A 113,602-nucleotide genomic window follows, 5' to 3' on the forward strand; every position below is an offset into this window, starting at 1 on the left:
CCTGCGACTACACGCCGTGGCTGGCCGCGCCGACCGGCCTCGCGCTGCTGCGCGGGCTCGGCCCGGCGGTGGCCGCGCACAACGGCGCGCTCGCCCGGTACGGCCGGCGGGTGCTGGTCGAGCGGGGCGGCCTGCGGCCGCTGCCCGCCTCGCCCGGGGTGTGGATGAGCGCGGTGCGGCTGCCCGCCGGGTGCGCCGAGACCGAGCCGCAGGCGCGGGCGCTGATGGCCGAGGTGTGGCAGCGGCTCGGCGCCCGGATCGCCGTCCGCCCGTGGGACGGCGGCGGGGTGCTGCGGGTCAGCGCCCAGCTGTACAACCGGGCGGCGGAGTACGAGCGGCTGGCGGACGGGCTGGCGGAGCTGCTGAAGGGTTAAAGGGTTAGCGGCAGCCCCTACGGGCCGTGCGTGGCGGGAGGAAGCGCTACGGCCCGTCCGGGGCGGCCGTCGCGCGCAGCTCGGCGAGCAGCACCGTCCGGTCGGCGAGCAGCCCGGTGAGGATGCGCCGGGCCGAGCGCAGCAGGTCGGCGACCTCCCCGCCGGCCAGCTCGTACACCACGGTGCCGCCCTCCCGGGTGGCGGTGACGATGCCCGAGCGGCGCAGCACCGCGAGCTGCTGGGACAGGCTGGACGGCTCCACCTCCAGCGCGGCGAGCAGGCCGCGCACGGGCGTGGGCCCGGCCTGCAGCAGTTCCAGCACCCGGATCCGGACGGGATGGCCGAGCATCCGGAAGAACTCGGCCTTGGCCTGGTACAGCGCCACCGTCACGGTCGCCCCCCTTCCCTGGTGTGCGAGGCCGGACGGCTCAGATCTCCAGCGAGGTCTCGATGAGCTTGAGCTGGTGGCGGGCCATCGCGAGGTTGGAGCGGCTGCGGTTGAGCGCCAGGAACAGGAACAGGCCGCGCCCGCCGGGCGTCGTGATCGGCCGGACCATGTGGTACTGGCTGGTGAGGCTGATCAGGATGTCCTCGATCTCGTTGTCGTGCAGGTTGAGCATCTCCATCGCCCGCATCTTGGCGCGGACCACGTCGGTGTTCCCGGCCGCGGCGACGTTGAGGTCCAGCTCGTTGCCGTCGCCGAGGCTGCCGAGGGCCATGCCGCTGCCGTAGTCGACCAGGGCGACGCCGATCGCGCCGTCGATCGTCATGGCCTGCTTGAGGGACGTCTCCAGGTCCGCCATCGTGGCTGTCCTCCCGTGAGTCGGTGGCTGTGGGGTAGCTGTGGCACCCGAAGGTAGGGAGCGATCGGGGGGTTTCCCAGGGAATGACCGGAGACGTCCGAAGCTGATCCGATCCCGATCACTTGAAGACATTTGCAACTATGGATTTGGGAGAGGAGTGATCCGGTGGCGTCTCCTCGTGCTCGTCCGGCCGTTCGTCCGGCTGCTCGTCCGGCCGCGGGTCCCGCTGCTCGTCCGGCCGTTCGTCCCGCGTCTCCCCGCACGGAAAAACGGTGCTATCGATGTCACTCCTCCCGGGTAACCTCTCGCTGAGATGCGAGATCACACCAACCACACCCGGACGGCGATGAACACCCCCGATCCCGAGCCCCAGGAAGACCGGGAGCTCAGCCCCGCCGAGGCGTACGCGGCCAGCCGTCGCCGGGCCAAGGAGCAGGCCGGCGCCCTGTACGGCTTCCAGCAGCTGTACGACTTCCCGCTGGACGACTTCCAGCTGGAGGCGTGCCAGGCGCTGGAGGCCGGCTCGGGCGTCCTGGTCGCCGCCCCCACCGGCTCCGGGAAGACCATCGTCGGCGAGTTCGCCGTGCACCTGGCCCTGCAGGCCGGCCGCAAGTGCTTCTACACGACGCCCATCAAGGCGCTCTCCAACCAGAAGTACGGCGACCTGGTCAAGCGCTACGGCGCCGCCAAGGTCGGCCTGCTCACCGGCGACAACACCGTCAACGGCGACGCCCCCGTGGTGGTCATGACCACCGAGGTGCTGCGCAACATGCTCTACGCGGGCTCCAGCACCCTCGACGGCCTCGGCTACGTCGTCATGGACGAGGTGCACTACCTCGCCGACCGCTTCCGCGGCGCCGTCTGGGAGGAGGTCATCATCCACCTCCCCGAGTCGGTCACCCTCGTCTCGCTCTCCGCGACCGTCTCCAACGCCGAGGAGTTCGGCGACTGGCTGGACACCGTCCGCGGCGGCACCAAGGTGATCGTCTCCGAGACCCGCCCGGTGCCGCTGTGGCAGCACGTGATGGCCGGCAACCGGATGTACGACCTGTTCGCCGACCCCGACCGCGACGGCCGGCCCAAGGCCGGCCCGCGCAACCCCGGCAAGCTGGTCAACCCGGAACTCGTCCGGCTCGCCCGGTCCGAGCTCGACCGCAACCCGCGCGACCGCTTCGGCCGCGGCCGGGGCCGCTCCATGCCCAACGGCCGTCCCGGCAAGGTCTGGACCCCGGGCCGGGTCGACGTCATCGACCGGCTCGACGCCGAGGGCCTGCTGCCCGCGATCACCTTCATCTTCAGCCGGGCCGGCTGCGAGGCGGCCGTCCAGCAGTGCCTCAGCTCCGGCCTGCGGCTCAACAAGGACGCCGACCGCGCCGTCGTCCGCGCCATCGTCGAGGAGCGCTGCGCCGACATCCCGGACGAGGACCTGCACGTCCTCGGCTACTTCGAGTGGCTCGACGGGCTGGAGCGCGGCATCGCCGCCCACCACGCCGGGATGCTGCCCCGGTTCAAGGAGGTCGTCGAGGAACTGTTCGTGAAGGGCCTGGTCAAGGCCGTCTTCGCGACCGAGACCCTGGCGCTGGGCATCAACATGCCCGCCCGCTCGGTGGTCATGGAGAAGCTCGTCAAGTGGAACGGCGAGACCCACGCCGACATCACCCCCGGCGAGTACACCCAGCTCACCGGCCGCGCCGGGCGCCGCGGCATCGACGTCGAGGGCCACGCCGTGGTGCTCTGGCAGCGCGGCCTCGATCCCGAGGCGCTGGCCGGGCTCGCGGGCACCCGTACGTACCCGCTGAAGTCCTCGTTCCGGCCGTCCTACAACATGGCAGTCAACCTGGTCTCCCAGTTCGGCCGGCACCGCTCGCGCGAACTCCTGGAGACCTCCTTCGCGCAGTTCCAGGCCGACCGCTCGGTCGTCGGCATCGCCCGCCAGGTGCAGCGCAACGAGGAAGGCCTGGACGGCTACCGCGAGTCCATGACCTGCCACCTCGGCGACTTCGACGAGTACATGGAGCTGCGCCGGCGGCTCAGGGACCGCGAGAACGAACTCGCCCGCGAAGGCACCAGCCAGCGCCGGGCCGCCGCCATCGAGTCCATCGAGCAGCTCAAGCCCGGCGACGTCATCCACGTCCCCACCGGCAAGTTCGCCGGCCTCGCCCTCGTCCTCGACCCGGGCCTGCCGCCGGTCAACCGCTCCGGCCGCGGCGGACCGCGCCACCCCGACTACCAGGACGGGCCGCGCCCGGTCGTGCTCACCGCCGAGCGGCAGGTCAAGCGGCTCGCGATGATCGACTTCCCGCACCCCGTCGCCGCGATCGAGCGCGTCCGCATCCCCAAGTCCTTCAACCCGCGCAGCCCGCAGTCGCGCCGCGACCTCGCCTCCGCGCTGCGCACCAAGGCCGGCCACCTCGAACCCGAGCGGTTCCGGCGCGGCCGCGCGGCCGCCGCCGACGACCCCGAGATCACCCGGCTGCGCACCGAACTGCGTCAGCACCCCTGCCACGGCTGCTCCGACCGCGAGGACCACGCCCGCTGGGCCGAGCGCTACCACCGGCTGCACCGCGACACCGAGCTGCTGGAACGCCGGATGCGCTCGCGCACCCACACCATCGCCCGCACCTTCGACCGGGTCTGCGGGCTGTTGACCGACCTCGGCTACCTGAGCGGCGACACCGTCACCGACGACGGCAAGCGGCTCGGCCGGCTCTACGGCGAACTCGACCTGCTCGCCTCCGAATGCATCCGCGAGGGTGTGTGGAGCGGCCTCGCCGCCGCCGAACTCGCCGCCTGCGCCTCGGCGTTGGTGTACGAGTCCCGGCAGTCCGACGACGCCGGCGCCCCGCGCGTGCCGGAAGGCGCGGCCAAGGAGGCGCTCGGCAAGATGGTCCGCATCTGGGGCCACCTCGACGCCCTCGAGGAACAGCACCGGATCAACACCGCCGAAGGCGTCGGCCAGCGCGAACCCGACCTCGGCTTCGCCTGGGCCGCCTACCGCTGGGCCCTCGGCCACAACCTCGACCAGGTCCTGCGCGACGCCGACATGCCGGCCGGCGACTTCGTCCGCTGGACCAAGCAGCTCATCGACGTCCTCGGCCAGATCCAGGACGCCGCCGGCGAGGACGCCGACCTCCGCAAGACCGCCCGCAAGGCCGTCGACGGCCTCCGCCGCGGCATCATCGCCTACTCCTCCGTGGGCTAGCACGACCAGAGGGGGCCCCGCACGAGACCACTCGCGCGGGGCCCTTCCGCATCGCGGCATCATCGCCTACCCCTCGGGGAGCTGACCGTCAGGGGGAAGCGGCCCGCGCGAGACGACTCGTGCGGGCCCCTTCCGCATTGCGCAGCGGGTGGCCCTGATGAGGCCCAGGGGGGTGGGGCAAGCCAGGCCTTGGGCTCTGGCTTGCCCCACCCCCCACCCGCGTGCGCGGCGTCGGCTTCGCCTCGCCGCTTCGGCCCTGACCGAAGCGGCGACGGCATTGCGCAGGAAGTCGGCCGAGCCGACTTCCTGCGCAGGAAACGACAGATGCCGCTGCCCCTGCCTGGTGGCAGGGGCAGCGGCACAAAAGGAGGGGACGACCACGCTTGAGCTTCGGCGGCCTCGCTCGGTCCTACCAGAGCTAGGGGATCAGGCCAGGAGGCGTGCCATCGGCTGGGCGCGCTCGATGAGTTCACGAATATCGGAGTATTGCTCGCCGCCGCTTCGGCTCAGCCGAAGAGGCGGCGTTGCTTCCATCCTCAGAGGCTCGGCGCCGATGCGTAGGCGGGGAACTGGAAGGCCCGCGCGCCCCAGGGGCTGGGGCGCGCGGGCCGAAGGATTGGATTTCCGACGATTCTTAGGGCCTTCTCGCGGCTCTGCTTCGGTTGCCACCGAAGCGGAGCCCAACGCCGCGCAGGAAGTCGACACGGCTGACTTCCTGCGCGGAACGAAAGAGATGAAGCACTCTGTCCCTGTCCACGGCAGGGACTGAAGCAAGGGCTGAACCCAGACGAAATGGATCGGAGAGCGGTCGCCAGCCTCCAGAGATCTCATCAGCGAGCTCCATTCCGTTGCCGCTTCGGCGAGGCCGAAGCGGCGACGGAACTGCCCGCAGATGCGAAGAGCGAACGAGCCGACTTCCAGGAGGCAGACGCGGAGGGGGCTTTCGATCGAGTCGTGCTACAAGGAAGGTGGACGCGGTGGATGCCGTCCTTCGGTCAGTGAGCCCGGGTCTTCGGGGCGAAGTAGTCGCGGAGCATTTCCGTGGTCCACGAGGGCTGGCGAACCTCTCCGCGCGGGCCGAACTCCTCGAACCAGGGCTTCACTTCGAGGACCGGGGTGCCGTCGATCGCGTCCAGATCCTCCACGTGCAGGTCCAGACCGTCGACCTTGATAAGCCGACACCGGGAAGCCCCGAGCCAGTTGATGCGCCGCATGTTCCGGTGGCCGAACACGCCGACCTCGGGCCAGTCCGGGTTGTCCCTGGGGCGGCGCGCGCCGAAGTTCAGGTCGGCCGGGTCGGTCTTGTGGAACCGGAAGATCACGTCGAGGTGGGAGAACTCCTCCAACCCCTTCGTCGCATCGAGCGGAAACCTGTCTCCGTCGAGCCGGATGATGGCGCGGGTCCCACCCCAGTAGTCGTCTGTCGGTTCCGTGCGGCCACCCACCACGTGCCCGAGCGCTTCCACGCTGAAGACCTCACCCATGTGCTTCCCCTCCTGTGAACGAACCGCGCCACGGCGGCGGGTCAGATGGTTGCCGCCAGATAGTCGGCGGCGAGCCTGTCGACGGCGTCGATGGTCGGCACCTTCCGTCCCCGGTAAGGAGACAGCGCGCCGCGGATTCGCAGGGCGACGTCGCGGGTGCGCGCTGAGCGGACGGTCTGCATGGCGTCGAGCGACCGGGACCAGATCTCGCAGGCCTCCTCGATGGAGTGCTGCTGGGCCTTCACGAGACCCAGGTGGCCGAGAGTGACCGCGTGAGTCCTGGTGAAGGAGGAAGCCTTACGGGTTGCGACGCTGCGCTCGAACTCCCTTGCCGCACCGCCCAGGTCGCCCAGGTCACGTAGCGCCGACGCCGTCTCGTGCGCCAAGGAGGCCTCGCCGAAGAAGAACACCCGGGCTGGCTCGTCGTCACTGGGCGAGGCTGCGGACAGATCGCGCTCGGCCTGGAGAAGCGCGGTGTTCGCCTCCGCGCTGCGCCCTGCGGCGGCGAGAGCACGCGCGTGGACGACGCCGAGCAGGGAGCGCTCGCGCGGGCTGGCGAGTCGGTACCGGTCACCGGAGATGGACGCCTCGGCGACCCTCACGGCGTGGTGCGGCTTGTGGAGGTCAACTGCCTGGTGGGCCATGGCACGCAGGACGTGGCCGGCCATCGTCGGGTCGTCCGCCTCGGCCGCCAACTTCACAGCGACGGTGTAGTAGTGCTGGGCGGTGGGGTGCTCACCGTTGTCGAACGCCGTCCACCCTGCCAGGTAGGCCAGTTCGGATGCCGCAGAGAACATGTCCCGCCGAACCTGGTCGGAGGCGAAGGTGCCTTGGAGGAAGTCTCCGACGTCAGTGAGGAGGTACTGCGCGACGGCCGTGCGGCCGTGCCCGCCGCCACGGCGCTGATCGAGCTGGGAGAACAGCGCCGTCATCTCTTGGACGGCGGCTACGTCGGCCTGACCGGCGCGACGTTGCGTGATGCCGCGGCTGTCGGTGCGGGCCATGTTCTCCCACCAACTGGAGGGGGGAACGCTCAGCGCTCCGAGCGAGTACGTGAGGGTGCGGAGGAGCTGTCTGCGTTCCACGTCAACGTCGATCCGTCCAAGAGCCGCCAGGGCCTTCAGCGTATCCAAGCCCCAGTCGCGGAGATCCGGTTGCTCATCTCCGAGCCCCATCGCCGCCAGGGTGACGTCCCGGTTCAGCCAGCTGGTGAGCACCTCCGCGAGGTAGTGCGGGATGTTCCCGGAGGGTGTCACGCCTTGGCGGACCCATTGCGTGACGGATGCCCGGCTAGGTCGTGCCGGATCATTGTGGCGGGCCGCGACGGCGCACAAGGCCCGGGCGAGGGCTTCGTTCGGCCGGCCTGTCTCCCGGATGAGCCGGCCCAGACACTCATTGGGTTGGCGGGTACGCCCCATAGAGGTCTCCTGGCGATGCCGTTTAACCGGTTTAACAGCGGAGGGTGTTCAACACCTTACTCCCTGTCAGCTCCGACGGTTTGCTGTTCGTGCAGCGCAGTTGCAGACCGAACTGCGAATGGCCCGTCATGTTCGGGCCGCAGCAAGGACTGTCGCCCGAAATCCCCGACCCCGAGTGAGTGAGGCGCCCTCATGGAGCCTGGATCACGCATCATCACGACGTGGTTCCCCGCCGAACGGAAACGGATCGGTGAGCTCCGCCGCTGGGCCCGGACGGTCGTGCCGTTGTTCGGCCTCGGCCTGGACGACCGGCAGCGTGGCGACGTGCTGGACGACGTGGAGCTCGTACCGTCCGAACTCGGCACCAATGCCGTCCTTCACGGCTGCGGTGGCGATCAGCCGGACGTGAAGCTGACCGCTTCTTTGGCGTATGCGCCGGGCGTACTGCGCGTGTCCGTGACCGATCCGGGCGGCGGCAGGCCGGAGTGCCGGGCGGCGAGCAGCGAGGCGACCTGTGGCCGCGGCCTGAGGCTGGTGATGGGGGTCGTGTCCCGGTTCGGTGTCGAGAGCCTTCCCGGGGGCGGCAAGGAGATCTGGTCCGCGATCGAACTGCCCGACCGGGTGAGGCCGGCGGCCGTTCTGGCAGCGCGGATCGGGGTTGCGCCGTGAGTGTCGGACCGCGCACCAGAGCGTTGCTCAACATCACCACCCCGGCCCGCAGGCTGGACGTTGCAGCGTCCTTCGAGGCCCTGACAAGGGCCTGCGCTGTCATCGCGGCCGACTTCCGGAGGGCCGAACTGGTCAGCGACAGCCCGAACCACCTCTGGCTGCTGCCGGCTTCGCACTTGCTCGCCCTCGTGCACCCCGACGTGGACGAGGCCCGAGTGCTCATCAAGGGTGCGCAGTTCCTCCGGCAGCACCAGGTCGCGGTCACCTCCCCCTGGAACACCGGCGTCCACGTGTCCGCAGACGGACGGGCCGTGACCCTCTGGCAGGACCCCGGAAAGCCGAGCACCGACACGTCCCTGTCGGCCTGGGTGACCGCCCTCACGCACCGGATCGACCCCAGGGCGGCCCCGTGGCTCAGGGATCACGACCCATTCGCCGGGCTGCTCGACGGGCTGGACGAGGCGCCGCTGAACGACTCCGCCCGCTGTTTCCTCCGCGAGCGCGCGGCCCAGCTGCGCGAGGAATGGGACTACCTCGACTGGCCGACACCGGATGCCGTCATCCTCGGCGCCCTCGGCATGGTCCCCTGCCACGACGACGGAGTCCGCGTCGGGCTCCTGCTGCGCAGTCCGCCGCAGCGTGGCCACCGCGAGTGGGACCTGGTCGCCGCCCGCTGGCGCTCCGAGCTGCTCACCGGTCAGCGTGAGGATCACCGGACCTACGCCGACACCTACCTCTCGTACGAGCGAGAGGGCAAGCCCCTGACCCACCCGTACGTCGGTGCCTGGTCGGGCTACCAGGTGGTCCGCGACATCGTCGTACTCACCGCGGTGATGGACGTGGTCCGCCGCGCCCATCTCGACGCCCACACCCGTCGGCAGGCTGCCCACCGGGTCGCGTGCCTGCGCGGAGCCCATCCGGTCCCGTGGAACTGGGGGCGGCGATGACGGTCTCGCGTGAACCGAGGCAGAAAAAGGAGCCCACATCAACGTGACCCGAGGGGCCTTCATCACTCTCGATGGCCTCAGTGCGAGTGGGAAGACCACGGTCGCCCCGCTGGTTGCCGCCTTGGTCAACGGTGTTCACCTCACGGATGACACCTTGCCGACGTTCCCCCGCATGCGCGCGGAAGTCGACGCCGGCGGGGTCCTGCCGGCCCGGTTCCACTGGTGGATGATGGCGAACCACATCAAGTCGGAGACGGCCCGGGCCCTCACGGAGAGCGGCCGGACGGTGGTGGTCGAGTCCTACTTCCCGCGCACTGTTGCCACTCACCGGGCCATGGGGCACGACTGTGCTCCGGAGTACCCGAGCGAATCCCTGGTCCCGGACGTGGCGATCCTGCTGGAGGTGGACGAGCAGGTTCGCAGGGACCGCATTCGCCGCCGGGCCGAGCGCGGGGCGCTGAGCTACTGGCATCAGCGTGAGGAGCCGAACGTCGCCGAGAGCACCCGCGTGTACCGGGCGTTCGGCCTCGTCCGCGTGGACGGCACCGGTCGCACGCCGGAACAGGTGGCCGACGTGATCGCCGATATCGTGCGCTCGCGCATCCCGGAACCCCGATCGGAAAGGGCAACGTCCCATGACCGCAACTGAGTTCGAAGCGAAGATCCTCAACGTCGAGCCGGAGAAGACCCGTGCGCTGCTGGCCGAGGTCGGGGCCGAGCACGTGGTCGACCGGTTCCAGCGCCGCTACGTCTACGACATCCCGGGCCGGCCCGGGGCATGGGTCCGACTGCGCGACACCGGCACCGACGTCACGCTGTGCGTCAAGGAGATCCACTCCGACGCGATCGACGGCGTGACCGAGACGGAGACGACGGTCGGCGACTTCGATGCCACGAACGCGCTGCTCGGCAAGCTCGGTTATCAGCCGAAGGCGTACCAGGAGAACCGCCGGTCCTCCTGGACGCTGGGCGGCGCAGCCGTCGAGATCGACGAGTGGCCGCTGATCCCTCCGTATCTGGAGATCGAGGGGGACAGTGCCGAGCACGTCCACGCGACCGCGCTCGCGCTCGGGTTTCCGCTGGGCGAGCTGACGAGTGAGAACACGACCAAGGTCTACCGCCGGTACGGAATCGACATCGAGGCGATCCCCCGGCTCACGTTCGAGTGAATGGAGACGAGCCTTGTCAGCAACCCAACTTCCGGCGATCCGAGTCGTTCGGGACAGGACCATCCGCATCAAGGTGATCGACGACTGCGGGTTGGCCTGCACGTTCTGCCACAACGAGGGAACCCCGGTCACCGCCGACAACCGGGGCCGCGCGCCGTTGCCCTTCGTCGCGGGGCCGGGCGGGACCGGGCGCGTGTCGATCTACACCGAGACGAACGGCGTCGACTTCCTCGCCGTGAAGATGGCCCCGGACGTGCACTTCCGGCGCGCGGTGCGGACCGTGGCGAGGGCGTTCGGCGCCAACGAGGTTCACCTCACCGGCGGGGAGCCCACCCTCCACACGGAGGTCGCCGCGCTGGTCTCGGCGCTCACCGGTATGGGCCTGAGCGTCGGAATGACCAGCAATGGGGAGCGCGGCCGGCAGGTGATGGCCGAGTGTTCGGCGGCCGGTCTCAACCGGGTCAACGTCTCGGTCTTCGGGACCACCGCCGAAGAGCTCCGGGTCGTTCAGTCCGAGCGCTTCAGGTCGGCGGGTCTGGCCGAGACGAAGATCCGGGCTGCGGAGCAGACGATTCGGGCCGCCGTGTCCAACGGGGTCAAGGTCTCGGTGAACATCGTCGTTCCCGGCATGGCCCACGTGGACCGGGTCGTCAACCTGGTCGAGTCGTACGGGCAGTTCGCGGACGTGCGGATGCTCACCAGCATCCAGGACGGGCCGGAGTCGGCCGTGGCGATCTCCGAAGTGCTGGCCCGCGTCGGCGCGGAACCGGTGCTTCGAACGTTCACCGCCGGCACCTCCGACGAGCGCACCACTCGGCAGCCGGGCGGTCTACGTCAAGCGGCTGCTGCCGGTGCGGCTCCCGGACACCTGTGCGTCGTGCCGCTTCAACAACGACACGGACTGCCAGGAGGGCTACTACGGCGTCCGCCTGTACCTCACCGATGAGGGTGAGTACATGGTCGGCATCTGCATCCAGCGCATGGACCTGTGCGTGCCCGTAGCCCAACTGCCGAAGAGCGGGATCGTGGAGGAGGTGCTGGCGTTCAAGGACGCCGAAGTCCGGAGGCTGGCGAGCGAGTACGGCGCCGCCGCGTAGGAAGTCGGCCCCGCGGACTTCGTGTGCTCCACGCGAGGGGCCAAAGTGACGGACTTGGCTGCCACGTTTGGCCTTTGCGGCCTCGCTCGGCCCGAGCGAGGCCGCGAGTCGTGGCGTCCGTTGGGCCGTATCGAGGATCATCCGGGCGGCGTTGTTCACGATGCTGGTCGGTGTCGAGGGATCGCGAAGGGGCCGGGTGCGATGGGTGTTTCGCTGGGTGTGGTGGTGCTGACGATGGGAGACCGCCAGCGGGAGTTGCAGGCGTTGCTGGAGTCGGTGGCGGCACAGGACGGCGGGAGCGGCACGACCGTCGTCCTCGGGCAGGGGGTGCCGCTGCCGGAGCTTCCGGAGTGGGTCGACGGGGTGGAACTGCCGGAGAACCTGGGCATCCCGGGTGGGCGGAACGCCGGTGTCGGGCGATTGCGTGAACTCGGCGGTGTGGACGTCGTGGTGGTGCTGGACGACGACGGGCTGTTGCCCGGGGCCGACACCTTCCGGTTGCTTCGGGAGGCGTTCGAGCGGAACCCGCGCCTTGGGGTGGTGGGTTTCCGGATCGCGGACGAGACGGGGTTCACCCAGCGGAGGCACGTTCCCCGTCTCGGGGCCTCGGAGCCGATGAGGTCCGGCTTGGTCACCACGTTCCTCGGCGGTGGGCATGCGGTCCGGCTGAGCGTGATCGACCAGGTCGGCGAGTTTCCGGCAGCGTTCTTCTACGCGCACGAGGAGACCGACTTCGCCTGGCGCGCACTCGACGCCGGGTGGGACATCCACTACCGGGCCGACCTGGTGCTGCAACACCCGCGGACCGACCCGGCTAGGCACGCCGCCTACTACCGGATGACGGCCCGCAACCGCGTCTGGCTAACGAAGCGCCACCTGCCCGCCGTGCTCGTGCCGGTCTACCTCACCTCCTGGGCGCTGTACACACTGGTTCGCCGACCGCCGGCGGCCGGGCTCACGGCGTGGTGGTCCGGGTTCTTCGAGGGAGTCCGCACACCGTGCCCGCCGCGCCGTCCGATGCGGTGGCGCACGGTGTGGCGGATGACGCGGCTGGGCCGGCCACCGGTGATCTGACAGCCGGCCGTCGTCTGCTGTGCCGCCGCCACACCGAGCTGCCGATACCGTGTGCTCGCGCATCCCGGGACCCGGTCGGAGAGGGCAATGCCCCATGACCGCAACTGAGTTCGAAGCGAAGATCCAGCGGGGATGCCACCCTCCGCACGGAGGTCGCCGCGTTGGTTTCGGCGCTCACTGGTACGCCAAAGTCCGGAGGCTGGCGAGCGAGTACGGCGTCGCGGCCCAGGAAGTCGGCCCCGCCGACCCCGGGTGCCGAGCGAGAGTGTGGTGCCCTCGCTCGATTTGAGCGAGGGCACCAACTCTGGTGTCGGTGACAGACGTTACGGTTCGGACTTGCCGTTGACCGGGGGAGTGGTGGAACGAGAGCGCCGTACAGCGGACCTTCCGGATGCGTAGGAAGTCGACCGGGTCGACTTCCTACGCGGCCGCCCGGTCAGCGGGTGGCGAGGGCCTCCAGGACGCGTTCCAGGGAGGTGCCGAGGTTCCAGCGGGTGGTGAGGTATTCGAGGGTCATGGGGTCGAGGGGTTCGCGGGGGAGGGTGGGGTCGAAGTCGGGGAGGGGGGCGTCGGTGGCGACGCGGACGACGGTGGGGGCGGCGTCGAGGTAGGGGGAGCCTTCGACGAGGTTGCGGCGGCGGGCCGGGGTGAGCTTGGAGGCGGGGTCCAGGGCTGCGGCGCGGATGGCGGCGAGGTCGCCGTACTCGTGGATGAGCTGGGCGGCGGTCTTCTCGCCGATGCCCTTGACGCCGGGCAGGCCGTCGGACGGGTCGCCGCGCAGGGCGGCCATGTCGGCGTACTGGGAGCCGTGGACGCCGTACTTCTCCAGCAGCAGCGCGTCGTCGGTGAGCTGCAGGTTGCCCATGCCCTTGACCGGGTAGAGGACGGTGATCTGCCGTGCATCGTCGACGAGTTGGAAGAGGTCGCGGTCGCCGGTGACGATCTGGACCGGGCCCTTGGCGCGGGCGGTGAGGGTGCCGATGACGTCGTCGGCCTCGTAGCCGGGGGAGCCGATCCGGGCGATGCCGAGCGCGTCCAGGACGTGTTCGATGACGGGGACCTGCGGGGCGAGGGTGTCGGGCACCTCCTCCTCGCCGTCGACGGCGGCCTCGGCGACCCGGTGGGTCTTGTAGGAGGGGATGAGGTCGACCCGCCACTGGGGGCGCCAGTCGGCGTCCATGCAGGCCACGAGGTGGTCGGGCCGGTGGTCGTGGACGAGCCGGGCGATGAAGTCCAGCAGGCCGCGGACGGCGTTGACGGGCTCGCCCTGCGGGGAGCGCAGGGAGTCCGGTACGCCGTAGTAGGCCCGGAAGTACAGGCTGGCGGAGTCGAGGAGCATCAGTCGCGGTGCGGTCACGCGTCAGATCATGCCGCACCGCGCTGACGGACACCCGGTGGCTCAGTGCTCGTGCGGGCCGGCGCGGTGGACCGGGCCGTGGGCGTCGGCGCAGTGGTCGGCGGCGGAGTCGGCGGAGTCGGCCGAGTCGCCCCGGCCGGCGATCTGGAGCAGCGCGCCGGCCTCGTCCTCGCCGACGTGGTCGACCTGGAGGGTGGAGTGGGTGATGCCGTACTCAGCGGAGAGCCGGCGCTGCAGGGAGCGCCGGACGGCGTGGCAGTCGCCGCCGGGGGTGACCAGGATGTGCGCGGACAGGGCCGGCTGGTTGGAGGTGATCTCCCAGATGTGCAGGTCGTGGATCTCCTCGACCAGCGGCTCGGCGACCAGCCGGTCGGCGACGGCGTCCGGGTCGATGCCGGCCGGGGCGGCTTCCAGGAAGATCCGGCCGGAGTCGCGGACGAGCCCGATGCCGGCCTTGAGCATCAGCGCGACGACGATCAGCGAGGCGATGGCGTCGGCCCGGGCGAAGCCGGTGGTGACCATGACGAGGCCGGCGACGGCGGTGGCGATGAAGGCGTACAGGTCGGTGAGGACGTGCTGGAAGGCGCCCTCGACGTTCAGCGAGCTGCGGTTGGCCTTCGACATGCACCAGGCGGCGGCGATGTTGACGACGACGCCGACCAGCGCGGTGACCAGCACCAGCGAGCCGGTGACGGCGGGCGGCTCGAACAGCCGGGTGATCGCCTCGTAGCCCAGCCAGGCGGACAGGACCAGCAGGGTGACGCCGTTGGCCTGCGCGGAGAGGATCTCGGCGCGCTTGAGGCCGTACGTGTAGCCGCCGCGGGCCGGGCGGGCGGCGAGCCGCATGGCGACCAGCGCGAGGACGATCGAGGCGGCGTCGGTGAGCATGTGCGCCGCGTCGGAGATCAGGGCGAGCGATTCGGCGGCGAAGCCGACCGCGACCTCGCCGGCCATGAAGACGACGATCAGGGCGAGGGCGCTGAGCAGCCAGCGGCGGTCGGCGTCGGCGGCGACGGCGTGCGAGTGGCCGCCGGGGCCGTGGGAGTGCCCGCCGTGCCCGTGCCCGTGCCCAGGCTGGTGGTCATGCGCATGATCATCGTGGGAATGCTCGCGGCCGGCCATCGAAGCCCTTTCTGGACGCACGGGTGGAATGCACACCTGAACGGGCGGGGGCGATCGCCTCCGCACTCGAAGTGAACCGCAGAATCGACAAAGATCCAAAGGTTGTACTGGTGACCGTTGTCGTTGCCGTTCGGATGCCCACCGTCGACCCGGTTGCCGCTGGCACAGGTCCTGGTCGGGGCGCGGATTTCCGGCTCACCTGAACGGGTGAGGCGAGTTTGCGCGGCCGCGCGCCGGTCCACGACGATCATGGCCCGTGAAGATCGCTACCGCGGATTCCGCCCGCCGGCTCGTCGAACTGGAGCGGATCGCCGAGGAGCTGATGAACCGTCATCTCACGGCGGCGCGCGAATGGTTCCCGCACCAGTACGTCCCCTGGGGGCCCGCCCTTCGGCGGGCACCACGCCGCGTCGTCCTCACCGCGTGACCCCGGAGCCTCCGACCACCATGCGCCGCCTCGCGGCGCCACCACCGCCGCCGTGGGCCGCCAGGTCCTGCGCGCCGCCCGGCTGCGGCCGGGCATCGCGGTGCTGATCGTCGGCGGCAGCGACGTCCTGCTGCCCGCCCCGCTCGGCCGCGCCGCCCGCCGGCACGCCCACCTCGCCCGCACCCTGCGCGAAGCCGGCTGGCAGCTCGTCGTCGTCCCCTGCCCCGACCCCGGCTACGGGCCCGGCTTCCGCGCCCCCGCCCGCTGGATCGGCCACCACCGCTCGGGCCGCCTCGCCCGGCTGCACACCCGCACCGCCGAACGCCTCGGCGCGCACCTCGCCCCCACCGCGGGGCCCGAGTTCCGCGACCTCGCCGCCCACCTCCTCGGCCCGGACGGCATCCACCCGTCCCCGCACGGCTACGCCGCGCACGCCACCCGCATGCTCCCCGCCCTCCTCGCGGCCGCCGCCCACCTCCCCACCCCGGTCCCGGTCACCGGCTGACACCCCGGCGCCCCGCTCGTCTCCCCGCGCCCACCCGGACGCGCGGGGAGACGAGCGCCGCGGACTCCCGGCCGGTCCAACTAGCCCAGCGGCACGGCCTCCAACACCGCCGCGGTGGCGGCCCGCACCAGCGCCCGCATCACCCGCAGGTCGTCGCCCTGCTCGGGATGCCACTGCACCCCCAGCGTGAACCCCGGCCCCTCGATCGCCTCCACCGTCCCGTCCGGCGCGTGCGCGCTGACCCGCAGCCCCTCGCCGAGCCGGTCCACCGCCTGGTGGTGGTACGTCGGCACTTCCAACTCGCTCTCCGGCAGCAGCCCGCCGAGCAGCGTTCCGGGCACCGGCCGCACCGCGTGCGTCCCGTACCTCCCCGGCGAGCCGTTGTGCACGTCCACGTCCAGCACGTCCGGCAGGTGCTGCACCAGCGTCCCCCCGCACACCACGTTGAGGACCTGCATCCCCCGGCAGATGCCGAGCAGCGGCATCCCGGCGGCGAGCGCGGCGCGCAGCAGCGCGACCTCCCACCGGTCGCGTTCCGGTGAGTCGATCTCCGCCAACGGGTGCGCGGGCTCCCCGTAGTAGGCGGGGTCGAGGTCGGGCCCGCCCGCGATCACCAGCGCGTCGAGCCGGGCCAGGACTTCGGGCGCCCGCTCCGGGGCGTCGGGCGGCAGCAGCACCGCGACCCCGCCGGAGTCCTGCACGTACGCGGTGTACCGCTCGGGGACGAGGGCGACCCGGCGGTTGCGCCAGCTGCTCCAACTCGCGTCCACCAGGTAGGTGCTGACGCCGATGTAAGGCCTGCGATCCATGGCGCGCATTCTGCACCCGGGGCGCCTGATCCCCCGTCAGCCACGCGGTCCGGCGCGCCGCGGCCGTCCGCCCTCTTCCGCCCCGCGAGCCGCAGGCCGTACGGTTCGCTGTGACCGGTTGATCTCGAAGAGTGATCGATGAGGATGGTTCCGTCATGTCCGAGCTCGCCGCCGAGGGCGCCCGGCCGCGCGCGCCGCTGTCCCTGGACGGGTTGCGCGCGCTGGTGGACGCCGGTGAGGTGCACACGGTCGCGCTCGCCTTCACCGACATGCAGGGCCGCCTGCAGGGCAAGCGCTTCGCCGCCCGGTTCTTCCTCGACGAGGTCGTCGAGCACGGCGCCGAGGCCTGCGACTACCTGCTCGCGGTGGACGTCGACCTGAACACGGTGGACGGCTACGCGTTCTCCTCCTGGGCCACCGGCTACGGCGACTTCGCGATGCGCCCCGACCTCAACACCCTGCGGCTCACCCCCTGGCAGCCGGGCACCGCGCAGGTGACGGCCGACCTGGCCCGGCACGGCGGCCACCCGGTGGACGCCGCCCCGCGCCAGATGCTGCGCCGACAGATCGCCCGGCTCGCCGAGTACGGCCTGGCGGCCGACATCGGCACCGAGTTGGAGTTCCTGGTGTTCCGCGACACCTACGAGTCGGCCTGGCTGGGCGGCTACCGCGGCCTGACCCCGGCGAACCTCTACAACGTCGACTACTCGATGCTCGGCACCGCCCGGGTGGAGCCGCTGCTGTCCCGGATCCGGCTGGAGATGGCCGGCGCCGGGCTGACCGTCGAGTCCGCCAAGGGCGAGTGCAACCTGGGCCAGCACGAGATCGCCTTCCGCTACGCGGACGCGCTGACCACCTGCGACCAGCACAGCGTGTACAAGACCGGAGCCAAGGAGATCGCCGCCCAACTCGGCTGCGCGCTCACCTTCATGGCCAAGTACGACGAGCGCGAGGGCAACAGCTGCCACATCCACCTGTCGCTGCGCGACGCGGTCGGCGCGCCCGCCTTCGCCGACCGGGACGGCCGGATGACCGACACCATGCGGCACTTCCTGGCCGGGCAGCTGGTCGCGCTGCGCGAGTTCAGCCTGCTGTACGCGCCCAACATCAACTCCTACAAGCGCTACCGCCCCGGCTCGTTCGCCCCGACCGCCGTCGCCTGGGGCCGGGACAACCGGACCTGCGCCTACCGGGTGGTCGGCCACGGCCCGTCCCTGCGGATGGAGAACCGGGTGCCCGGCGGCGACGTCAACCCGTACCTGGCGGTGGCCGGGATGCTCGCGGCCGGCCTGTACGGGCTGCAGCGCAAGCTGGACCTGCCCGCGCCCTGCCTGGGCAACGCCTACGCGGTGGACGAGTACGGCCGGGTGCCCGGCTCGCTGCGCGAGGCGGCCGAGCTGTGGGCGGAGAGCGAGCTCGCCCGGGACGCCTTCGGCGGCGACGTGGTCGACCACTACCTGAACATGGCCCGGGTGGAACAGGCCGCGTACGACGGCGCGGTGACCGACTGGGAGCGCTACCGATCCTTCGAACGGATGTGAGGGAACCCGATGGGCGATACCGGGATCGTCTGCCGCCGACTGGTCGGCCGCACCGCCGTGGTCACCGGCGCGGGCAGCGGGATCGGCCTGGCGGCCGCCCGCCGACTCGCCTCGGAGGGGGCGAGGGTGGTCTGCGCGGACCTCGACGAGGGGACCGGCCGGGCCGCAGCCAAGGAGGTCGGCGGGCTGTTCGTGCACACCGACGTCACCGACCCGTACATGGTCGAGGCGCTGTTCGACGAGGCCTACGAGACCTACGGCAGCGTGGACGTCGCGTTCAACAACGCCGGCATCTCCCCGCCGGAGGACGACTCGATCCTCACCACCGGCCTGGACGCCTGGCGCAGGGTGCAGGAGGTCAACCTGACCTCGGTCTACCTGTGCTGCAAGGCCGCGCTGCCGTACATGCGCCGGCACGGCCGCGGCTCGATCATCAACACCGCCAGCTTCGTGGCCCGGATGGGCGCGGCGACCTCGCAGATCTCCTACACCGCCTCCAAGGGCGGGGTGCTGGCGATGTCCCGCGAGCTGGGCGTGCAGTTCGCCCGGGAGGGCATCCGGGTCAACGCGCTCTCGCCCGGACCGGTGGACACCCCGTTGCTGCGCGAGCTGTTCGCGAAGGACCCGGAGCGGGCGGCCCGCCGGCTGGTGCACGTTCCGCTCGGCCGGTTCGCCAGGGCCGAGGAGATCGCCGCCGCGGTGGCCTTCCTGGCCAGCGACGACTCCTCGTTCATCACGGCGAGCGAGTTCCTGGTGGACGGCGGGATCTCCGGGGCGTACGTGACGCCCCTGCCGTGACGCCCCTGCCGTGGCGCCCCTGCCATGACACTCCCGCGGGCGTGGCGACCCGGGGCTTCTCACCGGAATCTCATCGAAAACCGGCGGAATTCGCCGCTGCCCTGATTTCGCGTTTATCCGGCGCCCTTTAGATTCTCTGGTGTGAGTGAGCAGATTCCCGCCGGGTGGTACCCGGATCCGAAGGACACCGCGAGCGACCCGAGACCGCAGCGCTGGTGGGACGGCCGGGGCTGGACGGCCAGCACCCGGCCCGCGCCCTCGGACGCGCCGACCCCGGAGCCGCCGGCGGCGGCCCCGTCCGGGGCGTTCGGCGCCCCCGAGCCGGGCACGGCCGAGCAGCCCCGGGTGCTGGAGGGGGAGGTCCTGGAGAGCGGCCCGACCGTCCGCTACCCGGAGCCGCCGCCGTTCGGCGCCGCCTGGGGCGACCCGGGCGCCGCGCCGCGCAAGCCCCGGCGCAAGCCGTCGAAGCTGGTGATCGCGACCGTCGCCGCCGCCCTGCTGGGCCTGGGCGCCGGCTCGGGGATCACCTACCTGGCCATGGACGGGCACGGCAAGGACCACGCGCAGCGCGCCGCCCGGTCGGTGCCGGGCGGCGAGAACGGGCCGTGGGGCGACCTCCCGGGCTTCGGCGACGGCCCGGGCACGGACGGCAAGGGCGGCGGCAACGGCAACGGCGGCGGGAACGGCAACAACAACGGCAACGGGAACGGCGGCGGCAAGTCCAAGCCCGGCCCCGGCACCGCCGTCGACGTGGTGAACCGGCTGTCGTTGCCCGTCCCGTCCGGCTGGAAGGGCAGCCACACGGCCGAGGGCTACGCGGCGATGTACGTCGGCTCGTACACCTGCGCGGACGGCCAGAGCGAGTGCACCCTCGGCGGGGTGAACACCGGCCGGATCGACGGCGGCGGCTCCGACGTCGCGGCGGCGGCCAAGGCCGACATCGACAAGGCGGCCAAGGACTCCTACGCCGACGTCACGGGCCACCAGGAGCTGAAGAACGAGGCCGTCAAGGTCAACGGCCAGGACGGCTGGCTGATCCGCTGGAAGGTCGACGCGGCGAAGGGCAACAACGGGTACGTGCAGACGGTGGTCTTCCCGTCGAGCGACGGCAAGACGCTGGTCTCGGTGCACTTCGGCTTCGACATCGCCGACAAGGCGCCGGACGTCTCCCTGATGGACACCATCGTCAAGGGCATCACCGACTACAAGGGCAAGCTCCCCTCGCTGCCCGGCGGCGGCTCCGCCACCCCGGGCGGCGGTGTCGGCGGTACCAGCACCTGACCGACCGCGCTCCTCACCGCACCACGGCGGCCCGCCCGGAGGAAGTCCTCCGGGCGGGCCGCCGCGTGTTCTCCGACGCGAGCCGGACCGGACGGGGGTTGGCCGGTCCGGCTCACGTTCCCGGCGTCAGGCGCCGCGTCGAACAGCCTCGACGCGGCGGCGCCGGAGCACCATGGCGGCCCAGCCGGCGCCGATCGCGGCGGCGCCGGCCAGCAGCAGCGGGCCGGTGGCCGAGGTGCCGACCGCGGCGGAGGCGGTCGGGACGGTCTGGCCGGCCGGGGAGTTCGGGTCCCCGCCGTGCCCGTGGTGGGCGACGGTGGACCGGGGGGCGTCGGCGGCGATCTGCGCGTCGCTGGGCGCGGCGGGGGCGGCGAGCGCGGACACCGCCGGGGCGCTGCCGGTGCCGGCGCCGAAGTCGACGTCCGAGCAGGCGTAGAACGCCTCCGGGCTGTCGCTGCGCTGCCAGATGGTGTAGAGGATCTGACGGCCGGTGCGCTGCGGCAGGGTGCCCGAGTAGCTGTAGGAGCCGTTGACGGTGTTGCGGTCGACCTGGACCTGGGCGACCGGGGTCGGGTCGAGGTCCGACCACTTGAGCGGCTGGGTCGGGTTGTAGCCCGGCTTGGTGATGTAGACGGTCTGGGTGCCGACGTGCGGCGCGGTGGCGCGGAACTGGAAGGTGTAGGCGCCCGCCTTGACGGGGGTGGCCGGCCAGTCGGTGCGCGGCCAGTCGAGGGCCGCGTACTTGTCGCGGTTGGCCGAGCAGAGCCGGCCGTCCGGGATCAGCGCCTGCGGGTTGCCGTTGGCGTTGGCGATGTTGACCTCGTTCCAGTCGTACAGCGGCTGGGTGCCGCTGGTGGCGACGAGGTCCTTGCAGACCTGGGAGACGGGGTGCTCCGGGCCCTCGGCGTAGCAGGCGGCGATCCGGCTGACGGGGTTGGTCATCGTGCCGTGGGCGCTGGCGGTCCCGGCGGTGGTCAGGGCCACCGAGAGGGCCGCGGCGCCGACCACGCCGACGGACAGGGCGGTTCGCTTGATGGACATGGGGTGGGACTCCTCGACCGTCGTTCCGGGCGGGTGTGGGGGAGCGGACACGCCTGCCCGCCCGGAGGGCCGCTGCCCGGATCGCGGACCCCCGGGCCGAAGCGTAGGATTGGTCCAGACCATAAGGCAATAGCCTTGACGGACACGGCGGTTGACGCGCAGTCGGCTCCCGAGCAGCGCAAAGGCCCGATGGGGCTCCCGGGTTAGGAGTTCCATCGGGCCCGCTTAAGGCTCCGGAAAGGTGCTGAGGGGAATCCGTGGGCTCAGAGGAACGTCCGGCCCTCGCCCCGGTAGGTCGGTACGGTCCGGACGATCCGCTCGCCCTCGATCAGGTGCAACTCGGCGAAGCGCTCGCACAGTTCACCCGCCTTGGCGTGCCGGAACCAGACCCGGTCGCCGATCAGCAGGTCGTCCGCCGCCGCGCCGAGCAGCGGGGTCTGCACCTCGCCCGCGCCCTCCATCGGGTCGTAGCGCAGCCCCGCCGGCAGGTACGGCACCGGCGAGCGGTCCGGCCCGGGCGCGCCGGAGGCCGGGTAGCCGCCGCCGAGCACCGTCACCACGCCCACGCCGGGGCGGCGCACCACCGGCTGCCCGAACAGCGCGGCCGGGCGGCCCCGGAACGCCCGGTAGTGGTCGAAGAGTTGCGGCACGTACAGCCCGGAGCCGGCGGCCACCTCGGTGACGGCGTGCTCGGCCGCGGTGGACTCCACGCTGCCGGTGCCGCCGCCGTTGACGAACTCCAGCTCCGCCACCCGGCGCAGCCGCCGCACCACGGCCGCCCGCCGCTCGGCGAGTTCGGCCCGCGCCGTGGCCTGCATCAGCCGGATCAGCCGCGAGCGCACCGGCCGTCCGGGCACCCGGTCGCCGACCCCGGCCACGTGGCCCTCGTACGCCATCAGGCCGACCACCCGGAACCCCCTTCTGCGCTGGACGAGTTCGGCGAAGGCGCCGAGCTCCTCGGGGGTGCGCAGCGGCGAGCGCCGGGCGCCCACCCGGACCCGGCCGCCGAGCAGGTGCAGCGCGGTGTCCAGCTCCAGGCAGACCCGCACCTCGGCGTCGCCGGCCCGGGCCGCGTCGATCAGGTCGAGCTGGGCCGGGTCGTCCAGGACGACGGTGATCTCGCGGGCGAGGTCCGGATCGGCGGTCAGTTCGGCGTAGCCGGCGCGGTCGGCGGACGGGTAGGCGAGCAGCACGTCGCGCAGGCCCGTCCGGGCGAGCCAGATCGACTCGTCCAGGGTGAAGCTCATCACCCCGGCGAAGCCGTCCGCGGCCAACGCCCGTTCCAGCAGGGCCCGGCAGCGCAGCGACTTGCTGGCGACCCGGATCGGCTTGCCGCCGGCGCGGCGCACCAGGTCGGCGGCGTTGGCGTCGAAGGCGGCGAGGTCGACGACGGCCACCGGCCCGTCCAGGTGGGCGGTGGCCCGGTCGTACCGGTGGCGGTCGGAGGCGGGGGCGGGCGCGTCGAGCAGGACCATGCGCGCAGGGTGCCACAGCCGCTTACCGGTGGGTAGGGCCTGGCCCTTGGATTTTGTCGGATCAGGCCGCGGCGTTGGGGTGCGTGCATCGCAAGGCGGAGGAGGGAGCCACTGCGGTGGGGGCACCTCCCGGCCGAAGGCTGGGGGCCATTGGCGACCGACGACAACGCGGCGAGGTGCGCTTGTGCCCTGGGGGTACCTCCCGGCCGAAGGCTGGGGGAGCGTCGCGGACCCGGCAAGGGTCCAAGGGCCAGGCCCTGCAAGGGTGCGTGCGGGGAAATGCGGGTGGTGCAGCCCGGTGGCATAGGGTCGGCCGGGTGGACCGCAAAGACTTCTCCAACCCGGCATTCGTCGGCAAGAGCATCCCGAACCCCGGTTTCTCCGACGACGACGGCACGGCGGACCCGGCGCTGACCGCCGCCCTCGCCCGCTGGGCGCAGGACCGTGCGGCCGAGCCCGAGGTGCTGGCGGCGCTGGCCCCGACCCGGCTGATGGTGCCGATCGTCGCCATCCTCGGCGAGGTGGAGGTGGACGAGCACGGACACCGGCACGACAAGAGCAGCGACATGGCCGTGCCGGTGCTGGAGGCCCCGGACGGGCGCCGCGCGCTGCCGGCCTTCACCTCGCTGGAGACGATGACCCGCTGGCGCGCGGACGCCCGCCCGGCGCCGGTGGTCGCCCCGCAGGCGGCGATGGTGGCCTACTCCGAGCGCGCCGACACCCTGGTGGTCGACCCGGCCGGGCCGGTGCCCTTCCTGCTGGGCGGCGCGCGGCTGCGGGCGCTCGCGGAGAACCGGCCGTACCTGCCGCCGGTGACGGACCCGGAGGTGCGCGCGGCGGTGCGGGCGCTGCTGGCGGCCGAGCCGCAGGTGGTCAGCGGGCTGCTGGCGCCGTCCGAGGACGCGGACGGGGTGCTCGCCGTGGTGTTCGACCCGGAGCTGGACCAGTCCGGTCTGCAGGCCGCCGCGCAGCGGGTCGGGCAGGCGGTGGCGGCGGACCCGCTGCTGCGGGTGCGGCTGGACCGCGGGCTGGACCTCGCGGTGCTCCCGGCGAGCGCGCAGCTGCCGGCGGAGCCGCTGTACCGGCGGTAGGAAAGCGACGGGCCGCCGCCTCACCCGAGGCGGCGGCCCGGCGGGGGCGTCAGGAGTAGACCGGCCCGGTGAACTTCTCGCCCGGCCCGGCGCCCGGCGCGTCCGGGACGAGCGAGGCCTCGCGGAAGGCGAGCTGCAGCGAGCGCAGCCCGTCGCGCAGCGGCGCGGCGTGGAAGTTGCTGATCTCGGGGGCGCCGGCGGTGATCAGCCCGGCGAGCGCGGTGATCAGCTTGCGGGCCTCGTCCAGGTCCTTGTCCTTCTCGCCGCCCTCGGCGAGGCCGCACTTGACGGCGGCGGCGCTCATCAGGTGCACGGCGACGGTGGTGATCACCTCGACGGCCGGGACCTCGGCGATGTCCCGGGTGAGGTCGTCGAAGCCGATCGCCTCGTCGTCCGCGCCGGGGTTCTGGGTGGGCTCGCTGCTCAAGGGGGGCTCGTTCCGTCGTGCCGGTGTCGTACCCCAGGAGCGTACAAGGGCCCCGGCGCGGGGGCGGAATAGCGTTCGGACGCCCGACGCTGTAGGCTTCGAGACTGACCGGCCGGGATCCCTCGTGGGAATCCGGCCAGCAAGTGGAGGCTCCACTGCGAGGAGGCCCGAGAGGGCAACCGCGAAAGTCTCCCACCTGATCGGCCTCGCGGTCGACGGGTCCGGTCCGCGACGGGCGCCACGGCGCCGAGTCGCCCGCAGCGTCCCTCACCGGGCGCCGCCCCCGGTTGTGTGGAGCCCCGCTTGTACCGAGCGGGGCTTTTTTCGTGTCGCGGTGCACACGGTGTCGAGGGGCACCGGGCAGCGCAGCACGAATGAAGCCCCGCCCAGTGGTCGAGTCCACTACGTGCGACCGCCGTCCGACGGCCGCATCGCAGAAGGTGCAACCGAGGAGGCCCCATCAGCACCGAGCCCCGCATCAACGACCGGATTCGCGTCCCGGAGGTGCGACTCGTCGGTCCCAGCGGCGAGCAGGTCGGCATCGTGCCGCTTGCCAAGGCGCTGGAGCTCGCGCAGGAGTACGACCTCGACCTGGTCGAGGTCGCGGCGACCGCCCGGCCGCCGGTGTGCAAGCTCATGGACTACGGCAAGTTCAAGTACGAGTCGGCCATGAAGGCCCGTGAGGCGCGCAAGAACCAGGCGCACACGGTCATCAAGGAGATGAAGCTCCGGCCGAAGATCGACCCGCACGACTACGACACCAAGAAGGGTCACGTCGTCCGGTTCCTCAAGCAGGGTGACAAGGTCAAGATCACGATCATGTTCCGTGGTCGTGAGCAGTCCCGCCCCGAGCTGGGCTTCCGTCTGCTGCAGCGGCTCGCCGACGACGTCCAGGACCTGGGCTTCGTCGAGTCCTCGCCGAAGCAGGACGGCCGGAACATGATCATGGTTCTTGGCCCGCACAAGAAGAAGACCGAGGCGATGGCCGAGGCCCGTGCCCTCGCGGACGCCCGCAAGGCCGAGCGACAGGGCCGCACCGTCGGCTCCGACGCCGCCGCGGACGACGCCGCCGAGATCGAGGCCGACGAGATCGAGGCCGACGCCGAGGTGCAGGACGCCCCGGCCGAGGTCGAGGCCCCCGCGGCCGAGGCTCCGGTCGAGCAGCCGGCCGCCCCCCAGGGCGCCTGAGCCGCAAGGCTCGGACGACCGGGGTCGGCCCCCTGGTGACGGGCGTCCCGCCCGCCACCGCAGATCCATCCAGTTCACGCCCGCGCGGCGCAAACCGCGCGGGCGCGGACGGGACCGACGAGGAGATACGGCGAAATGCCGAAGCAGAAGACGCACAGTGGCGCCAGCAAGCGCTTCAAGATCAGTGGCTCTGGCAAGGTGCTGCGCGAGCGCGCCGGCCGCCGCCACCTCCTGGAGCACAAGCCCTCGACGCTGACCCGCAAGCTGGCCGGGACGATCGAGCTGGCCCCCGCTGACGCCAAGAAGATCAAGAAGCTTCTCGGCAAGTGATCGCCCTCCCGCCCGGCGCGAGCCGAGTGCGGGGCAGCTGATCCTTCCCGACCCATTCGAATGACGGACCACGTGAAGTAGTCCGTGGTCCAACCCAAGGAGTAATCAAGTGGCACGCGTCAAGCGGGCAGTCAACGCCCACAAGAAGCGCCGGGTCATCCTGGAGCGCGCCAGCGGCTACCGCGGCCAGCGCTCGCGCCTGTACCGCAAGGCCAAGGAGCAGGTCACCCACTCGCTGGTCTACAACTTCAACGACCGCAAGAAGCGCAAGGGCGACTTCCGTCAGCTGTGGATCCAGCGCATCAACGCTGCGGCCCGTGCCAACGGCATCACCTACAACCGCTTCGTGCAGGGCCTGAAGGCCGCCAGCGTCGAGATCGACCGCAAGATGCTGGCCGACCTGGCCGTCAACGACCCGGGTGCGTTCGCCTCCCTGGTCGAGGTCGCCCAGAAGGCGCTGCCGGCCGACGTGAACGCCCCGAAGGCCGCCGCCGACGCCGCCTGATCTTCCGAGATCGGTTGAGCTTCCGACCGGACCCGCAGGCTCGCCTGCGGGTCCGGTTCTGCGTTCCGCCCCCATCCCGCCCAGAGTCAGCGCCTCCAGAGAACGAGACCATGCCGAGCACCGACACCCCCCTGCTCACCTCCCTGCGCTCGCCGCGCGTCGTCGCCGCCCGCCGGCTCGCCAAGCGGAACCAGCGCACCAAGGAGCGCCGCTTCCTGGCCGAGGGCCCGCAGGCCGTCCGGGAGGCCGTCGCCTTCGGCCGGCTGCCGGGGACGGGAGAGCACGCCGTGGTCGAGGTGTACGTGGGCCAGGAGGCCGCCGAGCGGCACGCCGACATCGTCGAGGCCGCGCTCGCCGAGGGCCTGCCGGTGCTGACCGCCACCGACGAGGTGATCGCCGACATCTGCGACACGGTGACCCCGCAGGGCATCGTGGCGCTCTGCCGCTTCATCGACACCCCGTTCGCCGAGGTCCTGAAGGCCCGGCCCAAGCTGGTGGCGGTCCTCGCCCACGTGCGCGACCCCGGGAACGCGGGCACCGTGCTGCGCACCGCCGACGCGGCCGGCGCGGACGCCGTGGTGCTCACCGACGCCTCCGTGGACCTCTACAACCCGAAGGCCGTCCGGGCCTCCGTGGGCAGCCTGTTCCACCTGCCGGTGGCGGTCGGCGTGCCGGTCGAGGAGGCGGTCGGGAAGCTGCGCGAGGCGGGCGTGCGGGTGCTGGCCGCGGACGGCGCGGGGGAGCGCGACCTCGACCAGGAGCTCGACGAGGGCACCCTGGGCGCGCCCGGCGCATGGGTGTTCGGCAACGAGGCGTGGGGGCTCCCGGAGGAGACCCGCGCGCTCACCGACGAGGTCGTGCGGGTGCCCATCCACGGCCACGCCGAGAGCCTCAACCTGGCCACCGCCGCGGCCGTCTGCCTGTACGCCTCGGCGCGGGCCCAGCGCTCGCCCGGCGGCTGCCGGGCCGCGGGCTGAGGCCCGGCGCCCACGCCCGGGGAGGCGCGCGCGCCTCGTACGCCCCACGACGCGCCGGGATCACCCCGCCGCAGGCCCTACTGCCGGGGCCTGCGAGGCGCTAGGGTCTGCCTGAGTGGGGGGAACTGCACGGTGGGTAATCGGGGAGGACACCCATGGTCGGCAGCGGGCCTGAGCTGGACCCGGACGACCTGCCGGACGGCCTGGTGGTCGCCGACGCGCTGGGCCGGGTGGTCGGCTTCAACCGGGCCGCGGCCCGGCTGACCGGCGTGCGGCCGGCGGCCGCGCTCGGGCAGCTGCTGGAGGACGTCCTCCCGCTGGAGGACCTGGACGGCCACCGCTGGTGGCAGCTGACCGACCCGTACGGCGGGCTGGCGATCCGCACCGGGCAGCCGGAGCGCAACCTGCTGCTGCCCGGCGGCCGCGAGGTCCTGGTCTCCGCCCGGTACGTCCGGGCGGTGCCCCGCGGGCCGCTGGAGCGGCTGGTGATCGCGCTGCGCGGCACCGAGGCCCGGCGCCGCACCGAGCGCAGCCACGCCGAGCTGATCGCCACCGTCGCGCACGAGCTGCGCTCCCCGCTGACCAGCGTCAAGGGCTTCACCAAGACGCTGCTGGCCAAGTGGGAGCGGTTCACCGACGGGCAGAAGCGGCTGATGCTGGAGACCGTCGACGCGGACGCCGACCGGGTCACCCGGCTGATCGCCGAGCTGCTGGACATCTCCCGGATCGACGCCGGCCGGCTGGAGCTGCGCAAGCAGGTGGTCGACCCGGCGGCGGCGGTGCGCCGGCACGTCGAGCGGACGGTCGCCACCGGCATCCCCGAGGAGCGCTTCGACGTCCGGATCACCGAGCCGCTGACGGTGCTCTGGGCCGACCCGGACAAGCTCGACCAGGTGCTGGCCAACCTGCTGGAAAACGCGGTGCGCCACGGCGAGGGAACTGTCACCATCGAGGTGGCACCGGCCAAGGAGGTCGTCGAGGCGCCCGTCTGGGAGCGCTCCGGCACCCCGCCCCGCATCGTGGAAGGCACAGCGGTCACCGTGAGCGACGAAGGCAGCGGCATCCCCGAGGACTCGATGCCGCGCGTCTTCACCCGCTTCTGGCGCGGCTCCAAGCGCGGCGGCACCGGCCTCGGCCTCTACATCGTCAAGGGCATCGTGGAGGCCCACGGCGGCTCCATCCGGGTCGACCGCGCGCCCGGCGGCGGCGCCCGGTTCCGATTTATCCTGCCCGCCGGCGTGCCCGACTTCATGCTCTGAAGCGGGGCCCGGACGGGCTTCACGGCAGCCGCGCTACGCGCTGCGACTACACTCGACCTTTGGCGTTGCGCAACGCCCTGCGCGGCTGAGCCGCGGACACCCACTCCCGTGAGCCTCCGGTGAACGGAGCCCGGGCTGCCCGTGCCCCGGCCCCGCCGGGCGTGGCGCGAAGGCGAGCCCCACACACCTGAGCACGGACGAGCAGGAGCACGGGAAGATAGAGATGTCGGCACCCAACAAGTCGTACGACCCGGTCGAGGTCGAGGCCCTCAAGCCCGAAGTGGTGGAGCAGGCGCGGGACGAGGCGATCGCCGCCTTCGCCGCCGCCGGCACCCTGGACGAGCTGAAGCAGGCCAAGGTCGCCCACACCGGCGACCGCTCGGCCCTCTCCCTCGCCAACCGCGAGATCGGCGCCCTGCCCCCGCACGCCAAGGCCGCCGCCGGCAAGCTGATCGGCCAGGCCCGCGGCGCCGTCAACCAGGCCCTGGCCAAGCGCCAGGCCGAGCTGGAGGCGGAGCGGGACGCCCGCGTGCTGGTCGAGGAGGCGGTGGACGTCACCCTGCCGTACGACCGCGCCCCGCGCGGCGCCCGGCACCCGCTGACCACGCTGGCCGAGCGCATCGAGGACACCTTCGTCGCGATGGGCTACCAGGTCGCCGAGGGCCCCGAGGTCGAGGCCGAGTGGCTGAACTTCGACGCCCTCAACCTGGGCCCGGACCACCCGGCCCGCTCGATGCAGGACACCTTCTTCGTCCAGGCCCCGGACGGCTCCGCCGACTCCGGCGTGGTGCTGCGCACCCAGACCTCCCCGGTCCAGGCCCGCACCCTGCTCGACCGCGAGCCCCCGGTGTACGTGGTCTGCCCCGGCCGGGTCTACCGGACGGACGAGCTGGACGCCACCCACACCCCGGTGTTCCGCCAGGTCGAGGGCCTCGCCGTCGACGAGGGCATCACCTTCGCCGACCTCAAGGGCACCATCGAGGTGCTGGTCGAGAAGCTGATCGGCGGCGGCCTGGAGCTGCGCTGGCGCCCCTCGTACTTCCCGTTCACCGAGCCGAGCGCCGAGATCGACCTGCAGTGCTTCGTGTGCCGCGGCGAGAGCGTCGGCAACCCGGACCGGCCGTGCCGGACCTGCTCCTCGGAGGGCTGGATCGAGCTGGGCGGCTGCGGCGTCGTCAACCCGCGGGTGCTGGTCGCCTGCGGCGTCGACCCGAACCGCTACAGCGGGTTCGCCTTCGGCCTGGGCCTGGAGCGGATCCTGATGAATCGTCACAACGTCGCCGACATGCGCGACATGGTCGAGGGTGACGTGCGCTTCACCCTCCCGTTCGGGATGGAGATCTGATGCGCGTCCCGCTTTCCTGGCTGCGCGAGTACGTCGACCTGCCGGCCGGCGAGACCGGCCGTGACGTGGCGGAGCGCCTGGTCCGGGCCGGACTGGAGGTCGAGACCGTCGAGCAGCTCGGCGCCGACCTCAAGGGCCCGCTGGTGGTCGGCGAGGTGCTCTCCATCGAGGAGCTGTCCGGCTTCAAGAAGCCGATCCGGCACTGCTTCGTCAACGTCGGCGACGCCAACGGCACCGGCGAGCCGCAGGAGATCGTCTGCGGCGCGACCAACTTCGCGGTCGGCGACAAGGTCGTGGTCGTGCTCCCGGGAGCCGTGCTGCCCGGCCCGTTCCCGATCGCGGCCCGCCAGACCTACGGCCACACCTCGGCCGGCATGATCTGCTCCACCCGCGAGCTCGGCATGGGCGACGACCACGGCGGCATCCTCGTGCTGCCGCCGGAGTTCGAGCCCGGCACCGACGCCATCGAGCTGCTGCAGCTGGTCGACGAGGTGCTGGACATCGCCGTCACCCCGGACCGCGGCTACTGCCTGTCCATGCGCGGCGTGGCCCGCGAGGCCGCCGCCGCGTACGGGCTGCCGCTGGCCGACCCGGCGCTGCTCGACGTGCCGCCGGCGAACTCCTTCGGCTACCTGGTGAAGGTCAACGACCCGGCCGGCTGCGACCGCTTCGTCGCCCGCACCGTCGTCGGCGTCGACCCGAACGCCAAGTCCCCGATCTGGCTGCAGCGCCGCCTGCAGAAGTCGGGCATCCGCCCGATCTCGCTGACCGTCGACATCACCAACTACGTGATGCTGGAGGTCGGCCAGCCGCTGCACGCCTACGACAAGCAGCGCGTGGACGGCCCGATCTCGGTCCGCCGGGCGGAGCCGGGCGAGACCCTGACCACGTTGGACGGGGTCGACCGCAAGCTGTCCGTCGAGGACCTGCTGATCTGCGACAACAGCGGCCCGATCGGGCTCGCGGGCGTCATGGGCGGCGCCTCCACCGAGATCCTCGACCCGGCTGCCGGTCCGGGCACCACCGAGGTGATCATCGAGGCCGCGCACTTCGACCCGGTCGTCATCGCCCGTGCCGCCAAGCGGCACAAGCTGCCCTCCGAGGCCTCCAAGCGCTTCGAGCGCGGCGTGGACCCGGAGGCGGCCCGCGCCGCCGCGCAGCGCGCCGTCGACCTGCTGGTGCTGATCGCCGGCGGCACCGCGGAGGCCGGGGTCACCGACATCGCCGCCCCGCACCCGGTGCGCACCATCCTGATCTCCGCCGACCTGCCCGACCGGGTCGCCGGCACCGAGTACGGCCGCGAGACGGTCACCCGGCGCCTGCAGGAGATCGGCTGCTCGGTCGCGGGCGCCGACACCCTGGAGGTCACCCCGCCGACCTGGCGGCCCGACCTCACCGACCCGTACGACCTCGCCGAGGAGGTCATCCGGCTGGAGGGCTACGACAACGTCCCCGCCCGGATGCCGAACGTCCCGCCGGGCAAGGGCCTGACCGAGGCCCAGCGCATCCACCGCCGGATCGGCGTGGCGCTGGCCGGGGCCGGCTACGTCGAGGTCAACAACTACCCGTTCCTCGGCGAGCCCGCCTTCGAGGCGCTCGGCCTGGAGCCGGAGGACCGGCGCCGCCGCACCGTCAAGCTGGTCAACCCGCTGAACGACGAGGAGCCGGCGCTGCGCACCACGCTGCTGCCGGGCCTGCTCGGCGCGCTGCGCCGCAACGTCGGCCGGGGCAACACCGACCTGGCGATCTTCGAGGCCGGCACCGTCTTCCTGCCCAAGGACGAGCTGTCGGTGGCGCCGCGCCCGTCCGTCGACCACCGGCCCAGCGACGCCGAGCTGGCCGAGCTGGACGCCGCGCTGCCGGACCAGCCGCGCCGGATCGCCGTCGCCCTCGCGGGCGAGCGGCTGCCGTCCGGCTGGTGGGGCAAGGGCGACCAGGCCTCCTGGGCGGACGCCGTCGAGGCGGCCCGCACGGTCGCCCGCGCGGCCGGCGTGGAGCTGACCGTCCGCCAGGGGCAGCTCGCGCCCTGGCACCCGGGCCGCTGCGCCGAGCTGGTCGTCACCGGCACCGACCGGGTGGTCGGCCACGCCGGCGAGCTGCACCCGCGCGTGGTCAAGGCGCTCGGCCTGCCGGCCCGTTCGGCGGCCATGGAGATCGACGTCGACCTGCTGACGGCGGACGGCCCTCAGAAGGTCAACGGCCCGGCCGTGTCCGGCTTCCCGGTCGCCACCCAGGACGTCGCGCTGATCGTCGACACCGCCGTCCCGGCCGCCGAGGTCGAGGCCGCGCTGCGCTCCGGCGCGGGCGAACTGCTGGAGGCCATCCGGCTGTTCGACGTGTTCACCGGCGAGCAGGTCGGCGAGGGCAAGAAGTCGCTGGCGTACGCGCTGCGCTTCCGCGCCGCGGACCGCACGCTGACCGCCGACGAGGCCACCGCCGCCCGCGAGGCGGCCGTCGCCGAGGCCGTCGCCCGCACCGGCGCGGTGCTGCGCGGCGCCTGATCCGGTAGGCCCCGAAGGGCCCCGTTCGGACCGTTCCCCGGTCCGGGCGGGGCCCTTTGCGTTCTCTTGGCTTGACGGCCCCTCACCTCCTCGTTTATCTCTTTACCTATGGAACTAGATAAAGGCGCCGACCAGCCCTCTCCGATCGAGTTCCGCCTGGACCCGGCCTCCGGTGTCCCGACCTACCTGCAGCTCGTGCAGCAGGTCGAACAGGCGTTGCGGATGGGCTGGTTGAGCGAGGGGGACCAGCTGCCCCGGGTGCGCGAGGTGGTCGCCGGCCTGGCGATCAACCCCAACACCGTGCTCAAGGCCTACCGGGAGCTGGAGCACCGCGGCCTGGCGGCCGGCCGTCGCGGCCAGGGCACCTTCGTGCGCGGGCTGCCCGCCGGGGTGGTGCCGCTGCGCGAACGGGCCGCGCTGCGGCGGGGGCTGCTGGACTGGATGCGCTCGGCGCGGGCCGCCGGGCTGGACGAGGGGGGGATGGTCGCGGTGTTCGAGGACGCGCTGCGCGACCTGCGCGAGGGTCGCAACGGGGTGGTGGCGTGATGTCGGCGGACACGGTGATCGACTGCGGCGGGATCGGCAAGCGCTACCGCCGCTCCTGGGCGCTGCGGGACTGCCACCTCGCCGTCCCGGCCGGGCACGTGGTGGCCCTGGTCGGCCCGAACGGCGCCGGCAAGACCACGCTGCTCAGCCTGGCGGCCGGCCTGACCCTGCCCAGCGAGGGTGCGATGACCGTCCTCGGCGACCAACTCCCCGGCTCGCCCCGGGCGTTGGACCGGATCGGCTTCGTCGCCCAGAACGCCGCGCTCTACCCGGGCCTGCGCGTGCGCGACCTGCTCGCGATGGGCCGCCACCTCAACCGGCGCTGGGACGCCGACCGGGCGCGCACCCACCTGGACGGCCTCGGCATCCCGCTGGACCGCAAGTACGGCCGGCTCTCCGGCGGCCAGCAGGCCCAGGTCTCGCTCGCCCTGGCCCTCGCCAAGCGGCCCGAACTCCTGTTGCTGGACGAGCCGTTGGCCGCGCTCGACCCGCTCGCCCGGCACGACTTCATGGCCGTGCTGCTCACCGCGGTGGCCGAGGACGGCCTGTCGGTGGTGTTCTCCTCGCACGCCGTCAACGAGCTGGAGCAGACCTGCGACTACCTGGTGGTGCTCACCGGCGGCCGGGTCCAGGTCGCCGGGGAGGTGGACGACCTGCTGGGCGGCCACCGGATGCTCACCGGCCCGACCGCGCAGGCCCAGGCCGTCGCCGAGCGCCTGCCGGTGGTCCGCGACCGCCGGGCCGGCGCGCAGTCCCACCTGCTGGTCCGCACCGGCGGCGTGGACGCGCCGGTCACCGGCGACTGGCGCCAACAGCGCATCGGCCTGGAGGAGTTGGTGCTCGCGTACCTGCGCGAGCCGACCGCCTCCGCCCTCCCCGGCCCGCGCGGGGCCGTCCGTACGAACGAGAAGGTCCTGCTGCCGTGAGCTCCACCACCCTCGCCCCGCCGCGTTCCGCCGTGCTGCGGGCCGCCGGGCTGCGCCACCGGCCGGCGCTGCTGACCCTGCTCGCGGTGATGGGCGCGATCTCGCTCGTCCTGCTGGTGCACGGCTGGTACCTGCACAACGGCCTGGACCGCACGGGCGCGGGCTCCTGCGATCCGGCCAGCGCCGCCTGCGTGGAGAAGTTCAAGCGGTACCTGCACCAGTACGCCGACAGCATGCCGATGCTCGGCAGCGTGTCCTACGTCCTCGGCGGCGTGTTCGGCGCGTTCCTCGGCGGCCCGCTGTTGGCGCGGGAGTTCGAGCACGGCACGGTGCGCTTCGCCTGGACCCAGGGGGCCGGGCGGACCCGCTGGACGGCGGGCGGCCTGGTTCTGGGCGGTGCGGTGCTGGCCGTGGTGGCAGCGCTGTTCGGGCTGGTGCTGCGCTGGTGGAGCGCGCCGCTGGAGCTCATGGGCGGACAGTTCCACCCGGACCTCTTCGTGCAGGCGTCGCCGGTGCTGGTCGGCCGGGTGCTGGTGGCCTTCGGGGTCGCGGCGCTGGCCGGCGCGGTGCTGCGCCGCACCGTGCTCGCGGTGGGCCTCGGCCTGGCAGCCTCGGTCGCGCTGCCGTTCCTCTCCGAGGCCGTGCGCTCGCACTACATGACTCCGCTGGACGAGCCGGTGCGTGCGATGACGTCCCTGGCCGTGGACGACCGCTGGGTGCTGAGCGTCTGGTACACGGACCCGGCCGGGAACCGGATGTCCGAGTCCGCCTTCTACGACCTCGGCGGCGACTACGCCCACCTCCAGTCCCTGGTGCACGACGGCGGCTACACGATGCACGAGGTGTACCAACCGGCCGACCGTTTCTGGCCGTTCCAGTGGATCGAGTTCGGCTGGACCACCCTGCTCGCGGTGGCACTGTGCGTGGCGGCGGTCTGGTGGGTGCGGCGCCGGGCGGCCTGACCTGCGCGGTTCGGACCGACTTGAAGCAGTTCCGTCAAAACCCTTGCGGGGGCGGGCCGGAGGGCGTTTTCCTTCTCGTTAGGAAGGTTTCCTAACCCATCGAGGAACCGGAGCACCCATGCGCCCTCAGCCCCGTCGCGCCCTCCGCATCGCCCTCGCCGCCGCCCTGGTGGCCGCGCCCCTGACGGCCGCGGCCACCGCGGCCGCCGCCCAGCCCGCGCCCGCGGCAACGTCCGTGCAGATCAAGGGAGTCGGCCTCGACGACCCGCACAAGAAGGACATCGCGATGCAGCTGGTGTCCAGCGCGGAGAACTCCTCCCTGGACTGGAAGGCCCAGTACAAGTACATCGAGGACATCGGCGACGGCCGCGGCTACACCGCCGGCATCATCGGCTTCTGCTCCGGCACCGGGGACATGCTGGACCTGGTCCGGCACTACACCGACCTCAAGCCCGGCAACGTCCTCGCCAAGTACCTGCCGGCGCTGAAGAAGGTCAACGGCAGCGCCTCGCACGCCGGCCTCGGCACCCCGTTCGTCAAGGACTGGGCCACCGCCGCCAAGGACCCGGTCTTCCAGCAGGCCCAGAACGACGAGCGCGACCGGGTCTACTTCAACCCCGCCGTCAGCCAGGCCAAGGCCGACGGCCTGCGCGCGCTCGGCCAGTTCGCCTACTACGACGCCATCGTCATGCACGGCCCGGGCGACAGCTCCGACAGCTTCGGCGGCATCCGCGCCGCCGCCATGAAGAAGGCCAGGACGCCCGCCCAGGGCGGCGACGAGGCCACCTACCTCAAGGCCTTCCTGGAGGCCCGCAAGGTGGTCATGAAGAAGGAGGAGGCGCACTCCGACACCAGCAGGGTCGACACCGAGCAGCTGGTCTTCCTGAACGCCGGGAACTTCGACCTCAACCCGCCGCTCAAGTGGAAGGTCTACGGCGACAGTTACAGCATCAACAGCTGAACCGGAACCGCCGGGGCCCGGGAGCTGGACGGCTCCCGGGCCCCGGCGCGCGCTCCGGACCGGTCAGACGGTCGCGGTGTAGTCGTAGAAGCCGCGGCCGGACTTGCGGCCCAGCAGACCGGCGTCGACCATCCGGGACAGCAGCGGGGGAGCGGCGTACAGCGGCTCCTTGTACTCGTCGTACATGGACTCGGCGATCGAGACGATGGTGTCCAGGCCGATCAGGTCGCACAGCCGCAGCGGGCCCATCGGGTGGGCGCAGCCGGCCTCCATGCCCTTGTCGATGTCGGAGGCGGTGGCCACGCCCGACTCGAACATCCGCACCGCGGACAGCAGGTAGGGCACGAGCAGCGCGTTGACCACGAAGCCGGCCCGGTCGCGGGCGCGGATCGGCTCCTTGGCGAGCACCTGCGAGGCGAAGGCCTCGACCCGCTCGGTGGTGGCGGCCGAGGTGGTCAGGGTCGGGATGACCTCGACCAGCTTCTGCACCGGCGCCGGGTTGAAGAAGTGCAGGCCGATCACCTGCTCCGGGCGGGAGGTGGCGGCGGCCAGCTTCACGATCGGGATCGAGGAGGTGTTGGAGGCCAGGATCGCGTCGCGGCGCTCGATCACCTGGTCCAGGGTCTGGAAGATCTGGACCTTGATGTCCTCGCGCTCGGCGACGGCCTCGACCACCAGGTCGCGGTCCGCGAAGTCGGACAGGTCGACCGTGAAGGACAGCCGGGACATCGCCTCGTCCCGCGCCTCGGGGGTCAGCTTGCCGCGCTTGACGGCCGTGTCCAGCGAGTTGGTCAGCCGGGTGCGGCCGAACTCCAGGGCCTCGCCGCTGGCCTCCGACACCAGGACGTCCAGCCCCGCCCGGGCGAACACCTCGGCGATGCCCGACCCCATCAGGCCGCAGCCCACTACTCCCACGCGCGCGATGTCACTCACTCAGTTGCCCTTCGATGGTGCTGGGGGTCGCCCAGCGACTCGTGGCCCAGCAGGCTCGCTGGTCTCCGGGCCGGTGTACCGGTATGGGTGCACCGGTCACCGCCCCGACGACGTTACTACTCCGTACCGGCCAGTAGGTCACCCCCTCCCCGGAGGAGTGCCAGGTCGCCGGGATCCCCCGAAGGAGTGAGGCGGCCACCCCTGCGGGTGTGCCCGGGGCCACGGCCGCCCGGCGGCCGCCAGAATGCCGCAGACGGGGGCCGGGGACGGGAAGGGAGCACACGGTGCCGACGGGATCGCTGACAGGACAGGTCGCCGTGGTCACCGGCGCGGGCCGGGGCATCGGCCGGGAGATCGCCATCGGCCTGGCCGCCGAGGGCATGGCGGTCGGCCTGGTCGGCCGCACCCACGGCACGCTGACCGAGACGCTCAAGGAGTGCGTCAGGCGCGGCGCCCGCGGCGTCGCCGTCACCGCCGACGTCACCCGCCCCGGCGCGGTGCGCGAGGCCGTCCGGGTCGTCGAGCGCGACCTCGGCCCGATCGACCTGCTGGTCAACAACGCCGGCCAGGTCGACCGCGCCGAGGTGCCGATCTGGGAGACCGACGCCAACCAGTGGTGGCAGGTCGTCGAGACCAACCTGCGCGGCCCCTACAACCTGCTGCGCTGCGTCCTGCCCGGCATGGTGGAGCGGCGGCGCGGCCGGGTGGTCAACCTCAACTCCGGCTTCGCGCTGCGCCCGGACGGCCACTACACCGCGTACGCCACCTCCAAGGGCGCGCTGCTGCAGCTGTCGGACAACATGGCGGACTCGCTCGCCGGGCACGGCGTCGTCGTCCTCGACATCAGCCCGGGCGCGGTGGCCACCGACATGACCGCCGGGATGCCGATGTTCGACGGCATGAAGGCCTGGGGCTCCATCCCGTACATGGTCGCCGTCACCGTGGACGCCGCCCGCGGCCGCTTCGACGGCCTGCACGGGCGGTTCATCCACGCCGGGCGGGACGACCTGGCGGAGCTGGTCGCCCGGGCCGACGAGATCCGCGAGGCCGACGCCCGGACGCTGCGGCTGCGGCCGTACAAGGCCGACGACCCGATGGCCTGACCGGCGAGCGGCGAGCGGCGGCCCTAGGCGCAGAGCTGGCTCGCGGTCACCGGCTTGAGCCCCGCCTTGCCGAGCCCGTCCAGGATGCCCGGCAGCGCGTCGATCGTGCACTGGTGCCCCATGTGCAGCGCCACCACCGAGCCGCCGCGCACCGAGCCCAGCACCCGGCGCTGCAGTTCGGCGGCGGTCGGGTCGCTGTAGTCGCGCGGGTCGACGTCGAAGGACAGCACGTGCTCGTAGCCGACCGCCTTGGCCTGGTCGCGCACCGTCGCGGTGGCGTACTGGGCGGCGGACGGCCGGAACCAGCGGCCGATCGAGCCGGTGAGCCGCTTCAGCCGGTCCGCGCACTGGGCGATCTCGGCCCGCGCCTGGTCCGGGGTCATCGCGGAGATGTTGAGGTGGTTCTGGGTGTGGTTGCCCAGCTCGTGGCCGCCGTCCAGGATCCGCCGGGCCATCTGCGGCTGCTGGTCCAGCCAGCTGCCGACGACCATCACGGTCACCTTGGCGCCGCGCTGCTCGGCGGCCTCCAGCAGGGCGGTGGCCAGCTTCGGGTCGCCGCTGCCGTGGAAGGTGAGCGCCACGTTCTTGCCGGTGCGCGGGCCGGACACCACCTCGAACGGCGTGCCGGCGGCCAGCGGCGGCAGCGCCGGCGGGGTCGGCGGCGCGGACGGCTGGGCGGCCGCGGCCGCCTCGGTGGACTGCGCCTCGGGCGAGGCGCTCGGCGCGGCGGAGGCCGGGCCCTCGCCGCCGCCCCAGGCCGGGTCGGTGGTGTGCGTCGGGTCGACGCTGCCGGGGTGCGCGGCGAGCGCCCCGGTGTCGGAGCGGCGGTGGCCGCCGCTGCCGCAGGAGGTGAGGAGGCCGCCGGCGGCGGAGAGGGCGGCCAGCTTGGCGGCGGTGCGCAGTACGGTGCGGCGGTCGGCAGTCATCGGCAGCCAGCATAGAGACGGCGGGCGGGTGGGGCGATCCGGGGCGGGGTGGGCGTGGCGGAGTTCGCGCACCACCCTTGACGTGCACACATTCGGTGCTGTGCGGGTTGCAGGAACCTGAACTCCCGCTGTTTCCAAGGGAAGTCCTTGGATACGATCGCGGCGCACCGCGCGTAGAGCGGCGGTGCCGACACTTCCGGCGTTGAGCACAGGGGGCGGAACGAGATGTACGAGGACACCGCGGCCGTCGACCAGGACACCGGCACCGACTGGGAGTGGGCGAGAGCCGACGACTGGCAGCCGCCCAGCGAACTCGACACCGGCACCCCGCACACCGCCCGGATGTACGACTACTACCTCGGGGGCAAGGACAACTTCGAGGCCGACCGCCGCGCCGCCCAGGCCGCCATCGCCGCCTACCCGGCGCTGCCGCTGCTCGCCCGCACCAACCGCCAGTTCCTCGGCCGCGCCGTCGAGTTCGTGGCCGGGCAGGGCGTGCGCCAGTTCATCGACATCGGCACCGGCATCCCGGCGGTCGGCTCCACCAGCGAGGTCGCCCGGCGGGTCGCCCCGGACGCGGACGTCGTGTACGTGGACAACGACCCGATCGTCGCCACCCACGCCCGGGCCCGGGTGGCCGGCCAGCAGATCGGGCGCACCTCGGTGGTCGAGGCCGACCTGCGGGACCCGGCGGCGATCCTGCGCGACCCGGCCCTGGGGGCCACCATCGACCTCTCCCAGCCGGTCGGCCTGATGCTGGTCGCCGTCCTGCACTTCATCCGCGACGAGGAGGGCGCGCAGCACGTCGTACGGACCCTGCGCGACGCGCTCGCCCCCGGCAGCGCCCTGATCCTCTCCCACGGCAGCCCCGACTTCGCCACCCGCGAGAGCGCCGCCGCGGGCGTGCGGATCTACCGGGGGGCCAGCTCCCCGCTCGTCCTGCGCCCGCGCGGCGACGTCGAGCCGTTCTTCGGCGACTTCGAGTTCGCCGGCCCCGGCCTCGTCCAACTCCCGCTCTGGCGCCCCACCGCCGGGCACGTCCGCACCGCCGACCTGCCCGAGGGCTGGCAGGAGGTCTCGGCGTACGCGGGCGTCGCCTTCAAACGCTGACGCCTCCTCACATGTGCGGTCCCGGCGCCCCCTCCACGCCGGGACCGCACTGCGCACACTACGGTCGGCCACTGACAGATCCGGGCACGCCCGGCTACCCTGCCGCGTGACCACCACCCTGCCCCCGCTGCCGCCCGCGGCCGCCGGACTGCTGGCCCGGGTCGGCGCCCCGCCCCGGCTCCTCGCCCACCTCGCCCTGGTCCACGAAGTCGCCCAGCGGATCGCCGAGTTCTGCGAGCGCCAGGGCCTGCCGTTCGACCGCGAGGCCGTCCTGTTCGGCGCCGCCACCCACGACATCGGCAAGACCGTCCACCCCGAGGAGCTCTCCGTCCCCGGCAGTGCGCACGAGCGCGCCGGCCACGCCCTGCTGCGCGCCGCCGGCGTCCCCGAGCGGCTGGCCCGCTTCGCCGGCCGCCACGGCAGCTGGAGCCGCCCCGACACCACCGTCGAGGACCTGCTGGTGAGCCTCGCCGACAAGGCGTGGAAGAACCGGCGCGTCCGCGACCTGGAGGACCGGGTGGTCGAGCGCCTGGCGGCCGCCACCGGGCAGCAGCCCTGGGAGGCCTTCCTGGCGCTGGACGACCTGCTCACCGGGATCGGCGAGGACGCCCCGCGGCGGCTCGCCGTCCAGGCGGCGCATCCGGTCCGAACCGTGTCGTAGCGCCCGAAAATGCCGCGACAGGCCGGGGCCGGCGGTGCTAGCTTCCGCGGCATGGAAGCCGTCACCGAGACCGAGATCCGCGCGTCCTTCGTCAACTGCTCCAAGGGCGAGGCGCGTCGGCTCAGCCTGCCCCGAGGGCTGGCCGAACTGCCCTGGGAGCACCTGGACTTCCTCGGCTGGCGGGACCAGGGCGCGCCGGACCGCGGCTACCTGGTGGCGCCCTACGGCGGCGAGCTGGTCGGGGTGACGCTCCGGGTGCCGACCATCCGGCGCAGCCTGACCAGGACGAACGTCTGCTCGCTGTGCATCACCGCGCACGCCGGCGCCGGCGTCGCGCTGCTGGCCGCCCGCCGGGCCGGGGCCGCCGGGCGGGAGGGCAACACCGTGGGCACCTACGTCTGCGCCGACCTCGCCTGCTCGCTGTACGTCCGCGGCCTGAAGAAGTCCGCCCTGGTCAGCCGGCCCACCGAGTCGCTGTCGCTGGAGGAGCAGGTCGCCCGCACGGTCGACAACCTGGACGGCTTCCTGGCTCGGGTGCTCGGCGCCGCCGACGCCGCCGCGTAACCGCTCCGGCGCTCACCGCTCGCACTCACCGCCCGCGCTCACCGCCCGCGCAGCCCGTCCAGCTCGCGCCGCTCCCGCTTGGTCGGGCGGCCCGCGCCGCGGTCGCGCTCGGCGACCTTGGGGGCGAACTCGCGCGGCGGCCGCGGCGGGCTGTTGTCGACCAGGCACTCCGCCGCCACGGCCGCACCGACCCGCTTGCGGATGAGCTTCTGCACCACGACGACCCGCTCGTACCCCTCCTCGCGCACCCGGACCTCGTCCCCGGGCCGCAGCGTCTGCGCGGGCTTGGCGCGTTCGCCGTTCACCCGCACGTGCCCCGCCTTGCAGGCGGCGGACGCCAGCGCGCGCGTCTTGGCCAGCCGGACCGACCAGATCCAGGCGTCGACCCGTACGGGCCCCTCGTGTTCAGCCATCCCCGGAGCCTATGCGAAGGACGGCGCCTCCTGGACGGCCCAGCCGTTGCCGTCCGGATCGTTGAAGAACACGAAGCTGTTCCACGCCTCCCCGTGTCCGTCGACCCGGGAGCCCGCCTCGAAGTGCTGCACCGGGCTGACCGCCACGCCCCGCGCGGCGAGTTCGGCGTGCGCCTTCTCGATGTCGGCCACCACCAGCTGGAGGCCCTTCACCGAGCCGGGCGGCGAGTCGATGACCCCCTTGCCGACGACGATCGAGCAGCGCGAGCCCGGGGGAGTCAGCTGGACGACCCGGACGCCGTCGCGCAGCCGGGTGTCGTGGTCGACCGTGAAGCCGGCCTGCTCCTCGTAGAACCGCTTCGCCCGGTCCACGTCGGACACCGGGACCACCACGACTTCGAGCTTCCAGTCCATCGCCCTCACCCCTCTCGGTCGGGCTCTTCCAGTATCCGCCGAAAGGGTTCCCCGCCGACCCGTCCGATAGCCTGAGAACACGATGAATCCCGAGAGCACCGCCGCCGCGACCCCGTTCACCACCCCCTGGGGCGCCTTCCACCTCACCCGGCACCCCGAGGACCCCCGCGAGCGGCTGCGCGCCTGGGACGCTGCCGACGACTACCTGCTGCGCCACCTCGCCGGGGAGGCCGACAGCGCCGCCGGCGCCGCGACCGAGCTGGCCGGCCGCCGGATCGCCGTGCTCGGCGACCGCTGGGGCGCGCTCACCACCGCGCTGGCGCCGTACGAACCGGTCCAGATCACCGACTCGCACCTCGGCCGGCTGGCCACCCGCGCCAACCTGGCCCGGGCCGGCGCCGCCGTCGACGAGGCCCGGCTGCTGACCACCCGGGACACCCCGCCGGAGCGGATCGACGTGCTGCTGGTGCGCGTGCCCAAGAGCCTGGCGCTGCTGGAGGACCAGCTGCACCGGCTCGCCTCCGCCGTCCACCCGGGCACCGTGGTGATCGGCGCCGGCATGGTCACCGAGATCCACACCTCCACCCTGGAGCTGTTCGAGAAGATCCTCGGCCCGACCCGCACCTCGCTGGCCGTCCGCAAGGCCCGGCTGATCCTCTGCACGCCCGACCCGGCGCTCGCCCCCGGCCCCAGCCCGTGGCCGCACCGCTACGCGCTGCCGACCGACATCGGCCCCGCCGCCGGCCGGACGGTCGTCAACCACGCCGGCACCTTCTGCGCCGAGCGCCTCGACATCGGCACCCGCTTCTTCCTGTCCCACCTGCCGACCCCCGCCCCCGGCGACCGGGTGGTGGACCTCGGCTGCGGCAACGGCGTGGTCGGTACGGCCGCCGCGCTGGCCGGCCCGGGCGCGGAGCTGGTCTTCGTGGACGAGTCGTACCAGGCGGTGGCCTCCGCCGAGGAGACCTTCCGCGCCGGCCTGGGCCCGGACGCCCCGGCCGAGTTCCTGACCGCCGACGCGCTCGACCCGGCGGTGTTCGCCCCCGGCTCGGTGGACCTGGTGCTCAACAACCCGCCGTTCCACTCCCACCAGGCCACCACCGACGCGACCGCCTGGCGGATGTTCACCGGCGCCCGCCGGGCGCTGCGCCCCGGCGGCGAACTGTGGGTGGTCGGCAACCGGCACCTCGGCTACCACGTCAAGCTGCGCCGGCTCTTCGGCAACTGCCGACTCGTCGCGGGGAACCCGAAGTTCGTGGTGCTGCGCGCGGTCAAGCGCTGACGGCCGGGCGGCGGCCGGCGGAGGTGGCCGGCGCGGGGTGGCCAGCGCGGCCCCGCCGCATACTCCTTGCATGAATTTTCTGCCCCACGTATATTCATGCCGAGACCAAGGAGGAACGCCATGGCATTGCGAGTCGCCGTCGCCGGCGCGAGCGGGTACGCGGGCGGTGAGGTGCTGCGCCTGCTGCTCGGCCACCCGGAGGTGGAGATCGGGGCGCTGACCGGCGGCTCGAACGCGGGCACCCGGCTGGGCGCGCTCCAGCCGCACCTGCTGCCGCTCGCCGACCGCGTCCTCGAGCCCACCACCCCCGAGGTGCTGGCCGACCACGACGTGGTGTTCCTGGCGCTGCCGCACGGCCAGTCCGCCGCCGTCGCCGAGGCGCTCGGCCCGAACGTCCTGGTCGTCGACTGCGGCGCCGACTTCCGGCTCCGGGCCGCCGCCGACTGGGAGCAGTTCTACGGCTCCGCGCACGCCGGCACCTGGCCCTACGGGCTGCCCGAACTCCCCGGCCACCGCGCCGCGTTGAAGGGCAGCAACCGGATCGCCGTGCCCGGCTGCTACCCGACCGCCGTCTCCCTCGCGCTGTTCCCGGCGTACGCCGCCGGCCTCGCCGAGCCGGAGGCCGTCGTGGTCGCCGCCTCCGGCACCTCCGGCGCCGGCAAGGCCGCCAAGACCCACCTGCTGGGCAGCGAGGTGATGGGCAGCGTCAGCCCGTACGGCGTCGGCGGCGTGCACCGGCACACCCCGGAGATGGCCCAGAACCTCACCCCGGTCGCGGGCGAGCCGGTCACCGTCTCCTTCACCCCCACCCTCGTCCCGATGCCGCGCGGCATCCTCGCCACCTGCTCCGCCAAGGCGAAGCCGGGCGTGACCGCCGAGCGCCTGCGCGCCGCCTACGCCGAGGCGTTCGACGGCGAGCCCTTCGTGCACCTGCTGCCCGAGGGCCAGTGGCCGCAGACCAGCAGCGTGTACGGCGCCAACACCGCGCTGGTGCAGGTCGCGCTGGACGCCACCGCCGGGCGGATCGTCGCGATCAGCGCGATCGACAACCTGGTCAAGGGCACCGCGGGCGGCGCGGTGCAGAGCATGAACATCGCCCTCGGCCTGCCCGAGGAGCTCGGCCTCCCCGTGAACGGAGTCGCACCGTGACCACCCAGAACACCGGCGTGACCGCCGCCAAGGGCTTCCGGGCCGCCGGCATCACCGCCGGCATCAAGGCCTCCGGCACCCCGGACCTCGCCCTGGTGGTGAACGACGGCCCCTCGCTCGCCGCGGCCGGCGTCTTCACCGCGAACCGGGTCAAGGCCGCGCCCGTCCTCTGGTCCGAGCAGGTCCTCAAGGGCGGCCGGGTCTCCGCCGTCGTCCTCAACTCCGGTGGCGCCAACGCCTGCACCGGCCCGCTCGGCTTCCAGGACACCCACGCCACCGCGGAGAAGGTGGCCGAGGACCTGGGTCTCAACGCGGGCGAGGTCGCCGTCGCCTCCACCGGCCTGATCGGCGTCCGGCTGCCGATGGACATCCTGCTGCCCGGCGTCACCACGGCCGCGCAGGCGCTCAGCGCGACGGGCGGCGAGGCCGCCGCGATCGCCATCAAGACCACCGACACCGTGCACAAGACCGCCCAGGTCACCAGCCCGGCCGGCTGGACGGTCGGCGGCATGGCCAAGGGCGCGGGCATGCTCGCCCCGAGCCTGGCCACCATGCTGGTGGTCCTCACCACCGACGCCGACGTCGACGCCGCCGGCCTGGACGCCGCGCTGCGCGGCGCCACCCGCACCACCTTCGACCGGATCGACTCCGACGGCTGCATGTCGACCAACGACACCGTGCTGCTGCTCGCCTCCGGCGCCTCCGGAACCGCCCCGGACGCGGCCGAGTTCGCCGAGGCCGTCCGCGCGGTCAGCGCCGACCTGGCCCGGCAGCTGATCGGCGACGCCGAGGGCGCCGGCAAGGAGATCCGGATCGACGTCACCGGCGCCGCCACCGAGGACGAGGCCGTCGAGGTCGCCCGGACGATCAGCCGCAACAACCTGCTCAAGTGCGCCATCCACGGCGAGGACCCCAACTGGGGCCGGGTGCTGGCCGCGATCGGCACCACCGCCGCCGCCTTCGACCCGAACGAGCTCGACGTCGCCATCAACGGCGTCTGGGTCTGCAAGTCCGGCGGCGTGGGCGAGGACCGCGACCTGGTGGACATGAAGGGCCGCGAGGTCGTCATCACCGCGAACCTCAACGCCGGTACGGCGAACGCCTCGCTGTGGACCAACGACCTCACCGCCGACTACGTCCACGAGAACAGCGCCTACTCCACCTGATCCCGCGACATCCTCCCCCAGCCTTCGGCCGGGGGGACCCCCACTACGAGGGAATCCCGTGCAGATCGCACCCAAGGGCGAACAGGCCCGCAACAACACCGCGTTGCCCAAGGCCATGACGCTGATCGAGGCCCTGCCGTGGCTGGAGCGCTTCCACGGCAAGACCGTCGTGATCAAGTTCGGCGGCAACGCCATGGTCGACGACAGCCTCAAGGCGGCCTTCGCCCAGGACGTGGTGTTCCTCCGCTACGCCGGCCTGCACCCCGTCGTGGTGCACGGCGGCGGCCCGCAGATCAGCGCCCAGCTCGACAAGCTGGGCCTGGAGTCCAGCTTCACCAACGGCCTGCGCGTCACCACCCCCGAGACCATGGACGTGGTCCGGATGGTGCTGGCCGGCCAGGTGCAGCGCGAGCTGGTCGGCCTGCTCAACGAGCACGGCCCGTTCGCGGTCGGCATGACCGGCGAGGACGCCCACACCATGACGGCCGTCAAGCGCTACGCGGTGGTCGACGGCGAGCAGGTCGACATCGGCCTGGTCGGCGACATCGTCAACATCGAGGCCGGCGCGGTGAAGGCGCTGATCGCGGACGGCCGCATCCCGGTGATCTCCTCGATCGCCCGAGGCGCGGACGGCCACGTCTACAACATCAACGCCGACACCGCCGCCGCCGCGCTGGCGGTCGCGCTCGGCGCCGAGATGCTGGTCGTCCTCACCGACGTCGAGGGCCTCTACAAGGACTGGCCGAACTCCGACGACGTGATCAGCCAGCTCACCGCGAGCGAGCTCGACGAGCTGCTGCCGGGCCTGGCCTCCGGCATGCTCCCCAAGATGGAGGGCTGCCTGCGCGCCGTCCGCTCCGGCGTCGGCACCGCCCGCGTCCTGGACGGCCGGGTGCAGCACAGCCTGCTGCTGGAGATCTTCACCGACGAGGGCATCGGCACGATGGTCGTGCCGGACGACGAACCGATCGTGACCGGGGGACTGGCGTGACGCACAACCAGCAGCTCACCGAGCGGTGGCAGCACACCTTCACCGACAACTACGGCACCCCGCGCATCCCGCTGGTGCGCGGCGCGGGCACCAAGCTCTGGGACGCGGACGGCAAGGAGTACACCGACCTGCTCGGCGGCATCGCCGTCAACGCCCTCGGCACCGCCCACCCGGCCGTGGTCGAGGCGGTCAGCCGGCAGATCGCCACCCTCGGCCACGTGTCCAACCTGTTCATGGCCGAGCCGACCATCGCCCTCGGCGAGCGGCTGCTGGAGCTGGACGGCCGCCCGGGCGGCCGGGTGTTCTTCTGCAACTCCGGCGCCGAGGCCAACGAGGCCGCCTTCAAGATCAGCCGGCGCACCGGCCGCACCCACCTGGTCGCCCTCCAAGGCGGCTTCCACGGCCGGACGATGGGCGCCCTCGCGCTCACCGGCCAGCCCGCCAAGCAGGACCCGTTCCGCCCGCTGCCCGGCGACGTGACCCACGTCCCGTTCGGTGACGTCGAGGCGCTGCGCGCGGCCGTCACCACCGGGACCGCCGCCGTCTTCCTGGAGCCGATCCAGGGCGAGAACGGCGCCGTCCCGCTGCCGGACGGCTACCTGCGGGCCGCCCGCGAGATCACCCGGGCCACCGGCACCCTGCTGGTGCTGGACGAGATCCAGACCGGCATCGGCCGCACCGGCCACTGGTTCGCCCACCAGGCCGTCGAGGGCGTCGAGCCGGACGTGGTCACCCTCGCCAAGGCGCTCGGCGGCGGCCTGCCGATGGGCGCCGTGCTGGCCTTCGGCGAAGCCGCCGACCTGCTCACCCCCGGCCAGCACGGCACCACCTTCGGTGGCAACCCGGTGGCCGCCGCGGCCGGGCTCGCGGTGCTCGACACCATCGAGTCCGAGGGCCTGCTGGAGCACGTGCGCAAGACCGGCGAGCGGCTGCGGCACGGCGTCGAGGCGCTCGGCGACCCGCTGGTCTCGCACGTGCGCGGGGCCGGCCTGCTGCTCGGCATCGTGCTCACCGAGCCGGTCTCGGCCCGGATCCAGGCCGCCGCGCAGGCGGCGGGCTACCTGGTCAACGCCGCCGTCCCGGACGCCGTCCGGCTGGCGCCGCCGCTGGTGCTGACCGAGCAGGAGGCCGACGCGTTCCTCGCCGCCCTGCCGGGCATCCTCCGGACGGTGCGCGAGAGCGCCCCGGCCGATGCGAGCTGACCGTCGTCCGGGAGAATAATCACATGACCGCTTCCAGCTCCGGCTCCTCCGCCGCCGGCCCGACGCCGCAGGTCCCGCAGACCCGCACCGCGCGCCACCGGCGGATCGTGGACCTGCTCACCCGCCAGCCCGTGCGCTCGCAGAGCCAGCTCGCCAAGCTGCTCGCCGACGACGGACTCGTGGTCACCCAGGCCACCCTCTCCCGGGACCTGGACGAGCTGGGCGCGGTCAAGATCCGCAACCGGGACGGCGCGCTCATCTACGCCGTCCCGGCCGAGGGCGGCGACCGCACCCCGCGCGCGCCGATGGGGGAGTCCGCCACCGAGGGCCGGATGGCCCGCCTGGCCGGCGAGCTGATGGTCTCCGCGACGGCCTCCGGCAACCTGGTCGTGCTGCGCACCCCGCCCGGAGCCGCGCAGTTCCTCGCCTCGGCGATCGACCAGGCCGAGGTGTTCGAGATCATCGGCACCATCGCGGGCGACGACACCGTGCTGCTGATCAGCCGCGACCCGTCCGGCGGCCAGGCGCTCGCCGACCACCTCATGCAGCTCGCGCAGGCCAAGGCGCAGTAGCGCCCGCCCTCCAGAACCCCGGCCGAACGGATCCTGTCCGGCCGGGGTTTTGTGTTTCATACGCTCTCGTGCATACTTATGCCATCTGCTGCAAACGTGTGAAGGAGCCGCGCGATGACCGCCGACCAGTCCGCCGACGTCCGCCTCTGGGGCGCGCGCTTCGCCGACGGCCCGTCCGAGGCGCTGGCCAGGCTCTCCGCCTCGGTCCACTTCGACTGGCGCCTCGCGCCGTACGACATCGCCGGTTCCAAGGCGCACGCCCGCGTCCTGCACAAGGCCGGCCTGCTCTCCGACGAGGAGCTGGCGGGCATGCTGGGCGGGCTCGACCAGCTGCTCGCCGACGTCGAGGCGGGCACCTTCACCGGCACCGTCGCCGACGAGGACGTGCACACCGCCCTGGAGCGCGGCCTGCTGGAGCGGCTCGGCGCCGACCTCGGCGGCAAGCTGCGGGCCGGGCGCTCGCGCAACGACCAGATCGCCACCCTGTTCCGGATGTACCTGCGGGACCACGCCAGGACCATCGGCGCCCTGCTGCTCGACCTCCAGCACGCCCTGGTCGGCCTCGCCGAGGCGCACCCGGACACCGTCATGCCGGGCCGCACCCACCTCCAGCACGCCCAGCCCGTGCTCTTCGCCCACCACGTCCTCGCGCACGTGCAGGCCCTCGGCCGGGACGCCGAGCGGCTGCGCCAGTGGGACGCCCGCACCGCCGTCTCCCCGTACGGCTCCGGCGCGCTGGCCGGCTCCTCGCTCGGCCTCGACCCGCAGGCCGTGGCCGCCGACCTCGGCTTCGAGGGCGGCTCGGTCGGCAACTCGATCGACGGCACCGCGGCGCGCGACTTCGTCGCCGAGTTCGCCTTCGTCACCGCGATGATCGGCGTCAACCTCTCCCGGATCGCGGAGGAGGTGATCATCTGGAACACCAAGGAGTTCGGCTTCATCACGCTGCACGACGCCTTCTCCACCGGCTCCTCGATCATGCCGCAGAAGAAGAACCCGGACATCGCCGAGCTGGCCCGCGGCAAGTCCGGCCGGCTGATCGGCAACCTGACCGGCCTGCTGGCCACCCTCAAGGCGCTGCCGCTCGCCTACAACCGGGACCTCCAGGAGGACAAGGAGCCGGTCTTCGACTCCTGCGACACGCTGGAGGTGCTGCTGCCCGCGTTCACCGGGATGATGGCCACCCTCACCGTGCACACCGAGCGGCTGGAGGAGCTGGCGCCGGCCGGCTTCTCGCTCGCCACCGACATCGCCGAGTGGCTGGTCAAGCAGGGCGTCCCGTTCCGGGTCGCGCACGAGGTGGCCGGCGCCTGCGTCAAGGTCTGCGAGGCCGAGGGCATCGAGCTGTCCGACCTGACGGACGAGCAGTTCGCCGCGATCTCCGGGCACCTGACGCCCGAGGTGCGCTCGGTGCTCAGCGTGCACGGCGCCATCGCCTCCCGCAACGGGCGCGGCGGCACCGCCCCCTCCGCCGTCGCGGTCCAGCTCGCCGAGGTGAAGGCGGACCTGGCGCGGCAGCAGGAGTGGACGAAGGCCTGACCGGGCCCGGCGGTCCCGAGGGGCGCGGCGGTGCGACCGTCGCGCCCCTCGCGCGTGCGTGCCCCCGGCCGGCCGTAACCGGGCCCGCTCCGGCCCGTCTTCCACGGTGTGTGCACTGCCCTTCCGCCCGTCCCCTCGGCCGAGGACGTCTACCTCGCCGAACGCCGCCTGCGCGTGGTCCGCGAGACGGTGGCCGCCCTGCCCGGCCGCTGCCCGCAGCTGATCGCCGCCCTCGCCGAGGACCCGCCGCCCAGCTACCGCGAGCTCTCCGAACGGCTCGCCATGCCCCGCGGCTCGATCGGCCCGACCCGCTCCCGCTGCCTGGCCTGCCTGCGCAGACTGCTGAACGCCGAGCGCTATCCGTGACGGCGGGCGGCCCCGGCCGGCGGCCCCGCACGCGGGTGATGCTCCTCACGTCCGCCCCCGCGAAGGTTGAGGAAAGCTGACACCCGGGTAGAGCGCTGGCGAACGAAGCTCTTGACGGTGGCGCGTCCGCTCGGATACTGAGCGTGAGCGCGTCACCCTCTGCGCGCCGGGCACGACGATGGGGAGGCCCCTGCACATGGGCATGAGCGTGATCATCTCGGCGGGTGACGCCGAGGACGCGGAGCAGATCCTCAAGCTCCAGTACCTCGGCTACCAGCCCGAGGCGGAGCTGTACGGCAACTGGGCGATCGAGCCGCTGACGCAGAGCCTGGAGAGCCTGCGCGCGGAACTGACCGGCCGGCACGTCCTGGTCGCCCGCCTGGGCGACGAGGTGGTCGGCGCCGTCCGCGGCCGCGTCGACACCGAGGGCGTCGGCCGGATAGAGCGTCTGGTGGTCCACCCGAGGATGCAGCGCCACGGCCTCGGCGGCCGTCTGCTGGAGGCGCTGGAGCAGCGCCTGGCCGAGGACGGCCCGGTGGCGGCCTACCGCCTGTTCACCGGCCACCGAAGCCTCGGCAACCTCCGGCTGTACGCCCGCCAGGGCTACCGCCAGACCGGCGTCGAGCGGGTCGACAGCCGGCTGAGCGTCGTGCACCTGGAGAAGAAGCCGGACACCCTTCCGCTCGCCGCGACCGCCTGACCCGCTCCCGGCAACACACCCGGCGCCGCCACCATCCGGACACTCCGGTGGCGGCGCCGAGCCATGTCTGCCCTGGTCACAGCGTCAGGAGTCCGCATGGTGGACAGCCCCGGCAAACAATTGGGCACGAATCGACTCGTCTGATTTACTGGCTCACATGACTGCGACGACGAACTGGCCCCCCACCGGCACCGTGCCGGCAGGTGAGCGCGCCATGTGTCGCCGAATGTGTCACCGCTGAGGGCCATCGCCCCCGGCACCCCCCTGCGGGTGCCCACCCCTCGCGCCCCGAAGCGAGACTCCCGCGCCGCTCCGTCCGTGTGAGCGCGCCCAACCTGCCGCACCCTCCGGCCCGGCCGTCCGCCCACCCGCGGCGGCCGCGGACCCGCGATCGGTGAACCGGTGACACGTAAGGGCCACGCCGCCGCGCGGCCCCGCCGTCCACCGGCCACGATCAAGAGGTGGCAGGTCCGGACCCCCCTTGGCGAAGCGCCGTAACGACACCGCCGACCGCACCCCGGTCGGGCGGTCGACCGACGCCGCCCGCCCCCGACCCACGGAAGCTGCTGTGATCACCACCACGGACCTGACCAAGGTCTACCGCTCCCGAGGCCGCGAGGTGACCGCCCTCGCCGGCGTCGACCTGCACGTCCGCGCGGGCGAGGTCTACGGAGTCGTCGGCACCAGCGGTGCCGGCAAGTCCACCCTCATCCGCTGCGTGAACATGCTGGAGCGCCCGACCTCCGGCACCGTCACGGTGGACGGCGTCGAGCTGACCGCGCTGCCCGGCGGCGAGAACCGGGCCGGCCGGGAGCTGCGCGAGGCGCGCCGCCGCATCGGCATGGTCTTCCAGCACTTCAACCTGCTCTCCTCCCGCACGGTGCAGCAGAACGTCGAACTCCCGCTGGAGATCATCGGCCTGGACCGCACCCAGCGCCGCCGCAAGGCCGGCGAACTGCTGGAGCTCGTCGGCCTCGCCGACAAGGCCCGCAGCTACCCGGGCCAGCTCTCCGGCGGTCAGAAGCAGCGCGTCGGCATCGCCCGCGCCCTGGCCGGCGACCCCAAGGTGCTGCTCTCCGACGAGGCCACCTCGGCGCTCGACCCGGAGACCACCCGCTCGATCCTCAAGCTGCTGCGCGACCTCAACCAGCAGCTCGGCCTGACCGTCCTGCTGATCACCCACGAGATGGACGTCATCAAGTCCGTCTGCGACTCCGCCGCCCTGATGCGCGGCGGCAAGGTGGTCGAGTCCGGCGCGCTGACCGACCTGCTGGCCGAGCCCGGCTCCGAGCTGGCCCGCGAGCTGTTCCCGCTCAGCGAGTTCGGCACCGGCCACCCCGGCTCCACCGTGCTGGAGATCACCTTCCAGGGCGACACCTCGGCCCAGCCGTTCGTCTCCCAGCTCGCCCGCACCTACCAGATCGACATCAACATCCTCGGCGCGGCCGTGGAGACCATCGCCGGCCGGATGGTCGGCCGGATGCGGGTCGAGCTGTCCGGCGGCCACCAGGACAACGTGGTGCCGATCGGCTACCTGCGCGAGCAGGGCCTGCAGGTGGACGTGATCGGTGCGGCGAACGGAGCGGTGGCATGAGTGGCCTGAGCTGGGACCAGATGTCGGACCTGATGTGGCCCGCCACCCAGGAGACCCTGCAGATGGTCGGCGTCTCGACCGTGTGCACCGTCGTGATCGGGCTGCCGATCGGCGTCCTGCTGGTGCTCACCGCCAAGGGCGGGGCGCTGCAGAACCTGCCGGTGAACAAGGTGCTCGGCGCGGTCGTGAACCTCGCGCGCTCGCTGCCGTTCATCATCCTGATGATCGCGCTGATCTCCTTCACCCGGCTGGTCAGCGGCAGTTCGCTCGGCTGGCAGGCCGCCACCGTGCCGCTCACGGTCGGCGCGATCCCCTTCTTCGCGCGGCTGGTGGAGACCTCCGTCCGCGAGGTCGACCGCGGCCTGGTCGAGGCCGTCCAGGCGATGGGCGGCAGCACCTGGACGCTGGTGCGCAAGACGCTCGTCCCCGAGGCGCTGGCCGGCATCGTCGCCTCCGTCACCACCACGGTCATCGCCCTGATCGGCTACTCCGCCATGGCCGGCACGGTCGGCGGCGGCGGCCTCGGCGACCTCGCCTACCGCTACGGCTACCTGCGCTTCGAGACCGCCTTCATGTGGATCATCGTGGCCGAGATCGCGATCATCGTCACCCTCATCCAGCTGGCCGGCGACTACGCCGTGCGCCGGCTGGCCAACCGCGGCCACGGCGGCGGACGCACCCGGCTCCTGCGCCCCCGCGCCGCCACCCCCACCCCCGACGAGGACCTCGTCGCCTCCTAGACCTCCCTCGTCCGACCCCGGACGCGGCTCCCCGCATCACGCAGAAAGGCACTTTTCGTGCGCACCGTTGTGAAGTTCACCAGTGTCCTCGCCACCGCCGGCCTCGCCCTCTCGCTGGCCGCCTGCAGCAGCTCGGGCTCGTCCTCCTCGGACCCGAACGCGCCGCTGAAGGTCGTGGCCAGCCCCACCCCGCACGGGCAGATCCTCAAGTACGTCAAGGACAACCTCGCGGAGAAGGCCGGCCTCAAGCTCGACATCAAGGAGGTCACCGACTACGTGACCCCCAACACGGCGGTGCAGGACGGTTCGGCCGACGCCAACTACTTCCAGCACGTCCCGTACCTGGAGGACTTCAACAAGAAGAACGGCACGGACATCGTCTCGGTCGAGACCGTCCACCTGGAGCCGCTCGGCGTCTACTCCAAGAAGGTCAAGGCCATCGCCGACCTGCCGGCCGGCGCCACCATCGGCCTGCCGAACGACGCCACCAACGAGGGCCGCGCGCTCAAGCTGCTCGCCGACAACAAGCTCATCACCCTCAAGGACGGCGTCACCACCGCCGCCACCCCGGCCGACGTGACGGGCAACCCGAAGAACTTCAAGTGGAAGGAACTGGAGGCCGCCCAGCTGCCCCGCTCCATCGCCGACCTCGACGCCGCCGTCATCAACGGCAACTACGCGCTCGACTCCGGCCTGAAGCCGGCCACCGACGCGCTCCTGCTGGAGAAGGCCGAGGGCAACCCGTACGCCAACATCCTCGCCGTCAAGAAGGGCAAGGAGAACGACCCGCGGGTGAAGAAGCTGGCCGACCTGCTGCACTCCGCCGAGGTCAAGAAGTACATCGACGACACCTTCCAGGGCTCGGTCATCCCGGCCTTCTGACCGGCCCGACCGTCCCACGGCCCCACCTCGCAGCGCCCGACCGGGCCCCCGCCGCAACTCGGCGGGGGCCCGGTCGGGCAGTATGCACCAGGGACGCGCCCGCGGACGGCGTTCTGACGTACCGTCGTGCGCGGGGCGCACCGCGTGACGCCCGGGTCGCGGCGGAGGCGTACGGTGTTGTGTTCACGACCCGGCGAGGAGAGACGGCATGCCAGCGAGCTTCCCCGAGACCGCCATCAGCACCGAGCGGCTGCTGCTGCGGCCCCTTGCGGAGGACGACGCCCCGGGCCTCGCCGCGATGATGGCCGACGACCTCGTCCTGGCCTGGACGGACCTCCCGCACCCCTTCACCGAGGCCTACGCCGCCGAGCTCGCCCGCACCCTCGCCCCCGCCCACCGGGCCGCCGGACGCGGCATCCTGTTCGCCGTCACCGAGCACCTCACCCAGCGCCTGGTCGGCCTGGTCGAGCTGCGCAACACCGACTGGCGGCTGCGCGGCACCGAGATCTCCTACGTCACCGCCGCCTGGGCGCGCGGCGAGGGCTACGCGCCGGAGGCCGTGCTCGGCGTCGCCCAGTGGCTCTTCGAGGACCGCGACTTCCTGCGCCTGGAGATGCGCACCGCCGCCGGGAACACCGCCGCCCAGCAGGTCGCCCAGAAGATCGGCGGCATCAGCGAGGGCGTGCTGCGCAGCGCGTGGATAGTGCGCGGCGAGTCCGGCGAGGTGACCGAGGAGAGCCGCAGCGACCTCATCCTGTGGAGCCTGCTCCCGGAGGACCTGGAGTCGCCCGACCCGCGGCACGGCGGCTGGCACGGCGACCACCGCTACGTGCTGCGCGACTGACCGGCCCCGCCCCGCCCCCCGCGCTCCACCCTCCCGGCACGGACATGTGTGCGAGTTGTCGGCCTCCGGGGGATCACACCCGGTAACCTCTCCACCGGCGCCGCACCGCGGCGCGGTCCGTCGACGCACCGGACCGCACCGGATCGAGTCACCTCGGGCCGCGCCGGGACGCATCGAGTCGAGGGAGAACAGCCGCAGATGGCTGACCGGATCACGGTCATCGGATGGGACGGCACACCGCTGACCGAGGCCGCCGGCGCGGCCCTCGCCGGCGCGACCCTGGTCGCGGGCGCCCCCTACCAACTGAACGCGCTGCCGGTGCCGGCCGACGCCGAGCGGATCACCCTCGGCGCCATCCCGCAGGCCGCCCGCAGGATCGCCGAGCACCGCGGCACCGCCGTCGTCGTCGCCGAGGGCGACCCGGGCTTCTTCGGCGTCGTCCGCGCCCTGCGCAACCCCGAGTACGGCCTCGAACTCGAAGTCCTGCCCGCCGTCTCCTCCGTCGCCGCCGCCTTCGCCCGGGCCGGCATGCCCTGGGAGGACGCCCAGGTGGTCAGCGCCCACGGCGGACGGCTGCGCCGCGCGGCCAACATCTGCCGGGCCCACCCCAAGGTCGCGGTGCTCACCGCGCCGGGCGCCGGCCCGGGCGAACTCGCCCTGATGCTGCGCGGGGTGCACCGGACCTTCGTGGTCTGCGAGGCGCTCGGCACCGAGGAGGAGGACGTCACCGTCCTGACCTCCGACCGGATCGCCGACCACGTCTGGCGCGACCCCAACGTGGTGCTGGTGATCGGCGGCGGCGCCCAGTCCGGCCCGGTGGACGAGACGGCCGGCTGGCTGGCCGGCCGCCCGGTCGGCTACCCCGGCGCGGAGCGCGGCTGGGCGCTCCCCGCCGACGCCTACGCGGGCGCCGGGCGCGCGGAGGACGGGACCGGCGCACCGGAAGCGCTCCCCGCGCACGCCCGTGCGCTGGTGCTCGCCCGACTGGGTGCCCGCCCCGGGGACCTGGTCTGGTCGGTCGGCGCGGGCAACGGCGCCCTCGCGGTGGAGGCGGCCCGGTTCGGCGCCGCCGTCGTGGCCGTCGAGGCCTCCCGCTCGGCCTGCGCCCGACTGACCGTCAACGCCCGCCGGTACGGGGTCGAGGTGGAGACCGTGCACGGCCACGGCCCCGAGGTGCTGGGCGGCCTGCCCGAGCCGGACGCCGCCGTGGTCGAGTCCGGCGGACTGGACGTGGTGCGCGCGGTGCTGGCCCGCAAGCCCGAGCGGTTCGTCGCGGTGCCCCGGACGCTCGGCGAGGCCGAGCAGGTCCGCCGGGCGATCACCGAGGCCGGCTACCGGGCCGAGGGCGTCCTGCTGCAGGCGACCCCGCTGCGCGGCGCCGACGAGGGCGACGGGCTGGAAGTCGGTGCCGGCGCGGGTGCCGTGCTGCTGCTCTGGGGTGAGCAGATCCTGTGAAGGCACGGGGTGCGCGCCGGGTGCGCCCGGCGGCCCCGGCGGTGATCCCGGTCGCATCCGGACACCGATTCGAGAGGTGACCTCGCCGGGCCGGTAGTGTGGCGTCCCAGGCGGCTGCAGCCGTCGGCGACCTGACCGATTCGGTCGGTTTGTCACCTTTTTGACGTGGTGCAACCCGATTCCGCTCGGAGTGTGGGCAATTCGACGGGCCGCACGTCGGACCTGGAGAATGCCGTAGGGTCCGGTGCGGTCGTGCCGGTTGCTCCGGGCCGTCGTTGTTTCAGATGGTGCGCCGCCCCTCGGGCGGTGCCCGGGCCGGGGTGCCGCAGCGCGCCGGAAGGACTTGGCCGCAGCGCCCCGGCGCGGCGGCCGCGTGTGGTTGAGGGGCGGGTCGGTGCAGGCCCGGCCCGTGCGGATCGGCGCTGCGGTCGGTGATCGCGTCGCCAAGGGGCGCGGCAGCGGCCTGGAAGGAGCTTTGACAATGACCGATGGCGGCCACGTCCCGGGCGAGGGACTGCCGGAGCACCTGCACGCCGGGCCGGACCCGCTCGGCGGACCGGAGGGCGTCGCGGGCGTTGCACCCCTGCAGGGCGTCGCGACGGACGGCGGAATGATCCCGAACCCGGCGGCGCCGCTCGGCGGTCTGCCCGGCGCGGTGCCCCCGGGCGCCGGCGCCGTCCCGCCGCAGGCCCAGCCCGGCTTCACCGTCCCGGCCCCCGGCATGCCCGGCGACGGCTGGGCCGTCGACCAGGGCGCGCCGCGCCCGGCCTTCCACTTCCTCGACCAGCCGGACGGGCTGGACGAGGAGGAGGACGTGCTGCTGATGCCCGGTCCGCAGGGCTCCTGGGGCGAGCCGTTGGCGCCCGCCCCGGTCGACCAGACCGCGTTCGCCCCGCAGCCGGACGGCCTGCCGGTGGAGCCGTCCTGGCCGCCGGTCGAGCCGCCGGTGCTCGGCGGCGAGCACGCGCAGCAGCCGCCCGTCCACGGCGTCCCCGCGCAGGCGCAGGCCGGGCAGCCGGTCGCGCAGGTCCAGCAGCCGCGCCGGCCGCTGCACGCCGGACCGCCGATCCCGGACCCGTCGCTGATGACCGGCCAGGTGCCGGTCCGTTCGCTGGCCGACCGCGGTCCCTCGCAGGGCGGCACGCCGGCGCACGGCATCCCGGTGGTCGGACGGCCGCCGGTGGCCGAGCCCGTCGCTCCCGCGCCGCAGGCCGTCGGGGTGGCGCCGCAGATGGTCACGGCTCCGGTGGCCGAGGGAGTCCAGGGCGTCCAGCAGGTTCAGGACGTCCAGGGTGTCCAGCAGGTGCCGCAGGAGCAGGGCTTCCCGCAGGCTCCGGCCGGCGTGGCGCAGGTCGACGGCGTGCTGACCGTCGAGACGGTCGGCGCGATCGAGGTCGTCGAGGTCGTCGAGGTCGTCGAGACGCCGGAGGCGGCCCAGGCCGCTCCGGTGGCGGAGGTCGCGGGGGCCGTCGAGGCGGTCGCGCCGCAGGCCGTCGTGGCCGAGGCTCCGGCCGCCGAGGGCGTCGCCGTCGAAACCGTGGCCGTGGAGACGGTCGCCGTGGAGGCCGTGGCCGTCGAACAGGCCGCCGAGGCGGTCGCCGCCGTCGAGGCCGTCGCCGTCGAGGGCGGGGCCGAGCAGGCCGACGCCCCCGCCCAGGGCGGCCAGCCGCGCCGGATCTCCGCCTTCCTCGCCGCGCCCACCCCGCACGGCCTGCCCACGGTCGAGGCCGCCGAGCAGGCCCCGGCCGTCGAGCCGGAGGCGGCGCAGCCGCAGCACGCGCCCATAGCGGCCGCCGACGCGCCGCAGGCCGTCGTGGCGGAGCACGCCGAGCAGGCTGTCGAGCCGGGTGTCGAGCAGGTTGTCGCGGCGCAGCCGGGTGAGCAGGCCGTCGTCGAGCCGGTCGCCGAGACCGCCGCCGGCACCGGCGAGATGCCGTCCGGTCAGGCCGTCGGCGAGTCGGCCGCCGAGGGCGAGCAGCCCCAGCCGGAGGCGCCGGCGCAGGCCGAGGCGCCCGCGCAGGCCCAGGCCGCCGAGCCGGTCGAGCCCGCCTCCGAGCAGGCCGCCGCCGAGCAGCCCGTGGCGGAGCAGCCGGCCGAGGCCGTCGCGCCGGAGCCGGAGCAGCAGCCGGTCGCCGCCGAGCAGGCCGCGCAGGCCGAGCAGCCGGCCGAGCCCCGGGCCGCCGAGGAGCCCGCCGCCGAGCAGGCCCCGCAGCCGGAACAGCCCGAGCAGCCCGCAGCGGCCGCCGACGCTCCGCAGGCCGCCGACGCTCCGCAGGCCGTCGCGGCGGAGCAGGCCGAGCAGCCCGCCCCCGAGGCCGCCGCCCCGGCCGCCGCCGAGCCGGAGGCCGCCCAGGAGGAGGCCCCCGCCGAGCAGCCGGGCGCCGAGCAGCCCGCCGCCCAGGAGCCGGCCGCCGAGCAGCCCGCCCCCGCCGAGCAGCCGGACCAGCCCGAGGGCTCGGCCGCCGCCGAGGAGCCGACCGCCGCCGAGGAGCCCCAGGAGCCCGCCGAGCCGCGCGGCCCGGCCGCCCCCGGCTACGACGAGGCCGGCCGCGACGCCGTCCACCAGGTGATCCGCGAGCGCCGCGACATCCGCAACGGCTTCCGCCCGGACCCGATCCCGCACGAGGTGCTGATCCGCGTCCTGGAGGCCGCCCACACCGCGCCCAGCGTCGGCTACTCGCAGCCGTGGGACTTCGTGGTGATCCGCTCCGCGAAGACCCGCAAGAAGATGCACGCCCTGGCCGAGCGCCAGCGCGAGGCGTACGCGGACTCGCTGCCCAAGGGCCGCGCCAAGCAGTTCCGCGAGATCAAGATCGAGGCCATCCTCGACACCCCGGTCAACATCGTGGTGACGGCCGACCGAACCCGCGGCGGCCGCCACACCCTGGGCCGCCACACCCAGCCGCAGATGGCCCCGTACTCCGCCGCCCTGGCCGTGGAGAACCTCTGGCTGGCCGCCCGCGCCGAGGGCCTGGGCGTCGGCTGGGTGAGCTTCTTCGACGACGAGGAGCTGGTCCGCGAGCTGGGCCTGCCCGAGCACCTGGAGGTCGTCGCCTACCTGTGCGTCGGCTTCGTGGACTCCTTCCCGGACGAGCCCGAGCTGGAGCAGCAGGGCTGGGCGAAGAAGCGCCCGCTGTCCTGGGTGGTCCACGAGGAGCAGTACGGCAACCGCGCGCTGCCCGGCGAGGAGCCGCAGAGCCTGCTGGCCGACACCCTGCGCGGCATCCGCCCGCTGGACGCCAAGGCGCTCGGCGAGGCCTGGGACCGGCAGAAGCGGATGACCAAGCCCGCCGGCTCGCTCGGCATGCTGGAGATCATCTCCGCCCAGCTGTGCGGCCTGTCCCGCAAGTGCCCGCCGCCGATCCCGGAGCCCGCCTGCGTGGCGATCTTCGCGGGCGACCACGGCGTGCACGCCCAGGGCGTCACCCCCTGGCCGCAGGAGGTGACCGCCCAGATGGTCGGCAACTTCCTGGCCGGGGGAGCGGTGATCAACTCCTTCGCCAAGCAGATCGGCACCGAGGTCTGCGTGGTGGACGTCGGCGTCGCCGCCGACCTGCCGGACGCCGTCCAGCAGGGCCGCGCCACCGGCCTGCTGCCGCGCAAGGTCAAGCCCGGCACGGACGACATGACGCAGGGCCCGGCGATGAGCCGCGAGGAGGCCCTGAAGGCGATCGAGGTCGGCATCGAGACCGCCCGCGACCTGGTCGCGGCGGGCAACAAGGCGCTGGTCACCGGCGACATGGGCATCGCCAACACCACCGCCTCGGCCGCCCTGATCTCGGTGTTCACCGGCCTCGACCCGGCCGAGGTCACCGGCCGCGGCACCGGCATCGACGACGAGACCCACGCCCGCAAGGTCGAGGTCATCCGCGCCGCGCTGGCCCTGCACCAGCCCGACCCGGAGGACCCGATCGGCGTCCTCGCCGCGGTCGGCGGCCTGGAGCACGCGGCCATCGCCGGCTTCCTGCTGGGCGCCGCCTCGCTGCGCACCCCGGTGGTGCTGGACGGCGTGATCGCCGGCTCGGCCGCGCTGGTGGCCAAGGCGATCGCCCCCGAGGTGCTGGCGGCCTGCATCGCCGGCCACCGCTCCGCCGAGCCCGGCCACCAGGCCGCGCTGGCGAAGCTCGGCCTGCGTCCGCTGATCGACCTCGACCTGCGCCTCGGCGAGGGCACCGGCGCCCTGCTGGCCCTCCCGCTGGTGCAGAGTGCGGCCCGCGCGATGCACGATGTAGCCACCTTCGACTCCGCCGGGGTCACCGAGAAGGCCTGACGCACCCGTCACCGCTCCGCGGACCGGCCCGAGGGCGCGCCGGCCCGCGGAGCGGCGTATCGCCGTCCCATCCGCACACCCCCTCACCCCCGACCAGGAGCACCGCCGATGACCGCGCCCACCCCGCACCCCAGCACCGAGGGCCGTACGCCCTACCCGGTCGGCCTGCTGCTGGCCGGCCGCCGCGTCGTCGTGGTCGGCGGCGGCCAGGTCGCGCAGCGGCGGCTGCCGGCCCTGATCGCCTCCGGCGCGGAGGTGCACCTGATATCCCCGGCCACCACCCCGGCCGTCCAGGCCATGGCCGACGCGGGCGAGGTCACCTGGCACGCCCGCCCCTACCAGGACGGCGACCTGGCCGGCGCCTGGTACGCCCTGGTCGCCACCGACGACCCGGCGGTCAACGAGGTGGTCAGCGCCGAGGCCGAGCGCGCGCGGGTGTTCTGCTCCCGCAGCGACGACGCCGCCGCCGCCACCGCCTGGACCCCGGCCAGCGGCCGCGACGCGGGCGCCACCGTCGCCGTCCTCACCGGGGACCCGCGCCACTCCGCCGCCCTGCGCGACGCGATCGTGGACGGCCTGCGGGACGGCTCGCTGGCCGCCCGCCAGTACCGCACCCGCGGCGCCGGGGTGGCCCTGGTCGGCGGCGGCCCCGGCGACCCGGACCTGATCACCGTGCGCGGCCGCCGGCTGCTCGCCGACGCCGACGTGGTCGTCACCGACCGCCTCGCCCCGCGCGAGCTGCTCGCCGAGCTGCCCGAGCACGTCGAGGTCATCGACGCCTCCAAGATCCCCTACGGCCGGTTCATGGCCCAGGAGGCGATCAACCGCACCCTGATCGAGCACGCCAAGGCGGGCCGGTTCGTGGTGCGGCTCAAGGGCGGCGACCCGTACGTCTTCGGGCGCGGCGGCGAGGAGCTGCTGGCCTGCGCCGAGGAGGGCATCCCGGTCACCGTCGTCCCGGGCATCTCCAGCTCGATCAGCGTCCCGGCGGCGGCCGGCGTCCCGGTCACCCACCGCGGCCTGACCCACGAGTTCACCGTGATCTCCGGCCACGTCGGCCCGGACGACGAGCGCTCGCTCACCAACTGGGAGGCCGCCGCGAAGATGAGCGGCACCCTGGTGCTGCTGATGGCGGTGGACAAGATCGGCGCCATCGCGGCCCGGCTGATCGAGTACGGCCGGCCGGCCGACACCCCGGTCGCGGTCGTCCAGGAGGGCACCACCGCGGCCCAGCGCCGGGTCGACGCCACCCTCGGCACGGTCGGCGAGGTCGTCGCGGCCGAGGGCGTCAAGCCGCCCGCGGTGATCGTCATCGGCGACGTCGTCAACGTCCTGGCCGCCGCCTTCCGCCCGTAGGACGGTCGGCAGGACGGTTCACGGAGTGGGGAGTCGGCCGGTCCGACTTCCCACTCCGCGTGTTCGGGCGCCGGTCACTCCAGCGGCTGCTCCGTCCAGATCACCTTCCCGGTCGCCGTGTACCGCGTCCCCCAGCGGTCCGCGAACTGCGCGACCAGGAACAGCCCGCGCCCGCCCTCGTCCTCGGTCGCCGCGTACCGCAGGTGCGGCGAGGTGCTGCTGCCGTCCGCCACCTCGCAGATCAGCGACCGGTCCCGCAGCAGCCGCACCCGGATCGGCCCGGAGCCGTACCGGATCGCGTTGGTCACCAGCTCGCTCAGGATCAGCTCGGTGACGAACGCCGCCTCGTCCAGCCCCCACTCCGCCAGCCGCCGCGCCACCGCCGCCCGGACGCCGCCCACCGCCGCCGGATCGGGCGACACCTCCCACTCCGCCACGTGGTCCGGCGGCAGCACCCTGGTCTGCGCCACCAGCAGCGCGATGTCGTCCTGCGGATCCGCCGGCAGCAGCGCCCCGAGCAGGTCGGCGCAGGTCTGCTCGGGCGTGCGCGCCGGCCCGGCCAGCGAGGAGCGCAGCAGCTCCAGCCCGGTGTCCAGGTCCCGGGTGCGGTCCACCACCAGGCCGTCGGTGAACAGCACCAGCCGGCTGCCCTCCGCCAGCTCCAGCTCGACGGCCTCGAACGGCAGCGCCGCCAGCCCGAGCGGCGGCCCGGTCGGCAGCTCGGCGAAGACCACCCGGCCCTGCGGATCCACCACGGCCGGCGCCGGGTGCCCGGCGCTCGCCAGCGTGCAGCGGCGCGACACCGGGTCGTAGATCGCGTACAGGCAGGTCGCCCCGGCCAGCCCGGTGCCCTCGCCGGCCGCCTCCTCCTGGTCGATCCGGTTCACCAACTCGTCCAGGTGCCCGAGCAGTTCGTCCGGCGGCAGGTCGAGCGTCGAGAAGTTGTGGATCGCCGTGCGCAGCCGCCCCATGGTCGCCGCCGCGTGCAGCCCGTGCCCCACCACGTCCCCCACCACCAGCGCCACCCGCGCCCCCGGCAGCGGGATCACGTCGAACCAGTCCCCGCCCACCCCGGCCCGGGCCGGCAGGTAGCGGTACGCGACGTCCAGCGCGTTCTGCTGCGGCAGGCTGCGCGGCAGCAGGCTGTGCTGCAGCGTCACCGCCATCGCGTGCTCCCGGGTGTACCGCCGCGCGTTGTCCACGCACACCGCCGCGTGCGCCACCAGCTCCTCGGCCAGCGCCAGGTCGTCCGGCTCGAACGGCTCCGCCCGCTGCGCCCGCCAGAACCGCGCCACCCCCAGCAGCACCCCGCGCGCCCGCATCGGCACCCGGAGCAGCGAGTGCACGCCGTACTCCAGCACCTGCGCCGAGCGCTCCGGGTCCTGCAGCCGCCAGTCGTCCGCCTCGGTCAGGTGCGGCTCCAGACCGGGCTCACCGCTGTCCAGCGCCCCGGCCAGCGGCGTCTCGGGGACGACGTCCAGCACCGTGCCCACCGGGTGGAACGGCCCGTCCGTCCGCACCCCGGCGAAGGCCGCGCGCCGCATCCGGCCCAGCGAGGCGCCCGGCGGGGGCTCCTCGCCGGTCAGCACCTGCTCGGCGAGGTCGACCGTGACGAAGTCCGCGAACCGCGGCACCGCGACCTGCGCCAGCTCCTCCGCCGTCGTGGTCACGTCCAGCGTGCTGCCCACCGTCACCCCGGCGTCGTACAGCAGCTTCAGCCGGTGCTGCGCGGTCTCGACCCGCCCGGTCAGCGCCAGCAGCTCGGTGGAGTCACGCAGCGTGGCCACGCAACCCGGCGGGCCGCCCGCCTGGTCGGTGAGCCGGACGTTCACCGCGATCAGCCGCTCCCCGGCCATCACCACCTCGTCGCTCACCGGCCGCCCGGCGGTCAGCAGCGCCAGCGGGACGGGCTCCAGGCCCAGCTCGGCGACCGGCCGGCCCTCCGCGTCCGGCGGCAGGTCGAGCAGTCGGCGCGCCTCGTCGTTGCAGAGCAGCAGCCGCCCGTCGGTGACGATCATGACGCCCTCGCGCACCGCGTGCAGCACCGCCGCGTGGTGCTCGTACATCCGGGTCATCTCGACCGGGCCCAGCCCGTGCGTCTGCCGCCGCAGCCGCCGGCTGATCAGTGCCGTGCCGAGCGTGGCCAGCCCGATCGCGCCCGCCGCGGCGCCGAGGACCACCGGCAGCTGGCGCTCGCTCGCGGTCGAGACGTTGCTCAGGGTGACGCCCGCCGACACCAGCCCGACCACCGAGCCGTCCGGCGCGTACACCGGGACCACCGCCTGCACCAGCGGGCCCAGCGTGCCGGTCAGGTGCTGGGTCACCACCTCGCCGCGCAGTGCGGGCTCGTAGGTGCCGATGAACTTCTGGCCGATCCGGGCCGGGTTCGGGTGGGTGTACCGGATGCCCTGGTTGTTCAGCACCACGACGAAGTCCACGCCCGAGGAGACCCGGACGGACTGCGCCTTCGGCTGCAGGACCGCGGTCGGATCGGGGGAGCGCAGCGCGTCCACGATGCCCGGCGAGTTGGCGAAGGCCTGCGCGACCGCCACCGACCGGTTCCGGGCCTCGTTGTCGGCGTCGTTGTGCGACTGCACCACCAGTGCCACGACGGCCCCCGCCACCAGCAGCAGGACGACGAGCAGTTGCAGCGCGAAGACCTGCCCGGCCACCGACCGGTGCCGCGTCGACCGCGGCGGCTTCGCGCGGTGCAGCTGGTGCCGACCGCGTGGGCGACCACCGGAGGAGTCGGCGGAGCCAGGAGCACCAGAGGCCGACGGAGCCCAGGATCGGCCCGGGGAACGGGCCATACGGTCATATTTGCACCCCTGCTGGCTCGGGACCACCCCGCCCGGTCCACCGTTTGGCCTTCCCCGCCCCGGCTTGGCAAGATCGCAGGGTGTCCGAACCCAGCACCGTCACCGACCCCGCCGACCCGCGCCTCGCCGACTACACCGGCCTCACCGACGTCGAACTGCGCCGCCGCCGCGAACCGGCCGAGGGCCTGTTCATCGCCGAGGGGGAGAAGGTCATCCGCCGCGCCCTCGCCGCCGGCTACCGGATGCGGTCGATGCTGCTGACCCCCAAGTGGCTGGAGGTGATGGCCGACGTCATCGCCGAGGCCGACGCCCCCGTCCACGTCGTCGAGCCGGGCCTCGCCGAAGCCGTCACCGGCTACCACGTCCACCGCGGCGCGCTCGCCTCGATGGAGCGCAAGCCCCTCCCGGCCGCCGCCGAACTCCTCGCCGGAGCCCGCCGGGTCGCCGTCCTCGAAGGCCTGGTCGACCACACCAACCTCGGCGCGATCTTCCGCAGCGCGGCCGCCCTCGGCATGGACGCCGTCCTGCTCTCGCCCGACTGCGCGGACCCGCTCTACCGGCGGGCCGTCAAGGTCTCGATGGGCGCCGTCTTCGCCGTCCCGTACGCCCGCCTCGAACCCTGGCCGGCCGCCCTCACCACCGTCCGCGACGCGGGCTTCAGCCTGCTCGCCCTCACCCCGGCCGACACCGCCGTCGACCTCGCCGAACTCACCCCCCAGCGCCTCCCCAAGGCCGCCCTCATGCTCGGCGCCGAAGGCGACGGCCTCACCCCCGCCGCCCTCGCCGCCGCCGACCACCCCGTCCGCATCCCCATGGCCCACGGCATCGACTCCCTCAACGTCGGCGCCGCAGCCGCCGTAGCCTTCTACGCCGTCACCACCGCCTGACCCCGCTGCGCTCCTTGCGCAGGAAGTCGGCCCCTCCGACTTCCTGCGCAACCAAGCCCGAGCCTCGCCGCCCCCCACAGGAAAGTCGGCCCGCGCGACCCCCTGCGCGGCCAAGCCCAGGCTTCCCCACCCCCACAGGAAGTCGGCCCCTCCGACTTCTCACGCCGCGCTCGGCCTCCCGGGCCCGGACCCTGCCATCTGCGCACGAAGTCGGCCCCTCCGACCCCCGCCCGGCCAACGGCCCCGCTGATCCCCCGGCCCGCCAACGATGGCCTGCGATGGAAGCCGGCCCGCCGGGTGCCTGCGCAGGAAGTCGGCCCGTCCGACTTCTCGTGCTGGAGTCGGCCTCCCAGGGCGCGAGCCATCTGCTTCGTCGGCCTCGCCTGCGCGGGAAGTCGGCCGGCCCGACTTCCCGCGCGCCATCGTTTTCTCGGTGGGCGGCGGCTGATCGTGGTTTGGCCAGGCCGGCGGCCCGCACCGGATGTCGGCCCGTCCGACTTCCCGCGCCGGTGGGGGTCAGCCCGTGGGGGCGGTGGGTGGGGCGGGGGCGGCGGCTGGGGGTGGGCTGGTGGGGGAGGCGGCGCCGGCGCCGGGCCAGGATTCGTCGAGGGTGCCGTCGGCCCGCACGGTGTAGCGGGTGGAGGCGATCGCGCCGGTCGCGGCGACGCGTTCCTCGCGGACGACGGTGCCGCCGTCGAGCCGCCAGCTGGCCGTGGCCTGCGGGTCGGCCGCCGAGGTGCGCCAGGTCGCGGCGACGGGGGAGTCCCCGGTGAAGGTGTAGAGCTGCACGAGGTCGACCGGCACCGAGCCCTCGGCCCGCCGCAGCACGACGATCGAGGCGGGCGCGCCCTTGTACCGGGCCGGCAGTACCGCGCTCAGAGCGACCTGCGGCCCGGCGCCGACCGAGTGCCCGTCCCGCAGGGTGATGCCGGGCCCGCCGGTCCCGTCCGGGTAGCTGCGGTTGGGCCAGTCCACCGCCGGCCCCGGCCCGAGCGGCGCCGCCAGCGTGCCGTCCCCGGCCGCCGCGGTTCCGTGCGCGGAGGCCGGGAGCGGGGTGCCCGAGGACTGCGGGGCGACGTCCACCGAGGTCCCCGGCATCGCCAGTTCACCCCCACCGCCAGAACCGCCACCAGAACCGCCGCCCGCAGCGCGGGCGCTCGCCGTCGCCCCGGCCGGCGCCCGCAGGCCCTGGTTGCCCCGGTCCTCGCAGCCCTGCGCCGCGGCGATGGCCAGCGCGACCCCGAGGGTGACGGTGACGAAGACGACCAGTCGCTGCCGCAGCAGCCGCTGCCGCGCGCCCGGGGGCCGCGCCCCGGGGGCCGGGGTGTGCTGCCGGTCGCGGGGTCTGGGCCGGTCGCGCCCGCCGGGGCGGCCCGGCGGCGGAGTCTGCGGCCGGTCCGGTCGCTCCCGCAGCGGCCGGGTGACGGGCGTGGGCTCGGGCCGGGGGAGCGGCGCGCCGGGCGCCCGGCGCGCCGCCGCCCCGCCGGAGGCCTGTCCGGCCGTTCGGCCCGCGCCCGCCCGGGCCCGCGCCGGGGCGGACGGTTCGGGTGCCCGCCCGGGCGCGGGCACGCCCTGCGCGGGGGCGTCCGGCCGGCCGGTGTCGGGTCTCGCCGGTGCGGCGGGCGCCTGGGCGGCCGCCCGCCCGGGCCGGGCCCCGCGCGAACCCCCGCTCCCAGCGCCCATCGCCGCGCCGCGCGCCGCCAGTTCGCTGAGCCGCTCGTGCAGCGCGGCCGCACCGGGCCGTTCGGCGGGCTCCTTGGCCAGGCAGGCCCGGATCAGCGGCGCGAGCTGCGGAGGGACGGCCGAGAGGTCGGGCTCCTCGTGGACGACCCGGTAGAGCATCACCTCGGAGGACGCCCCGGACCCGAAGGGCGTGTCCCCGGTGAGCGCGTACGCGAGCGTGGCCCCGAAGGCGAAGACGTCCGTGGCCGGCGTGACGGCCGCGCCGCGCACCTGCTCGGGCGCGAGGAAGCCGGGGGAGCCGACCGCCGTGCCGACGTGGGTGAGGGTGCTGGCGCCGCGCGACCACGCGATGCCGAAGTCGATGATCCGCGGCCCGCGCGGCGAGAGCAGGATGTTGGAGGGCTTGAGGTCGCGGTGGACGACGCCGGCCTCGTGCACCTTGACCAGCCCGTCGGCCAGCGCGGCCCCGATCCGGGCCGCCTCCGGCCAGTTGAGCGGCCCTTCGTCGCCGACCCGCTTGTAGAGCGAGGGCCCCGGCACGTACGCGGTGGCCAGCCAGGGGCGGTCGGCCTCGATGTCGGAGCCGACCACGCGCGCGGTGCAGCCGCCGCGGATGCGGGAGGCGGCGGCGATCTCGCGGGCGAAGCGGGTGCGGAACTCCTGGTCCTCGGCGAGCTCGGCGCGGATCAGCTTGAGGGCGACGCGCTGCCCGCGCCGGTCGGAGCCGAGGTAGACCACGCCCATGCCGCCGGCGCCCAGTCGCCGGTGCAGGCGGTACGGCCCGACGATGCGGGGGTCCTCACGCCTCAGCCGCATCATCGCCATCTCTCGTTTCCCCGTCAGCCCGTGGTGAGGCCCCGTTGGTGTGGGGCATCGTCAGTTCCTGTCCGGCACAGCTTACGGACTGCCCGTTGCGGTGTGCTGATACGCAACACCTCAAGCCGCCGTGCGATTGTCCGATCGTGCACTGATCGGCCGGTCGGCCGGGCCCCGAATCGGTTCTCGGGGTTCCCCCTCAGGGATCCCCCGGGGCCGCGACGGCGGCTCCCTCCCCCTCCGGTAGTACGCCTCAAGTCCGAGCGTCATCCTCCGGGATGCCCGAGGAACAGTACGACGGCATGACGCCCGGACGGCCCCCTGACGAATAGCGTTGTCTCCAGCGGTGGGCGGGGAGCTCGTCCCCCGAGGTAAGCCGTCCACCGCGCCAACTCGACCGGAACAGGAGCCAGGCAATGGCATCGCAGCTCACGGGTGACCCCCGACGCCGCCGCCGTCCGCCCTTCGTCCAGTCCCGGTCCACCGAGCAGCAGACCCGGCACCCCGCCGTGGCGTTGGCCATGGCACTGCCGTGCGCCGTGCTGCTGGTGATGCTGTTCGGCGGTTGGGACCAGATGGTGAACCAGGCCTCGGCCGTCGCCGATCTGATCGGCCGCTGAAAAACCGCCGGCCCCACCCGGGGCCGGCCGCAGAACGGGCACCGATCCCCTGGGGACGGGGAGCGGTGCCGCCGGGGAGGCCGCGGCCGCGCTGAATCGCGGACGGGCGAGAGCGGTGCGCAGAGCGCCCCGGCAGGCGGAGACGCCGCGTACGGACGTCGGTGAGGGCGGCCGTACGCGGCTCTTCATCTTTCCCACCGGCCCCCGAGACGTTCCACAACGTCCGGTCGGCCCCCGAGAACGCCAAAAGGCCGGGGCCGCGACCCTCACGGATCGCGGCCCCGGCCGTCACTGTGTGCGCGATACTGGGATTGAACCAGTGACCCCTACCGTGTCAAGGTAGTGCTCTCCCGCTGAGCTAATCGCGCCTGGTAAGGCGGTCCTGCAGCGGACTCCTGGGAGTCCGACGTGCGCGATACTGGGATTGAACCAGTGACCCCTACCGTGTCAAGGTAGTGCTCTCCCGCTGAGCTAATCGCGCCTGGTAAGGCGATCTTGCAGCGGACTCCTGGGAGTCCGACGTGCGCGATACTGGGATTGAACCAGTGACCCCTACCGTGTCAAGGTAGTGCTCTCCCGCTGAGCTAATCGCGCCTGGTAAGGCGATCTTGCAGCGGACTCCTGGGAGTCCGACGTGCGCGATACTGGGATTGAACCAGTGACCCCTACCGTGTCAAGGTAGTGCTCTCCCGCTGAGCTAATCGCGCGGGGAGGTCCCCTGGCAGAACCGGGTGATCCTCTTGGAGGTGGAGACGGGATTTGAACCCGTGTACACGGCTTTGCAGGCCGTTGCCTCGCCTCTCGGCCACTCCACCAGGCAACACACGAAGAACGATCTTACACTGTTCTCCGTCGAGCGGACGACGAGATTCGAACTCGCGACCCTCACCTTGGCAAGGTGATGCTCTACCAACTGAGCCACGTCCGCCTGTCTCCCGGGGGCCTCACCGGTTTTCCCGGCTGCGCTCCCTGGCGACGTGTTGAACTCTAGCGGATTCCCGGGCCAGCTAAAAATCCGTTCCCGCAGCATGCCGAGGGCATGCCCGCCGAGCACCCGCCGGCCGACCCCCGCGCAGGGGCACAGGCCGCCACCTGCGGCGCTTCCGGACGATCACCCGCAGGCCACCTCGCGCACACCCGCGCGACGCCCGCGACTGCTCGCCCCCCGCCCGGCGCCCGCCCCGGCCCGGCGGTCGACCACCAGTACGGGAGCGCGCCCCCGACCTACACTTCAGGCACCGCCACCCCCGCACCACCGCGCAGGAGAACCGTGTCCGGCCCCACCGACCCCAGCACCCCGCTCGCCCGCTTCGGCGGCCGCCTGGCCACCGGGCTGCGCGACGTCACCTCGGACCCGGCCGCCCTCGACTCCGCCGGCTACTGGGCCGTCGTCCACGACTTCGAGGGCCGCCTCACCTGCGCCCGCTTCGACGACGTCCGCCCCGCCCCCGCGCCGCCCTCCGGCGCCGGCTGGCGCGGCCCGGACGCCGGCGAGTGGCACAGCTCCCTGGACCGCGCCGCCTACACCGCCGGCGTTCGCCGCATCCGCGAGCACATAGCCGCCGGCGAGGTCTACCAGGCCAACCTCTGCCGGGTGCTCTCCGCACCGCTGCCCGACCCCGACCGCAGCGACATCGACGCCCTCACCGGCCTCCTCGCCCACGGCAACCCCGCCCCGTACGCCGGCACCGTCCGCCTGCCCGAACACGGCGTCGAGATCGCCACCGCCTCCCCCGAGCTCTACCTGCGCCGCACCGGCCGCACCGTCTCCTCCGGCCCGATCAAGGGCACCGGCCGCACCGAGGACGACCTCCTCGACAAGGACCACGCCGAGAACGTGATGATCGTCGACCTGGTCCGCAACGACCTGGGCCGCGTCTGCGAGACCGGCACCGTCACCGTCCCCGACCTGTGCGCCGTCGAGAAGCACCCCGGCCTCGTCCACCTCGTCTCCACCGTCGAGGGCACCCTGCGCGCCGACGCCGGCTGGCCCGAACTCCTCGCCGCCACCTTCCCGCCCGGCTCCGTCACCGGCGCCCCCAAGTCCAGCGCCCTGCGGATCATCGAAGCCCTCGAGACCGCCCCGCGCGGCCCCTACTGCGGCGCGGTCGGCTGGGTCGACGCCGACCGCGGCGAGGCCGAACTCGCGGTGGGCATCCGCACCTTCTGGCTCGACCGCACCGACCCCGAGACCCCGGTCCTGCGCTTCGGCACCGGCGCCGGCATCACCTGGGGCTCCGACCCCGACCGCGAGTGGGCGGAAACCGAACTGAAGGCCGCCCGACTCGTCGCGATAGCGTCGGGCAGCGAAACCCTCTGACGCGCCGGCCGAGACACCCCGCCGCCGGCACCACCCCGAGGAGCAGCGCCCGATGCACACCCCCATCACGAGCTGGGTCAACGGCAGGCTCGTCGACTCCACCGCACCCGCCGTCACCGTCCTCGACCACGGACTCACCACCGGCGACGGCGTCTTCGAAACCATGAAGGTCGTCGACGGCCGCACCTTCGCCCTCACCCGCCACCTCGATCGGCTCACCCGCTCCGCCCGCGGCCTCGGCCTGCCCGACCCCGACCACGACCTGGTCCGCGAAGCCTGCGCCCAGCTCCTCGCCGCCGACCCCGTCCCGCTCGGCCGCCTGCGCGTCACCTACACCGGCGGCACCGCCCCGCTCGGCTCCGAACGCGGCACCGCCGGCCCCACCCTGGTCGCCGCCCTCGGCGCGATCACCCGCCGCCCCGACGAGACCGCCGTCGCCGTCGTCCCGTGGCGCCGCAACGAACACAGCGCCGTCGCCGGCCTCAAGACCACCTCGTACGCCGAGAACGTCGTCGCCCTCGCCGCCGCCCACCGCGCCGGCGCCACCGAGGCCCTGTTCGCCAACACCGCCGGCCGACTCTGCGAAGGCACCGGCTCCAACGTCTTCGTCGTCCTCGAAGGCCGCCTGCTCACCCCGCCGCTCGCCTCCGGCTGCCTCGCCGGCATCACCCGCCAACTCGTCATCGACTGGTGCGGCGCCGAAGAGGCCGACCTCCCGCTCGACGCCCTCCAGAACGCCGACGAGGTCTTCCTGACCTCCTCCACCCGCGACGTCCAGGCCGTCACCCGCATCGACGACCGCGAACTGCCCGGCACCGGACCGATCACCGCCAAGGCCATGACCGTCTTCGCCGAGCGCAGCGCCGACGACCTCGACCCGTGACCCGCACCCCCGGCACAGCGCACCGGCACGGATAACCTCCCCGACGAGGGGAAGGGACCACCACATGACCACCACGCTGCGCCCCGAGGGCCCCGAGACACCGACCGCGGCCGGCGGCCGCACCAGACGCTGGCGGATCCTCACCAACGGCCGCCAGATCGGCTCGCTGCGCACCGCCGCCGTCCCGGTCGGCGGCCAACTCTGGGGTGAGATAGCCGAATTGGAGATCACCGAAGGCCGCGGTCGGGGTCGCGGCACCTTCGGCGCACTGGCCGCCGAGGAGGTGCTGCGCGGCTGGGGCTGCACCCGGGTGGACGTCAGGATCCCCGACTCCGCGCCGACCGCCCGCGCCCTCGCCGGAGCGCTCGGCTACACCGAGCGCTCCCTGGCCCTCGCCAAGCGGCTGACCACCGCCCCCGCCCTGCCCGCCGGCGTCAGCGCGCGCCCGTTCGAGGAGGACGGTCTGCGCGCCTGGCTCGACCGCTCCTCGGCCGACTACGCCCGCGCGCTCGTCCGCTCCGGCCTCACCGAGGAGCAGACCCGCGCCAGGGTGGGCTGCGACCAGCGACTGCTCCCGGAGGGCGCCGACACCCCGGGCAACGCCCTGGCCAGCCTGTACGGACCGGACGGCGGGCCGCAGCCGTACGGCTCGATCTGGGTGGACCTCCACCTGACCGACCTGCCGGACGGCGAACCGCTCGCCTGGGTCATGGTCGTCGAGGTGTCCCCGGCCCACCGGGGCCGGGGACACGGACGCACCCTGATGCTGCTCGCCGAACGCGCGTGTCTGGCGGCCGGCGTACGGAACCTCGGGCTCAACGTCTTCGCCGACAACGAGGTGGCCATCGGCCTCTACGCCTCGCTCGGCTACGGGATCACCAACCGCCTCTACGGCAAACAGCTTTGACGAAGAGTCAGAAGCGTCGGGAGTGTCAGGAGGTCTTCGCCGCCTCGATCACGGCGACGATCCGCTCCCGCAGCCCCTCCTGGCTCTGCCCGCCGTCCAGCCGCTGCCCGCCGATCACGTACGTCGGCGTGCCCTTGACCCCGATCGCCTTGCCCTCGGCCTGGTCGGAGTCCACGGTCAGCATGTGCCGCCCGTCGATCAGCGCGGTGTCGACCTCCTCGACGTCCACCCCGACCTCCCGGGCCACGTCCAGCAGCACCTTCTGCCCGCCCGCGCCCAGCTCCTCGGTCCGGGCCAGCAGCGCCTCCACGAACGGCCACCCCAGCCCCTGCGCGAACGCCTCCTCGGCCGCCTCGGCGGCGGCGTAGGCGTGCTTGTGCTTCTCCAGCGGGAAGTGCCGCAGCTCCACGGGCAGCGCGTCACCGTACTGCGCGCGCAGCGCCCGGACGTCGTCCAGCGCGGTGCGGCAGTCCGGGCACTGCAGGTCGCACCAGAACTCAAGGCGGGGGAGGGAACCATCGATCATCCCCCCAGTGTTCCACTAAGTGGGAGCCCGCTCCGGCCGGAGGGTGCCCCCGCGGCGGACCGACAGGGAGGCTCCGGAATGACCAGACCCACCGGACCGGAAGGTCCGCGCCCGTGCTGACCGCGGCGATCAGCTTCCTGCTCACGGCGGGCGGAGTCGCGGTCGCGGGCCTGCGGGCCCGGCAACGGTGCCTCCGCTCGGCGACCCGCTGGTTCGCGGTCGCCCTACTGCCCGCCGGGCTCTACCTCACCGGCCTGTTCCCGCTGGCGAGCACCATCGGCCGCGCGTTCGCCGACTGGGCGACCAAGCTGGTCTTCGACCCCCGGGTGTGGACGGGCGTCGCACTGCTCGGCGTCTCCGCCGCCCTGCTGCTGGCGACCACCCGCTGGGGCGCCCGCCGCGACGCGGTCGAGTCCGCCCCCGAGCGCCCGGCCGCCGCGGGCCCGGCCCCCGACCGCCCGGCGGTCGCTCCCGCCCCGCCGAAGCCGAAGAAGCGGGCCGGCGGCAAGCAGGACGACGGCCTCGGCGACTTCGCCGACATCGAGGAGATCCTCCGCAAGCGCGGAATCTGATCGGCAGAACCGGCCCCGGCCCGGGGCTCGGGCTCAGGCCGAGGGAACGGCCTCCGCCGAGCGCTGCCGGGCCCGGTACGCGGCGACGTGCAGCCGGTTCCCGCAGGTACGGCTGTCGCAGTAGCGCCGCGAGCGGTTGCGCGAGAGGTCGACGAAGACCCGCGCGCAGTCCGGCGCCTCGCAGCGCCGCAGCCGCTCCCGCTCGCCGGCCATGAAGATGAAGGCCAGCGCCATGCCGAGCTCGGCCGCCAGGTGGTCGCCGATCGCGGCGTGCGGCGCGAAGTAGTGGATGTGCCAGCCGTGGTGGTCGTGGTTGACCAGCCGGGGCGTGGTCCCGGCCGCCGCGACGACCGCGTTGACCAGCTCGGCGGCGTCCTCGGTGGCCTCCGTCCCGAACACCTCGCGCAGCCGGGTGCGCAGGGCCTGCACCTGGTGCAGGTCCTCCTCGGTGAGCGAGTCGATCTCGCTGATCTCCTGCCGGACCACGAACGCGTTCAGCGCCGCGACGTCCGGCAGCCGCTCGGTGCCGCACACCTCGGGTGCGGTGTTGAGCAGATCGACGAGGATGCTCAGTGCGCACTCGGTGTCATGGGTGATCAGCACGTTGGGGGCTCCTCGCGCAGGGGGACTCCGGGTACCCCGCGGACACGGTTGACCCAAGACCATACCGGGCCGTGCGGCGGAAGGGCGGCGCCTTCCTTCGAAGGCGTGTACGGATTCCGTCAGAGCCCCGCAAACCGGGCGCACCACCTTCCGTGTGCCCCCCGTACGCCCCCCCCCGGAACGCCAACGGCGCCCGGCATCGGGGCCGGTCACCCGTGAGGGTGACCGGCCCCGATGCCGGGCGCCTGTGGTGGCGGCGGCCCGCTCCGGTGGGAACGGGCCGCTCACCGGCCCCGAGGCCGCGTGGTGCGCGGCTGAGTCTGCTGCCGTGCCCCCGAGTAGGACGGCAGTGCGGACGACAGGGGGTACGGCCCCGCCGACAACGGGGCTGGACCGCCTCCGGACGGGGTCAGCTTTCGGCGAGGATGTGGGACAGCTCCCGGTCGAGGTCGAAGTGACGGTGTTCGGTGCCGGGGGGCACCGCGGCGTCCGTCCGCTTGAGGAACGACTCAAGCGCCCGGGCCGGGGCCTCCAGCAGGGCCTCTCCTTCCGGAGAGCTAAGTGCGATGCAGACCACCCCTTGCCCGTGGCTGCGCGACGGCCACACCCGGACGTCGCCGGTACCGGTGGGTCGGTGCAGCCCCTCCGCGAGGAGATCTCGGGCGAACACCCACTCCACGGTCTCGTCGGCGCCCGTGTGGAACGTGGCGTGCACGGCGTAGGGGTCGGCGGTGTCGTAGCGCAGGCCCGCGGGGACGGGCAGTGAGGACTCGCTGGACACGATGAGGCGCAGGTGCAGCTCGCAGCTGACCGTGGTGTTCATAAGCGCCATGGCCTTTCGCTCAGTGTGCGCTCGGGGAATCGCACGTCGGCGAACGGACCATCCCACCCCGAAGACCGATGTAAACCCCTCTGTCCCGATTCGGGCGCGAGTCGTACCCCTTACGGCGCATTGCGGAATCGCCCCCGAGTACCCGCCCGGGGCATTACCGGCGGTTCTCTCCGCGGGTTTCCGGCTCCGCCCGTACCGGCCCTGTAGGAAGCGCCAAGCCGGCCGGGAACAGGGGAGCGGGTGGTGCGGCCCTGCCTGACGAGTCGGCCGCACGGGCGAGTGCGCCAGGGGAAGGGCCCTGTGTCCCGCCCGGGGCCCGGGGTCGCCCGGGGTCGCCCGGGTCCCGGCCGGCCCCGGACCAGGAGGGTGTTCGGACCACCCTCTCGGATGCGGTAATGTTTTCCCTGCACCCGGGCGATTAGCTCAGCGGGAGAGCACTTCGTTCACACCGAAGGGGTCACTGGTTCGATCCCAGTATCGCCCACCGGAATGCATTGTGATATGTGAGGCCCAGCCGATTATCGGCTGGGCCTCACATGTATTTCCGGAATCCCCCGAACGCCCCCGCAAATCCCGCTCCGATGCTGAGGCACTGTCACCTTCCGCCCGGAGTGCGAGTTCTGCGGATGCGTCGGCACCCCGGAACGGGCGAGTTGTACGACCGCCTCCGAACGGTGCTACAGTTCATCTCGTTGCCCGGGCGATTAGCTCAGCGGGAGAGCACTTCGTTCACACCGAAGGGGTCACTGGTTCGATCCCAGTATCGCCCACCGGACAGCACGCAGGCCCTGATCGGGAAACCGGTCAGGGCCTGCGGCGCGTCCGGGCCCGAACCGCAGCCCGGGCCCGCCGCTAAGCCGCCGCCTCGCAGCCGTGCGCCGGCTCCAACCGCCGCCCGCACCCGCACCGGGCCGGCCGCAGCGGCCACGACAGGTCCACCCGCTCCGGCGTCCCCGACCGGTCGAACCAGCGCTGCAACCCGCGCGCCTGCGCCGCGTGCCAGATCGCCTGCCGAAGATGCAGCTCCGCCGCCGACAGCCCGCCCAGCGCCGCCGGGTACCGGGCACCGATCCGCCGGGTCAGCGTCAGCGCCGCCGTCGCGTCCGCCGCCGCGTCGTGCGCCCCGGCCAGCTCGACCCCGTAGTGCGCGCACAGGTCGGTCAACGTCCGGCGGCCCTTGCGGTACCGGTCGACGTGCTTGTCCAGCACCCGCGGATCCAGTATCACCAGCCCCGCCGCACCCAGGCCCTCCGCCAGCGCCACCCCGTGGTGCCGGCGCAACTCCCGGTCCAGCAGCGTGAGGTCGTACGGCGCGTTCATCACCACCACCGGACACCCGGCCCGGGCCTGCGCCGCCAGCGCCCGCGTCACCTCCGCCACCACCGCGCGGGCCGGCCGGCCGTGCGCGCGGACCTGCTCGTCGGTGATGCCGTGCACCGCGCGGGCGCCGTCCGGGATCGGGACGCCCGGATCCGCGAGCCAGGTGGTGCTGTGGGTCGGTTCGCCCGGGGCGAGTTGGACGACCAGCGCGGCCGAGACGATCCGATCGGACTCCACGTCCACGCCGGTGGTCTCGGTGTCGAAGGAGGCGAGTGGGCCGGTGTACCAGAGCTGCTGCATGACTGCCCCTCAGGCGAGCGTTCCGCGCGCCCGGTTGATACCCGGTTCTGACGCCCGCTCAACCCGTTTGGCGCAGGCCGGGCCGGGGATCCTGCCTCCGGAGAATCCCGTTCGAACAGGACGGGCCCGGAGCCGGGGGAGGCCACGGGCGATGGCACTGACGCAGCCACCACCACAGCCGCGGCCGGACGGGGCCGCGGCCGTCCTGCGCGGGAACCTCGCCGTCACCGCCTGCATGGAGACGCTGCAGGTCGGCTACCTGCACGCGGTCGCCGCCGCGGCCGGCTGCTCGCTCTCCCAGCCGTTCCCGGACAACGGCATCGACTGGCAGGTCAGCCACGGCTCCCCGGAGCACGAGGTGGACGACGAGGTCACCGTCAAGATCCAGCTCAAGGCCACCCAGCAGATCGCCCCCGACCCGGCCGGGCCGCACTTCAGCTTCACCCTCGACAACGCGCACCTGCGCAAACTCGCCCGCCCCCGGGTCGCCGTACCCCGGATCCTGGTCGTGATGCTGCTGCCCAGCCGGGTCGACGAGTGGCTGCGGGCCCGGCCCGACGCCATGGAACTGCGGCACTGCTGCTACTGGGTCAACCTGGCCGGCCACCCCGTCACCGGACGCCGGCGCACCAACGTCCGGGTGCCCACCGACAAGGTCTTCGACGACCGCGCGCTCTGCGACATCATGGCCCGGGTCGGCGCGGGCGAGAGCCCGTGACCGCCCGGCCCCGGCAGCGAGGAAGCACACCCATGACACCGCCGCTGACACCGCCGCACGGACCGGGCGAGCCCGCCCGCCCCCTGCCCGACCCGGCCACCGTCGACCCCGCGGTGCTCGCCACCCTGCTCGCCCGGCACGGCTGGATCCGGCGCGGCGGCCCCGCCGCCCGCTACGGCCGCTGGACCCCGCCCGACGACGAACCCGGCACCAGCCTCCTCGTCCCCGCCGACGACGGCTTCGACGACGCCGTCGAACTCCTCACCGACGCCGTCACCGCGCTCTCCCGCTCCCGCACCCCCAGCGCCCGCTCGATCCTGCTCGCCCTCGCCGTCCCCGGCGACGAACTGCGCTGGCACCGCGACCTGCCCGGCCCCGCCGACACCGCCCCCTGGGACGACGCCGAACGGCTCCAGCGGGCAGCACGCACCATGCTCGCCGCCGGCGCCAAGGCCGGCCGGACCAGGGCCGCCTACTACGGCGCCCGGCTGGACGGCCACGCCGGGGAGTTCCTCGACCGCGTCCTGGTCGTCGAACAGGGCGCCGTCGACCAGGGTGCCGCCCTCACCGCCCACACCCCCGCCCCCGAGGGCCGCACCGCCGTCACCACCCTGGTCCGCGCCCTGGAGGCCCTGCGCGACGCCGTCGACTACCGCCGGGTCAGCGGCGGGCCCGAGGCCTTCGAGAACGCCGTCCAGGCCGGAGTCAGCCGGGAGCTCGTCCAGTCCGTCGAGGACCTGGTCCGCGGCACCACCGGCGCCGGGCTCGCCGTCGCCTGGTCCGCCGCCGCCGGAATCCCCGGCGGCTTCGGCGACCGCCGGATCACCCTCGACTTCTCACCCGGCGACCTGCCCGCCCTCGCCGAGGCCGCCGACCTGCTGGAACGCCTCGAACCCGCCGTCGCCGCCACCGTCACCGGCCTGGTCGTCCGCCTCAAGCGGGCGGACCCCGGCGGACCCGGCTCCGTACGGCTCCGCGTCCTCGGCGGCGCCGAAGTCCGCGAACTCAAGGTCCGGCTGCCCGACCCCGACTACCGGCTCGCCGCCGAAGCCCACCTGGCCGGCCTGCCCGTCCGGCTCTCCGGACGGCTCGAACCGCGCGGCGGCTTCCGTCGCCTCGGCCGGCCCCACGGCCTGGAACTCCTCCCCGGCGGGGCGGACGGCGACCACGAGCAGCTGCTCAAGGGGCTCGGGGACGGGGACGAACAGATCTAGGTGACGGCGGGGGCGGCGCGCTCGGTACCATCGTCAGACGCAGCGCAGTGTTGCGTCCTCTAATCCAGCACGTCAGGAGAGACCGGTGACGGACGTCCGGGTAATCATCAGCCGCGAACCCGATCGGGAAGAGCGCGTGGTGACGACGGGCACCACGGCCGCCGAGCTCTTCGCCGACGACCGCTCGATCATCGCCGCCCGCGTCGGCGGCCAGCTCAAGGACCTCGCCTACGCCGTCCAGGACGGCGACGAGGTCGAGCCGGTCGCGATCGACAGCAAGGACGGCCTCGACATCCTGCGCCACTCCACCGCGCACGTCATGGCCCAGGCCGTGCAGCAGCTCTTCCCCGAGGCCAAGCTCGGCATCGGCCCGCCGGTCAAGGACGGCTTCTACTACGACTTCGACGTCGAGAAGCCCTTCCAGCCCGATGACCTCAAGGCCATCGAGAAGCGCATGCAGGAGATCATCAAGCGCGGGCAGAAGTTCTCCCGCCGCGTGGTCACCGACGAGTCCGCCCGCGAGGAGCTGGCCGCCGAGCCGTACAAGCTCGAGCTGATCGGCCTCAAGGGCTCCGCCGCCACCGCCGGCGAGGGCGCCGACGTCGAGGTCGGCGGCGGCGAGCTCACCATCTACGACAACCTGGACGCCAAGACCGGCGAGCAGTGCTGGGGCGACCTCTGCCGCGGCCCGCACCTGCCCAGCACCCGGCACATCCCGGCGTTCAAGCTGATGCGCAACGCCGCCGCGTACTGGCGCGGCAGCGAGAAGAACCCGATGCTGCAGCGCGTCTACGGGACCGCCTGGCCGACCAAGGACGAGCTCAAGGCCCACCTGGACTTCCTCGTCGAGGCCGAGAAGCGCGACCACCGCAAGCTCGGCAACGAGCTCGACCTCTTCTCCATCCCCGAGGAGATCGGCTCCGGCCTCGCCGTCTTCCACCCCAAGGGCGGCATCATCCGCCGCGCCATGGAGGACTACTCGCGCAAGCGGCACGAGGAAGAGGGCTACGAGTTCGTCTACACCCCGCACGCCACCAAGGGGAAGCTCTTCGAGAAGAGCGGCCACCTCGACTGGTACGCGGACGGTATGTACCCGCCCATGCAGCTCGACGAGGGCGTGGACTACTACCTCAAGCCGATGAACTGCCCGATGCACAACCTGATCTTCGACGCGCGCGGCCGCTCGTACCGTGAACTGCCGCTGCGCCTCTTCGAGTTCGGGACGGTGTACCGGTACGAGAAGTCCGGCGTCGTGCACGGCCTGACCCGGGCCCGCGGCTTCACGCAGGACGACGCGCACATCTACTGCACCCGCGAGCAGATGGCGGAAGAGCTCGACTCCACGCTGACCTTCGTGCTCAACCTCCTCCGTGACTACGGTCTGACCGACTTCTACCTGGAGCTGTCGACCAAGGACCCGGTCAAGTACGTCGGCTCGGACGAGACCTGGGAGGAGGCCACCGCCGTTCTGGCGGCCGTGGCCGAGAAGCAGGGTCTGCCGCTGGTGCCGGACCCGGGTGGCGCGGCCTTCTACGGCCCGAAGATCTCGGTGCAGGCGCGTGACGCCATCGGCCGCACCTGGCAGATGAGCACCATCCAGCTCGACTTCAACCTCCCCGAGCGTTTTGATCTTGAGTACACCGCGGCGGACGGCTCGCGTCAGCGGCCGGTCATGATCCACCGCGCGCTGTTCGGTTCGATCGAGCGCTTCTTCGCGGTGCTGCTGGAGCACTACGCCGGTGCCATGCCGCCGTGGCTGGCCCCGGTCACCGTGACCGGCATCCCGATCACCGACGAGCACGTGCCGTACCTGCTGGAGGTCGCGGCCGAGCTCAAGAAGCACGGGATCCGGGTCGAGGTGGACACCTCGGACGACCGTATGCAGAAGAAGATCCGCAACGCCCAGCGCAGCAAGACCCCGTACATGCTGATCGCCGGCAACGACGACGTCGAGGCGGGTGCGGTGTCGTTCCGCTACCGCAACGGCGAGCAGAAGAACGGCGTGCCCCGTGACGAGGCGATCGCCGAGATCGTTGATGCTGTGGCGCGCCGCATCCAGGTTTGATGACTTCCCCGCCTGAGCGGGGGTGATCCGAACGGCGTCCCAGTCGCTGAGGCAGTCGCCGAGGTAAAGCGCGGGGCAGGCTCTGAACGAGTCTGCCCCGCGCGGCTTTGCAAGCACGGTCGGGCGAATATGCTGATCAGCATGACGACTGAGCCGGAACTGCAGCGGGGCGTCGGTGAGCCGGACGGCTTCCGCCGCCTGTGGACCCCCCATCGGATGGCGTACATCCAGGGTGAGAACAAGCCCACCGGCCCGGCTCCGGACGACGGTTGTCCGTTCTGCTCGATCCCGTCGCTGAGCGACGAGGACGGGCTGATCATCGCCCGGGGGAGCGCCGTGTTCGCGGTGCTGAACCTGTACCCGTACAACGGCGGTCACCTCATGGTGGTCCCGTACCGGCACGTGGCGGACTACACCGACCTGGACGAGGCGGAGACGGCCGAGCTGGCCGACTTCACCAAGCGGGCGATGACCGCGCTGCGGGCTGCGTCCGGGGCGCACGGGTTCAACATCGGGATGAACCAGGGCGCGGCGGCCGGTGCCGGGATCGCGGCGCACCTGCACCAGCACGTGGTGCCGCGCTGGGGCGGGGACACCAACTTCATGCCGGTGGTCGGCCACACCAAGGTGCTGCCGCAGCTGCTGGCGGACACCCGCAAGATGCTGGCCGAGGCCTGGCCGCAGGGCTGAGAGGGCTGAAACGGCTGAAAAGGGGCCCACCGCCGAGGAGTTCGGTGGTGGGCCCCTTCGCGTCGAGGGCGTTCAGTTGGCGTTGAAGGTGTCCACCTCGTACGGGCGGCTGCCCTGCGCCTCGGACTTGATGATCGAGGTGCGGTTCTTGAAGAAGCGGTCGGCGTCGAGGTCGTGCTCCTGGAGGAACTCCAGCGTCGCGTTGTGGACGGCGTTGAGCACCGGGACGGAGAGGTTCATGGCATTGTCGACCATGGAGCGGTTCTCCCAGGCCCGGCCGACCCAGACGTGCCGGAGGCCGAAGGGCTCGGGCAGGCCGAGCCCGCCGCCGAGCCAGCCGAGCAGGCCGGGCGCCCGGTAGAAGGGGGCGCGGACGGCCTGGCGGACGACCTCGTCGTTGTCGATCAGGGGGAGCTTGACCGTGCGTTCCTCCCAGAACTTCACGGTCTTGGGGATCGACTTCTCCTTGTCCTTGGGCTTGTCGAAGAAGACGCCCTTGACCGGGCCGAGCGCGTAGCCGGCCACGGCGATGGCGAGCACGTCGGCGAGCAGAGTCACCGTGACGGTGAAGGTGAGCACCAACTTGCCGTCGTGGGTGATGAACTGGGTGGCCAGGTAGTGCCGGGGGCCGCCGGGGAAGGTCTGCTTGTCGGCGATGCTCTGGACGGCGAAGTCGCGCATCCGGTCGCCGTCCATGTCGGCGCTGCCGGCGGCGGGGCGGCTGATCTCGTCGGCGCCCTCGCCGATGTCGAAGACCACCCACTGCTTGATCTGCACGTTGGGGATGCCGCTGTTGGCGACGTGGCTGATGCCGAGGCCCTTGAGGTGGGAGGAGATCCGGCGGACCAGGTCCCAGGGGTGGAAGGCGCGGAAGTCGGCGTGGCCGGGGGCGGGGTGGAGGGTGTCGGCGAGGCGCCATTCGCCCCAGCGGCGGCCGGCGCCGAGGATGCCCTTGGGGCCGGCGTAGTGCTGGATGTTGGTTTCCTGCTCGGCGTCGAGGCGGCCGAGCTTGTCGCGCAGGTCGGTGGCCTTCTTGTCCAGGTCGTCGCGGGGGACGGCCCGGGAGACGGTGGCGGCGACGGCGCTGCCGCTGACCAGGTCCTGCCAGCGGGCGCGGAGGTCCTTGGCGGAGCGCTCGACGATCCGGCGGGCGAGGTACCAGCCGATGACCGGGGCGAGCATGGTGATCCGCAGGTAGAGGCCGAGGACGCCGGCGGCCGGCGGGCGCACCGCGAGCAGGACGGCGAGGATGCCGGCGGCGATCAGGGCGAGGCCGCCGTAGACGTCGGCGCCGCGCTGGTTGTCCCGCTTGAGCCAGGCGCGCAGCTGGAAGGCGCCGAGCCAGACCAGGGTGCCGGGGAGGAAGAGCAGGGCGGTGACGACGGTGACGGTGCTGAGCTGGCGGTCGCGGGCGTTGCGGAGTTCTTCGGCGGCCAGGCAGTGTTCGACGACCTGGCGGGCGTCGACGCCGAAGGAGGGGACGAGGGGTTTGCGGTCGCCGCCGAGGGCGCGGGAGACCAGCGCCTTGCTGAAGGCCTCGCCGAGGTTGGGGCGGAAGAGCGCGAAGCGGCCCTTCTTGGCGGTGGCGTCGGTGACGGCGTCGACGAAGCCGGTGACCTCGCCGTCGCGGTAGGCGGCCGAGGAGAGCGCCAGGCTGACGGCGGTCTGCGGGCCGGTGTCGGTCCGGGGTATCTGCGCACCCGGGGTCATGTCGAGTGTGGTCACGGCGGCGTCCCCTCCTCCCCTTGTCAGCGGCAGGTTACCGTGCCGTGGCACCGTCGCGCGGATGATCGTCTGAAGTACCGTCACGATCAGGCCGCGGGGGCCTGAGGGGCATGATGCCCAGGTTCGGGCAGGTCGATACCCGGTGGGGCGGGGTGTGTGAGGGCGGAGGAGGATGGAGGTGTTCCGCGAGTTCGGGGAGGTTGCCGTGAAGGATCCGGTGCTGGTTTTCGACGGGGATTGCGCGTTCTGCTCGTCCTGCGTGCGGTGGGGTGAGCGGTACCTGCGGCAGACCTTGGCCTCGGGGGGCTGGGAGGCGGTGCCGTTCCAGTTCGCGGATCTGGCGGAGCTGGACGCGTTGGCGGGTGGTCGGGGCGAGGTGTCGGCCGAGCGGGCGGAGCGCGAGGTGCTGTGGGTGACGCCGGCGGGCCGGGTGTACGGGGGCGCGCAGGCGGTGGCGCGGTTGCTGATGCGCTCCGGGGGCGTGTGGGCGTACGCGGGCGCGGTGTTGGCGCTGGCGCCGGTGCGGCCGGTGGCGGCGGTGGTGTACCGCTGGGTGGCGCGCAACCGGCACCGGATGCCGGGGGGTACGGCGGCGTGCGCGCTGCCGAACCGGAAGCCCGTTCAGTCGGTGTAGCGCTCGGCGAGGGCGGGGGGCATGGGTTCGTGGCGCAGGTGGGCGCGGGTGAACTCGGCGGTGCCGTGGGTGAGTGAGCGCAGGTCGATCGGGTAGCGGACGAGTTCGAGTTCGGGGACTTCGGCGCGCAGCAGGGTGAGGCCGGGGCCGCCGGTCTCGGTGCCGAGGACGCGGCCGCGGCGGGCGGAGAGGTCGCCGAGGACGGCGCCGAGGTAGTCGTCGGGGAGCAGGACGGTGACGGCGGCGACGGGTTCGAGCAGGCGGATGACGGCGTGCTCGGCGGCGTCGCGCAGGGCGAGGGCGGCGGCGTTCTGGAAGGAGGCGTCGGAGGAGTCGACGGAGTGCGCCTTGCCGTCGGTGAGGGTGACGCGGACGTCGACGAGGGGGTGGCCGGTGGCGACGCCTTTGGCGAGTTGGGCGCGGACGCCCTTCTCGACGGAGGGGATGAAGTGTTTGGGGACGGCGCCGCCGACGACGTGTTCCTGGAACTCGAAGCCGGAGCCGGCGGGGAGGGGTTCGACCTCGAGGTCGCAGATGGCGTACTGGCCGTGGCCGCCGGACTGTTTGACGAGGCGGCCGTGGCCGGCGGCGGCGGTGCCGAAGGTCTCGCGGAGGGCGACCTTGGGTTCGACGGTGTCGACGTGGACGCCGTGGCGGGTGCGCAGGCGGTCGAGGACGACGTCGGCGTGGGCTTCGCCGGTGCACCAGAGGACGAGCTGGTGGGTGTCGGGGTTCTGTTCGACGCGCAGGGCGGGGTCTTCGGCGGCGAGGCGGGTGAGGGCTTGGGACAGTTTGTCGTCGTCGGCCTTGCTGTGGGCTTCGACGGCGATGGGGAGCAGGGGTTCGGGGAGCGTCCAGCCGTCGAGGTCGACGGGGTGGCCGGGCTCGTGGACGGTGTCGCCGGCGCGGGCGGTGGTGAGTTTGGCGGCGCAGACGAGGTCGCCGGCGATGGCGTGCGGGACGGGGCGCTGGAGTTTGCCGAAGGGGCTGGTGAGGGCGGTGACGCGGTCGTCGCCGTTCTGGTCGGCGGTGTGGGCGGGGCCGCTGAGGTGGATCTTGGTGTCGGGGCGCAGGGTGCCGGCGTAGAGGCGCAGGAGGCTGATCCGTCCGACGTAGGCGTCGCCGGTGACGCGGATGACCTGGGCGGCGAGGGGGGCGTCGGGGTCGCAGGCGGGGGCGGGGCGGGTGCGTTCGGTGGGGTCGGGGAAGGCGTGGGTGATGAGGTCGAGGAGTTCGGCGGCGCCGAGGCCGTTCTCGCTGGTGGGGACGGCGGGGTGGAGGGTGCAGGCGAGGACTTCGCGGCGCAGGCCGGCTTCGAGGGCGTCGGGGTCGAGGGGGTCGCCGGCGAGGTAGCGCTCCATGAGGGTGTCGTCCTGGCCGGAGATGGCTTCGACGAGGCTGTCGTGGGCGGGGCCGGTGTCGGGGAGGGGGGTGGCGTCGCCGTAGGTGTCGCCGGTGATGAGGTCGACGCTGCCGTCCGGGTGGCCGTCGTGGTGGACGGGGAGGAAGAGCGGGCGGAGGGTGTCGGGGCCCAGGTCGAAGGCGTCGTGGCAGGCGGTGAGGATGTCGTCGAAGGCGGTGCGGGCGAGGTCGAGTTTGGCGACGGCGATGGCGCGGGGGATGCCTTCGGCGGCGCATTGGCGCCAGAGGGCGCGGGTGGGGGCGGTGACGGGGTCGGTGGCGGAGACGACGAAGACGGCGGCGTCGGCGGCGTGGAGGGCGGCGCGCAGGTCGGCGGTGAAGTCGGGGTGGCCGGGCGGGTCGATCAGGTTGATCTTGACGCCCTTCCATTCGAGGGGGAGGAGGGAGAGCTGGACGGAGCGCTGTTGCTGGTGCTCGATGTCCTCGTGGTCGGAGACGGTGGTGCCGTCGGTGACGCGGCCGGCGCGGCCGGTGGCGCCGGCGGCGAGGGCGAGGGATTCGGCGAGGGTGGTCTTGCCCACACCGGCGGGGCCGATGAGGGCGACGTTGCGCAGGTCCTGGGGGCGGGCGACGGCGGGTGCCTGGCCGGCTCGTGCCGTGCTGCGGTCGGGCATCGGGGTCTCCTCCCGTGGCGCCGAGGCTGTCTCTTGGCAGTCTTTGGCAGTCTAGGGTCGGGTGTCGCGGTGGCGCGTGTCGTGCGGGTGGTCGGCGCGCCCGCCGTACGGGTGGTCGGTGACCGTGCGTGTGTGCGGCGGCGGCCGGTGCGCGGAGCGGCGGTGCGTGCGACGGAGGGTGTCCCGGGCGTGGCTACGATGGTTGCGCCGGACGGGCTGATCCGTTCGGCCGTCTGCCGCGCGTGCCGCGCCAGGCGGGTGCCTGGAGGATCGGAGCGGCTGGGAAGGCCATGCTCAACAAATACGCGCGTGCCTTCTTCACACGTGTTCTGACCCCGTTCGCCGCGTTCCTGATCCGGCTGGGCGTGAGCCCGGACGCCGTGACGCTGATCGGTACCGCCGGTTCGGTGGCCGGTGCGCTGGTGTTCTTCCCGCGTGGGGAGTTCTTCTGGGGCACCATCACGATCACGCTGTTCATCTTCTCGGACCTGGTGGACGGGAACATGGCCCGGCAGCTGGGCCGGAGCACCAAGTGGGGGGCGTTCCTGGACTCCACGCTGGACCGGGTCGCCGACGCGGCGATCTTCGGCGGTCTGGCCATGTGGTACGCCGGTCAGGGCGACAACAACCTGCTGTGCGCGGTGGCGATCTTCTGCCTGGCGAGCGGCCTGGTGGTGTCCTACACGAAGGCGCGGGCGGAGAGCCAGGGCCTGCCGTGCGACGTGTCGGGGCTGGTGGAGCGGGCGGAGCGGCTGGTGGCCAGCCTGGTGGCGGCCGGGGTCGCGGGTCTGCACAAGTTCGGGGTGCCGTACGTGGAGTGGTTGCTGCCGGTGGCGCTGTGGCTGGTGGCGGCGGGCAGCCTGGTGACGGTGTTCCAGCGGATGCTGACCGTGCGCCGCGAGGCGTTCGAGGCCGACCGTGCGGCGGCCGGGAGTTGACGGGGGGCGTCCTGCGGTGACGGACCGACTGGTGTACTGGGCGTACGCGCTGGGCTGGGGGGTGCTGAAGCACCTGCCGGAGTCGTGGGCGCGCGGGCTGTTCGACCGGCTGGCGGACTACGCGTGGCGCAAGCGCGGCAAGCGGGTGCTCCAGCTGGAGCGGAACCTGGGCCGGGTCCGGCCGGAGCTGGACGAGGCGGCGCTGCGGGAGCTGTCGCGGGCGGGCATGCGCTCGTACCTGCGCTACTGGATGGAGTCGTTCCGGCTGCCGGTGTGGAGCCGGGAGCGGGTGGCCCGGGACGTCCGGGTGGAGGGCTTCGAGCACCTGAAGGCGCCGTTGGAGGCCGGGCGGGGCGCGGTGATAGCGCTGCCGCACATGGGCAACTGGGACCTGGCGGGAACGTGGGTGGCGCAGCAGGGCCACCCGTTCACGACGGTGGCGGAGCGGTTGAAGCCGGAGCGGCTGTTCGACCGGTTCGTGGCGTTCCGGGAGGGCCAGGGCATGGAGGTCCTGGCGCTGACCGGTGGCTCGGTGAACGTGATCGGCACGTTGGCGCGGCGGCTGCGCGAGGGTCGGCTGGTCTGCCTGGTGGGGGACCGGGACCTGTCGGAGGCGGGCATCGAGGTGTCGTTCTTCGGTGAGGCGACCCGGATGCCGGCCGGGCCGGCGGCGCTGTGCCAGCGGACCGGGGCGGCGCTGCTGCCGGTGACGCTCTGGTACGACGGCCCGGTGATGCGGGCGCGGATCCACCCGGAGGTGGTGGCGCCGGAGGAGGGCGACCGCCAGGAGCGGACCCGGGTGATGACGCAGGCGCTGGCGCGGGTGTGGGAGCGGGCGATCGCCGAGTACCCGCAGGACTGGCACATGCTGCAGAAGTTCTGGCTGGCCGACCTGCCCGTGCGCGGGACGGTCGGGGAGCCGTCCGCGGCGCGGGCCGCCGAGCCGGCGGCCGAGGCCTCCGGCGCCTGACCCGCCCCGCCCGTACGACCGCCGCGACCGCCGCGACCGCCCGAAGGAGCTTGAGGAACCCGTGAAGATCGGCATCGTCTGCCCGTACGACTGGGACGTCCCCGGCGGGGTGCAGTTCCACATCCGGGACCTGGCCGAGCACCTGATCGGCCTGGGCCACGAGGTGTCGGTGCTCGCGCCGGCCGAGGACGACGAGGCGCTGCCGCCGTACGTGGTCTCGGCGGGGCGGGCGGTGGCGGTGCCGTACAACGGGTCGGTGGCGCGGCTGAGCTTCGGGTTCCTGTCGGCGGCGCGGGTGCGGCGGTGGCTGCACGACGGCCGGTTCGACATCCTGCACGTGCACGAGCCGGCCTCGCCGAGCCTGTCGATGCTGGCGGCGTGGTCGGCGAGCGGGCCGATGGTGGGGACGTTCCACACCTCGAACCCGCGGTCGCGGGCGATGATCGCGGCCTCGCCGATCCTGCAACCGGGCCTGGAGAAGATGCGGGCCCGGATCGCGGTGTCGGAGTACGCGCGGCGCACGCTGGTGGAGCACCTGGGCGGCGACGCGGTGGTGATCCCGAACGGCGTGGACGTCGGGTTCTTCGCTGAGGCGGAGCCGGACGAGCGCTGGATGGGCCACGCGGCGAAGGGGGAGCCGGGCACGATCGGTTTCATCGGGCGGATCAACGAGCCGCGCAAGGGGCTGCCGACGCTGCTGGCGGCGTTGCCGCGGATCCTGGCCGAGCGGCCGGGGGTGCGGCTGCTGGTGGCGGGCAAGGGCGACGAGGCGGAGGCCGTCGCGGGCCTGGCGCCGGAGTTCCGGGGCCAGGTGGAGTTCCTGGGCATGGTGTCGGACCGGGAGAAGGCCCGGCTGCTGCGCAGCGTGGACCTGTACGTGGCGCCGAACACCGGTGGCGAGAGCTTCGGGATCATCCTGGTCGAGGCGATGTCGGCGGGTGCGCCGGTGCTGGCGAGCGACCTGGACGCGTTCAAGCAGGTGCTGGACGGCGGGGACGCGGGGGAGCTGTTCCCGGTGGAGGACGCGGACGCGCTGGCGCGGACGGCGCTGCGGCTGCTGGGGGATCCGGCGCGGCTGGAGCGGTTGCGCGAGGCGGCTTCGCGGCACGTGCGGCGGTTCGACTGGTCGACGGTCGGCGCGGACATCCTGGCGGTGTACGAGACGGTGACGGCCGGGGAGGCCGCGGTGGTGGAGGACGTGCGCGGCACCCGGCGCGGCCGGTTCGGCCTGGCCCGGGACTGAGCACGGGTTCCGGGGCCGGGCAGGGGTTAGGGTCGGCGACCGTACCGTTCGATCCGGCCGACCCTCGGGAGCAACCGATGCCGCAGATCTCCGTCGACTACTCGGCCGACCTGGCCGACACCTTCGACCGCCGGGCGCTCGGCCTGGCGATCAACCGGCTCGCGGAGGAGACCGTCGACGCGAAGCCGGAGGCGTGCAAGACCGTGTTCCGTCCGGTGGAGTCGCTGGTCGTGGGGACGACCGGGACGCCGGCCGACGCCCAGGTGTTCGTCCAGTTCCAGCTGTTCCCCGGCCGCACGCCGGAGGCGAAGGCGGCGCTGAGCGAGGGCGTGCTGGCGCTGCTGGCCGAGCACGTGAGGCCGGGGCCGGGGGTGCGGCTGTTCACCGCGGTGGACGTGGCGGACATCGACCGGGACAGCTACCGGAGCGCGACCGTTCGGGGATGACCGGGGCCCACGGGTGACACCCGGTAACGTTGCGGTCCGTGACTACCTGGATCTGGGCCGGCGTGGCCGTGGTGCTGTTCGGCATGTACCTGAGTTGGACGGCCGGCCGGCTGGACCGGCTGCACGCCCGGATCGACGCCGCGCGGGCGGCGCTGGACGCGCAGCTGGTCCGCCGGGCGTCGGTGGCGATGGAGCTGGCGACGTCCTCGCTGCTGGACCCGGCGGCCTCGCTGCTGCTGCTGGACGCGGCGCACGCGGCGCGGCAGGCGGACGACGAGCAGCGCGAGGTGGCGGAGAGCCAGCTGAGCCTGGCGCTGCGGGCGGTGTTCGAGGAGCCGGAGCAGGTGGCGGCGCTGGTGGCGGAGCCGGGCGGCGAGGAGGCGGTTCGTGACCTGACGGCCGCGGTGCGCCGGGTGCCGATGGCCCGCCGGTTCCACAACGACGCGGTGCGGGCGGCGCGGGCGGTGCGCGAGCACCGGTTGGTGCGGTACTTCCGGCTGGCGGGGAGGGCGCCGTTCCCGCTGGCGTTCGAGATGGACGACGCCCCGCCGCCCGCTCTCACGCCCGAGGGAGCGCCTGCTTAGGCTGTCCCCCGGATACGGCCCGTTTGTCGCATCCCGTCGTCCTGGCTGGACTCGGTGGCACATGGAGGGGCCACTCGTCCGGCCTACCATAGGGCGATAGCACTGGTTCATCCTTGGAGTGAGGTCTCACGTGTCCACCACCCCCACCACCGCAGACCAGCCGCAGATCGGCACCGCCCGGGTCAAGCGCGGCATGGCCGAGCAGCTCAAGGGCGGTGTGATCATGGACGTGGTCAACGCCGAGCAGGCCAAGATCGCCGAGGACGCCGGTGCGGTGGCCGTCATGGCGCTGGAGCGGGTGCCGGCGGACATCCGCAAGGACGGCGGCGTGGCCCGCATGTCCGACCCCAACATGATCGAGGAGATCATCGGGGCGGTCTCCATCCCGGTGATGGCCAAGTCCCGCATCGGCCACTTCGTCGAGGCCCAGGTCCTGCAGTCGCTCGGCGTCGACTACATCGACGAGTCCGAGGTGCTGACCCCGGCCGACGAGGTCAACCACTCGGACAAGTGGGCCTTCACCACCCCCTTCGTCTGCGGCGCCACCAACCTGGGCGAGGCCCTGCGCCGCATCGCCGAGGGCGCGGCCATGATCCGCTCGAAGGGTGAGGCCGGCACCGGCAACGTCGTCGAGGCCGTCCGCCACCTGCGCCAGATCAAGAACGAGATCGCCAAGCTGCGCGGCTTCGACAACAACGAGCTGTACGCCGCCGCCAAGGAGCTGCGCGCCCCGTACGAGCTGGTCAAGGAGGTCGCCGAGCTCGGCAAGCTGCCGGTCGTGCTGTTCTCCGCCGGTGGCGTGGCCACCCCGGCCGACGCCGCGCTGATGCGCCAGCTGGGCGCCGAGGGCGTCTTCGTCGGCTCCGGCATCTTCAAGTCGGGCGACCCGGCCAAGCGTGCCGCCGCGATCGTGAAGGCCACCACCTTCTTCGACGACCCGAAGGTCATCGCGGACGCCTCCCGCAACCTGGGCGAGGCCATGGTCGGCATCAACTGCGACACCCTGCCGGAGACCGAGCGCTACGCCAACCGCGGCTGGTAGTCACCGCCCCCCGCCGAGCCGGCCCGCCGTTGCGCCTCGGCGCGCGGCGGGCCGCGCCGCGTACGTCCGTAGTAACGATCGATAGAGGTTGAAGACCGTGAGCACTCCTGTCATCGGCGTCCTCGCCCTGCAGGGCGACGTCCGCGAGCACCTGGTGGCGCTGGCCGAGGCCGACGCGCTCGCCCGTCCGGTGCGCCGCGCCGAGGAGCTGGCCGAGGTCGACGCGCTGGTGATCCCCGGCGGGGAGTCCACCACCATGTCCAAGCTGGCGCTGCTGTTCGACGTGATGCAGCCGCTGCGCGACCGGGTCGCCGCCGGGATGCCGGTGTACGGCACCTGCGCGGGCATGATCATGCTGGCCGACAAGATCCTGGACGGCCGGGACGACCAGGAGACGGTCGGCGGCATCGACATGACCGTGCGCCGCAACGCCTTCGGCCGTCAGAACGAGTCCTTCGAGTCCGGGATCGACTTCGCCGGCCTGGGCGACGCCCCGGTGCACGGCGTGTTCATCCGCGCCCCCTGGGTCGAGGAGGTCGGCGCGGGCGTCGAGGTGCTGGCCGAGCTGCCCGCCGCGGACGGCCCGGACAGCCGGATCGTCGCCGTGCGCCAGGGAAACCTGCTGGCCACGTCCTTCCACCCGGAGCTGACCGGCGATCACCGGGTGCACGGGTACTTCGTGCGGATGGTCGAGGAGCACCTCGCCGTGGCCGCGCGCTGACCGTGTGCGCCTCACCGGTGGCGACACCGGTAAGATCTCATCTGTTCATTTCCCTTTGGCGACGTAAAGGAGCTGGCGATGTCCGGCCACTCTAAGTGGGCTACCACCAAGCACAAGAAGGCCGTGATCGACGCCAAGCGCGGCAAGCTCTTCGCCAAGATGATCAAGAACATCGAGGTGGCGGCGCGCACCGGCGGTCCCGACCCGCAGGGCAACCCGACCCTCTACGACGCCATCCAGAAGGCGAAGAAGAGCTCGGTCCCGATCGACAACATCAACCGCGCCGTCAAGCGCGGTGGCGGTCTGGAGGCCGGCGGCGCCGACTACCAGACCATCATGTACGAGGGCTACGGCCCGAACGGCGTCGCCGTCCTGATCGAGTGCCTCACCGACAACCGCAACCGCGCGGCCTCCGACGTGCGCGTCGCGATGACCCGCAACGGCGGCTCGATGGCCGACCCGGGCTCGGTGTCGTACCTGTTCACCCGCAAGGGCGTCGTGATCGTCCCCAAGGCTGACGGCGTGGACGAGGACAAGCTCTTCGAGGTCGTCCTGGACCAGGAGCCCGAGGAGATCAACGACCTCGGCGAGTCCTTCGAGATCGTCTCCGAGGCCTCCAAGATGGTCGCCGTGCGCACCGCGCTGGTGGACGCGGGCGTCGACTACGACTCGGCCGAGGCCAACTTCCTCCCGAGCATGCAGGTCGAGCTGGACGTCGACGGCGCCCGCAAGATCCTGAAGCTGATCGACGCGCTGGAGGACAGCGACGACGTGCAGAACGTCTTCGCCAACTTCGACATCTCCGACGAGGTCGGTGCGCAGCTCGACGCCGAGTGATCGACGCCGACTGATCGACGGCGAGTGATCGTTCTCACTGCCCGGCCCGGTGGTCCCTGGACCGCCGGGCCGGTGTCGTCCGGTGGGGTTGTCGGACCCTGGCGGTAGCCTTCGCAGGTCGGCGACGGAAAGAGACGGGCGGGGCGACGTGGTGCGGGTACTGGGCGTGGACCCGGGGCTGACCAGGTGCGGGGTCGGTGTGGTCGAGGGCGCGCCGGGCCGGCCGCTGCGGATGGCCGGGGTCGGCGTCGTGCGCACCCCCGCGGAGGCGGAGATCGGGCAGCGGCTGCTGCTGGTCGAGCAGGGCCTGGAGGCCTGGCTGGACGAGCACCGGCCGGACCTGGTCGCCGTCGAGCGGGTCTTCGCCCAGCACAACGTCCGCACCGTGATGGGCACCGCGCAGGCCAGCGCCGTCGCCATGCTCTGCGCCACCCGGCGCGGCATCCCCGTCACGCTGCACACCCCGAGCGAGGTCAAGGCGGCCGTCACCGGCTCCGGCCGGGCCGACAAGGCGCAGGTCACCGCGATGGTGCAGCGCCTGCTGCGGCTGGACGCCCCGCCCAAGCCGGCCGACGCCGCCGACGCGCTGGCGCTGGCCATCTGCCACATCTGGCGCGGCGGGACGACCAACCGGCTGCAGGCCGCCGTCCAGGCCGCCCGCGCCACCCCCCTGAAGGACCCCTCCCCTCTGAAAGGCAGTGCCCGGTGATCGCCTTCGTCCAAGGGCCCGTCGCGGCCGTCTCCGCCGGTGTCGCGGTGATCGAGGTCGGCGGGGTCGGCATGGCGGTGCAGTGCACCCCGAACACCCTGGCCGGGCTGCGGCTCGGTGAGCCCGCCCGGCTGGCGACCTCGCTGGTCGTCCGGGAGGACTCGCTGACCCTGTTCGGCTTCGCGGACGACGACGAGCGGGCCGTGTTCGAGATCCTGCAGGCGGCGCCGGGCGTCGGCCCCAAGCTGGCGCAGGCGATCCTCGGCGTGCACAGCCCGGACGCGCTGCGCGCCGCGGTGGCGGGCGGGGACGAGAAGGCGCTGGTCGCCGTCCCCGGCATCGGCAAGGCGAAGGCGGCGAAGCTGCTGCTGGAGTACAAGGACAAGCTCGGCGCCCCGCTCGGCGCGGTGCCCGCGCAGAAGCCGATCGCCGCCGGCCCGGCGCCGTGGAGCGACCAGCTGCACGCCGCGCTGACCGGTCTCGGCTACGCCCCGCGCGAGGCGGACGAGGCGGTGGCCGCCGTCACCCCGGAGGCGCAGGCCCAGCAGACGCCGGACGTCGGCGCCCTGCTGCGGCTCGCGCTGCGCGGTCTGAACCGCGCCCGCTGAAGCAGTTTGACGACCTGTCAGTTTGTCGACCATGGAGCCCGCAGAGATGAGTCCGTACGACTCCGACCCCGCCGACCGGCTGGTCACGGCCGCCGCCGATGGCGAGGACCAGGCGGTGGAGGCGGCGCTGCGCCCCAAGCTGCTGGACGAGTTCATCGGCCAGGAGCGGGTGCGCGAGCAGCTGTCGCTGGTGCTGCAGGCGGCCCGCAAGCGCGGCAGCGCGCCCGACCACGTGCTGCTGAGCGGGCCGCCCGGGCTGGGCAAGACCACCCTGTCCATGATCATCGCCGCCGAGCTGGGCGCCCCGATCCGGATCACCTCCGGCCCGGCGATCCAGCACGCGGGGGACCTCGCGGCGATCCTGTCCTCGCTCACCGAGGGCGAGGTGCTCTTCCTCGACGAGATCCACCGGATGTCCCGGCCGGCCGAGGAGATGCTCTACATGGCGATGGAGGACTTCCGGGTCGACGTGATCGTCGGCAAGGGCCCGGGCGCCACCGCCATCCCGCTGGAGCTGCCGCCGTTCACCCTGGTCGGCGCCACCACCCGGGCCGGCCTGCTGCCGCCGCCGCTGCGCGACCGGTTCGGCTTCACCGGGCACATGGAGTTCTACGCCCCGGCCGAGCTGCAGCGGGTGGTGCACCGCTCGGCGGCGCTGCTGGACGTCGAGATAGACCCGGCCGGCGCGGCCGAGATCGCCGGGCGCTCGCGCGGCACGCCGCGCATCGCCAACCGGCTGCTGCGCCGGGTCCGCGACTACGCCCAGGTGCGGCACGACGGCCAGGTCACCGCCGGGATCGCCGCCCAGGCGCTGGACGTCTACGAGGTGGACGCCCGCGGTCTGGACCGGCTGGACCGCGCGGTGCTGGACGCGCTGCTGCGGCTGTTCGGCGGCGGTCCGGTCGGTTTGTCGACACTGGCCGTCGCGGTGGGGGAGGAGGCGGAGACCGTCGAGGAGGTCGCCGAGCCGTTCCTGGTCCGCGAGGGCCTGCTGGCCCGGACCCCGCGCGGGCGGATCGCCACCGCGGCCGCCTGGCAGCACCTCGGCCTCACCCCGCCGGTCCAGGGCGGCCCGCCGGTCAAGACCACCCGCGGTGCGGTGCCGCCCCAGCCGGAGCTGTTCCCGGCCGAGGAGAGTTGACGGGCGCTGCTCCGATCGGGTGAGGAACGGGTGGGGGGTGCCGACTGGTTCCCGCCCGGTGGCGGACCGGTCGCTCGCGGAGATGCCAGGGAAGAAGTCCGGGGAAACCGTGCAGGCGGAGGCTCGCCACTTTCGGCGGCAGGATGCGATGCTTGGCGTTGTCCGATCAGTTCGGGGTCGCCTAGACTCCGCCGGACCGCCCCTCTCACCTGACGGGCCGACCAATACCACACAGGCCGCCGGCCGGCGGCCCGTAAAGGACCCTGGCTGCAGTGAACCTCATCATCCTCCTCCTCCCCGTTCTCCTGATCGTGTTCATGTTCCGGGCGCAGAAGAAGCGCCAGGCGCAGATGTCGCAGATGCAGACCGCGCTGGAGCCCGGGGCGGGAGTGCGCACCATCGGTGGCCTGTACGCCCAGGTGAAGGCGGTCAACGAGGAGACCGTCGAGCTGGAGATCGCGCCCGGCGTGGTCACCCACTTCACCAAGAGTGCGATCGCCGCCGTCCTGGACCCCCAGGAGTACGACGCGATCATCAACGGCCGCCCCGCCGATGACGAGCTGCCCGAGCCGGAGGCCGAGGACGCCGTGCCGGTCGAGGGCGAGCCGCTGTCGCTCAGCAAGGAGAGCGCGGAGAAGGGCGACGCCGAGGGCGGGGCTCCCGCGAGCAAGTAAGACGGTCGGGCACCCGCCCGGCCGCGCGGCGCAGTGTGCCGCGAGCCCACAGGACCTCAGGGCCGCGAGACCACCATGCCCCCCGTCCAGCCACGAGCCGGACGGGGGTCCGGTTGGCGACGTGGCATGGACAGGGAGAAACGAGCAAGGTGGCAACACCCAAGTCGCGCCCGCGCGACGGCTACCCAGGGCGGGCGCTGGCCCTCATCCTGGTCGTCACCGTCGGACTGGTCGCCCTCATGTTCGGGACGGGCAACACCAAGCCCAGGCTCGGAATCGACCTCGCCGGCGGCACCAGCATCACGCTGACCGCCAAGTCGACCGATCCCAAGGCGCTCACCAAGGCGAACATGGACATCGCCGTCGGGATCATGGAGCGCCGGGTCAACGGGATGGGTGTCTCCGAGGCGGAGGTCCAGACCCAAGGCTCGGACACGATCATCGTGAACATCCCCAAGGGCGGGGACAAGCAGAACGCGGCGGACCAGGTCGGTACCACCGCGAAGCTGTTCTTCCGCCCGGTCCTGGCCGTGGCCCCCAGCGGCGTGCCGGCCCCCGCGGCCACCGCCACCCCCTCGGCCGGTGCCTCCGGGACCCCGGCCGCCACCCCGTCCGCGGGCGCCACCCCGTCCGCGAGCACCGCGCCGGCCGCGACGCCGTCCGCGACCGCGAGCGCCACCAAGCAGGGCCGCCCGGCCAGCGAGGCGCTGGCCGCCGAGGGCACCACGCCGTCCGCGGCCGCCACCGGCGCGAGCGCGGCCCCGTCCGCGACCGGCACGCCCGCCGCGGCCGCCAGCGGCGCCCCGAGCGCCGCCGCGACCCCGCCGGCCCAGCAGAACCCGGCCGACCCGAGCAGCCTGCTGACCCAGGGCACCGTCCCGCCGGAGCTGTCCGCCGCGTGGGCCGCACTGGACTGCTCCAAGCCCGAGGCCCGCATCGCGCAGAGCGGCGCCGACGACAAGGCCGTCCTCGCCTGCTCCCAGAAGCCCGAGCAGGGCTTCTACCAGAAGCTGGCGCTCGGCCCGGTGGCCGTGAAGGGCGGGAACGTCTCCAAGGCGCAGGCGATCTTCGACAACCAGACCGGTGGCGGCTGGCAGGTCCAGCTGGGGTTCGACAACACCGGCAGCGACGCCTTCAGCTCGGTCACCACCAAGCTGGCCAGCCAGACGCCGCCGACCAACCAGTTCGCCATCGTGCTGGACAACGAGGTCGTCTCCCACCCGCGGGTCAACGGCCCGATCTCGGGCGGTAGTGCGGTCATCACCGGCCAGTTCAGCCAGTCCGAGGCGGACGACCTCGCCAACGTGCTCAGCTACGGCGCCCTGCCGCTGGAGTTCAACAAGAGCGACGTCACCACCGTCTCCCCGGCCCTGGGCAACGACCAGCTGAAGGCCGGCCTGGTCGCCGGCGCGATCGGCATGCTGCTGGTGGTCGCCTACTCGCTCGTCTACTACCGCGGCCTGGGCCTGGTCTCGATCGCCGGTCTGCTCGTCTCGGCGGCCCTGACCTACTCGATCATGAGCCTGCTCGGCGGCGGGATCGGCTTCGCGCTGAACCTGCCGGCGGTCTGCGGCGCCATCGTCGCGATCGGCATCACCGCGGACTCCTTCATCGTGTACTTCGAGCGCATCCGCGACGAGGTCCGCGAGGGCGCCCCGCTGCGCCCGGCCGTCCAGCGGGCCTGGCCGCGCGCCCGGCGCACCATCCTGGTCTCGGACTTCGTGTCCTTCCTCTGTGCCGCCGTGCTGTACGTCGTCTCGGTCGGCAAGGTCCAGGGCTTCGCCTTCACGCTCGGCCTGACCACCGCGCTCGACGTCGTGGTGATCTTCCTCTTCACCAAGCCGCTGATCACGCTGCTGGCCCGGCGCAAGTTCTTCTCCAACGGCCACCCGTGGTCCGGCCTGGACCCGAAGCGACTGGGCGCCCGCCCGCCGCTGCGCAGCACCCGCCGTCGCCCCTCCTCCTCTGCCGCCGTGAAGGAGGCCTGACACCGTGTCGCGCTTCTCCAATCTGGGCCACCGGCTCTACCAGGGCGAGGTCAGCTTCGACTTCGTCGGGCGCCGCAAGCTCTGGTACTCCATCTCCGGCGTGATCGTGCTGGTCGCGGCGATCGGCCTGGCCATGGGCCTGCACCTGGGCATCGAGTTCAAGGGCGGCTCGGTCTACACCGTCAGCAAGCCGGGGCTGACCGTCTCGCAGGCGCAGGAGACGGCTGACAACATCGTCTCCTCGCACCCGCTGGTGCAGTCGACCGACAACGGCAAGATCCGCATCCAGGTCAGCACCGACGAGACGAAGAGCTCGGACCAGGTCCGCTCCGAGCTCTCGCAGAAGCTCAGCGTGCCGCTGGACACCGTCGAGGCCCAGGTGATCGGCCCCAGCTGGGGCAAGCAGATCTCCCAGAAGGCGCTCACCGGTCTGATCGTCTTCATGATCCTGGTGACGGTCTACCTGGCGATCGCCTTCGAGTGGCGGATGGCGGTGGCGGCCCTGGTAGCCCTGCTGCACGACCTGCTGATCACCATCGGCGTGTACGCCCTGGTGGGCTTCGAGGTCACCCCCGGTACGGTGATCGGCTTCCTGACGATCCTCGGGTACTCGCTCTACGACACGGTCGTCGTCTTCGACACCGTGAAGGAGAACACCAAGGGGCTCACCAAGCAGAACAAGCTCACCTACAGCGAGGCGGCCAACGCGGGCCTCAACCAGACCCTGGTCCGCTCGCTCAACACCACCGTGGTCGCGCTGCTGCCGGTCGCCGCGCTGCTGTTCATCGGTGGCGGCCTGCTGGGCGCCGGCACCCTGAACGACATCTCGCTCGCCCTGTTCATCGGCCTCGCGGCCGGTGCCTACTCCTCGATCTGCGTCGCCACCCCGCTGCTGGCGCAGCTCAAGGAGGAGCAGCCGGACATGAAGGAGCTGCGCAAGCAGGTCCTTCGGCACCGGGCGTCGGCGGCCGCCAAGGCCGAGGCCGAGGCCGCCGGGGGCGATGAGGCCGAGGCGGACGAGCAGCCTGCGGGTATGGTCGGTCAGCGCGGCCGGTCGGCCGGCACCGCACGTGCCAAGGGCCGTCCGTCCACCAAGCGCTGAACCCGATCTCTAAGGAAACACCGTGACCACCGCCGACACCGCCCTGGCCGAGCTGCTGAACAGCCGGATCCGGGACGTCCCCGACTACCCGAAGCCGGGCGTGCTGTTCAAGGACATCGCGCCGCTGCTCGCCGACGCCGAGGCCTTCGGCGCCCTCACCCGGGCGCTGGCGGACCGGGCGCGGGAGCTCGGGGCGACCAAGGTGGTGGGTCTGGAGGCGCGCGGCTTCGTGCTGGCGGCCCCGGCGGCCTTCGCGGCCGGGCTCGGCTTCGTGCCGATCCGCAAGCAGGGCAAGCTGCCCGGCGAGGTGTTCCGGCGTTCGTACGAGCTGGAGTACGGCTCGGCGACGCTGGAGGTGCAGTGCGACGCCTTCGCGCCCGGTGAGAAGGTGCTGGTGGTGGACGACGTGCTGGCCACCGGCGGCACCATCGGGGCCTCGCTGGACCTGGTCAAGCAGGCCGGCGCCGAGCTGGCGGGCGTCGTGGTGCTGATGGAGCTGGGCTTCCTGGACGGCCGCGAGCGGCTGGCCGAGCACCTGGACGGCGCTCCGCTGGAGACGCTGGTCACGGTCTGAGGGACGCGTTCGAAGGACGGCGGTCGGATCATCCGACCGCCGTCCTTCCGTTTCCGGGCCCGGCCGGATGAACGGCGGGGCGCCCGGCTCGGTACCATGAAGATTCATCCCCTCCCGGTGCACCCGCCCGCTCGGGCCCCGGCAGGGGTAGGCCCCGGTGCCCCGAGGAGTGTCCTTGCCCGACGAGGTTGTGCCCACGGCCGCAGCGGCCGCCCCCGAAGACCGTCCCACGCCCTCGGGGGCCACCCCGGCACGTCCGGCGCCGACCTCCCCGCGCTCGCTCGGCCCCTCCGGCCGCGGCTCCACCGGCGGCATGCGCGCCCGGCTGGCCCGCCTCGGCGGCCAGCGCTCCAGCGTGCTCAACCCCGTCCTGGAGCCGCTGTTCCGCTCGATCCGGGCGAACGACCCCAAGGCCGACCCGGCGCTGCTGCGCGACATCGAGCGGGCCTACGCCGTCGCCGAGAAGTGGCACCGGGGGCAGAAGCGCAAGAGCGGCGACCCGTACATCACCCACCCGCTGGCCGTCGCGACGATCCTGGCCGAGCTCGGCATGGACGCCCCGACCCTGATGGCCGGGCTGCTGCACGACACCGTCGAGGACACCGACTACGGCCTGGAGACCCTGCGCAAGGACTTCGGCGACTCGGTGGCCCTGCTGGTCGACGGCGTCACCAAGCTCGACCGGGTCAAGTTCGGCGAGGCCGCGCAGGCGGAGACCGTCCGCAAGATGGTCGTGGCGATGGCCAAGGACCCGCGGGTCCTGGTGATCAAGCTCGCCGACCGCCTGCACAACATGCGCACGATGCGCTACCTCAAGCGGGAGAAGCAGGAGAAGAAGGCCCGCGAGACGCTGGAGATCTACGCCCCGCTGGCGCACCGGCTGGGCATGAACACCATCAAGTGGGAGCTGGAGGACCTCGCCTTCGCGATCCTCTACCCCAAGATGTACGACGAGATCGTCCGGCTGGTCGCCGAGCGCGCCCCCAAGCGGGACGAGTACCTGGCGACCGTCATCGACCAGGTCCAGGCGGACCTGCGCGGCGCCCGGATCACCGCCTCCGTCACCGGGCGGCCGAAGCACTACTACTCGGTCTACCAGAAGATGATCGTCCGGGGCCGGGACTTCGCCGAGATCTACGACCTGGTGGGCATCCGGGTCCTGGTCGACACCGTCCGCGACTGCTACGCGGCGCTGGGCACCATCCACGCGCGGTGGAACCCGGTGCCGGGGCGGTTCAAGGACTACATCGCGATGCCCAAGTTCAACATGTACCAGTCGCTGCACACGACGGTGATCGGGCCCGGCGGCAAGCCCGTCGAACTGCAGATCCGCACCTTCGACATGCACCGGCGGGCCGAGTACGGCATCGCCGCGCACTGGAAGTACAAGCAGCGCGCGGTGGCCGGCGCCTCCAAGGTCCGCACCGACACCCCGACCCAGACCCGCAAGGACGACAAGGCCGGCGCCGTCAACGAGATGGCCTGGCTGCGGCAGCTGCTGGACTGGCAGAAGGAGACCGCCGACCCGGGCGAGTTCCTGGAGTCGCTGCGCTTCGACCTGGCCAGCAACGAGGTCTTCGTCTTCACCCCCAAGGGCGACGTGATAGCCCTGCCGGCCGGCGCCACGCCGGTCGACTTCGCCTTCGCGGTGCACACCGAGGTCGGCTACCGGACCATAGGGGCCCGGGTGAACGGGCGGCTGGTGCCGCTGGAGTCGACCCTGGAGAACGGCGACACCGTCGAGGTGTTCACCTCCAAGGCGGAGAACGCCGGGCCGTCCCGGGACTGGCTGGGCTTCGTCAAGTCGCCGCGCGCCCGCAACAAGATCCGCGCCTGGTTCTCCAAGGAGCGCCGCGAGGAGGCGATCGAGCACGGCAAGGAGGCGATCGTCCGGGCGATGCGCAAGCAGGGCCTGCCGATCCAGCGGATCCTCACCGGGGACTCGCTGGTCACCCTGGCCCACGAGATGCGCTACCCCGACATCTCCTCGCTCTACGCCGCGATCGGCGAGGGGCACGTCGCCGCGCAGAACATCGTCCAGAAGCTGGTCCAGGCGCTCGGCGGCGAGGAGGGCGCGACCGAGGACCTGGCGGAGACCGCCACCCCGACGCACGACAACCGCCGGGCCGTGCGCCGCCGGGCCAAGGGCGACCCGGGCGTGATCGTCAAGGGCGTCGAGGACGTCTGGGTCAAGCTGTCCCGCTGCTGCACCCCGGTGCCGGGCGACCCGATCGTCGGCTTCGTCACCCGCGGCAACGGCGTCTCGGTGCACCGCGCCGACTGCGTCAACGTCGAGGCGCTGAGCCAGCAGCCGGAGCGGATCATCGAGGTCGAGTGGGCGGCCACCCAGTCCTCGGTCTTCCTGGTGGCCATCCAGGTCGAGGCGCTGGACCGCTCCCGCCTGCTCTCGGACGTCACCCGGGTGCTCTCCGACCAGCACGTCAACATCCTGTCGGCGGCGGTCCAGACCTCCCGGGACCGGGTGGCGATGAGCCGCTTCACCTTCGAGATGGGCGACCCGAAGCACCTGGGCCACGTGCTCAAGGCGGTGCGCGGCGTCGAGGGCGTGTACGACGTCTACCGCGTGACCTCGGCCCGCAAGTAGCGCGGGAACGCCGAAAGGCCCCCGGGGGAGCACCCCGGGGGCCTTTCGGCGTTCATCGGCTCACCGGATCAGCCGCTGAACTCCTCCTGGCTGCGGTGCGCCTGCTCCAGCAGGGTCTGCACACCGGCCAGCTCGGACTCCAGCTTGGCGACCTTGGAGGCGTTGCCCGCCGCGCGGGCCTTGTCCAGGTCGGCCTGGATCTTGTCGGCCTTCGCCTGGAACAGGCCCACCATGCCGGCCGCGCGGGCCTTGGCCTCCGGGTTGGAGCGCTTCCACTCGGCGTCCTCGGCCTCGCGGATGGCCCGCTCGACCGCGTTCAGCCGGCCGTCCAGCTTCGGACGGACGTCGCGCGGCACGTGCCCGATCGCCTCCCAGCGCTCGTTGACCTCGCGCAGCGCGGCCTTGGCGGCCTTCAGGTCGGTGATCGGCAGGATCGCCTCGGCCTCGACGGCCAGCGCCTCCTTGAGCTTCTGGTTCTCCACCTGCTCGGCGTCCCGCTCGCTGAACACCGCGGAACGGGCCTGGAAGAAGACGTCCTGCGCGCCGCGGAACCGCGCCCACAGCTCGTCCTCGATGTCCCGCTGGGCCCGGCCGGCGGCCTTCCAGCGCGCCATCAGGTCGCGGTAGGCGGCCGCGGTGCTGCCCCACTCGGTGGACGAGGACAGCGCCTCGGCCTCGGCGACCAGCGCCTCCTTGGTCTGCCGGGCCTGCTCGCGGTCGGCGTCCAGGGCGGCGAAGTGCCCCTTGCGGTGCTTGGAGAAGACCGAGCGGGCGTGCGAGAAGCGGTGCCACAGCTCGTCGTCGCTCTTGCGGTCCAGCCGGGGCAGGCCCTTCCAGGTGTCCACCAGCGCGCGCAGCCGGTCCCCGGCCTCCCGCCACTGGGTGGACTCGGCGAGCTGCTCGGCCTCCGAGACCAGGGCCTCCTTGGCGGCGCGGGTCTCGTCCTGCGCCTTGGCGCGGGCCGCCTTGCGCTCCTCGCGCCGGCTCTCGATGTCGGCGGCGAGGGTGTCCAGCCGCTTGGCCAGGGCGTCCAGGTCGCCGACCGCGTGCCCCTCGGTGACCTGCGCGCGCAGGTGCTCCAGCGCGGTCTGGGCGTCCTTGGCGGCCAGGTCGGTGGTGCGCACCCGCTTCTCCAGCAGGCCGATCTCCACCTCGATGCCCTGGTACTTGCGCTCGAAGTAGGCCAGGGCCTCCTCGGGCGAGCCGGCCTGCCAGGAACCGACGACGCGTTCGCCGTCCGCCGTCCTGACGTAGACCGTGCCCTGCTCGTCGACACGGCCCCACGGGTCGCTGCTCATAGCGCGTCCTCCACATGACGTCGCGCCCGCGCCGGGGCGGCGCGCGTCCGTCGTCCACAGTTGATGTGCGGCGGACCGAAGAGTCCGCCGTCCCCGTCCGCCGTACTGTGCTGCCGAGGGTGGATCGGCTGGGCGGGTCCGGGCACCCTACACAACGCCAACATAGGCGACCAGGCCCGGTGCTGTCCGCATCCGGGCCGGGCGATTTCGGGCCGGGGCCGGGCGGGGGCGGACTCGCCACCCGCCGCCGGCGGCCCCGGAGTTGGTCAACCCTTCGACACGGTAACCGAGTTGAAGGTGACATCGGCCATCGGGTGGCCGTCCGGAGCGCCCTCCAGGGTGCCCGCGGCGGCGATCTTCTGCACCACGTCCAGGCCGCCGGTGATCTTGCCGAACGGGATGTAGCTCGGCGGCAGCTTGGTGTCCTTGTAGACCAGGAAGAACTGGCTCCCGTTGGTGTCCGGGCCGGAGTTGGCCATCGCCACGGTGCCCGCCGGGTACGTCGCGCCGGACAGGTTCTCGTCCTTGAACTGGTAGCCGGGGCCGCCGGTGCCGCCCGGGACGGTCGCACTGGCGGTCGGGTCGCCGCACTGCAGCACGAAGATGCCGTCGGTGGTCAGGCGGTGGCACTTGGTGTGATCGAAGAAGTGCTCGCCGGCCAGGAAGTTGAAGGAGTTCACGGTGTGCGGCGCCTTGGCCGCGTCCAGCGCGATCGTCACCTTGCCGCAGTTGGAGTCCAGCGCCATCGTGTACGAGGCGGCCTGGTCGACGGACATGGCCGGCTCGGCCTTCCACTGCTTGCCGTTGGGGGCGCCCGGCGCCGGGTCGGTGCAGCCCTCGACCGGCTTGCGGGTCGGCATCGCCGGCTCGGTCGGCTGGGTCGGCGCGGACTGCGGGGTGGAGGCGGCGGAGACGTCCTTCTTGTCGTCCTTGTCCGAGCTGAACGCGCCGCTGCCCACCAGCGCGCCACCGCCGGCCAGCACCACGACGGCGAGCGAGGCGCCCAGGATCGTGTTGCGACGCCTGCGGGCGGCCGCCGCGGTGGCGCGGCGCTCCATCTGGCGCTCGTACTTCTCGCGGGCGAGCTGCCGCCGCCGCTGTTCGCTGCTGACCACCGGCCGTGTCTCCTGAGGATGTGCGGAAGAAGTGGATGGATTCCGAACCGGATCATCGCATCCATCGGCGGCCAAGTGTAGGGACCGGGCCCGTAAGAACGCGGTGAACCTGTCAGGCGGCACCGGCCCGGCACCGCTATCTGGTTCGCAACCGGGCCCGAACCGCCGGTAGGCTGCCTTTACATCTTCGTAGCCACACCCCGTACGCGTAGCTGCACGTCGTAGCCGCCGCCGACCAGATCACCAGAGGACGCGCGTGTTCATCGCCGGATTCCCCGCAGGAGCCTGGGGCACCAACTGCTACCTGGTCGCCCCCGCGGCGGGCGAGGAGTGCGTCATCGTCGATCCGGGCCACCAGGCGGCCCGCGGGGTCGAGGAGCTGATCCGCGAGCACGGGCTCAAGCCCGTCGCCGTGCTGCTCACGCACGGGCACATCGACCACGTGGCCTCGGTGGTCCCGGTCTGCGGCGCCCGTGGCGTCCCGGCCTGGATCCACCCCGAGGACCGGTACATGATGTCCGACCCGGAGAAGGCGCTCGGCCGCTCCCTGGGCACCCAGCTGATGGGCGAGCTCACCGTCGGCGAGCCGGACGACGTGCGCGAACTGACCGACGGCTCCGTGCTGGAGCTGGCCGGCCTGCGGCTCACCGTGGACCACGCCCCGGGCCATACCGGGGGGTCGGTGACCTTCCGGACGCCCGGTGCCGAGGACCTCCCCCCGGTGCTGTTCTCGGGCGACCTGCTGTTCGCCGGCTCCATCGGGCGTACCGACCTCCCGGGCGGGGACAGCGATGCGATCATGCGCTCGCTGGCCCGGGTGTGCCTGCCCCTCGACGATTCCACCGTGGTCCTCTCCGGCCACGGCGGTCAGACCACCATCGGCCGCGAGCGCGCCGCCAACCCCTACCTCCGACAGGCAGCGGGGGCGGCCGGCGCCCCGGCTTTCCCGCGACGAGGAATGTGACGGATAGAGAAGTTGAGCACCTTCACCGCCCCCAAGGGCACCTACGACCTGCTGCCCCCCAGCTCCGCGACCTTCCTGGCGATCCGCGAGCGCATCGCCGCCCCCGCCCGGCGGGCCGGCTACGGCTACATCGAGACCCCGGTCTTCGAGGACGTGAAGCTGTTCTCCCGCGGCGTCGGCGAGTCCACCGACATCGTCACCAAGGAGATGTACAACCTCACCACCAAGGGCGGTGACGAGCTCGCGCTGCGCCCCGAGGGCACCGCCTCGGTGCTGCGCGCCGCCCTCCAGGCCAATCTGCACAAGCAGGGCAACCTGCCGGTCAAGCTCTGGTACTCCGGCTCGTACTACCGCTACGAGCGCGCCCAGAAGGGCCGCTACCGCCAGTTCTCCCAGGTCGGCGCCGAGGCGATCGGCGCCGAGGACCCGGCGCTGGACGCCGAGCTGATCATCCTGGCCGACGACGCCTTCCGCTCGCTGGGGCTGAGCGACTACTCGCTGCTGCTCAACAGCCTCGGCGACAAGCAGTGCCGCCCGGTCTACCGCGCCGCCCTGATCGAGTTCCTCACCGGCCTCGACCTGGACGAGGAGACCCGCCGCCGCGCCGAGATCAACCCGCTGCGCGTCCTCGACGACAAGCGCAAGGACGTCCAGGACCAGCTGGTCGGCGCCCCGATGCTGCGCGACTTCCTCTGCGAGGACTGCAAGGCCTACGACGAGAAGGTGCGCGAGCTGCTCACCGCCAACGGCGTGGCCTTCGTCGACGACCCGAAGCTGGTCCGCGGCCTGGACTACTACACCCGCACCACCTTCGAGTTCGTGCACAACGGCCTCGGCGCCCAGTCCGCGATCGGCGGCGGCGGCCGCTACGACGGCCTGTCCGAGATGATCGGCGGCCCCGCGCTGCCGTCCGTCGGCTGGGCCCTCGGCGTCGACCGCACCTTCCTCGCGCTGGAGGCCGAGGGCGTCGCCCTCGACCTGCCGGCCGCCACCGCCGTCTACGCCGTCGCGCTCGGCGAGGAGGCCAAGAACACCCTGTTCGCCAAGGTGGTCGAGCTGCGCCGGGCCGGCGTCGCCACCGACCTCGCCTTCGGCGTCAAGAGCATCAAGAACGCCATGAAGTCCGCCGACCGGTCCGGCGCCCGCTTCGCCCTGATCGCCGGGGACCGGGACCTCGCCGAGGGCGTCGTCCAGCTCAAGGACATGAACACCGGCGAGCAGACCCCCGTCGCCCTCGACGCACTCGTCACCACCCTGAAGGAGAAGCAGCTGTGATCCGCACGCACGACGCGGGCACGCTCCGCCCGGAGCACGCAGACACCACCGTCACCCTGGCCGGCTGGGTCGCCCGCCGCCGCGACCACGGCGGCGTCGCCTTCATCGACCTGCGCGACGCCTCCGGCACCGTGCAGATCGTGGTCCGCGACCTCGACTCCGTCCACGGCCTGCGCGCCGAGTACTGCGTCAAGGTCGTCGGCGACGTCCGCGTCCGCCCCGAGGGCAACGAGAACCCGGACATCCCGACCGGTGCCGTCGAGGTCGTCGTCAGCGAGATCGAGGTGCTCTCCGAGGCCGCCCCGCTGCCCTTCCCGGTCGCCGAGTACGAGCCGGGCACGGTCAACGAGGAGGTCCGGCTGCGCTACCGCTACCTGGACCTGCGCCGCGAGGGCCCGGCCAAGGGCCTGCGGCTGCGCTCCAAGGTCAACAACATCATCCGCCGGGTGATGGAGGAGAACGACTTCCTCGACATCGAGACGCCGTACCTCACCCGCTCCACCCCCGAGGGCGCCCGCGACTTCCTCGTCCCGGTCCGCCTGCAGCCCGGCCACTGGTACGCCCTGCCGCAGTCGCCCCAGCTGTTCAAGCAGCTGCTGATGGTGGCCGGCATGGAGCGCTACTACCAGATCGCCCGCTGCTTCCGCGACGAGGACTTCCGCGCCGACCGGCAGCCGGAGTTCACCCAGCTGGACATCGAGGCCTCGTTCGTCGACCAGGAGGACATCCTGGCCCTCGGCGAGAAGATCGTCGGCGCCATCTGGCGCGAGGTCCACGGCTACGAGATCCCGAACCCGCTGCCGCGCATGACCTACGCGGACGCCATGGGCCGCTACGGCTCCGACAAGCCGGACGTCCGCTTCGGCCAGGAACTCACCGACCTCACCGAGTACTTCAAGGGCACCGAGTTCCGCGTCTTCCAGGCCCCGTACGTCGGTGCCGTGGTCATGCCCGGCGGCGCCTCGCAGCCGCGCAAGCAGCTCGACGCCTGGCAGGACTGGGCCAAGGCGCGAGGCGCCAAGGGCCTCGCCTACGTGCTCATCGACGCCGAGACCGGCGAGCTGCGCGGCCCGGTCGCCAAGAACCTCTCCGAGGAGCACCTGGCCGGCCTCGCCGCCGCCGCGGGCGCCAAGAACGGCGACGCCGTCTTCTTCGCCGCCGGCAAGGAGCGCGCCTCGCAGGAGCTGCTGGGCGCCGCCCGTCTGGAGATCGGCAAGCGCTGCGGGCTGATCGACGAGTCCCAGTGGGCCTTCCTCTGGGTCGTCGACTTCCCGATGTTCGAGCCGATCGAGGACGACAAGGGCCAGTTCCAGGGCTGGCACGCGGTGCACCACCCGTTCACCGCCCCGACCCCGGAGTCGCTGGACACCTTCGACACCGACCCGGGCGCGGCCCTGTCCAACGCCTACGACCTGGTCCTCAACGGCTCGGAGCTGGGCGGCGGTTCGATCCGTATCCACCAGCGGGACGTCCAGAAGCGGGCGTTCGACGCGATCGGCCTCTCCGAGGAGGAGGCGGCCTCGCAGTTCGGCTTCCTGCTGGACGCCTTCAACTACGGCCCGCCGCCGCACGGTGGCGTCGCCTTCGGCCTGGACCGCATCGTCACCCTGCTCGGCGGGTACGACACCATCCGGGACGTCATCGCCTTCCCGAAGACGTCCACCGGCGGCGACCCGCTGACCGGCGCCCCGACCCCGATCACCCCGGCGCAGCGCCGCGAGGCCGGCGTGGACGCCAAGCCCAAGGTGCGCGAGGACGCCAAGTCCGAGGCGCAGCCGGAGAGCTGACGCCGCGTCATCCGCTAACCTGCAACGGCCCCGGACGGTCCACCCACCGTCCGGGGCCGGTCCACAACGGTGTGCGACACAGGGAGGGTTGACCCATGCGGGTCACAACGAGAGTGGAAGACCCGGGGGATGCCCCGGCGACCAGACGGGTCCACATGGCCGCGTTCCCCGGCCCGGACGAGGCGGACCTGGTGGACGCGCTGCGCCGCGATCCCGCCTGGCTGCCCGGTCTGTCGATCGTGGCCGTGGACGGTGCCGGGCTGGTGATCGGGCACGCGCTGCTGACCCGGCTGCGGGTCGGCGACGCCGCGACGACCGGTGACGCGCTGGCGCTCGCGCCGGTCGCGGTCGCGCCCGAGTGGCAGCGCCGGGGCGTCGGCGAACTCGTCGTCCGGGCCGCGCTGACGGCGGCCGAGGAGGCGGGGGAGAAGCTGGTGGTCGTCCTCGGCGACCCGGAGTACTACGGGCGGTTCGGCTTCACGCCGGCCGGGCGGCACGAGGTCAGCGGCCCGTTCGAGGTGCCGGAGGCGTACTTCCAGGCTCTGCCGCTGGCGGCGTACGACGGCGGGCCGCGCGGCCTGTGCCGCTACCCGGAGCCGTTCGTCGGCGTGTAGTCCCCGCCCGCCGAAGCCCGTGCGCGACCCGGCCCCGCTCCCCCCGGAGGCCCCGCCCCGGCCTCCGGACCTCCGGCCCACCGACCTCTCCCACCGACCTGCGAAGTCGGCCGCCGGCGCCTACGGTGAGGGATCATCAGGACAGGCGGACGGAGGACCCGGGGTGGCCGAGGAGCAGCGGCAGCGGTTGGCGAAGAAGCCGTACGAGCGGGAGCTGCTGCGGCTGCAGCACGAGCTGGTGAAGCTCCAGGAGTGGGTGCGGGTCACCGGCGCCCGGCTGGTGGTGGTGTTCGAGGGCCGGGACGCGGCGGGCAAGGGCGGCGCGATCAAGCGGGTCACCGAGTACCTGAACCCCCGGATCGCCCGGGTCGCGGCGCTGCCGACGCCGACCGAGCGGCAGAAGTCCCAGTGGTACTTCCAGCGGTACGTCGAGCAGCTGCCGGCGGCCGGCGAGATCGTGCTGTTCGACCGCAGCTGGTACAACCGGGCGGGCGTCGAGCGGGTCATGGGCTTCTGCACCGACGAGGAGTACTGGCAGTTCCTGCACCAGTGCCCGACCTTCGAGCGGATGCTCGTCGAGGCCGGCATCCTGCTGCGCAAGTACTGGTTCTCGGTGAGCGACACCGAGCAGCAGCGGCGATTCCGGGAGCGGCTGGAGGATCCGATGAAGCGCTGGAAGCTCTCCCCGATGGACGTCGAGTCGATCAACCACTGGGAGGACTACTCCCGGGCCAAGGACGAGATGTTCGTCTACACCGACGTCCCGGACTCGCCCTGGCACGTGGTGGAGAGCGACGACAAGCGCCGGGCCCGGATCAACATGATCGCCCACCTGCTCTCCTCGGTGCCGTACCACGAGATCACCCCGCCGAGGATCGAGCTGCCGCCGCGCCCGGCCCCGCGCGGCTACCAGCGGCCGCCCCGGGACCTCCAGAAGTACGTTCCGGACCACGCTGCCAAACTGGAGTAGACGGGGCCTTCCGGGCGCTGCTTCTCGACGAACGGCCCCGCGTGGCGCCCGGGCGTCCACAGGAGGCGCGCTCATGTTCGTTCGTACCGTCTACGCCACCGGGAATCCGGACCGGATCGAGCAGACCCTGGACGGGCTCCGCACCGAGGCGCTGGCGCTGCTGACCGGCCAGCCCGGCTACCGCGGCTACGGGCTGTTCGCCGACCGGACCCTCGGCAAGATCGCGATGGGTTCGTGGTGGGAGTCCGCGGAGGCCGAGCGCGCCAGCGACGCGGCGCTGGGGGAGCGCCGCCGGGAGCTGCTGGCGCCGCTGGCCGGCACCGTGACCACCGATGTCTGGCAGGCCGTGGCGACGGCTCCGCCCGGGTCGGCCGGACCGGGGGCCGGGTTCCGGCTGACGCGGTTCGACGTCGACCCGGCCAGGGTCGACGCGATGGTCGAGGCCTTCCGGGACCGCGCGCTGCCGGGGCTGGAGAAGATGGCCGGGTTCGTGACCGCCGCCATGCTGGTCGACCGCGGCAGCGGGCGCGGTTCGGTGGGCGGGATCTTCGCGGACCAGGAGACCTTCGTGGCCTCGCGCGGGCCGGTCGCCGACACCCGGGCCCGGGCGATCGCCGAGAGCGGCGCGACCCTGCGGTCGCTGGAGGAGTTCGACGTGGTGCTGCTGGACCGCCCCGAGCATCCCGCGCCGTAGTGTCGGGGGCCTCGCATAGGCTTCCGGTGTGGACGAACCGGACCTCTTCACCGCCGCCGCCGAGGAACGCCAGAGCCGGGAGCCCGGCCGGGCGCCGCTGGCCGTGCGGATGCGCCCGCGCACCCTGGACGAGGTCGCCGGGCAGCGGCAGCTGCTGAAGCCCGGCTCGCCGCTGCGCCGGCTGGTCGCGAGCTCGCGCGGGCCGGCGGCCACCAGCTCGGTCATCCTCTGGGGGCCGCCCGGCACCGGCAAGACCACGCTCGCGCACGTGATCAGCCAGGCCGTGGAGGGCCGGTTCGTCGAGCTGTCCGCGATCACCGCCGGGGTCAAGGAGGTCCGGGCGGTGATCGACGGCGCCCGGCGGGCGATCGGCATGTCCGGCCGGGAGACGGTGCTGTTCCTGGACGAGATCCACCGCTTCTCCAAGGCCCAGCAGGACTCGCTGCTGCCGGCCGTCGAGAACCGCTGGGTCACGCTGATCGCGGCGACCACCGAGAACCCGTACTTCTCGGTGATCTCGCCGCTGCTCTCCCGCTCGCTGCTGCTGACCCTGGAGTCGCTGACCGACGAGGACATCCGGGCGCTGCTGCGCCGCGCGGTGGCCGACGAGCGCGGCCTGGAGGGCGCGCTGGAGCTGACCGCGGAGGCCGAGGACCACCTGGTCCGGCTGGCCGGCGGGGACGCCCGGCGGGCGCTCACCACGCTGGAGGCGGCGGCCGGGGCGGCGCTGGAGAAGGGTGAGGCGAGCATCACGCTGGCCACCACCGAGACGGCCGTGAACCAGGCGGCGGTGCGCTACGACAAGGACGGCGACCAGCACTACGACGTGGCCAGCGCGCTGATCAAGTCGATCCGCGGCAGCGACGTCGACGCGACGCTGCACTACCTGGCCCGGATGATCGAGGCGGGGGAGGACCCGCGGTTCATCGCCCGCCGGCTGATGATCTCGGCCAGCGAGGACGTCGGCCTGGCGGACCCGAGCGCGCTGCAGACGGCGGTGGCGGCGGCCCAGGCGGTGGCCCTGATCGGCTTCCCGGAAGCACGGATCATCCTGTCCCAGGCGGCGATCGCGCTCGCCCTGGCGCCCAAGTCCAACTCGGCCTACCTGGCGATCGACGCGGCGCTGGCGGACGTCCGGCAGGGGCTGGCGGGCGCCGTGCCGCCGCACCTGCGGGACGCGCACTACGGCGGCGCGGGCAAGCTCGGCCACGGGCACGGCTACCAGTACCCGCACGACCTGCCCGAGGGCATCGCGACGCAGCAGTACGCGCCGGACGCGGTGCACGGCAAGGAGTACTACCGGCCGAACCGGCGCGGCGGCGAGGTGCGGTACGCGGACACCGTGGAGTGGACGCGCGGGCGGCTGCGCGGGGAGCGCAGGGCGGAGAAGAAGGCCGACTAGCAGCCGGTATACTCGATCGGAGTGCCACGTCCCGGGACGGCGGCGGGGGAGACCCCACCGACCGGCCGCACCAGCGGGGCAATGGCCGTAGACCTCCTCCGGGAGGTCCGCACCAGGAGCGTCGCGCACCGTTTCGGTGTCGCGGACGGCCCGGTTTTCCGGGTCCGCCCGTGTGACCAGCACTTTTCGTGCCCGGCTCCGGAGAGCGGCTGATCCCGTCGCGCAGACGGCGGGGTTTTCTCCGGGTCGCGAGATGCGACCTCCGTCAACACCTGGTGAAGCCGTATTCGTAACTGAGGAAGGTTTGGTTCATGGCGAACCAGAAGCGCCCCAAGGTCAAGATCGCGCGTGCGCTCGGCGTGCCGCTGACCCCGAAGTCCGTCAAGTACTTCGAGGCCCGCCCGTACCCGCCCGGCCAGCACGGCCGTGGTCGCAAGCAGAACTCGGACTACAAGGTCCGTCTGACCGAGAAGCAGCGTCTTCGCGCCCAGTACGACCTGAGCGAGAAGCAGCTGGCCCGCGCGTTCGACCGCGCGAAGAAGGCCGAGGGCAAGACCGGTGAGGCGCTCGTCGCCGAGCTGGAGACCCGCCTCGACGCCCTGGTGCTGCGTTCGGGCATTGCCCGCACCATCTACCAGGCCCGTCAGATGGTCGTCCACGGCCACATCGAGGTCAACGGTGGCAAGGTCAACAAGCCGTCGTTCCAGATGAAGCCGGGCTTCGTGGTGACCGTCCGCGAGCGCAGCAAGGAGAAGGTCCCGTTCCAGGTCGCCCGTGAGGGTGGCTACGCGGGTGAGGGCCAGACCCCGAAGTACCTCGAGGTCAACCTGAAGGCCCTGGCCTTCCGCCTGGACCGTGCGCCGCAGCGCAAGGAGATCCCGGTGATCTGCGACGAGCAGCTGGTCGTCGAGTACTACTCGCGCTGACCCGCGAGCGGTTCCGCACTGCGCGGGACCGGTAGCGAGCCCCCGCCACCTTCCGAGGTGGCGGGGGCTCGCCCCTTTTCCGCTCCGTTTTCCGTTCCGCTTTCCGCACTGCTTTCCGCTCAGACGTCCTCGCCGGTCATCGCGGCGGCCAGCCGCAGGTGCGGGCGGGCCTCCTCGGCGCGGCCCTGGCGCTCCAGGGTGCGGCCGAGCATCAGCCGGGCGTAGTCCTCGGCCGGGTCGGCCTCCAGGATCCGGTGCAACTCGGCCTCGGCGCGGCCGAGTTGGGCGGAGTGGTAGTAGCTGCGGGCGAGCATCAGCCGGACGGAGAGGTTGGCCGGCTCCTCCGCCAGGACGCCTTCGAA

At 73.0% G+C, this 113,602-nt stretch carries 104 protein-coding genes, 8 tRNA genes and 2 pseudogenes (2 of these 114 running past the window's edge); 83 read left to right on the plus strand and 31 right to left on the minus strand.

Features of this window, described 5'->3' with window-relative positions:
• Positions 1–374, plus strand: the 3' portion of a protein-coding gene (locus AB2U05_RS26805) for an aminotransferase class V-fold PLP-dependent enzyme (RefSeq protein WP_369184475.1). It extends 796 nt beyond the left edge of the window; the window shows 374 of its 1,170 coding nt (coding positions 797–1,170); its start codon lies beyond the left edge, outside the window; it ends in the stop codon at positions 372–374.
• Positions 375–420: 46 nt separating this feature from the next.
• On the opposite strand, the gene AB2U05_RS26810 is transcribed toward AB2U05_RS26805, so the two are convergent.
• Together AB2U05_RS26810 and AB2U05_RS26815 are read right to left on the minus strand one after the other, a co-directional pair.
• Positions 421–765 carry a metalloregulator ArsR/SmtB family transcription factor gene (locus AB2U05_RS26810; protein WP_045709814.1) on the minus strand — a complete coding sequence of 115 codons (345 nt, stop codon included), beginning with the start codon at positions 763–765 and terminating at the stop codon, positions 421–423.
• 37 nt (positions 766–802) lie between these two features.
• On the minus strand, positions 803–1,177 hold the full coding sequence (locus tag AB2U05_RS26815; RefSeq protein ID WP_045697603.1) for a hypothetical protein: 375 nt from the start codon (positions 1,175–1,177) through the stop codon (positions 803–805).
• A 346-nt stretch (positions 1,178–1,523) separates the two neighbouring features.
• Here AB2U05_RS26815 and AB2U05_RS26820 point away from each other — a divergent pair, with 346 nt between their 5' ends.
• Entirely contained in the window at positions 1,524–4,379 is a 2,856-nt protein-coding gene (locus AB2U05_RS26820; RefSeq protein WP_369186002.1) for a DEAD/DEAH box helicase, read from the plus strand.
• 995 nt (positions 4,380–5,374) lie between these two features.
• On the opposite strand, the gene AB2U05_RS26825 is transcribed toward AB2U05_RS26820, so the two are convergent.
• Entirely contained in the window at positions 5,375–5,863 is a 489-nt protein-coding gene (locus AB2U05_RS26825) for an SAM-dependent methyltransferase (protein ID WP_045709812.1), read from the minus strand.
• A gap of 41 nt (positions 5,864–5,904) precedes the next feature.
• Positions 5,905–7,080, minus strand: a complete 1,176-nt coding sequence (locus AB2U05_RS26830; RefSeq protein WP_369184476.1) for a Tat pathway signal protein — start codon at positions 7,078–7,080, stop codon at positions 5,905–5,907.
• A gap of 393 nt (positions 7,081–7,473) precedes the next feature.
• Between AB2U05_RS26830 and AB2U05_RS26835 the strand changes: the two genes are divergently transcribed.
• The 7 genes from AB2U05_RS26835 to AB2U05_RS26865 all read left to right on the plus strand — a co-directional run bounded on the left by AB2U05_RS26835 (position 7,474) and on the right by AB2U05_RS26865 (position 12,237).
• On the plus strand, positions 7,474–7,950 hold the full coding sequence (locus AB2U05_RS26835; RefSeq protein ID WP_369184477.1) for an ATP-binding protein: 477 nt from the start codon (positions 7,474–7,476) through the stop codon (positions 7,948–7,950).
• Positions 7,947–8,897 (plus strand): hypothetical protein, encoded by a 951-nt coding sequence (locus AB2U05_RS26840; RefSeq protein ID WP_369184478.1) that lies wholly within the window; start codon positions 7,947–7,949, stop codon positions 8,895–8,897. Before AB2U05_RS26835 ends, AB2U05_RS26840 begins: the two co-directional genes overlap by 4 nt.
• A 43-nt stretch (positions 8,898–8,940) precedes the next feature.
• Positions 8,941–9,546: an AAA family ATPase gene (locus AB2U05_RS26845; RefSeq protein ID WP_369184479.1), complete on the plus strand. Its 606-nt coding sequence runs from the start codon at positions 8,941–8,943 to the stop codon at positions 9,544–9,546.
• Positions 9,533–10,066, plus strand: a complete 534-nt coding sequence (locus AB2U05_RS26850; protein WP_369184480.1) for a class IV adenylate cyclase — start codon at positions 9,533–9,535, stop codon at positions 10,064–10,066. The genes AB2U05_RS26845 and AB2U05_RS26850 overlap by 14 nt, the downstream gene beginning before the upstream one ends.
• A 73-nt stretch (positions 10,067–10,139) precedes the next feature.
• Entirely contained in the window at positions 10,140–11,012 is an 873-nt protein-coding gene (locus AB2U05_RS26855) for a radical SAM protein (protein WP_369184481.1), read from the plus strand.
• 10 nt (positions 11,013–11,022) lie between these two features.
• A complete protein-coding gene (locus AB2U05_RS26860) occupies positions 11,023–11,163 on the plus strand; it encodes a hypothetical protein (protein WP_369184482.1) in 141 nt (46 codons plus the stop codon).
• 201 nt (positions 11,164–11,364) lie between these two features.
• The gene (locus AB2U05_RS26865) at positions 11,365–12,237 is read left to right on the plus strand and encodes a glycosyltransferase family 2 protein (RefSeq protein ID WP_369184483.1); all 873 of its coding nucleotides are present in this window, start codon (positions 11,365–11,367) and stop codon (positions 12,235–12,237) included.
• Positions 12,238–12,673: 436 nt separating this feature from the next.
• Here AB2U05_RS26865 and AB2U05_RS26870 read toward each other — a convergent pair whose 3' ends face one another.
• The gene (locus AB2U05_RS26870) at positions 12,674–13,576 is read right to left on the minus strand and encodes a 5'-3' exonuclease H3TH domain-containing protein (protein ID WP_369186003.1); all 903 of its coding nucleotides are present in this window, start codon (positions 13,574–13,576) and stop codon (positions 12,674–12,676) included.
• 60 nt (positions 13,577–13,636) lie between these two features.
• On the minus strand, positions 13,637–14,716 hold the full coding sequence (locus AB2U05_RS26875; protein WP_369184484.1) for a cation diffusion facilitator family transporter: 1,080 nt from the start codon (positions 14,714–14,716) through the stop codon (positions 13,637–13,639).
• A 256-nt stretch (positions 14,717–14,972) separates the two neighbouring features.
• Here AB2U05_RS26875 and AB2U05_RS26880 point away from each other — a divergent pair, with 256 nt between their 5' ends.
• Together AB2U05_RS26880 and AB2U05_RS26885 are read left to right on the plus strand one after the other, a co-directional pair.
• Positions 14,973–15,143: a hypothetical protein gene (locus AB2U05_RS26880; RefSeq protein WP_369184485.1), complete on the plus strand. Its 171-nt coding sequence runs from the start codon at positions 14,973–14,975 to the stop codon at positions 15,141–15,143.
• Between the two features lie 43 nt (positions 15,144–15,186).
• A pseudogene (locus tag AB2U05_RS26885) lies at positions 15,187–15,648 on the plus strand (GDSL-type esterase/lipase family protein); the annotation flags it as partial.
• 80 nt (positions 15,649–15,728) lie between these two features.
• On the opposite strand, the gene AB2U05_RS26890 reads toward AB2U05_RS26885, so the two are convergent.
• The gene (locus tag AB2U05_RS26890) at positions 15,729–16,457 is read right to left on the minus strand and encodes a gamma-glutamyl-gamma-aminobutyrate hydrolase family protein (RefSeq protein WP_045705241.1); all 729 of its coding nucleotides are present in this window, start codon (positions 16,455–16,457) and stop codon (positions 15,729–15,731) included.
• A gap of 155 nt (positions 16,458–16,612) precedes the next feature.
• Here AB2U05_RS26890 and AB2U05_RS26895 point away from each other — a divergent pair, with 155 nt between their 5' ends.
• The 3 genes from AB2U05_RS26895 (at position 16,613) to AB2U05_RS26905 (ending at position 20,077) form a co-directional block, all read left to right on the plus strand.
• A complete protein-coding gene (locus AB2U05_RS26895) occupies positions 16,613–17,998 on the plus strand; it encodes a glutamine synthetase family protein (RefSeq protein ID WP_045705238.1) in 1,386 nt (461 codons plus the stop codon).
• Between the two features lie 9 nt (positions 17,999–18,007).
• Entirely contained in the window at positions 18,008–18,796 is a 789-nt protein-coding gene (locus tag AB2U05_RS26900) for a 3-oxoacyl-ACP reductase (RefSeq protein ID WP_045705236.1), read from the plus strand.
• Between the two features lie 141 nt (positions 18,797–18,937).
• Positions 18,938–20,077 (plus strand): DUF2510 domain-containing protein, encoded by a 1,140-nt coding sequence (locus AB2U05_RS26905; RefSeq protein WP_369184486.1) that lies wholly within the window; start codon positions 18,938–18,940, stop codon positions 20,075–20,077.
• 126 nt (positions 20,078–20,203) lie between these two features.
• Here the strand turns inward: AB2U05_RS26905 and AB2U05_RS26910 are convergent, their stop codons facing one another.
• Positions 20,204–21,118 (minus strand): lytic polysaccharide monooxygenase, encoded by a 915-nt coding sequence (locus tag AB2U05_RS26910; protein WP_369184487.1) that lies wholly within the window; start codon positions 21,116–21,118, stop codon positions 20,204–20,206.
• 263 nt (positions 21,119–21,381) lie between these two features.
• Positions 21,382–22,593 carry an alanine racemase gene (locus AB2U05_RS26915; RefSeq protein ID WP_369184488.1) on the minus strand — a complete coding sequence of 404 codons (1,212 nt, stop codon included), beginning with the start codon at positions 22,591–22,593 and terminating at the stop codon, positions 21,382–21,384.
• Between the two features lie 317 nt (positions 22,594–22,910).
• Here AB2U05_RS26915 and AB2U05_RS26920 point away from each other — a divergent pair, with 317 nt between their 5' ends.
• Positions 22,911–23,684, plus strand: a complete 774-nt coding sequence (locus AB2U05_RS26920; protein ID WP_369184489.1) for an SseB family protein — start codon at positions 22,911–22,913, stop codon at positions 23,682–23,684.
• A gap of 49 nt (positions 23,685–23,733) precedes the next feature.
• Here AB2U05_RS26920 and AB2U05_RS26925 read toward each other — a convergent pair whose 3' ends face one another.
• Positions 23,734–24,111 carry a DUF1844 domain-containing protein gene (locus AB2U05_RS26925; protein WP_045701622.1) on the minus strand — a complete coding sequence of 126 codons (378 nt, stop codon included), beginning with the start codon at positions 24,109–24,111 and terminating at the stop codon, positions 23,734–23,736.
• Positions 24,112–24,570: 459 nt separating this feature from the next.
• Between AB2U05_RS26925 and infC the strand changes: the two genes are divergently transcribed.
• The 11 genes from infC to AB2U05_RS26980 all read left to right on the plus strand — a co-directional run bounded on the left by infC (position 24,571) and on the right by AB2U05_RS26980 (position 35,611).
• Complete coding sequence (gene infC, locus AB2U05_RS26930; protein ID WP_078860626.1) at positions 24,571–25,299, plus strand: translation initiation factor IF-3; 729 nt, start codon at positions 24,571–24,573, stop codon at positions 25,297–25,299.
• A gap of 135 nt (positions 25,300–25,434) precedes the next feature.
• Entirely contained in the window at positions 25,435–25,629 is a 195-nt protein-coding gene (gene rpmI / locus AB2U05_RS26935) for a 50S ribosomal protein L35 (RefSeq protein WP_045701618.1), read from the plus strand.
• Positions 25,630–25,738: 109 nt separating this feature from the next.
• Positions 25,739–26,134, plus strand: coding sequence for a 50S ribosomal protein L20 (gene rplT, locus AB2U05_RS26940; protein ID WP_030055649.1), 396 nt, complete (start codon positions 25,739–25,741; stop codon positions 26,132–26,134).
• Between the two features lie 110 nt (positions 26,135–26,244).
• Entirely contained in the window at positions 26,245–27,111 is an 867-nt protein-coding gene (locus AB2U05_RS26945; RefSeq protein WP_045709955.1) for an RNA methyltransferase, read from the plus strand.
• A 155-nt stretch (positions 27,112–27,266) separates the two neighbouring features.
• On the plus strand, positions 27,267–28,370 hold the full coding sequence (locus AB2U05_RS26950; RefSeq protein WP_045701614.1) for an ATP-binding protein: 1,104 nt from the start codon (positions 27,267–27,269) through the stop codon (positions 28,368–28,370).
• Between the two features lie 223 nt (positions 28,371–28,593).
• Positions 28,594–29,715 carry a phenylalanine--tRNA ligase subunit alpha gene (gene pheS, locus AB2U05_RS26955; RefSeq protein WP_045701612.1) on the plus strand — a complete coding sequence of 374 codons (1,122 nt, stop codon included), beginning with the start codon at positions 28,594–28,596 and terminating at the stop codon, positions 29,713–29,715.
• Entirely contained in the window at positions 29,715–32,216 is a 2,502-nt protein-coding gene (gene pheT, locus AB2U05_RS26960) for a phenylalanine--tRNA ligase subunit beta (RefSeq protein WP_045701609.1), read from the plus strand. The genes pheS and pheT overlap by 1 nt, the downstream gene beginning before the upstream one ends.
• Positions 32,217–32,324: 108 nt before the next feature.
• Positions 32,325–32,762, plus strand: coding sequence for a GntR family transcriptional regulator (locus AB2U05_RS26965; protein ID WP_045701607.1), 438 nt, complete (start codon positions 32,325–32,327; stop codon positions 32,760–32,762).
• Entirely contained in the window at positions 32,762–33,688 is a 927-nt protein-coding gene (locus AB2U05_RS26970; protein ID WP_045701605.1) for an ATP-binding cassette domain-containing protein, read from the plus strand. The genes AB2U05_RS26965 and AB2U05_RS26970 overlap by 1 nt, the downstream gene beginning before the upstream one ends.
• On the plus strand, positions 33,685–34,650 hold the full coding sequence (locus AB2U05_RS26975; RefSeq protein ID WP_369184490.1) for a hypothetical protein: 966 nt from the start codon (positions 33,685–33,687) through the stop codon (positions 34,648–34,650). Before AB2U05_RS26970 ends, AB2U05_RS26975 begins: the two co-directional genes overlap by 4 nt.
• Before the next feature lie 118 nt (positions 34,651–34,768).
• Positions 34,769–35,611 carry a chitosanase gene (locus AB2U05_RS26980; RefSeq protein ID WP_045709951.1) on the plus strand — a complete coding sequence of 281 codons (843 nt, stop codon included), beginning with the start codon at positions 34,769–34,771 and terminating at the stop codon, positions 35,609–35,611.
• 63 nt (positions 35,612–35,674) lie between these two features.
• On the opposite strand, the gene AB2U05_RS26985 is transcribed toward AB2U05_RS26980, so the two are convergent.
• Positions 35,675–36,544, minus strand: coding sequence for a 3-hydroxybutyryl-CoA dehydrogenase (locus tag AB2U05_RS26985; RefSeq protein WP_045701601.1), 870 nt, complete (start codon positions 36,542–36,544; stop codon positions 35,675–35,677).
• Positions 36,545–36,828: 284 nt separating this feature from the next.
• Here AB2U05_RS26985 and AB2U05_RS26990 point away from each other — a divergent pair, with 284 nt between their 5' ends.
• Complete coding sequence (locus AB2U05_RS26990; RefSeq protein WP_045709950.1) at positions 36,829–37,647, plus strand: SDR family NAD(P)-dependent oxidoreductase; 819 nt, start codon at positions 36,829–36,831, stop codon at positions 37,645–37,647.
• Between the two features lie 23 nt (positions 37,648–37,670).
• Here AB2U05_RS26990 and AB2U05_RS26995 read toward each other — a convergent pair whose 3' ends face one another.
• Positions 37,671–38,573, minus strand: coding sequence for a polysaccharide deacetylase family protein (locus AB2U05_RS26995; RefSeq protein WP_045701597.1), 903 nt, complete (start codon positions 38,571–38,573; stop codon positions 37,671–37,673).
• Between the two features lie 225 nt (positions 38,574–38,798).
• On the opposite strand from AB2U05_RS26995, the gene AB2U05_RS27000 reads away from it, so the two are divergent.
• The 3 genes from AB2U05_RS27000 (at position 38,799) to AB2U05_RS27010 (ending at position 40,908) form a co-directional block, all read left to right on the plus strand.
• Entirely contained in the window at positions 38,799–39,683 is an 885-nt protein-coding gene (locus AB2U05_RS27000; protein ID WP_078860624.1) for an SAM-dependent methyltransferase, read from the plus strand.
• Positions 39,684–39,789: 106 nt separating this feature from the next.
• Entirely contained in the window at positions 39,790–40,344 is a 555-nt protein-coding gene (locus AB2U05_RS27005; protein WP_369184491.1) for an HD domain-containing protein, read from the plus strand.
• 51 nt (positions 40,345–40,395) lie between these two features.
• Positions 40,396–40,908, plus strand: a complete 513-nt coding sequence (locus AB2U05_RS27010; protein ID WP_045701593.1) for an FBP domain-containing protein — start codon at positions 40,396–40,398, stop codon at positions 40,906–40,908.
• Between the two features lie 38 nt (positions 40,909–40,946).
• On the opposite strand, the gene AB2U05_RS27015 is transcribed toward AB2U05_RS27010, so the two are convergent.
• Together AB2U05_RS27015 and AB2U05_RS27020 are read right to left on the minus strand one after the other, a co-directional pair.
• Positions 40,947–41,321 carry an RNA-binding S4 domain-containing protein gene (locus AB2U05_RS27015; RefSeq protein ID WP_045701591.1) on the minus strand — a complete coding sequence of 125 codons (375 nt, stop codon included), beginning with the start codon at positions 41,319–41,321 and terminating at the stop codon, positions 40,947–40,949.
• Between the two features lie 9 nt (positions 41,322–41,330).
• A complete protein-coding gene (locus AB2U05_RS27020; protein WP_045709948.1) occupies positions 41,331–41,735 on the minus strand; it encodes a VOC family protein in 405 nt (134 codons plus the stop codon).
• An 82-nt stretch (positions 41,736–41,817) separates the two neighbouring features.
• On the opposite strand from AB2U05_RS27020, the gene AB2U05_RS27025 reads away from it, so the two are divergent.
• The 16 genes from AB2U05_RS27025 (at position 41,818) to cobA (ending at position 61,843) form a co-directional block, all read left to right on the plus strand.
• The gene (locus tag AB2U05_RS27025) at positions 41,818–43,017 is read left to right on the plus strand and encodes a methyltransferase (RefSeq protein WP_369184492.1); all 1,200 of its coding nucleotides are present in this window, start codon (positions 41,818–41,820) and stop codon (positions 43,015–43,017) included.
• Between the two features lie 120 nt (positions 43,018–43,137).
• Entirely contained in the window at positions 43,138–44,166 is a 1,029-nt protein-coding gene (argC, locus tag AB2U05_RS27030) for an N-acetyl-gamma-glutamyl-phosphate reductase (protein WP_045701583.1), read from the plus strand.
• A gap of 17 nt (positions 44,167–44,183) precedes the next feature.
• Positions 44,184–45,332, plus strand: a complete 1,149-nt coding sequence (gene argJ, locus AB2U05_RS27035; protein ID WP_045701639.1) for a bifunctional glutamate N-acetyltransferase/amino-acid acetyltransferase ArgJ — start codon at positions 44,184–44,186, stop codon at positions 45,330–45,332.
• Between the two features lie 115 nt (positions 45,333–45,447).
• Positions 45,448–46,323, plus strand: coding sequence for an acetylglutamate kinase (gene argB, locus AB2U05_RS27040; RefSeq protein WP_045701637.1), 876 nt, complete (start codon positions 45,448–45,450; stop codon positions 46,321–46,323).
• Complete coding sequence (locus AB2U05_RS27045; RefSeq protein WP_045701581.1) at positions 46,320–47,525, plus strand: acetylornithine transaminase; 1,206 nt, start codon at positions 46,320–46,322, stop codon at positions 47,523–47,525. Before argB ends, AB2U05_RS27045 begins: the two co-directional genes overlap by 4 nt.
• Positions 47,526–47,548: 23 nt before the next feature.
• On the plus strand, positions 47,549–48,097 hold the full coding sequence (locus AB2U05_RS27050; RefSeq protein WP_045701579.1) for an arginine repressor: 549 nt from the start codon (positions 47,549–47,551) through the stop codon (positions 48,095–48,097).
• A gap of 114 nt (positions 48,098–48,211) precedes the next feature.
• Positions 48,212–49,636, plus strand: a complete 1,425-nt coding sequence (gene argH, locus AB2U05_RS27055; protein ID WP_369184493.1) for an argininosuccinate lyase — start codon at positions 48,212–48,214, stop codon at positions 49,634–49,636.
• A 108-nt stretch (positions 49,637–49,744) separates the two neighbouring features.
• Complete coding sequence (locus AB2U05_RS27060; protein WP_052706529.1) at positions 49,745–50,002, plus strand: sigma-70 family RNA polymerase sigma factor; 258 nt, start codon at positions 49,745–49,747, stop codon at positions 50,000–50,002.
• Positions 50,003–50,198: 196 nt separating this feature from the next.
• Positions 50,199–50,702: a GNAT family N-acetyltransferase gene (locus tag AB2U05_RS27065; RefSeq protein ID WP_369184494.1), complete on the plus strand. Its 504-nt coding sequence runs from the start codon at positions 50,199–50,201 to the stop codon at positions 50,700–50,702.
• Between the two features lie 568 nt (positions 50,703–51,270).
• On the plus strand, positions 51,271–52,296 hold the full coding sequence (locus AB2U05_RS27070) for a methionine ABC transporter ATP-binding protein (RefSeq protein WP_045701574.1): 1,026 nt from the start codon (positions 51,271–51,273) through the stop codon (positions 52,294–52,296).
• A 5-nt stretch (positions 52,297–52,301) separates the two neighbouring features.
• Entirely contained in the window at positions 52,302–53,036 is a 735-nt protein-coding gene (locus tag AB2U05_RS27075) for a methionine ABC transporter permease (RefSeq protein ID WP_045701633.1), read from the plus strand.
• Between the two features lie 57 nt (positions 53,037–53,093).
• Positions 53,094–53,918: a MetQ/NlpA family ABC transporter substrate-binding protein gene (locus tag AB2U05_RS27080; protein WP_045701572.1), complete on the plus strand. Its 825-nt coding sequence runs from the start codon at positions 53,094–53,096 to the stop codon at positions 53,916–53,918.
• A gap of 208 nt (positions 53,919–54,126) precedes the next feature.
• The gene (locus AB2U05_RS27085) at positions 54,127–54,762 is read left to right on the plus strand and encodes a GNAT family N-acetyltransferase (protein ID WP_045701570.1); all 636 of its coding nucleotides are present in this window, start codon (positions 54,127–54,129) and stop codon (positions 54,760–54,762) included.
• 198 nt (positions 54,763–54,960) lie between these two features.
• Positions 54,961–56,217, plus strand: coding sequence for a precorrin-6y C5,15-methyltransferase (decarboxylating) subunit CbiE (gene cbiE, locus AB2U05_RS27090; protein ID WP_045701568.1), 1,257 nt, complete (start codon positions 54,961–54,963; stop codon positions 56,215–56,217).
• Positions 56,218–56,698: 481 nt separating this feature from the next.
• Positions 56,699–60,487 carry a nicotinate-nucleotide--dimethylbenzimidazole phosphoribosyltransferase gene (gene cobT / locus AB2U05_RS27095; protein ID WP_369184495.1) on the plus strand — a complete coding sequence of 1,263 codons (3,789 nt, stop codon included), beginning with the start codon at positions 56,699–56,701 and terminating at the stop codon, positions 60,485–60,487.
• A gap of 108 nt (positions 60,488–60,595) precedes the next feature.
• Complete coding sequence (gene cobA / locus AB2U05_RS27100; protein ID WP_045709944.1) at positions 60,596–61,843, plus strand: uroporphyrinogen-III C-methyltransferase; 1,248 nt, start codon at positions 60,596–60,598, stop codon at positions 61,841–61,843.
• 74 nt (positions 61,844–61,917) lie between these two features.
• Here the strand turns inward: cobA and AB2U05_RS27105 are convergent, their stop codons facing one another.
• Positions 61,918–64,653, minus strand: a complete 2,736-nt coding sequence (locus AB2U05_RS27105; RefSeq protein WP_369184496.1) for a SpoIIE family protein phosphatase — start codon at positions 64,651–64,653, stop codon at positions 61,918–61,920.
• 89 nt (positions 64,654–64,742) lie between these two features.
• Here AB2U05_RS27105 and AB2U05_RS27110 point away from each other — a divergent pair, with 89 nt between their 5' ends.
• A complete protein-coding gene (locus tag AB2U05_RS27110; RefSeq protein WP_369184497.1) occupies positions 64,743–65,549 on the plus strand; it encodes a TrmH family RNA methyltransferase in 807 nt (268 codons plus the stop codon).
• 1,203 nt (positions 65,550–66,752) lie between these two features.
• Here the strand turns inward: AB2U05_RS27110 and AB2U05_RS27115 are convergent.
• Positions 66,753–68,057: pseudogene (locus AB2U05_RS27115) on the minus strand (serine/threonine-protein kinase); the annotation flags it as partial.
• A gap of 407 nt (positions 68,058–68,464) precedes the next feature.
• On the opposite strand from AB2U05_RS27115, the gene AB2U05_RS27120 reads away from it, so the two are divergent.
• Positions 68,465–68,668, plus strand: a complete 204-nt coding sequence (locus AB2U05_RS27120; RefSeq protein ID WP_045705788.1) for a hypothetical protein — start codon at positions 68,465–68,467, stop codon at positions 68,666–68,668.
• Positions 68,669–68,964: 296 nt separating this feature from the next.
• On the opposite strand, the gene AB2U05_RS27125 is transcribed toward AB2U05_RS27120, so the two are convergent.
• The 6 genes from AB2U05_RS27125 to AB2U05_RS27150 all read right to left on the minus strand — a co-directional run bounded on the left by AB2U05_RS27125 (position 68,965) and on the right by AB2U05_RS27150 (position 69,596).
• Positions 68,965–69,036, minus strand: a tRNA-Val gene (locus AB2U05_RS27125).
• Between the two features lie 41 nt (positions 69,037–69,077).
• A tRNA-Val gene (locus tag AB2U05_RS27130) sits at positions 69,078–69,149 on the minus strand.
• Positions 69,150–69,190: 41 nt separating this feature from the next.
• Positions 69,191–69,262: transfer RNA gene (locus AB2U05_RS27135), tRNA-Val, on the minus strand.
• Between the two features lie 41 nt (positions 69,263–69,303).
• A tRNA-Val gene (locus tag AB2U05_RS27140) sits at positions 69,304–69,375 on the minus strand.
• Positions 69,376–69,409: 34 nt separating this feature from the next.
• Positions 69,410–69,483 (minus strand) — tRNA-Cys (locus tag AB2U05_RS27145).
• A gap of 40 nt (positions 69,484–69,523) precedes the next feature.
• A tRNA-Gly gene (locus tag AB2U05_RS27150) sits at positions 69,524–69,596 on the minus strand.
• 342 nt (positions 69,597–69,938) lie between these two features.
• On the opposite strand from AB2U05_RS27150, the gene AB2U05_RS27155 reads away from it, so the two are divergent.
• The 3 genes from AB2U05_RS27155 to AB2U05_RS27165 all read left to right on the plus strand — a co-directional run bounded on the left by AB2U05_RS27155 (position 69,939) and on the right by AB2U05_RS27165 (position 72,778).
• Positions 69,939–70,988 carry a chorismate-binding protein gene (locus tag AB2U05_RS27155; protein WP_045704710.1) on the plus strand — a complete coding sequence of 350 codons (1,050 nt, stop codon included), beginning with the start codon at positions 69,939–69,941 and terminating at the stop codon, positions 70,986–70,988.
• 64 nt (positions 70,989–71,052) lie between these two features.
• Complete coding sequence (locus AB2U05_RS27160) at positions 71,053–71,871, plus strand: aminotransferase class IV (protein ID WP_369186004.1); 819 nt, start codon at positions 71,053–71,055, stop codon at positions 71,869–71,871.
• Positions 71,872–71,935: 64 nt separating this feature from the next.
• Positions 71,936–72,778 (plus strand): GNAT family N-acetyltransferase, encoded by an 843-nt coding sequence (locus tag AB2U05_RS27165; protein WP_369184498.1) that lies wholly within the window; start codon positions 71,936–71,938, stop codon positions 72,776–72,778.
• Positions 72,779–72,803: 25 nt separating this feature from the next.
• Here the strand turns inward: AB2U05_RS27165 and AB2U05_RS27170 are convergent, their stop codons facing one another.
• Complete coding sequence (locus AB2U05_RS27170; protein ID WP_045704718.1) at positions 72,804–73,304, minus strand: DsbA family protein; 501 nt, start codon at positions 73,302–73,304, stop codon at positions 72,804–72,806.
• A 113-nt stretch (positions 73,305–73,417) separates the two neighbouring features.
• On the opposite strand from AB2U05_RS27170, the gene AB2U05_RS27175 reads away from it, so the two are divergent.
• A complete protein-coding gene (locus AB2U05_RS27175) occupies positions 73,418–73,876 on the plus strand; it encodes a hypothetical protein (protein WP_369184499.1) in 459 nt (152 codons plus the stop codon).
• Between the two features lie 33 nt (positions 73,877–73,909).
• On the opposite strand, the gene AB2U05_RS27180 is transcribed toward AB2U05_RS27175, so the two are convergent.
• Positions 73,910–74,479 (minus strand): CGNR zinc finger domain-containing protein, encoded by a 570-nt coding sequence (locus AB2U05_RS27180; RefSeq protein ID WP_045704722.1) that lies wholly within the window; start codon positions 74,477–74,479, stop codon positions 73,910–73,912.
• A gap of 409 nt (positions 74,480–74,888) precedes the next feature.
• A complete protein-coding gene (locus AB2U05_RS27185) occupies positions 74,889–75,302 on the minus strand; it encodes an SsgA family sporulation/cell division regulator (protein ID WP_030056266.1) in 414 nt (137 codons plus the stop codon).
• A 421-nt stretch (positions 75,303–75,723) separates the two neighbouring features.
• Here AB2U05_RS27185 and AB2U05_RS27190 point away from each other — a divergent pair.
• Together AB2U05_RS27190 and AB2U05_RS27195 are read left to right on the plus strand one after the other, a co-directional pair.
• Positions 75,724–75,795 (plus strand) — tRNA-Val (locus AB2U05_RS27190).
• 214 nt (positions 75,796–76,009) lie between these two features.
• Positions 76,010–76,081 (plus strand) — tRNA-Val (locus AB2U05_RS27195).
• A gap of 82 nt (positions 76,082–76,163) precedes the next feature.
• On the opposite strand, the gene AB2U05_RS27200 is transcribed toward AB2U05_RS27195, so the two are convergent.
• Positions 76,164–76,931, minus strand: a complete 768-nt coding sequence (locus AB2U05_RS27200; RefSeq protein ID WP_369184500.1) for an exonuclease domain-containing protein — start codon at positions 76,929–76,931, stop codon at positions 76,164–76,166.
• Between the two features lie 151 nt (positions 76,932–77,082).
• On the opposite strand from AB2U05_RS27200, the gene AB2U05_RS27205 reads away from it, so the two are divergent.
• From AB2U05_RS27205 to AB2U05_RS27220, 4 genes are all read left to right on the plus strand, one after another.
• The gene (locus tag AB2U05_RS27205) at positions 77,083–77,649 is read left to right on the plus strand and encodes a DUF4365 domain-containing protein (RefSeq protein WP_045708624.1); all 567 of its coding nucleotides are present in this window, start codon (positions 77,083–77,085) and stop codon (positions 77,647–77,649) included.
• A 32-nt stretch (positions 77,650–77,681) separates the two neighbouring features.
• Positions 77,682–78,863 carry a hypothetical protein gene (locus AB2U05_RS27210; RefSeq protein WP_369184501.1) on the plus strand — a complete coding sequence of 394 codons (1,182 nt, stop codon included), beginning with the start codon at positions 77,682–77,684 and terminating at the stop codon, positions 78,861–78,863.
• 85 nt (positions 78,864–78,948) lie between these two features.
• On the plus strand, positions 78,949–80,928 hold the full coding sequence (gene thrS, locus AB2U05_RS27215; protein ID WP_369184502.1) for a threonine--tRNA ligase: 1,980 nt from the start codon (positions 78,949–78,951) through the stop codon (positions 80,926–80,928).
• 129 nt (positions 80,929–81,057) lie between these two features.
• Entirely contained in the window at positions 81,058–81,618 is a 561-nt protein-coding gene (locus AB2U05_RS27220) for an HIT domain-containing protein (RefSeq protein ID WP_045704733.1), read from the plus strand.
• Positions 81,619–81,690: 72 nt separating this feature from the next.
• Here AB2U05_RS27220 and AB2U05_RS27225 read toward each other — a convergent pair whose 3' ends face one another.
• Positions 81,691–83,343, minus strand: a complete 1,653-nt coding sequence (locus AB2U05_RS27225; protein WP_369184503.1) for a hypothetical protein — start codon at positions 83,341–83,343, stop codon at positions 81,691–81,693.
• Positions 83,344–83,521: 178 nt separating this feature from the next.
• Between AB2U05_RS27225 and AB2U05_RS27230 the strand changes: the two genes are divergently transcribed.
• Positions 83,522–83,977, plus strand: coding sequence for a thiol-disulfide oxidoreductase DCC family protein (locus tag AB2U05_RS27230; protein WP_244179072.1), 456 nt, complete (start codon positions 83,522–83,524; stop codon positions 83,975–83,977).
• On the opposite strand, the gene AB2U05_RS27235 is transcribed toward AB2U05_RS27230, so the two are convergent.
• Entirely contained in the window at positions 83,965–86,013 is a 2,049-nt protein-coding gene (locus AB2U05_RS27235; RefSeq protein WP_045708621.1) for an elongation factor G-like protein EF-G2, read from the minus strand. The two genes, AB2U05_RS27230 and AB2U05_RS27235, sit on opposite strands and share 13 nt — an antisense overlap.
• A gap of 290 nt (positions 86,014–86,303) precedes the next feature.
• Here AB2U05_RS27235 and pgsA point away from each other — a divergent pair, with 290 nt between their 5' ends.
• The 16 genes from pgsA to AB2U05_RS27315 all read left to right on the plus strand — a co-directional run bounded on the left by pgsA (position 86,304) and on the right by AB2U05_RS27315 (position 102,195).
• On the plus strand, positions 86,304–86,951 hold the full coding sequence (gene pgsA, locus AB2U05_RS27240; protein WP_045700573.1) for a phosphatidylinositol phosphate synthase: 648 nt from the start codon (positions 86,304–86,306) through the stop codon (positions 86,949–86,951).
• Positions 86,952–86,967: 16 nt separating this feature from the next.
• Positions 86,968–87,921 (plus strand): phosphatidylinositol mannoside acyltransferase, encoded by a 954-nt coding sequence (locus AB2U05_RS27245; RefSeq protein ID WP_045700570.1) that lies wholly within the window; start codon positions 86,968–86,970, stop codon positions 87,919–87,921.
• Positions 87,922–87,982: 61 nt separating this feature from the next.
• Positions 87,983–89,164: a glycosyltransferase family 4 protein gene (locus AB2U05_RS27250; protein WP_045700568.1), complete on the plus strand. Its 1,182-nt coding sequence runs from the start codon at positions 87,983–87,985 to the stop codon at positions 89,162–89,164.
• 77 nt (positions 89,165–89,241) lie between these two features.
• A complete protein-coding gene (locus AB2U05_RS27255; protein ID WP_045700566.1) occupies positions 89,242–89,610 on the plus strand; it encodes a 5-carboxymethyl-2-hydroxymuconate Delta-isomerase in 369 nt (122 codons plus the stop codon).
• Between the two features lie 83 nt (positions 89,611–89,693).
• Positions 89,694–90,194, plus strand: coding sequence for a hypothetical protein (locus tag AB2U05_RS27260; RefSeq protein WP_045708636.1), 501 nt, complete (start codon positions 89,694–89,696; stop codon positions 90,192–90,194).
• Between the two features lie 130 nt (positions 90,195–90,324).
• Positions 90,325–91,236 (plus strand): pyridoxal 5'-phosphate synthase lyase subunit PdxS, encoded by a 912-nt coding sequence (gene pdxS / locus AB2U05_RS27265; RefSeq protein WP_045700561.1) that lies wholly within the window; start codon positions 90,325–90,327, stop codon positions 91,234–91,236.
• 97 nt (positions 91,237–91,333) lie between these two features.
• Positions 91,334–91,957 carry a pyridoxal 5'-phosphate synthase glutaminase subunit PdxT gene (gene pdxT, locus AB2U05_RS27270; RefSeq protein WP_045700589.1) on the plus strand — a complete coding sequence of 208 codons (624 nt, stop codon included), beginning with the start codon at positions 91,334–91,336 and terminating at the stop codon, positions 91,955–91,957.
• Positions 91,958–92,035: 78 nt separating this feature from the next.
• Complete coding sequence (locus AB2U05_RS27275; protein WP_045700558.1) at positions 92,036–92,794, plus strand: YebC/PmpR family DNA-binding transcriptional regulator; 759 nt, start codon at positions 92,036–92,038, stop codon at positions 92,792–92,794.
• A 151-nt stretch (positions 92,795–92,945) separates the two neighbouring features.
• Complete coding sequence (ruvC, locus tag AB2U05_RS27280) at positions 92,946–93,503, plus strand: crossover junction endodeoxyribonuclease RuvC (RefSeq protein WP_045700587.1); 558 nt, start codon at positions 92,946–92,948, stop codon at positions 93,501–93,503.
• A complete protein-coding gene (ruvA, locus tag AB2U05_RS27285) occupies positions 93,500–94,111 on the plus strand; it encodes a Holliday junction branch migration protein RuvA (RefSeq protein WP_045700556.1) in 612 nt (203 codons plus the stop codon). The genes ruvC and ruvA overlap by 4 nt, the downstream gene beginning before the upstream one ends.
• A 46-nt stretch (positions 94,112–94,157) precedes the next feature.
• Positions 94,158–95,252, plus strand: a complete 1,095-nt coding sequence (gene ruvB, locus AB2U05_RS27290) for a Holliday junction branch migration DNA helicase RuvB (RefSeq protein ID WP_369184504.1) — start codon at positions 94,158–94,160, stop codon at positions 95,250–95,252.
• 272 nt (positions 95,253–95,524) lie between these two features.
• A complete protein-coding gene (yajC, locus tag AB2U05_RS27295; RefSeq protein WP_052706225.1) occupies positions 95,525–95,926 on the plus strand; it encodes a preprotein translocase subunit YajC in 402 nt (133 codons plus the stop codon).
• A gap of 239 nt (positions 95,927–96,165) precedes the next feature.
• Positions 96,166–97,914, plus strand: coding sequence for a protein translocase subunit SecD (gene secD / locus AB2U05_RS27300; RefSeq protein WP_369186005.1), 1,749 nt, complete (start codon positions 96,166–96,168; stop codon positions 97,912–97,914).
• Positions 97,915–97,918: 4 nt separating this feature from the next.
• Entirely contained in the window at positions 97,919–99,016 is a 1,098-nt protein-coding gene (gene secF / locus AB2U05_RS27305; protein ID WP_369184505.1) for a protein translocase subunit SecF, read from the plus strand.
• Between the two features lie 22 nt (positions 99,017–99,038).
• Entirely contained in the window at positions 99,039–99,590 is a 552-nt protein-coding gene (locus AB2U05_RS27310) for an adenine phosphoribosyltransferase (protein WP_045700548.1), read from the plus strand.
• Between the two features lie 190 nt (positions 99,591–99,780).
• The gene (locus tag AB2U05_RS27315) at positions 99,781–102,195 is read left to right on the plus strand and encodes a bifunctional (p)ppGpp synthetase/guanosine-3',5'-bis(diphosphate) 3'-pyrophosphohydrolase (protein WP_244178939.1); all 2,415 of its coding nucleotides are present in this window, start codon (positions 99,781–99,783) and stop codon (positions 102,193–102,195) included.
• Between the two features lie 68 nt (positions 102,196–102,263).
• On the opposite strand, the gene AB2U05_RS27320 is transcribed toward AB2U05_RS27315, so the two are convergent.
• Entirely contained in the window at positions 102,264–103,493 is a 1,230-nt protein-coding gene (locus AB2U05_RS27320) for a DUF349 domain-containing protein (RefSeq protein WP_045700543.1), read from the minus strand.
• Between the two features lie 266 nt (positions 103,494–103,759).
• Positions 103,760–104,608, minus strand: a complete 849-nt coding sequence (locus tag AB2U05_RS27325; protein WP_369184506.1) for a peptidylprolyl isomerase — start codon at positions 104,606–104,608, stop codon at positions 103,760–103,762.
• A gap of 256 nt (positions 104,609–104,864) precedes the next feature.
• On the opposite strand from AB2U05_RS27325, the gene AB2U05_RS27330 reads away from it, so the two are divergent.
• The 8 genes from AB2U05_RS27330 to rpsD all read left to right on the plus strand — a co-directional run bounded on the left by AB2U05_RS27330 (position 104,865) and on the right by rpsD (position 113,240).
• Positions 104,865–105,572: an MBL fold metallo-hydrolase gene (locus tag AB2U05_RS27330; protein ID WP_045700538.1), complete on the plus strand. Its 708-nt coding sequence runs from the start codon at positions 104,865–104,867 to the stop codon at positions 105,570–105,572.
• Between the two features lie 12 nt (positions 105,573–105,584).
• On the plus strand, positions 105,585–106,847 hold the full coding sequence (hisS, locus tag AB2U05_RS27335) for a histidine--tRNA ligase (RefSeq protein WP_045700536.1): 1,263 nt from the start codon (positions 105,585–105,587) through the stop codon (positions 106,845–106,847).
• Entirely contained in the window at positions 106,844–108,634 is a 1,791-nt protein-coding gene (gene aspS / locus AB2U05_RS27340; RefSeq protein ID WP_045700534.1) for an aspartate--tRNA ligase, read from the plus strand. The genes hisS and aspS overlap by 4 nt, the downstream gene beginning before the upstream one ends.
• Before the next feature lie 155 nt (positions 108,635–108,789).
• The gene (locus AB2U05_RS27345; protein ID WP_244178937.1) at positions 108,790–109,248 is read left to right on the plus strand and encodes a GNAT family N-acetyltransferase; all 459 of its coding nucleotides are present in this window, start codon (positions 108,790–108,792) and stop codon (positions 109,246–109,248) included.
• Between the two features lie 163 nt (positions 109,249–109,411).
• Entirely contained in the window at positions 109,412–110,218 is an 807-nt protein-coding gene (gene ppk2, locus AB2U05_RS27350) for a polyphosphate kinase 2 (RefSeq protein WP_045700530.1), read from the plus strand.
• Between the two features lie 73 nt (positions 110,219–110,291).
• Positions 110,292–110,912 carry a hypothetical protein gene (locus AB2U05_RS27355; protein ID WP_369184507.1) on the plus strand — a complete coding sequence of 207 codons (621 nt, stop codon included), beginning with the start codon at positions 110,292–110,294 and terminating at the stop codon, positions 110,910–110,912.
• A gap of 28 nt (positions 110,913–110,940) precedes the next feature.
• Positions 110,941–112,314, plus strand: a complete 1,374-nt coding sequence (locus AB2U05_RS27360; RefSeq protein WP_045700526.1) for a replication-associated recombination protein A — start codon at positions 110,941–110,943, stop codon at positions 112,312–112,314.
• A 311-nt stretch (positions 112,315–112,625) separates the two neighbouring features.
• On the plus strand, positions 112,626–113,240 hold the full coding sequence (gene rpsD, locus AB2U05_RS27365; RefSeq protein WP_045700524.1) for a 30S ribosomal protein S4: 615 nt from the start codon (positions 112,626–112,628) through the stop codon (positions 113,238–113,240).
• Positions 113,241–113,359: 119 nt separating this feature from the next.
• Here rpsD and AB2U05_RS27370 read toward each other — a convergent pair whose 3' ends face one another.
• Positions 113,360–113,602, minus strand: the 3' portion of a protein-coding gene (locus AB2U05_RS27370) for a tetratricopeptide repeat protein (RefSeq protein ID WP_045700521.1). The gene runs 75 nt beyond the window's last position; the window shows 243 of its 318 coding nt (coding positions 76–318); the start codon falls outside the window, past its right edge — the gene reads right to left on this strand; it ends in the stop codon at positions 113,360–113,362.

It is taken from the genome of Streptomyces sp. Y1 (assembly GCF_041053115.1).
GTDB lineage: Bacteria > Actinomycetota > Actinomycetes > Streptomycetales > Streptomycetaceae > Kitasatospora > Kitasatospora rubellomurina.

Excerpts from the sequence above, each read along its gene's own strand:
- AB2U05_RS26870 (WP_369186003.1), bottom strand. The coding sequence starts at position 13,576 with ATGCTCCTCGACTCCGCCAGCCTGTACTTCCGGGCCTACTACGGCGTA.
- argC (WP_045701583.1), top strand. The coding sequence starts at position 43,138 with ATGGCATTGCGAGTCGCCGTCGCCGGCGCGAGCGGGTACGCGGGCGGT.
- AB2U05_RS26910 (WP_369184487.1), bottom strand. The coding sequence starts at position 21,118 with ATGTCCATCAAGCGAACCGCCCTGTCCGTCGGCGTGGTCGGCGCCGCG.
- AB2U05_RS27355 (WP_369184507.1), top strand. The coding sequence starts at position 110,292 with ATGTTCGTTCGTACCGTCTACGCCACCGGGAATCCGGACCGGATCGAG.
- AB2U05_RS27275 (WP_045700558.1), top strand. The coding sequence starts at position 92,036 with ATGTCCGGCCACTCTAAGTGGGCTACCACCAAGCACAAGAAGGCCGTG.
- AB2U05_RS26860 (WP_369184482.1), top strand. The coding sequence starts at position 11,023 with ATGGTCGGCATCTGCATCCAGCGCATGGACCTGTGCGTGCCCGTAGCC.
- AB2U05_RS26835 (WP_369184477.1), top strand. The coding sequence starts at position 7,474 with ATGGAGCCTGGATCACGCATCATCACGACGTGGTTCCCCGCCGAACGG.
- AB2U05_RS27170 (WP_045704718.1), bottom strand. The coding sequence starts at position 73,304 with ATGATCGATGGTTCCCTCCCCCGCCTTGAGTTCTGGTGCGACCTGCAG.
- AB2U05_RS26995 (WP_045701597.1), bottom strand. The coding sequence starts at position 38,573 with ATGACTGCCGACCGCCGCACCGTACTGCGCACCGCCGCCAAGCTGGCC.
- AB2U05_RS27065 (WP_369184494.1), top strand. The coding sequence starts at position 50,199 with ATGGGCATGAGCGTGATCATCTCGGCGGGTGACGCCGAGGACGCGGAG.
- AB2U05_RS26965 (WP_045701607.1), top strand. The coding sequence starts at position 32,325 with ATGGAACTAGATAAAGGCGCCGACCAGCCCTCTCCGATCGAGTTCCGC.
- AB2U05_RS27260 (WP_045708636.1), top strand. The coding sequence starts at position 89,694 with ATGTACCTGAGTTGGACGGCCGGCCGGCTGGACCGGCTGCACGCCCGG.
- AB2U05_RS26970 (WP_045701605.1), top strand. The coding sequence starts at position 32,762 with ATGTCGGCGGACACGGTGATCGACTGCGGCGGGATCGGCAAGCGCTAC.
- AB2U05_RS26945 (WP_045709955.1), top strand. The coding sequence starts at position 26,245 with ATGCCGAGCACCGACACCCCCCTGCTCACCTCCCTGCGCTCGCCGCGC.
- AB2U05_RS27050 (WP_045701579.1), top strand. The coding sequence starts at position 47,549 with ATGACCGCTTCCAGCTCCGGCTCCTCCGCCGCCGGCCCGACGCCGCAG.
- AB2U05_RS26915 (WP_369184488.1), bottom strand. The coding sequence starts at position 22,593 with ATGGTCCTGCTCGACGCGCCCGCCCCCGCCTCCGACCGCCACCGGTAC.
- pheT (WP_045701609.1), top strand. The coding sequence starts at position 29,715 with ATGCGCGTCCCGCTTTCCTGGCTGCGCGAGTACGTCGACCTGCCGGCC.
- AB2U05_RS27320 (WP_045700543.1), bottom strand. The coding sequence starts at position 103,493 with ATGAGCAGCGACCCGTGGGGCCGTGTCGACGAGCAGGGCACGGTCTAC.
- AB2U05_RS27255 (WP_045700566.1), top strand. The coding sequence starts at position 89,242 with ATGCCGCAGATCTCCGTCGACTACTCGGCCGACCTGGCCGACACCTTC.
- rpmI (WP_045701618.1), top strand. The coding sequence starts at position 25,435 with ATGCCGAAGCAGAAGACGCACAGTGGCGCCAGCAAGCGCTTCAAGATC.
- AB2U05_RS26895 (WP_045705238.1), top strand. The coding sequence starts at position 16,613 with ATGTCCGAGCTCGCCGCCGAGGGCGCCCGGCCGCGCGCGCCGCTGTCC.
- AB2U05_RS27185 (WP_030056266.1), bottom strand. The coding sequence starts at position 75,302 with ATGAACACCACGGTCAGCTGCGAGCTGCACCTGCGCCTCATCGTGTCC.
- cobA (WP_045709944.1), top strand. The coding sequence starts at position 60,596 with ATGACCGCGCCCACCCCGCACCCCAGCACCGAGGGCCGTACGCCCTAC.
- AB2U05_RS26820 (WP_369186002.1), top strand. The coding sequence starts at position 1,524 with ATGAACACCCCCGATCCCGAGCCCCAGGAAGACCGGGAGCTCAGCCCC.
- cbiE (WP_045701568.1), top strand. The coding sequence starts at position 54,961 with ATGGCTGACCGGATCACGGTCATCGGATGGGACGGCACACCGCTGACC.
- AB2U05_RS27235 (WP_045708621.1), bottom strand. The coding sequence starts at position 86,013 with ATGCCCGACCGCAGCACGGCACGAGCCGGCCAGGCACCCGCCGTCGCC.
- AB2U05_RS26815 (WP_045697603.1), bottom strand. The coding sequence starts at position 1,177 with ATGGCGGACCTGGAGACGTCCCTCAAGCAGGCCATGACGATCGACGGC.
- AB2U05_RS27200 (WP_369184500.1), bottom strand. The coding sequence starts at position 76,931 with ATGCAGCAGCTCTGGTACACCGGCCCACTCGCCTCCTTCGACACCGAG.
- AB2U05_RS27345 (WP_244178937.1), top strand. The coding sequence starts at position 108,790 with ATGGCCGCGTTCCCCGGCCCGGACGAGGCGGACCTGGTGGACGCGCTG.
- secD (WP_369186005.1), top strand. The coding sequence starts at position 96,166 with ATGTTCGGGACGGGCAACACCAAGCCCAGGCTCGGAATCGACCTCGCC.
- AB2U05_RS27010 (WP_045701593.1), top strand. The coding sequence starts at position 40,396 with ATGGAAGCCGTCACCGAGACCGAGATCCGCGCGTCCTTCGTCAACTGC.
- AB2U05_RS26865 (WP_369184483.1), top strand. The coding sequence starts at position 11,365 with ATGGGTGTTTCGCTGGGTGTGGTGGTGCTGACGATGGGAGACCGCCAG.
- argH (WP_369184493.1), top strand. The coding sequence starts at position 48,212 with ATGACCGCCGACCAGTCCGCCGACGTCCGCCTCTGGGGCGCGCGCTTC.
- AB2U05_RS27220 (WP_045704733.1), top strand. The coding sequence starts at position 81,058 with ATGCTGATCAGCATGACGACTGAGCCGGAACTGCAGCGGGGCGTCGGT.
- AB2U05_RS26900 (WP_045705236.1), top strand. The coding sequence starts at position 18,008 with ATGGGCGATACCGGGATCGTCTGCCGCCGACTGGTCGGCCGCACCGCC.
- pgsA (WP_045700573.1), top strand. The coding sequence starts at position 86,304 with ATGCTCAACAAATACGCGCGTGCCTTCTTCACACGTGTTCTGACCCCG.
- AB2U05_RS27015 (WP_045701591.1), bottom strand. The coding sequence starts at position 41,321 with ATGGCTGAACACGAGGGGCCCGTACGGGTCGACGCCTGGATCTGGTCG.
- AB2U05_RS27165 (WP_369184498.1), top strand. The coding sequence starts at position 71,936 with ATGACCACCACGCTGCGCCCCGAGGGCCCCGAGACACCGACCGCGGCC.
- AB2U05_RS27025 (WP_369184492.1), top strand. The coding sequence starts at position 41,818 with ATGAATCCCGAGAGCACCGCCGCCGCGACCCCGTTCACCACCCCCTGG.
- AB2U05_RS27120 (WP_045705788.1), top strand. The coding sequence starts at position 68,465 with ATGGCATCGCAGCTCACGGGTGACCCCCGACGCCGCCGCCGTCCGCCC.
- argB (WP_045701637.1), top strand. The coding sequence starts at position 45,448 with ATGACGCTGATCGAGGCCCTGCCGTGGCTGGAGCGCTTCCACGGCAAG.
- ruvB (WP_369184504.1), top strand. The coding sequence starts at position 94,158 with ATGAGTCCGTACGACTCCGACCCCGCCGACCGGCTGGTCACGGCCGCC.
- AB2U05_RS27105 (WP_369184496.1), bottom strand. The coding sequence starts at position 64,653 with ATGGCCCGTTCCCCGGGCCGATCCTGGGCTCCGTCGGCCTCTGGTGCT.
- AB2U05_RS26980 (WP_045709951.1), top strand. The coding sequence starts at position 34,769 with ATGCGCCCTCAGCCCCGTCGCGCCCTCCGCATCGCCCTCGCCGCCGCC.
- AB2U05_RS27085 (WP_045701570.1), top strand. The coding sequence starts at position 54,127 with ATGCCAGCGAGCTTCCCCGAGACCGCCATCAGCACCGAGCGGCTGCTG.
- AB2U05_RS26825 (WP_045709812.1), bottom strand. The coding sequence starts at position 5,863 with ATGGGTGAGGTCTTCAGCGTGGAAGCGCTCGGGCACGTGGTGGGTGGC.
- AB2U05_RS26850 (WP_369184480.1), top strand. The coding sequence starts at position 9,533 with ATGACCGCAACTGAGTTCGAAGCGAAGATCCTCAACGTCGAGCCGGAG.
- AB2U05_RS27205 (WP_045708624.1), top strand. The coding sequence starts at position 77,083 with ATGGCACTGACGCAGCCACCACCACAGCCGCGGCCGGACGGGGCCGCG.
- AB2U05_RS26950 (WP_045701614.1), top strand. The coding sequence starts at position 27,267 with ATGGTCGGCAGCGGGCCTGAGCTGGACCCGGACGACCTGCCGGACGGC.
- AB2U05_RS27210 (WP_369184501.1), top strand. The coding sequence starts at position 77,682 with ATGACACCGCCGCTGACACCGCCGCACGGACCGGGCGAGCCCGCCCGC.
- pheS (WP_045701612.1), top strand. The coding sequence starts at position 28,594 with ATGTCGGCACCCAACAAGTCGTACGACCCGGTCGAGGTCGAGGCCCTC.
- cobT (WP_369184495.1), top strand. The coding sequence starts at position 56,699 with ATGACCGATGGCGGCCACGTCCCGGGCGAGGGACTGCCGGAGCACCTG.
- rpsD (WP_045700524.1), top strand. The coding sequence starts at position 112,626 with ATGGCGAACCAGAAGCGCCCCAAGGTCAAGATCGCGCGTGCGCTCGGC.
- AB2U05_RS26890 (WP_045705241.1), bottom strand. The coding sequence starts at position 16,457 with ATGGATCGCAGGCCTTACATCGGCGTCAGCACCTACCTGGTGGACGCG.
- AB2U05_RS26875 (WP_369184484.1), bottom strand. The coding sequence starts at position 14,716 with ATGGCCGGCCGCGAGCATTCCCACGATGATCATGCGCATGACCACCAG.
- AB2U05_RS27020 (WP_045709948.1), bottom strand. The coding sequence starts at position 41,735 with ATGGACTGGAAGCTCGAAGTCGTGGTGGTCCCGGTGTCCGACGTGGAC.
- AB2U05_RS27000 (WP_078860624.1), top strand. The coding sequence starts at position 38,799 with ATGTACGAGGACACCGCGGCCGTCGACCAGGACACCGGCACCGACTGG.